Raw genomic sequence first — 109,250 nt, forward strand, 5'->3', positions numbered from 1 at the left:
CCCGGGATACTGGACGACATGACACGCCTGATCCTCGCCACCCGCAACGCCGGAAAGATCACCGAGCTGAGGCAGATCCTCGCCGACGCGGCCCTCCCCATGGACCTGGTCGGCGCGGAGGCCTACCCCGACATCCCCGACGTCAAGGAAACAGGCGTCACCTTCGCGGAGAACGCCCTCCTCAAGGCCCACGCCCTCGCCCAGGCAACAGGCCTCCCGGCGGTGGCCGACGACTCGGGCCTGTGCGTCGACGTCCTGAACGGCGCCCCCGGCATCTTCTCGGCCCGCTGGTCGGGACGCCACGGCGACGACCAGGCCAACCTGAACCTGCTCCTGGCCCAGTTGTCGGACATCGCGGACGAACACCGCGGCGCCCACTTCGCCTGCGCGGCGGCCCTGGCCCTGCCGGACGGCACGGAGCGAGTGGTCGAGGGCCGGATGAGGGGCGTACTGCGGCACGCTCCGGAGGGTTCGGGCGGCTTCGGCTACGACCCGATCCTCCAGCCGGAGGGTGACACGCGGACGTGCGCGCAATTGAGCGCTGCGGAGAAGAACGCGATCAGCCATCGGGGGCAGGCGTTCCGGGGGTTGGTGCCGGTGGTTCGGGAGTTGTTGGGCTGAGGTGCGAGAGAGGGGCCGCCCGGTTGGGCAGCCCCTCTTGTGCGCGTGCGGCCGATGGGATTCGAACCCACACGGGCTTTCGCCCACGGCGTTCTAAGCGCCGCTCGGCTGCCAGTTACGACACGGCCGCGTATGCCGCCATGGTACCGGTCGAGCGGCGATTGCTACGCGGAGTGTCGACGGCCTCCTCTGCGCCAGGTGCTGGTGATCGCGTGGCAGTTGGGGCAGAGCAACCGCAGGTTCTCGCGCCGGTCGTCGCTCCAGTCGCCGTTGATGTGGTCGACTTCCAGCGTCATGGGCTTACCGAGCCACTCGGGCCCGACCCCGCTGAGCGGCGGAAGCGGGGCCTCAGACGCCCAGGTCCTTGATGATCTTCGCCACGTGGCCCGTCGCCCGGACGTTGTACAGGGCCCGTTCGACCTTGCCCTCCTCGTCCACGATGATCGTGGAGCGGATGACGCCGACGTACGTCTTGCCGTAGTTCATCTTCTCGCCGAAGGCGCCGTAGGCCTCCAGGACCGTCTTGTCCGTGTCGCCGAGGAGGGTGACCTTCAGGTTCTCCTTCTCGCGGAACTTCGCGAGCTTCTCCGGCTTGTCGGGGGAGATGCCGATCACGTCGTATCCCGCGCCGGCGAGGACGTCGAGGTTGTCCGTGAAGTCGCAGGCCTGCTTGGTGCAGCCGGGGGTGAGGGCGGCCGGGTAGAAGTAGACGATGACCTTGCGGCCCTTGTGGTCGGCCAGCGACACCTCGTTGCCGTCGGCGTCGGGCAGGGTGAAGGCCGGGGCCACATCACCGGGCTGGAGTCGCTCGCTCATCCGTCTGATCTCCTCGTACGTCCTCGTGCGGCCTGGAAAGGTGCCGGGTCCGAGCCTAACCGGGGGTGCTGACAGTGCGGGCCGAGGTGGAACTGACAGACTGTCCGGAGCAATGCATCCAGCGGACTTCGGAGGGCGTACGGTGGCGGACACCTCGGACAGCAGCAGAACCCCGGCGCAGATCGAGGCGGACATCAGGCGTCGTCGCGAGACGCTGGCCGAGACGCTCGACGAGATCGGGGTGCGGGTGCACCCGAAGACGATCGTCGGCGACGCCAAGGCCAAGGTCGTCTCCAGCGTCGATCACACCCTCGGGCGCGCCTATGTCGGCGTCAACCGCGTCGTCGGAGACGTCAAGGGACAGTTCGTCGACGAGAACGGGGCGCCCCGGATCGAGCGGATCGTGCCCGTCGCCCTGGTGGTCGTGGGGCTGGTCGGGCTGCTCGCTCTCGGCACCCGGCGGCGCAAGGGCTGAAGAGGCGGGTAGGTTCGGAGTGTGAGCGCCAAAAACAATGAGCAGAGCACCCATCACGACAAGCTGCCGATCCGGATGCTGCACGACCGTGTGCTCGTGCGGCAGGATGCCGGCGAGGGCGAGCGGCGTTCCGGCGGCGGCATCCTGATTCCCGCCACGGCGGCCGTCGGGCGGCGGCTGGCCTGGGCGGAGGTCGTCGCGGTCGGGCAGAACGTACGGACGGTGGGACCGGGCGACCGTGTTCTGTACGACCCGGAGGACCTTGCCGAGGTCGAGGTGCGCGGGGTCGCCTACGTGCTGATGCGTGAGCGCGATCTGCATGCCGTCGCGGCGGACCGGTTCGAGGGCTCCGAGGACTCGACCGGCCTGTATCTCTGAGACACACCCTGCGTCTCGTACCTCTGAAACGCAGGTAAAAGGGGCTGGTGACCATGGTCACCAGCCCCTTTTACCTGCGTTTCAGTGACGGCGCCGTGTCAGTCCCGTCTCGACGTGCTCAGCGCGCCGATCGTCGTCCCCGGCGGCGTCCCTCCCGTGGTGCCGCCCGAGTCCGTCGTGCCGCCGTTGTCGGTGGTCCCGCCGTCGGTCGTGGTGCCCCCGGTGTCGGTGGTGCCGCCGTCCGTCGTCGTGCCGCCGGTGTCCGTCGTACCGCCTGTGGTGGTGGTCCCGCCGGTGTCCGTCGTGCCGCCGGTCGTCGTCGTGCCGCCCGTGGCGGTGGTCCCGTCCGTCGTCGTGCCGCCGGTCGTCGGTGTGCCCCCGGTGGTCGGACCGGTCGTCGCGCCCGGGGTTTCCTGGCCGCCGCCGTCCGTGGTGCCGCCGTTGTCCTGGCCGGCGTCCGTGCCGGGGTCGGGCTGCGGGTCTGCGGGCGGGAGCTGCTGTTCGTCGGCGCCCTCCTGGAGCTGGAGGTCGAACTCCTTCGCCTGCTTGCCCTTCAGGGCGTCCTTCGTGAACTGGGCCCAGATTTCGGCGGGGGCGCCGCCGCCGTTGATGCGGTCGAGGCCCATCGCGCCGTACAGCGACTTGTGCTTGCCGGTGACCGGGTCCTGGCCCATGACCGAGACGACCGTCGCGAGGTCGGGGGTGTAGCCCGCGAACCAGGCCGCGGTGTCCTCCTCGGCCGTGCCGGTCTTGCCGGCCACCGGGCGGTCGGCCTCCTGGGCCGCCGTCGCCGTGCCCTCCTCCACCACGCTCTGCAGGACCGCCGTTGTCGTGTCGGCGGCCTCCCGCGACACGACCTGCTTGGTCTTCTGCCTGGGGAGGGTCACCGCGCCCTCCTCGCCGTCCTTCGTGATCTTCTCGATGATCGTGTACGTGCCGTGCCTGCCGTGGTTGGCGAGCGTGGCGTACGCCTCCGTCATGTCGAGGACGCTGGCCGTCGACGTGCCGAGCGCGATGGACGGGTACGGGTTGAGGTCGGGGGTGTCGGACGGCAGGCCGAGGTCGATCGCCGTCTGCTTGACCTTCGCGGGGCCCACGTCCACGGCCATCTGCGCGTACACCGCGTTCACGGACTTGTTCGTCGCCGTGCGGACGGTGACGTCGCCGTACGAGTACTGGTCCTCGTTCTCGGGGGCGTACTCCCCGCCGTTCCAGCCCTCGACCGGGCGCTTGTTGGTGCCGTCGTAGTACGTGTTCGGGGTGATCTTCTGGCCGTCCTGGGTCACCGAGCCGTTCTGGACGGCGGCGGTGAACACGAACGGCTTGAAGGTGGAGCCGTCCTGGTAGTCGCGGCGCGTGGCGTTGTTGACGTACTGCTTGGTGTAGTCGATGCCGCCGTACATCGCGAGGACCTTGCCGGAGGCGGGGTCGATGGCGACGCCGCCCGCGCGGACGTAGGTGTCGACCTTGTTGTTCTTCTTGTCGAGCTTCTTCATCACCTTGTCGTTGACCGCCTTCACGAAGGCGTCCTGCTTGGGCTTCTGCAGGGTGGTGGTGATGCGGTAGCCGCCGGCCTGGAGTTCGTCCTCGGTGAGGATCTTGTTGTCGAAGAGGTAGTCGTCGACCGCCTTGACCAGGTAGCCGCGCTGCCCGGACATGCCCGTCGAGACGATCGACTGCTTCGGCTCGGGGAAGGTGATGGCGTTCCGCTCGGACTGCGTCAGCCAGTCCTTCTTGACCATGCCGTCGAGGACGTAGTTCCAGCGGGCGAGCGCGGCGGGCCTGTTCTCGGGGTGGGCGATCACGTCGTACTCGCTCGGCGCGTTCAGCAGTGCGGCGAGGTAGGCGCCCTGGCCGGCGGTCAGGTCGACGGCGTCGACGCCGTAGTAGGCCTGGGCGGCGGCCTGGAGGCCGTACGAGTTGCGGCCGGCGTAGCTGGTGTTGAGGTAGCCCTCAAGGATCTGGTCCTTGGTCTTCATCCGGTCCAGCTTGATGGAGATGAAGAACTCCTTCACCTTTCGGGTGACGGTCTGTTCCTGCGCGAGGTAGTAGTTCTTCACGTACTGCTGGGTGATGGTCGAGCCGGACTGCTTGCCCTTGCCGGTCACGGTGTTCCAGGCGGCGCGGATCATCGCCTTGGGGTCGACGGCGGACTCGGTGTAGAAGTCGCGGTCCTCGGCGGCCAGTACGGCGTGCTGGGCGTCCTTGGAGATCTGCGCCAGCGTCACGTTCTCCCGGTTGACCTCGCCGTCGCGGGCGAGCTGGCTGCCGTCGGCGTAGAGGTAGATGTTGCTCTGCTTGGTGGCCGCCGCGTTCGCCGCCGGGATGTTCACCATGTAGTAGCCGAGCGCGAACATGCCGATGACCAGCAGGACCCCGAGCACGAACGTGCCGAGCACGAGCCGCCAGGTCGGGACCAGCCGCCGCCATCCGGCACGCCGGGGACGCTTGGCCTTCTTAGCCTTCTTGGCCTCCTCGGGTTCCTCGTGATTCCCGCTCTCCGCCGCGTCGGGCCGCACGTCGGCTCGTACGACGGGTTGCACGACGGTTTGTTCGGCCTGCGCGACGGTCTGTTCGGGTTTCGCGTCGGGCCGCACGTCGGACTGCGCGTCGGGCCGTACATCGGGTTCTCTGGGTGCCGAGCCCTGCGTCGGCTGCTGCGGCTCTGGCTGGTCGCTCATGTCGTGCACGGACTCCTGTTTCGCGTCGTACGTTCCCGTACGACCTCATTCACCACTTCAAACGTTTTCTGCGCCCCCTCTTGAAGACTGTCGCACCCGGCGATCAGTTCCCCGACCCCGGCACGCTTCCTGCCCGAAAACGCGTGGCGGGCGGACAGGAGTGAGGGCTAGGCTCCTGCGCTTCGGTCCGGACGCGTTGGGGAAGGCTGGTGTCGTGGGTTCTGGGCGGTTGTACGCGGCCGTCGCGGCGGGGGGTTTCCGACGGTATGCCACCTATCGGGCGGCCACGCTGGCGGGGGTGTTCACCAACACGGTCTTCGGCGTGATCCTCGCCTACACGTACATCGCCCTGTGGGACGAGAGACCGCACCTCGGAGGGTACGACCAGTCCCAGGCACTCACGTATGTGTGGCTCGGCCAGGCGCTGTTGACGACCATGTGCGTGATGGGCACGGGCTTCGAGGAAGAGCTGATCGAGCGTATCCGTACGGGTGACATCGCGATCGACCTGTACCGGCCGGCCGACCTCCAGCTGTGGTGGCTGGCCCAGGACCTGGGCCGGGCCCTGTTCCAGCTGCTGGGCCGCGGGCTGATCCCCTTCGTGCTCGGCGCCTGGCTCTTCGACCTGTCGCTGCCGGCCTCCCCGCTGACCTGGCTGGCGTTCCTCGTCGCGGTCGCGCTGGGGGTGCTGGTCAGCTACTCCTTCCGGTTCCTGGTGGCGCTGGCCGCGTTCTGGCTGATGGACGGCGCGGGCATCACCCAGATGGCGTGGCTCGCGGGTGTCTTCTGCTCGGGCATGGTGCTTCCGCTGAACGTCTTCCCGGGGGTGCTCGGCGAGGTCGTACGGGCCCTGCCGTGGGCGGCGCTGATCCAGGCGCCGGCGGACGTCCTGATGGGGGAGGCGGATTTGCTGGGCACGTTCGCCTTCCAGGCCGGGTGGGCGGTGGCGCTGCTGGGGGCGGGGCGCTTGTTGCAGGTGGTCGCTACTCGGCGGGTGGTGGTTCAGGGTGGGTGACGTGGGCGTGGGTGTCGCCGGTGCGGTGAAGACCGGTGCCCGGGGCGGGCGGTGGACCCGCGACGACTGGGACGACGGGCCGCTCGGTCGCTGGGAGCGGGTGTTCGACGGCGTACGGACCTATCGGATGATCGCCGCGATGTGGATCCGGTCGACGATGGCCTACCGGGCCTCCTTCGTGATGACCACGCTGGGGAACTTCGCGGCGACCGGGCTCGACTTCCTGGCGATCGTGCTGATGTTCTCCCAGATCGACCGGCTCGGCGGCTACTCGCTGCCCGAGATCGCGTTTCTGTACGGGCTGTCGGCGATCGCGTTCGGGACCGCCGACCTCGTCGTCGGGTCGATGGACCGGCTCGGGCGCCGGGTCCGTGACGGCACCCTGGACACGCTGCTCGTCCGGCCGGCGCCGGTGCTCGCGCAGGTCGCCGCGGACCGGTTCGCGCTGCGCCGCCTCGGCCGGATCACCCAGGGTCTGATGGTGCTCGGCTACGCCCTGCTCGCCCTCGACGACGTCCACTGGACGGTGCTCAAGGTGCTGCTGGTGCCGGTGATGGTGCTCAGCGGCGGGGCGATCTTCTGCGCGGTGTTCGTCGGGGGTGCGGCCTTCCAGTTCGTGGCGCGGGACGCCTCCGAGGTGCAGAACGCGTTCACGTACGGCGGCGCCACGCTGCTGCAGTATCCGCCGGGTCTGTTCGCGCAGGACCTGGTGCGCGGGGTGACGTTCGTCTTCCCGCTGGCCTTCGTCAACTGGCTGCCCGCGCTGTACGTGCTGGGCCGTCCTTACCCGCTCGACCTGCCGGAGTGGGTGGCGTTCCTGCCGCCGCTGGTGGCGGCGGGCTGCTGCGCGCTGGCCGGGCTGGCCTGGCGGGCGGGACTTCGTTCGTACCGGAGCACGGGGAGTTAGACACGTGGACAGCCACAGCCACAGCCACAGCCAAGTGGACGGTTCCTTCGACGAGTCGCACGACTCCTTCAGCAACAACTCCTTCAACGAGTCCTTCATCGAGCTGGACGGCGTCGAGAAGGTCTTCGACGTGCGCAAGAAGACCGGGTTCATGCGCAGTGAGCGGCGTGAGGTGCGGGCGGTCGACTCGATCTCTTTCCGGGTGGCGCGCGGGGAGATGGTCGGTTACATCGGCCCGAACGGCGCCGGGAAGTCGACGACCATCAAGATGCTGACGGGCATCCTCACCCCCAGCGGCGGCCGGTTGCGCGTCGCCGGTATCGACCCGTCGCGTGAGCGCACCCGTCTCGCGCGGCGCATCGGGGTGGTGTTCGGGCAGCGTACGACGCTGTGGTGGGACCTTCCGCTGATCGACTCGTACAAGCTGATGCACCGCATGTACCGCATCCCCGACGCCCGTTACCGGGAGAACCTGGACCGCTGCGTCGAACTTCTCGAACTGGCCGACCTGTTGGACGTACCGGTCCGTCAACTGTCCCTCGGTCAGCGGATGCGGGGCGATATCGCGGCGGCCCTGCTGCACGACCCGGAGGTGCTGTACCTCGACGAGCCGACGATCGGCCTGGACGTGATCTCGAAGGCCCGGGTGCGCGAGTTCCTGCGCGACCTGAACGCCGAGCGCGGCACGACGGTCCTGCTCACCACGCACGACCTCCAGGACATCGAGCAGTTGTGTTCGCGGGTCATGGTCATCGACCACGGCCGGCTGATGTACGACGGCCCGCTGACCGGCCTGCACGAGGTGGGCGACAGCGAACGGACCCTCGTCGTGGACCTGGAGCGCGAACTGCCGCCGGTCGAGGTGCCGTCGGCGCGGGTCGTACGGGTGGAGGGTCCGCGGCAGTGGCTGGCGTTCCCGGCGTCGGAGTCGGCGGCTCCGCTGGTCGCGCGGATCGCGGCGGAGTATCCGCTGGTGGACCTGTCGGTGCGGGAGCCGGACATCGAGGCGGTGATCGCGAAAATGCTGCATTCAATGAGGGACACCCCCAAACCCCCGCCCGAGCAGGCCGAGAGGTCGGGTCGCGCGGCCTCGTAGCCTCCCGGGCGGGTACCTCGTAGGCTTCGACGCATGACGGACGACCTTCCGGAGCTGCGCGCTTCCGACGCCGATCGTGAACGAGTCGCCGAGGTACTGCGGGACGCTCTCGCGGAGGGTCGGCTCGACATGGTCGAGTTCGAGGAGCGGCTGGACGCGACCTACCAGGCGCGTACGTACGGCGAGTTGACGCCGATCACCCGTGACCTGCCCGGGGCCGGGGTGAGTGTGCCCGCGGTGAGCATGGTCAAGCAGCCTGTGGGGAGCGGGAGTTGGCCGGACCGGATCGTCGGGGGTGAGGGTTCCTCGCGGTGGGGTGTCGCCATCCTGGGCGGGTTCCAGCGCCGGGGGCGCTGGACGGTGCCGCGGCAGTTCAACGCGTTGGCGCTCCTGGGCGGCGGGGAACTCGACCTGCGTGACGCGAACTTCGCCGACCGTGAGGTGGTGATCAACTGTGTCGCGATCATGGGAGGCGTGGACGTCGTCGTGCCGCCCGGTGTCGAGGTCGTCGTGCGCGGCATCGGCGTCATGGGCGGCTTCGACCACGGCCAGGAGGGGGTGCTGGGCGACCCCGGCGCCCCCCGGGTGATCATCCAGGGGTTCGCCTTCTGGGGCGGCGTGGGCGTGACCCGGAAAATCCCGAAGGCGGAGCGCCAGCGCCTGAGGGAGGAACGCCGCCAGGAGAATCTGGAGCGGCGGGAGGGCCGGGGGGAGCTCGGTGGCTCCGGTTCCGGTTTCGGCTCGGACTCCGGGTTCCGGCACGGCATGCACAAACGTGGGCTGCACAGGGACGATGACTGAGCGCTGTCAGAGGCGCGGGGCTGCGGCATGGTGCGGCTCCGCTGCCTGGGCGCGACGGGACCCCACCGGCCCGCACCCCCAAACGCACCCCGCAGCCCCCTAAAGCTGAGCCGGTGCCGCCCCCTTCAGGTCCTCCAGGTCGAACACCTCACCCATCCGCGCATACCCCTTGTCACTCGGGTGCAGGTGATCCCCGGAGTCGTAGTCCGCCCGGAACCGCCGAGGGTCGTACGGATCCCGCAGCGCCTTGTCGAAGTCCGCGTACGCGTCGAACACCCGCCCACTCCGGATCTCCGTGTTCACGGCCTGCCGCAGCGCCTCCGTGGTCGCCGAGTACCCGTGGAACCCCCCGAACGGCATCAGCGTCGCCCCCACCACCCTCAGGCCCCGCCCGTGCGCCTCGGCGACCAGCTCACGCAGTCCGGCGACGATCGAGGAGGCCCGCAGGGTCCGGGGGTCGCGGGCGCGCAGGATGTCGTTGACGCCCAGGTCGATGACGACGACCTTGACGTTCGTACGGCCGAGGGCGTCGCGGCCGAACCGGGTCAGAGCGCTCGCGTTCGGCGCGGGCGTGCCCTTGCCGCCGGCCCGCAGGACGCGGTTGCCGCCTATGCCCTGGTTGACGACGCTGTAGCGGGGCACGTCCGCGCCTGACTCGGCCGCCGCGTGCAGCCGGTCGGCGAGGACGTCGGGCCAGCGGCTGTTGGCGCCCACCGTCGAGGTGCTGCCCGCGGTGAGCGAGTCGCCGAGGGTGACGACCGTGCCGTTGGCCTCGGTGCTGAGGACGTCGAGCGCGGTGACGTACCGCCAGGCCTCGGTCTGCTCGGTGTACGCCGTGGCGTGCGGGTCCTCGGTACGGTCGCCCAGGGCGGCGTACGAGATCTGCCGGGCGCGGGGATGGTAGGTGACCGGGCCTGAGGGCACCGCGGAGTACGTCGTCACCAGGACGTCGCTGTCGCGCGGGACGGCGACCCGTACCGCGTCGCTCACGATCTGCCGTCCGGGCGCGATGGTCACCGAGGGGCTGCCGCCGAAGGTGAGCCGGCGCATGGTGCGGGCGTCGGCGGCGGCGCTGTTCTCGGTGGCGGCGACGGCGATCGAGGCGTGGGCGATGGTCAGCGGCTGCTTGCCGTAGAGGTTGGAGAGCGTGACGCGGGCACTCGTACCCCCGGCCGCCGTGTGTACGACGTTGCGCAGGGAGCGGCCGGCCAGGCCCTGTACCTCGGTGCCGGGCTCGCCCTCGACCGGGGAGGCGGACCAGGTGCCGACCCAGGCGCCGGTGGACGCGGGGGCGATGTCGTTGCCCGAGTCGCCTCGGGCCTGGCCGACGGCCCTGGTGTGCCGGCTGCCGTCGTCGAGGGTCGCTCCGACGTATATGGCGGCCGACATGGCCACGACGAGCGTGACCATCGCGGCGAGCAGGCCATAACCGTGGCGCCTGGTCATGGGATGCGTGACTCCTCGTACGGCGGGGAGCGTGGGGCTCCGGTGGGCTGGGCCCATGATGCGGGATGGGCCTGTGCGAGCCGGCCCAATCCTTCGGATCGGCTCCTTCCGGGTATACGCAGGGAACTCTTGTTCCGTTCCGGGAGTCGGTCAGGAAGGGACAATGTGTGAGGGATCACTGAACGGTGGAGCGAATGGAACGGACGAAAACGGCATCAGAGGGCGGTTCCGAAGGGCCCGAGGAGGCAGCGGGGGCCGAGGGGACCTACGGGCGGCAGCGGACCCGTGCGGCGCCCCGCGCCGCCGCCGGTGCGGTCCCGGGCCGCGCCATGACCTCCTTCAGCCCAGCCGACGAGGAGCGCCGGCGCGGGGTGCGCCGGATGAAACTGACGGCGACCGGGCTGCTGCTCTTCGTCGCCGTCGTGTACGTCCTCGCCAAGTGGGCCGGTGAGCAGGGCGCCGGTGCCTGGACGGGGTATGTCGCCGCGGCGGCCGAGGCGGGCATGGTCGGCGCGCTGGCCGACTGGTTCGCGGTCACCGCCCTCTTCCGCCATCCCCTCGGCCTGCCCATCCCGCACACCGCGATCATCCCCACCAAGAAGGACCAACTGGGCGTCTCTCTGGGTGAGTTCGTCGGCGAGAACTTCCTCTCCCAGGATGTCGTACGGCAGCGGCTGCGGGCCGTGGGCATCGGCAGCCGCCTCGGTACGTGGCTCGCCGAGCCGGAGCACGCGGACCGGGTCACGGCGGAGCTGTCTGCGGCCCTGCGCGGGGCGCTCACCGTCCTGCGCGACTCCGACGTCCAGGCGGTCGTCGGCGAGGCCATCACCCGGCGGGCGGACGCCCAGGAGATCGCGCCCGGCATCGGCAAGATGCTGGAGAAGGTGGTCGTGGACGGCGGCCACAAGCGGGTCGTCGACCTGGTCTGCGTACGAGCCCACGACTGGCTCGTCGCGCACGAGGAGGAGGTCATGGGCGCCGTGCAGGGCGGCGCGCCCGGCTGGACGCCCAAGTTCGTCGACAAGAAGGTCGGCGAGCGCGTCTACAAGGAGCTGCTGCGCTTCGTCACCGAGATGCGCGACGCCCCCTCCCACCCGGCGCGCGGGGCTCTGGACCGCTTCCTCACCGACTTCGCCTCCGACCTCCAGTCCGACACGGACACACGCGCGCGTGTCGAGCGGCTGAAGACCGAGGTCCTGGGGCGCGGCGAGGTCCAGGACCTGATCGCGTCCGCCTGGACGGCCGTACGCTCGATGATCGTCTCGGCGGCGGAGGACGAGCGCAGCGAACTGCGGCTGCGCGTACGGGCGTCGCTGCTGTCACTGGGGTCCCGGATGGCCGTCGACTCCAAACTCCAGAACAAGGTGGACGGCTGGGTGGAGGGCGCGGCGGTGTACGTCGTGACGACCTACCAGGGCGAGATCACCTCCCTGATCACGGACACGGTCGCGGGCTGGGACGCCGAGCACACGACGAAGAAGATCGAGGCGCACATCGGCCGCGACCTCCAGTTCATCCGTATCAACGGCACGGTGGTCGGCTCACTGGCGGGGCTGCTGATCTACGTGGTGTCGCGGGCGGTGGGGGTGTAGCCCACGGTCGAGTCCATGGTCGAGCCCATGGTCGGGTGCGCGCTCGAGTAGGCGGTCGAACGCGCGCTTGAGTACCCGCAGCTGAGTACCGGCATCTGAGTACGCGTACTCTGTCGGACCGCCTCCGGACAGGTGACCCTCGTACGTATGACCGAGATGACTGGGAACAGCACCACCGGGAAGCTGCTCGGGCCGCTGCGGGACCGTCCCTGGGCCGAGCGCTGGCTGACGCGCGCACTCGGCGCGGCCGTCGCTTCGGCGTCGTACGTCGTCTGCGTCCCCTGGGATCTGCGCAACCGCGTCGAGAGCGCGGGCTCTATCGACGAGACGACCCCGGTGACGGGCGTCGGGGTCGTCGCCCTGGGCGTCGTCCTGCTGCTCCTGGCCGCCTACTTCGGCCACCGCGACAGCCGGGGCTGGCCGCTGCTCCTGATCGCGGTCCCTCCGGCGGTGCTCATGTACGTCTCCCTGCGCACCCATCCAGGACCGCCCGACGGCTTCGCCAACGCCTGGCCCCTGACCTGGGCCTTCTTCACGCTGGTGATCGCGGCGGGGGTGCTGGTCGCGGCAGGGGTGGGGCGGACGTTCCGGGTGGAGGAGGAGTCGACCGAGGGCCTGGTGTCGGCCTGCCGGTCCGTCGGCGGTGAGGCCGGAGGAGGCCTGGGGACGCCCCGGGAGCGGTGGTGACAAGGCGGCGAGGCGGCGCGGTGGGTCAGGCTCCTGTGGTGGAGCCGGGGCGGACGATCATCAGGACCGTCACGGTGGCCCACAGGAGGTTGAAGACGCCGGTGAACATGGCGAGTTGAACGGTCGTCGCCCGGTCGGCGCCGTTCGCGGCGCCTTCGATGACCGTCTCCTGGCGGGGCAGCACCAGCACCACCAGGACGATCGCCGCCGCCACGGTCAGCGCCATGGAGACGATCAGCCAGGCGTCGCCCATCACCCCCATGCTGGTCGCCGTGGCGATCCCGAAGAGGGGTACGGCGATCCCGATCCCGGCGTACACCCGGCAGATCCGGTGCAGGAGCCGTACGGTCTCCAGCGCCCGGGGATCGTCGGGCGCCGCGAGTGCCCTGCGGGCGCCGGGCGGGAACATGCTGGCCGCGACGGTGACGGGGCCGACGGCGATGATCGCGGCCAGGACGTGGACGGCGAGGAGGAACTTGGTCACGGGGTGACGGTAGGGGTGGGGGAGGGGAGCGCAGAAGTGGCGCTTTTGCCAGGGTCCAACGGATTCTCGCCAGGCGCCTTCACCTGGCAGTCCCCGTGTGATCCCCTCCTCCGACCCCTGGCTCCAGGCCTTGGCTGTAACCGACCGTATGCCTAGGATCTCGCCATGCACACCGTGGCCGTACTGGCCCTTGAGGGGGTCATCCCGTTCGATCTCTCCGCGCCGATCGACGCCTTCGGGTGGGCGCGCCTCCCGGACGGGCGGGAGGCCTACCGGGTACGGGTCTGCTCGGTCGCCGACGAGGTGAGCGCCGGGCCGTTCAGTGTGCGCGCGCCGTACGGCCTCGACGCGCTGGCGGACGCCGACACGATCGTCCTGCCGGGCACCGCCGATCCGACCCTGCCGTTGCCGCCGGGTGTGGCCCAGGCACTGTGCGAGGCGGCGGCGAACGGGACGCGGATCGCCTCGATCTGCGTCGGGGCGTTCCTCTTCGCGGCGACGGGCCTGCTGGACGGTCTGCGTGCGACCACGCACTGGATCGCCGCCCAGGACCTCGCGGCCATGTACCCGAAGGTGACCGTCGATCCGAACGTCCTGTACGTCGACAACGGCCAGTTCCTCACCTCGGCGGGCGCGGCGGCGGCCCTGGACATGTGTCTGCACATGATCCGAGACGACCACGGCTCGGCGGTCGCCGCGCACGCGGCCCGGATGTGCGTCATGCCCCTCGAACGGGAGGGCGGGCAGGCCCAGTTCATCGTCCAGGCCCAGCCACCGGCCCCGGCGGGCGCGACGATGGAACCGGTACTGCGCTGGCTGGAGGAGCACGCGGACCGCGAGGACCTGACGCTGGCCGACATCGCGACGCGGGCCGGCATGAGCACCCGTACCCTGAACCGCCGTTTCCGCGAACAGACGGGCACGACCCCCCTGCAGTGGCTGCACCGGGCGCGGGTGCGGCGGGCGCAGTACCTGCTGGAGACGACGACCTACCCGGTCGAACGGATCGCCGCCCAAACGGGGTTCGGGTCGCCGACGGCATTCCGGGACCGTTTCAAGAGGGTGGTCGGGACGAGCCCGCACGCGTACCGCAGGGCGTTCCAAACCACCGGCTGAGCGCCCCTTTGGGAGGGCCGCAGGCCCCTCCCAAAGGGGCGCGGGGAACTGCGCGACAAGCCACGACGGCGCCGCAGCAAACCGACGACCCCTCCACGGCACCCCCGCGGAGCGCCTAGTGTCGGTCGGCGACGGCCCAGGACGCGAGGGCCACGGCCCCAGCAACCCCGAACACCGCCGGCCAGGCGCCCACCTTCTTGGCGAGCGGGTGCGACCCGGCGAAGGCGCCGACGTACGCGACGGTCAGCGCCCCGGCGGCCGTCACGCCCGCCTGCTCGTGCCACCGCTGGGCGGCGACGGTCCCCGCGACGGCCAGTACGGTCCCGCCGAGCTGCCGGTTCCGGCTCCAGCGGGCGACGGCGTACCCGCCGACGAGGCCGGTGGCGGCCACGAGCGCCGTAGGAACCTTGGTCGTCTTCGCCATGGTGGCCTGCCTCCGCTGGATCGGTCGTACATCAGTCGTGTACTACGGGCGAGGCTAACCCGTGATCCTGGGTGCCCGGCCGGGCGGGGTGGCCGGGCCCTGTCCGATGAGTACGCCGATCAACTCCGCCGACTTCGAGGATGGTTGACGGTGGCGGAGGCGGTGCGGGGGTTTCTCGGGGCGTAGGACGGCGGAGGGAAGGGCGACGGACTCCGACATGTTCGTAGTGTCCCCTCGGCATAGTCGCTACGCTCCCAACGGGGGAACACAGGTGCGGATGGGGGGAGTTGGCGGTGTTCCGGAGACCGTTGGGGCGGTGCTGCGGCGCCTTCCTGGGCGTCGGACTGTTAGTGGCCGGCTGTTCTGGCTCGGGGTCGGGGTCGGGAGGGGACGGAGCGGCCGGGTCCGCGGACTCGACGACGAGCGGTGACACCCGCTCCAGCCCGACGTCGAACCCCGACCCGAATCCGAGCCCGAGCACGAGCCCGACCGCCGGCACTCCGAGTGTGGCCTTCACCCACGACCCCGCCCGCGTACCGAAGACCCGCGCAGTGGCCCTACGCCTGGCCCGCGCCGTCGCGGCGGCGCCCGTCGACTGGGGCCCCGGCTTCGTGAAACGCGACCCGTACGAGAGCGACCCCGGTTTCCTGCCCGCGCTCGACGCGAACTGCGTCTGGCAGCGCGAGCCCTTGCCCGCGACGGTCCTCGCGACCCTCACCCGCTACAGCGAACTGCCCGCCGAGGACGGGAAGGGGCCGATCCGCGTCGCCGCCGTCGTCACCGTGCACCGGACCGTCACGGACGCCGCCTGGGAGATGGCCGGGACCCTCGAAGAGGCGCTGCGCTGTCCCGACCAGCAGCTGCGCCAGGGCGAGCGGATCACCGGACTGATCTCCCAGGGCTCGGCGTTCGGCCAGATGGGCAACCTCACCTCCGAGGACTCGCTCGCGGAAGGCGGCGAGTACTACAGCGACGACCTCGGCGGCCCCCACTACTACTACTGGTTGCAGAGCCGGCTGGGCCAGGTCACCGTGGCCGCCGTCGGCAGGGGCGCCGACGGCCGGACCCCGGAAGAGGTCAGTGCCGCCCTGGTTCCGGGTATGAGCCAGATGCTGAGCGGCCTGGAGACCGAACTCGGGGTGACGAAATGAGCGGGCGTCTACTTCCCACCGACCCCTCCTCGATCGGCGGTCACCGGCTGCTGGCCCGCCTCGGCGCGGGCGGCATGGGCGTGGTCTACCTCGGGCGTACGGAGGCCGGGGCACTGGCCGCCGTCAAGGTGATCCAGGCCGAGTACGCGGACGAGCCGGACTTCCGCGCCCGCTTCCGCCGTGAGGTCGAGGCGGCCCGCCGGGTGACCAGCCCCTGGGCGGTCCCGGTCACCGGCGCGGACCCGGACGCGGCGGCACCCTGGCTGGCCACCGCCTTCGTGCCCGGACCCTCGCTCGGGGAGGCAGTCGTACGTCATGGTCCGCTGCCTGCCCGGAGCGTGCGCATCCTCGGCCGGATGCTCGCCATGGCGCTCCGCGAGGTGCACGCGGCCGGGCTGGTCCACCGTGACGTCAAGCCCGCCAACGTCCTGCTCGCCGTGGACGGTCCGCGCCTGATCGACTTCGGCATCGCCCGCGCGGCCGACGAGACCGCGATCACCTCCACCGACCTGGTCGTCGGCACACCCGGCTTCCTCTCCCCCGAGCAGGCCGAGGCGCGTGGCGCGGCGGTGGGCCCGCCGAGCGACGTCTTCTCGCTGGGCTGTCTGCTGGCGTACGCGGTGACCGGCCGTCCGCCGTTCGGCACCGGTGCGGTGGACGCCCTGCTCTACCGGACGGTCCACGACGAGCCCGACCTGGCCGGCATCGATTCCGGTGCCGAGTCCGGTGCCGAGTCCGGCGACGACGCGGCGAGCGGCGAACTGCTGACGCTGCTGCACATGTGCCTGGCGAAGGACCCCGAGGACCGTCCCACGGCCGAGCAGATCTGCACGGTGCTGCTGGTCGAGGACGCCGTCCCCGACGGCGGCCGGACCGACTGGCTGCCCGACGACGTCGTACGCGGAATCGCGGACCGCTCGGCCGAGATGCTGGCGCTTCCCGACATCGAGCCGACCGTCGCCGAAGCGGCAACCGAAGCCGCGGAGGGCGCGGAGCCGGCGTCGCCCGGCCGACGCCGGCTGCTCCTGGCCTCCGGTGCGGCGGTGCTCCTGGCGGCGGGCGGGACCGCGGCCTGGGCCGCACTGCGCGACGAGGACACCCCGAGCACACCGGCGGCCCGCCGCTGGGCCATCGGGGTGCAGGCGGATCTCAGCGGTGCGCAGCGGACGGTGGGCCGGGCGCAGGAGCGGGGCGCGCGGCTGGCGGTCGAGCAGTTCAACTCCCGTAGCAGCACGCCGTTCGAGCTCACCCTGAAGGCAGTCGACGACGGGGGCAGCGCCGGTCGGGCACCCGCCGCGGCCAAGACACTGATCCAGGACCCCGACGTACTCGCCGTGCTCGGCCCGACCAACGACGAGACCGCCCACGCGGTCCTCGGCGCGTACGACGAGGCACTGCTGCCGCTGCTGTGCGTCTCGGCCGGAGGGCTGATCCTGACGACGGCGCAGTACCGCTCCTTCCTCCACTGCCGCCCCAGTGACGCGGCGGTCGCTCTCCCGATCAGCGTCTACCTCATGGGGCAGAAGGAGAGAGCGCGCCCCGGCGTCCTCCAGGACCGGACCGCACAGACGTACGCCCAGGAAACCGCCTCGGCCAGCGTCCTCGTGCTGCGCCAACTGGGCAGGCCGGCCTACCCCCGGGTGATCCCGGCGGGCACGGAAGACCTGGCACCCGTGGTCGACGACATGCTGCGGGCCGGGATCGGCTCCTTCGTCTACGCCGGCTACGCGCAGGGCGCGGCCCAGGTCGCCCGGGAGCTGGCGGGCGCCGGCTTCGACAAACCGCGGCTCAGCTCGCAGGCCGTGATCGACCCGGCGTTCCTGGAGCTGGCCGGGGACGCCGCCGAGGGATGGCTGATGACCTCCTCCTTCGTCGACCCCACCGCCGTACCGGCCGCGGCGGCCTTCACCGCCGCCTTCCGCAAGCGCTACGGCGAGGCGCCCGGCTACTACGCCGCCGAGGCGTACGACGCCGTCAACCTCGTCATCCAGGAGTTGGTGAAGGCTACGGAAGCGACGGAAGCGACGGAAGCGACGAAGACTACGAAGGCCACGAAGGCCACGAAGGCCACGAAGGGCGAACAGCCGCCGAAGCGCCAGGAGTTGGTGGGCCTGCTCCGCAAGAGCCGTTACAAGGGCATCACCAAGGAGTTCATTTTCAAGCCGGAGGACGGCACGTTCGCCGGCCGGGGCGTCTTCCTCCACCAGGTCGAGGGCGGCCGGTTCCGCTTCCTCGGCGAAGCTCCCTCCGAGGCGTAGCGGTGGGCGGGGCGCACTCGGACGGCCACGCGGAAGGCCGGGTGGGAGTGCCCCCGCTCAAGCCGGGCGATCCGTCCTTCGTCGGCGGTCACCGGCTGCTGGGCCGGCTCGGCGCGGGCGGCATGGGCGTGGTCTACCTGGCCCGTTCGACGGGCGGGGCGCTGGTCGCGCTGAAGGTGATCCGCGCCGAGTACGCGGCCGACGACGGCTTCCGGGCCCGGTTCCGGCGCGAGGCCGAGGCGGCGACCGGCCTCACCGGACGGTGGGTGGTACCGGTCACCGCGGCGGAACCGGAGGCCCACGAGCCCTGGCTGGCGACCGCCTTCGTACCGGGCCCGTCGCTGGCCGACGCCGTCGCGCTGTACGGCCCGCTGCCGGACCGGACGGTACGAGTCCTGGGCGCCCGGCTGGCCGAGGCGCTCACCGAGGTGCACGCGGCGGGCCTGGTGCACCGGGACGTCAAGCCGCACAACGTCCTGCTCGCCCTGGACGGCCCCCGGCTGATCGACTTCGGTATCGCGCGTTCCACCACGGCCACCGCGCTGACCGCGACCGACGTGGTGATCGGCTCGCCCGGCTACCTCTCGCCCGAGCAGGCGCAGGCGCGGACCGGTGACATGGGCCCGCCGAGCGACGTCTTCTCGCTGGGCTGTGTCCTGGCGTACGCGGCGACCGGCCGCCGCCCGTTCGGCACCGGCACCCCGGCCGCCGTCCTCTTCCGTACGGTCCACGAGGAACCGGACCTGGACGCGGCGCCCCGGGCCCTGGTCCCGCTGCTGACGGCCTGCCTCGCCAAGGACCCGCAGGCCAGGCCCACCGCACAGGAGATACGGGACGCCCTGACCGACGAGGGCGAACTGGAGGGCGACCGGGAGAGAGACCAGGAGGCCGATCGGGCGGACGACTGGTTGCCGCCCGCCCTGCCCCGGCTGATCGCGGAACGCTCGGCAGCCGTCCTGGCCATCCCCGACCCCGCTCCGGCGACTCTCGTACAGCCGCCGGAGCAGCCCTCTCCCTCCCGGCGCCGCGTGCTGACACTGGGCTCGGCAGCCGCGGTGACCCTGACCGGCGGCGGACTGGCCGCCTGGGCCGCCTCCAGGCCGACGACAGCCGACAACGAGGGCGGGACAACGGGTTCAGGATCGCTGCCGGTGTACGTCGTCGGAGTGCACGCGGATCTGACGGGCACGGACAGGACGATCGGCCGGGCGCAGGAGCGGGGCGCGCGGCTGGCTGTGGAGGACTTCAACTCCCGCTCACGTTCCGGCAGTTCAGATTCAGGTTCCTCTGGCAGTTCCGGTGTCGCCGGTGGCCGTCCCTTCGAGCTGGCCCTGAGGGTCCTCGACGACGCGGGGGAGGCGAAACGGGCCGAGGAGGTGGCCGGGAGGTTCGTCGCGGACCCCGACGTGTACGCCGTCATCGGCCCGACCGGCAACACCGCGACCGAGGCCTCCCTCGCCCGCTACGAGAAGGCCCTCCTGCCCGTCGTGACCGTCTCCGCCGGCCTGGAGCCGGACTCCGACCCGCGCGCGTTCTTCCACCTCAGGCCCGACGAGAACGCGCTGACGACGCCCTTCATCCACTACCTCACCCACGTCGAGAAGAGCACCAGGACCGCCCTCATCGACGACCGGGCGGCAAGCCGCACCAGCTGGCACATCGTCAGAAGCCTGTCCACGTACCCGCCCGCCGAAGGCACGACCACCACCCATGTCGTCCCCGCGGACAGCGAGGACTTCGCCCCGGTCGCCGCCGCCGTGCTCGCCGCCGACGCGGAGGCCGTGGTCTACGGCGGCACCTCCCCGCACCGGGCCGCCCTGTGCGCCCGCTCGCTGGTCCGCGCCGGATTCCGGGGCCCGTGCATGGCCCCGGAACCGGTCCTGCAACCCGCGTTCCTCACGGAGGCGGGTGCCGCGGCCGAGGGCTGGCTGATCAGCGCGACCTACGTCGACCCGGCCCAACTACCCGCCGCGGCACGCTTTGTGACGGCGTACCAGAAACGCTTCGGGGTGCGCGAGGTCGAGCGCTTCGCGGTGGAGGCGTACGACGCGCTGCTCTTCGTCGCCCAGACGCTGGGCGGCCTGGGCGCCGTCGAGGTCGAACGGGGCGCCATGGTGCGCAGACTCCGTGCCTCCACCTACAAGGGACTCGCCAAGACCATCCGATTCGATGCGGGAACCGGCGCGTTCCACTTGGTCGACGGCCTCTTCCTCCACCGCGTGGAGAACGGCTCCCCGCGCTTCCTGGGCCGCTACGACAAGGTCAGGAAGACCTGACCTCCCGGACCTCTCACGACTCCACAACTCCAGAGTGGCAGCGCGGCAGTACTGTGCGCGGATGACTGAGCAACTGCCGCATACGTCGGGCACGTTGGTGTTGCGCACCGACTTCGCCGGTGACGCCGTGTGGGAGGCCCTGACCCGGGCCCTCGCCACACCGAGCGAGGACGGCTTCCTGCCGTCCGTCGAACTCGTCGCCGACCCCCGGTTCACCGGAGTGACCGCGGAGGAGGCCATAGGCAGGCTCCCGGCCGGCTACGAGCACCCGATCCTCGTCCTGGCGGACACGACGGCCCTGGCCTCGGCGGAGTTCCCGCTCCTCGTCGTGGATCTGCGGGAGGAGCCCGGACGTTGTCTCCGGGTCGTGGCGAGCGAGCTGTGGGGCATCGAGAACAACCTGTCGATCGCGAACATGGACTTCAGGGAGTTCGCGGCGGCCGTGGACGCGGACGGGGTGCACCGAGGCTTCTGACCGTCGGGTTTTCGCGTGGCGGTGGCGGTGGCGGCGCTCGGAGAAGCGGGAGACGGGGGCCGCTGATCGTCGTGCGCTGGGCGGCCTGTCCGGCGGATCCCGCCGGACAGGCCCCTGACCCCGAGGAGGGCTCAGCGCTTGAGCGTGAAGGTGAAGTCGCCGGAGAGTCTGCCGCTCAGCCGGACCGCCGAAACGAGCTTCCCCTCCGTGACCAGCCTCTCGACCTCGGCCCGCGAGAGACCGAACCCTTCAGCGAGCAGCCGCACCGGCCGGACGGGTATCCGCGCCTCGAAGCGGACGGAGACATCGATCACCTCAAACACCTCACGGTCCCGGTGATCCGGTACGCCGGTGTCGAGGCGCCAGGCGTCCTCCCAGTCGAGGGCGACACGATTACGGCGCCGTACGACCGGATCCTGGAGCAACTCGGCTGCCAGTACGGGGTCGTTGTCATGCATCCGGTCCAGCAGCTCAGGTCGTACGGAGCGCACGTTCATCCGCTCCAGGATCGTGAGCTTCGTGGTTTCCCCGCAGGCGGTACAGAGCGCGAGGAGCCAGGCGTCGATGAGCTTGTGGTTGGCGTTGACGCGAAATTTGCCGTTCGCCCGGAAGCGCTCGGACGCGCACGCGTGACAACGACGGAGAACGAGCGGCAGGCAAGTGGGCGCGACCACCCAGTTTTCGAGCACAGAAATACACCGGTTTCAGTGTGAGAAGTCCGCAGCAAAAAGCAGCGCGGCGCACATGCACGCGACGCGCGACAGATCAGCACTCGGGAGGTCTCACACGGTGTACAACGGCACGTCCTTACCCAGACGACTTGGTCCGGCAGCACGGTAATGGCGCACAGCGGCGCAGCTCCACTGGTTTTCGACCGCGTCACGGGGCGGTGGATCACGAATCTGCTTCTGACGGCGGCCGACGGCTGCTGCAACTGTCATTGCCGCCGCCCTTCGTACGGCTGCTCAGGCCATGAGTTCAGTCAGTGCTGTCAGTGCTGTCAGTGCGGAGACAGGGTTGTGCCGGATGTACCACTCGGTGGAGAGCAGCAGTTCCCGTTCGGCGCCGGAGAGCCCGGCAATCAGCCCGGGGGCGGCTCCCCGTTCCACCTCGGAACGGTGGGCCAGCACCGCGGCGACCTTCTGCTCCAGCCAGGGCCCGACGTCGACGGTCGCGGTGACCTGCTCGTCCGGCACGGTGAGCATGGCCTTGCCCGTGGCGGGCAGGTACCCGCCCCACGCGGTCGTGACGGAGCGCGGATGCGTGGCCAGGTACAGCGCACTCGGCTGCCAGGGCTCACCGGCGCCCGGGTAGAGCCGTTCAAGTCCGACCGCGTGAAAGGCGAGCATGGTCACCCGGTGCGTGTGCACATGATCCTCGTGACCGGTCAATCCGCCGTACGCGTCATGGGTGATCACGATCTCTGGCCGGAACTCCCTTATGTGAGCGACCAGTTGACCTACCGCTTCGTCGAGCGGCACATCGAGGAACCGTGCGCTGTCCGGGGCGGACTCCGGCACGCGGGAGTCGGCGTAGCCGAGGAGTCGGGGGGTGCCGGCGCCGAGGATGCGGAGGGCTTCGGCGAGTTCGGCGGCGCGGTGGGTGGTTGCGGCCCAGGTCGCGGTGACTACTGCGGTGCGGGCACCGGCGGTTGCGTGGCGGGCGAGGGTGCCGCCGGCGAACAGTGACTCGTCGTCGGGGTGGGCGAAGACGGCCAGGAGGCTGGGTGCGCCTCGTTGGCGAGGCACTACTCGTTGCTCCAGAAGGCCAAGGCCTTTTCGATCAGTTCCTTGGCGTCGGCCCCGTAGCAGGTGGCGCTGCTGAGGAGCCCGAACGCCTTGTTGTGCAGGGCGAGTTCGTCCGGGTCGGTGATGTCCACGCCGGTGGAGACAAGCTCGTAGTGGGCTCGACTGTCGTCGTACATGTTGAAGCCGTGCGCGGGCACCATGCCGACATCGGCGGTGGCGGGGAGGATGCCGAGGGTGAGGGAGGGAAGGTCGATCTCACGGAGGAGGCGTTCCAACTGCTCACGCATCACCTCGGGCCCACCGACGTACGTGTACAGGGCCTGTTCGCCGAGGATGACGTCGTAGCGGTGCTCGCCGTCATACAGCACCTGCTGGCGCTCCATACGCTTGGCCACGCCCGCCGGCACATCGTCGGGGATGCCGAGGAAGTCGACGACCTTACGGAGGATGGCGGTCGCGTAGGCCTCGGTCTGGAGGGTGCCCCAGATCATGGCGGGGACATAGGCCTTGCTGTGCCGGGTCTGCTGGTAGAGGCTGACGACCTCGTTCTGGACGCCTTCAGTGCCGGTGGACAGGCGTTGCTGCCAGGGGACTGAACTGGTCACGGTATGCCTCCCTGAGTGATGCGCCGTGAGGTCTTGCCATGGTCGTGGTCCAGTGGCGGGTACTAGCGAGTACTACTTGGTTGACTCCCACTCGTGGTCGAGGACAACGTGGACGATGCTGTCCCGCCAGCGGCCTCCGCGCTGGATGTGCTCGCGAATCCGGCCTTCCGCAATCATCCCCGCCCGCTCCATGGTGCGGGCCGAGGCTTCGTTGGCGGGCGACCATCGAGACGCTGTGATAGATACGCGTTATGCGCTCGCCACGAAGAGGATCCACGCCTCCTCTGTGATCGTGAGGTGGGGGCTTTCAGCCCGTTTCGAGTCCCGTATGAGTACTCCAGAGGCAACGAACGAGGCTTCCACGCACTCGGTGGCGTTCCCACCGCTGTACGACGATTTGAACCAGGTCGGCGCGGCGGCGTGTGGGGACTCGTCGGGCATCTACAGCTCCTTGCGGGCACGATGGATCAGCGCGGAGGAAGCCTCCATGTCCAACGCTTGTGCCCGGAGGTACTCGAACGCAAGTCTGTATCGGTCGAGTTCCTCGTCCTTCTCCAGGAAAAGGGAGCCCGTGTGGAAGTCGACGTACACGACGTCGAGTGCCGGTTCCGTGCCGCCGATGATCACAAAGCTGCCCAGGGCCGCGGAATGGGCCCCCTTGGAGAACGGCAGGACCTGAAGCGTGATGTGAGGAGACTCATTCGCTTCGAGAAGGCGATCGAGCTGCTCCTTCATGATCTCTGGCGACCCAACGACTCGACGGATCACGGACTCGTCCAGGATTGCCCACAGGCGCGGAGGCTTCAGGCGAGTGAGGATGTCCTGCCTCTTCATGCGGATATCCACGAGCCGTTCGATCTCCGTCGGCTCCAGGGGTACCTCGTTGGCCTTCTGGAGAGCGGTGCTGTAGGCGCGGGTCTGGAGGAGCCCTGGCACGTAGACGCACGCGAAGTGGTCTTCCCGTACGGCTTCATCCTCAAGTGTGAGCAGCAGGTTCATACTCTCGGGGATGGAGTCGGCAAATGAACTCCACCAACCCTGCTGCTTAGCGTCTTTAGCAAGCTCAACAACTGCCTTTCGCTCGGCCTCAGTTGTCCCGTACTCGCGGCACAGGGCATCGATCACGATCCACTTGACCGGCCCGGCCTGAGTTTCGTACCGGCTCACCGTCGCCTTGGACACACCCACGAGCTGTCCGGCTTCCTCAAGGGTAAGTCCCTTGCGTGCGCGCAACTTGCGCATCATCGCGCCGAGTTGGCGGCGTCGTGTCGTGGTGCGTACGGACATGAAGCTCCTTCGAACTGGCTCGGGCGCAGGCCCGGAGACCTGCTCAGGCTAGGCAGCGTGGAAGCCGGTCCACTGCCAGATTCACTCGATAGGTTTCGTGAGAAGTTACATGGCGAGAGTTCTCTGTGTCATGCTCGCCTACAGACCGCTACGCAGTGCAGCCGTACGGATACGGCAGGTGCAGCATGTGCGTGGCCTGGGAGGGAGGAGTCGCCATGCTCGGCTGCGAAGTCATCGAACCCCGACCCCGTTGTGTCCTGCCTTTCGAGGCGGCGCCGGCGGAAGTCCGCTTGCTCCGGAGAGCCGCCGTTGCTCAGCTCGGACAGTGGGGGATGCCTGTCGCCACTGACGAAGTGGCACTGCTTGTCACGGAGTTGGCCACGAACGTCATCAAGCACGTCGGTGAGGGCGTGGCGGCGACGCTGATCCTTGAGTGGCGGAGCGAGCGGCTGCGTGTAGAAGTGCATGACAAGAGCCGAGCTATCCCCTCGCTCAGTGCTGAGGGCTGCCACGACGAGTGCGGTCGCGGCCTGCACCTACTCGGAGGCCTAGCGGCCGACTGGGGGACAGTGCTGATGGCGGCGGGCAAGGCCGTTTGGTGCGAGATCTTGCTCGACCAAGACGGCGCATGTCAGCGCATCGAACGGGCCGTTGCGGTACTGGAGGGCTACCAGGGTGTCAGCAGCGGAACAGTTCTGCGGGGCGCATGGAGAGCGGCAGGGCTGGAGGTGTCGGCTGTTGAGCTGATCGCCGACTTGCTTCACTGGACTGCTGCTCGTGGCCAGGACCCGGACGACATGCTCGATCGGGCGCAGATGCGCTACGAGGCCGAAGCGGATGCAGCCTAGTGAGGTCCGGACTCGCCGGACTTCCGTATCTCGTCCCGCAGGTCGTCCGGTGTGCGCCAGGATTCTCCGGGACGGTTCCTGTGGCACATGCGGTGGCAGTTCGCGCAAAGGCACGCGAGATCGTCGAGCTTGGTCTCCCGGGTTCCGGAGATGTAGAGGGGAGTGACGTGGTGCACTTCGATGTAGCCGTCACCGAGGCTGCCATAGACATGGCTGAAGTCGAAGTCGCAGACCTCACACTGCAGAGGCCGCTCACCACGGCGAAACTGCTGGATCTTCAGCTTGCGGAGCCTGGGATCCCGCTCGCGCGCGAGAGCTCTCCGGACGAGAAGCCGTCCCTCGATGGCCGTGGTTCCGTCCTCGTCGATCTCGTCGGGCTGTTGGGGGATGAGCTGCAGCTCGCCTGTGCCGATGCCGTCCTCGATCGACTGAGCGGCCTGAAGCATCTCCGCCTCCCGCTCAGAAAAGGCCTTGATCATCAGGCGCGTGGGCTCCCCGCAACGGGTGCGTTTCCCTTGGTAGGGAACGTAGTTCGTTGCGAAGTCAGAGGTTTTACGGCTCACGCTGTCCGGCGACCGGAAGCCAGCCAACGCGTGGGCCTCCGGGCCGTGAAGAGGCAGCGCGCGGAGCAACTCAGACAGCTCCTGTACCTCTCGATCCCCGGTCCGCAACTCGCGCCAGCTGTTCTTGACGACGAGGGCTCCGGCCAGCACCAGTTCATCTTCAGTCCACGCAGGGCTCCGCATGAGCAATATCGTATGAGTGTTCGGCGCATCGGAGGGTGCGTTCAGCGAACCGTAGGGCGTGTTGCACACTGGGTCTGGTCTCGTTGTCAGTGGGGTCTGTCACCCTCAGTGATGGTGGATTGCAAGATGTGTCTGCCGCTGCACGACTGTAAGGAGGGGGCATGACCCGCACGAACGAACCTGAGCACTCCATGGAGGAGACAGAGGAGCCTCAAGAGCCTGAGTTCACCTCGATCGAGATCTGCGCCGGCGCTGGCGGCCAGGCCATCGGGTTGCACCAGGCTGGCTTCGGTCATCTCGCCCTAGTAGAGATTGATTCGTATGCGGCCGAGACGTTGGAGAAGAACGTCAAGTCTCATCCGAAGTGGGGCTGGGAGAGGCGGAACTGTGATGTTCTTCCTCCGACGGATGTCAATGACTTCAAACGAGACAAGCACCTCCAGAAGAGCGTTGGAGTCTTTCAGCGGCGCGGGCTTGATCTCTTGGCGGGCGGCGTTCCCTGCCCTCCGTTTTCCCATGCCGGGAAGCAGCTTGGCAGGGATGACGAACGCGACCTGTTCCCGCGCATGTTGACCCTTGTCAAGGAGCTCAATCCTCGGGCTGTCATGATCGAGAACGTCCGCGGGATCATGGACCCGAAGTTTGACGACTACCGCGACTGGATCAAAGCGAGCCTCCAGGGCGGTTGGTACCGTGCCGAAGACGGCCAGATGGTCAAAGAAAAGGGAATTGGCTACAAGGTATGTGCGTGGGACATTCTGGAGGCTAGCGACTTCGGAGTCCCGCAGCTTCGTCCCCGTGCCATCCTCGTCGCCTTCCGTAGTGACATCCTGAAAGATGTCAAGTACGAGTGGCCTGCTGCGACCCACGAGGATCATGTCAGCGTCGCGAAAGCGCTGGAAGCGTCGATGCGTTCCCGGTATGAGCCCTATCTCAAAGGCGCGCACGCAAAGCTGGCCCGAAAGAAGCTTGATCTCTGGCTCGATACTGCGCGAAAGCGCCACGATGAGCTGGTGGAGAAGGGCGGAGGTATTGCCCCCACACTGGTTGGTGGCTCAAAGAAGCACGGCGGAGCGGACCTGGGCCCCAGCCGCGCTAAGGCGGCGTGGAAGCAATTGGGTGTCAATGGCTTGGGAGTTGCCAATGATCCGAAGACATGCCGGGAGAAGGGTACTGAGGATCGTGACCTCTTCGGTGAGAACGGTCCGATGCTGACAGTCCAGCAGGCTGCGATCATCCAGGGCTTCCCAGCCGAGTGGCGGTTCGCGGGGGGCAAGACTGCCCAGTACAGGCAAGTAGGTAATGCTTTCCCTCCCCCTGTTGCCAGGGCGGTTGGCGAGTCGATCGCCGATGTCCTACGGGCTGCCCGTGAACGGGAAAGCGAGAAGGCGTAATCACCTCGTCTGTTTGCCTGCGTGGCTTGCTTGGGTCCGGCGCTTTGTGACCTCTGTTGCGATCTGTGCTGCGCACTCTGTGGACGATTCATGCTCCCAGAACCGGAGCACCGTCCATCCGGCCTGTGTCAGCCGCTGGTCGGTGTCCCGGTCGCGGGCCATGTTTCGGGCGACCTTGTCTGACCAGTAGCCGGAGTTGGTCTTCGGCGGCACGTAGTGTTCGGGGCAGCCGTGCCAGTAGCAGCCGTCGATGAACACAGCCACCTTCACTGGGCGGAAGACCATGTCGGCGGTCCGCCGGAGGTCGGGTAGAGGTCGAGCTGCTACCCGATAGCGGAGTCCTCGGGCATGGACGAGGCGTCGGATCAGGCGTTCAGGAGTGGTGTCACGGCTCCTGATTGCTTGCATGTTCCTTCGCCTGCCGGCCGAGGATGCCCAAGACCCCTCGGGTGGAGTCCAGCCGTTGTTCTGTGGATTGGCTGTAGCGTCTTCCGAGGACCCTGACTGCGTGCTCATGATGAGTCTTTCTTCACCTGACGCTCGCGCCTCTTGATTTCAGTTCGGATTGCACCTTCTGGCCAGGGTTCCCAATGGCTCAGTCGGTAGAATGAGAGAGATCGTCCGGTTTCGGGATCCTTCAATCTCTTGGTCTCGTATTCCCAACCCAGAGTGCGCAGTTCACGCAAACGCCTTTGCCAGTCGTCCTGGTATTGCTTCATTGAGGCCACGACGCTTATGAGGTCTGCTGGCACCCAATCTCCCTGGAATGCTTTCAGCAATTCACCGATGCGACCATGCGGCTCCTCGTGGTCTGCTGCAACTCTGATCTGGTCGGCGTATCTGTTGTATTCGCCATAGAATGCCTTCTTGCCAGAGTTGCATTCATCGCAGAGGGGCTGCAAGTTCTCCAATTCGTCGGACCCTCCCCAGTCGTGAGGAATTTTGTGGTCCACCACCAGGACAACTTGATGGTCCAGGGGAGTGCGCCCGCATTGTGCACAACGCTGTGGGGCAAGTACCTGAGCTCTGGTCCGCCTGCTGAGTGCCCGCCGAAGCCCGTTCTGTCGATCTCGATTCCAGCCGGTCAGATGATATCTATGGCTACGCCCCTCGGGAATGGCGGGGATTTGGAAGTAGGCGCGCAGATCCCGTACTCTGCGATCGGTTTGGGCGGGGGCTTCGCCGTTTTCCTCCGCAATGTGAGAGCGAATTTCCAGCATTGTTGGAGGATTCTCGCGCATTCTGTACAGGAATTCATAAAGCTGGAGATGTGACGCTGAGAGGCCGAGGCCTTCTAGTTCAGTGCTGCCGGGTTCGGGAAGCCCCTGAGGGTGGCCTGAATCGGAATTATTTTCCTCGTTCACTACTTAACTCCATGTTGAAAATTGGGGGAAATGGGTAAACTCGGCAGGGCTCCCGCTGAGAGAGCCCAAGGACGTGTTTCGAAAGTGGCGTCGTCCGCCCGTAGGGCGGGTCCGGCGGCGTCTGGATGTGTGCGATCGCAAGGTGGAGGGTCGCCCTGATAGTGGATGTATCGGGGCGATCCCGATAACGCGGCTGGGGGTTCCCTCTGGGGGAGCGCGTGCCAGATGCCGCCGGGTAGCCGGGGACTCTCGAACTTGCCCTAGTCTGCGACCCTGCCGTGACACTCCCCATAACCCCGCCCCGACCCGCACCAGCAACCCGCCCCCCGCTGCGGAGGCCAGGCCACCGCCAACCCCCGCGCCGCCAGCGTCGTCGCGTACTGCGGCAACAGCGCCCCCTCCCCGGGCGAGGCCTGCTCCGACGCCGCGAACGCCTCGTAGGAAGGCACCGTCCCCGTGACGATCCCCAGGTTCGCCGTGCCGGAGGCCGCCAGCTCCCGCAGGGACGCCTCTATCGTCGCGAGGTGCTCCTCGTGCGAGGGGTATTCGTCCGCCAGGTCGGGATACGCGGAGACCAGCTCCGTCAGTTCCTCCGCCGGCCAGTGCAGTACCGCCACCGGGAACGGGCGGGACAACGCCTCCCGGAACGCGCCGAGTTCCGCCCGTAGCCGGGAGATCTCCGCCTGCAGCTCCGCCGGGTTGTCCGAGCCCAGGGACCAGACCCGCTTGGGGTCGTGAAGCTCGTCCAGCGACACCGACGACGAGTGGAGGGTGTCGGCCAGGGTGTCCCATTCGTCGTGGGCGACGCCCAGCATCCGGCGTACGCGGTGGCGGCCGTAGAGGAGTGGATGGGTCGAGTACGGGGGTTCTTGCGCGTCCGGGACCAGCAGACGGGCCGCCTCCGTGAACGTGTCCTGGGCCGCCTCCAACTCGTCGTGCGACTCAAGGGACTCCGCGACGATCACCCAGGGCGCCGGATCGCGCGGGCGGGCCGCGCGGACACCGTCGATGATCGCCCGGGCCTCCGCCTCGTGGCCGTACTCCCACAGGTTCGACGCCTTCAGGGCCCGCACGAGGTGCGGGTTCTCCAGGGAGTCGAGGGATTGCAGCAGTCGGTCGTACAGGGCTGACGCGGCGGGGCGGTCGCCGGCCAGTTCCAGATGGGCCGAGGCCTGCACGAGCAGGTGTTCGGCGTCCTCGGGGTAGAGGCCGGCGGTCCGCTCCAGGCGGGCCGCTTCGGCGATGTGGTCGACGTTTTCCGGAGGCGTGTCGGGGCGCATGGGATCACCGTACTGCCGACGCCCGACAAAGAAGAGTGGCAGCCATGAGAGGGATCTCCGAGGGGAGGGAGGAGGGGGAGAGGCACCTCGGCCCGGTGCCTCTCCCCCCTCAGGAAGTCCGCAGTGACTGCGCAGTGACTGCGCAGTGGCTTCGCAGGGGCCCTCGGCCACTCCTCCCTCGACGACTCCTCGACAACTCAGATGGTCACGCCGTCCACCTGCAACGTCTGCACCGCGCCCGCCGCGAACGGCACCGCCACCGTCTTGCCGCTCAGGAACCTGTCCGAGCGGGCCGTGTAGAGGTCGCCGCCGCCACCCGTCACCGTGTTCCAGCGCGGGACCAGGCCGCCCGAGCCGCCCGTCACCGTGGTGAAGTTGCCGAGGTTGAAGGTCAGGGTCTGGGCCGACGTGGACGTGTTCAGGGCCACGATCACCAGGCGCTTCGCGCTCGCGTCGTACGCCGCCACCGCGTAGCTGACGCCCGTGTCGAGGATCGTCATGCCGGGTCGGATGTGGCGGCTGAACTGGGCCATCACGTAGTGCTTCGTCTGGACGGTCGTCGGCTGGAGGGTGCTCGGGTCGTAGGCGACCATCGCCCAGCCCACCGTCGGGTCCATGACCTGCCAGTACACCCAGGCCGTGGGGTGCAGCCAGCGGAAGTCGTAGAGGAGGTTCGACGCCATGGTCAGGCCTGTCGCGTCCTTGTCGCCCGTCTCCGAGTTCCACAGCTTCTTGCCGGACGTCGTCACCACGTCCGTGTAGAGGAGGTCCCGGCGGCCCCCCGAACCCTGGTAGCCGTGCACGTTCACCTGGCTCACCAGGGCCTTCGTCGAAGAGCCGAAGGCCGCCCAGGTGGTGCGGGCCGTGTCGATGTTCGTCTCGTCCGAGGCCGCGATCCTGATCCCCGTCAGGCCGCGCTTGTCCAACTCGCTTCTCATGTACGGGAGTACGGCGGCCTGGACCGAGGCGTCCATGTGGCAGCCCTCCTGCGTGCCGGTGGCTGTCCACCAGTTCGCCGAGGGCTCGTTGAACGGGTCCACCGTCGCGAAGTTCACGCCCCAGTTGTTCCTGGCGTACAGGGCCACGGCGGCCAGATGCGAGGCGTGCTGGCGGTAGTTCCAGGTCTGGAGGTTGTTGCCGCCGCCCGAGGCGCCCGACGGGTTGTGGTTCGAACACATCCACCACATGGGCGAGTTGGCGAACAGTTCGGTCGTGGCTCCGCGCGCCACCGCCTTCGTCAGCGCCGCCCGCTGCTTCGCGTCCGCCGACCAGTTCCAGGCCGAGGACGTGGGGTCCTCGTTGTTCCAGTCCTGCCAGTAACCCTCGATCTGCTTGTACGCCGGGATGTTCGCCGACGCCACCATCCTCTCGCCGCCCACGCTGTTCCAGCTGGACGCGCCGAGGTTGTAGCGGGCGATGTTCAGGCCAAGACCGGGCAGCGACGTCCCGTTGTACGTCACCGGCTTGGTGGTGAAGAAGAGGTCCGCGAAGTCGTCCCGGGCGCCGAACACATTCGCCCACCAGGCGAGCGACGTGCCCCAGCCTTCCCAAGTCCCGTACTTCGTGGCGGGGTTGACGGTGATGGTCGCGTCGGCCCGTGCGGTGCCCGTCGCCAGGGCGCTGCCGAGGACAGTGCCTCCTGCCGCGGCCAGCAGCGATCTGCGTCGGATCATGGCTTCTCCGTCCGGATGTGACCTGCCCGTTCTTGCCAGAAGGAAGCATCAGACGTGGTGGGTGGCGTTGTCGAGAGTTGCGACACCCCTTTCTCAAACCACTGGACAAAGGGGGCTCACAGGGAGGGGACGGACAGGGCAAAGGGCGGACAGGGCACGGGTGGGCCTGGTGACTGCGCGAGGTCTGGCCTATGGTGCGGCCGACCCATGTGAGGGCGCGAAGGAGGCGTACGCATGCGGGCTCGGGCTCCTGTCGTACGGCACCGCACACTCCGCCGGCGCGCCCTCCGCCGCCGCGTGCTGTGGAGCTGCGGCGAACTCCTGGTCACCCTTGGCACCGTCCTCGCGCTCCTCGTCGTCCACCAGCTGTGGTGGACCAACCGCCAGGCCGAACAGGGCGCCCAGCGGGAGGTGCGGGCCCTGGAGCAGGAGTGGGGGAACCCCGCGAGTCCCGGCGGGAGCCCGGAGAGTGCGTCGACCCCAAACAGCGGCTCCGACTCGGCAGACTCCTCCGACTCCTCCGGCTCCGGCGAGTCCTCCGGTGCCACCGGCTGGGACGGCGCCGGAGGACTCGCCAACTCCAGCTCCGCCACGCCTGGTTGGTCCCAGGCGTACGCCATCCTCAGCATCCCCCGGATCGGCCTGCGCGTCCCCGTCGCCGAGGGCGTCAGCAAGCCGGCCGTACTCAACAAGGGGTACGTCGGCCACTATCCCGGCACGCAACAGCCGGGCCAGGCCGGGAACTTCGCCCTCGCCGGGCACCGCAACACCCACGGCGAACCCTTCCGGTACATCAACCGGCTGCGGCGCGGGGACGCCGTCCAGGTCGAGACGGCCGACGCGGTGTACTCGTACACCGTCGACCGGACGCTTCCGCAGACCTCCGCCCGGGACGACGGGGTGATCAGGTCCGTCCCCCGCTCCATCGTCAGGCCGGCCCACGGATACCGCGCCCCCGGCTACTACCTCACGCTCACCACCTGTACCCCGGAGTACACGTCCCGCTACCGTCTGGTCGTGTGGGGCATGCTCACCTCGATGCGGCCCCGCTGAGCCGAGCCGTACATCCTGTATAACGAACAGCAGAGCGGACAGCCGTACGAGAAGTAGGCGAAGCGAGAAGTGCGCGACGTACGAGAGGGGGCGTGGGCATGATCCGGAGCTGGAGTCCGGTCCGGGTGAACCCGCGTGCCGCCGCCGCGCTGTTCCTGCTCCTCATCGAGGTCGTGCTGCTCGACTCCGGCAGCCTCTCCGCCGCCGTCGCCCTCGCGGCGACCGCCGCGGCCGGGTCCGCGTTCGCCGCCTGCTCGCTCATCGCCTCGCGCTGCGCGCCCGCCGTACCGCCCACCCGGGTCCGTACGGCCATCCGCGACCGTGCCCGCCGTACGGCCTTCCTGCCGCAACGGGACCCTGACGCCCGCGGCCGTACCCGCCCCCGCGCCCCCGGACGGCCCCTCCGGACGGCCACCGCGTAGGGCACGCAGCACCGAACCCCTCTGCACACGAGCGCACGCGAAACGCGTTCGAACGCGTATGAACGCGTACGAGCCCTTACGTGCGTGCCCCGCGCGGGTCGTCCTGCCGATCTCTCCTCACTCCCGGCTCATCCCCGGCACGACGAGACCCTCGGAGGGCTCACCCATGTCCACCTTCCTGTCCGCTTTCGCGGGCCTGGTCGCCCATCTCGCCGACCTGCTCCAGCCCCTCTTCCACGACTCCTCGGCCGCCGCCGCGATCATCCTGTTCACCGCGCTCGTACGACTCCTTGTGCACCCCCTGTCCCGTGCGGCGGCGCGCGGCCAGCGGGCGCGGGCCGCACTGCAGCCGAAGGTCGCGGAGCTGCGGAAACGGCACGCGAAGGACCCCAAGAAGCTCCAGCAGGCGGTCATGGCACTGCACGCCGAGGAGAAGGTCTCGCCGCTGTCCGGGTGTTTCCCGAGCCTGTTCCAGCTGCCGGCGTTCTTCCTGCTCTACCACCTCTTCTCCAACCCGGAGATCGGCGGCCGGGCCAACGGTCTCCTCACCCACCAGCTGTTCGCCGCGCCGCTCGGTGAGCGCTGGGCCGACGCGCTCGGCGGGGACGGCATCCTCGGGGCCGCCGGGCTCGTCTACCTCGGGCTGTTCGTCCTCGTCGCCGGGGTCGCCACCTTCAACTACCGGCGTATGAAGCTGGTGATGGCGACCAACCCGATGGCGGTGAACGCCGAAGGCGGTGAGGCGGTGCCCGGACTCGCCTCCGCTGCCAAGTTCATGCCCTTCATGTCCTTCTTCACGCTCTTCTCCGTGGCCGTGATGCCGCTGGCCGCCGCGCTCTACATGGTGACCAGCACCACCTGGAGCGCTGTCGAGCGCGCGGTGCTGTACCGCTGGCAGCTCGCGCCGGGGGCCGCGGGTTCCGCTGCGGGGTCCACTACGTGAACCGGGTATTGCGGACAGGCCGTCTACCTTGGACGATCGACCAGTCCTCCGATGAATAATGACCGAGGGCGTGACCGAGGACATAACCGAGGGAGAGAACGATCATGAAGCTGCTGCGAGTCGGTACGGCGGGGTCGGAGCGGCCCGCACTGCTCGACGCCGAGGGAACCCTGCGCGACCTGTCGGGCGTCGTCCTGGACATCGACGGACCGCTGCTCGCGGACGACGCGGCGCTCGACCGGATCCGGGCCGCCGCCGACGCCGGTGAGCTGCCCGCCCTGGACGAGACCGGACTGCGGATCGGGCCGCCGCTGGCCCGCATCGGCAAGATCGTGTGCATCGGGCTCAACTACCACGACCACGCCCGCGAGACCGGCGCCGAGCCGCCCGCCGAGCCGGTGATCTTCTTCAAGGCGGCGGACACGGTCGTCGGGCCGTACGACACGGTGCTCGTGCCCCGCGAGTCGACGCAGACCGACTGGGAGGTGGAACTCGCGGTAGTCATCGGACGTACGGCCCGCTACCTCGGCTCGCACGAGGAGGCTCTCGCGCATGTCGCCGGGTACGCGGTCGCCCACGACGTGTCCGAGCGCGAGTTCCAGCTGGAGCGGGGCGGCACCTGGGACAAGGGGAAGAACTGCGAGACGTTCAACCCGCTCGGGCCCTGGCTGGTGACCGCGGACGAGGTGCCGGACCCGCAGGCGCTCGGGCTGCGGCTGTGGGTGAACGGTGAACTGAAGCAGAACGGGACGACCGCCGAGCAGATCTTCGGGGTCGCCGAAGTCGTGCGGTACGTCAGCCAGTTCATGACCCTGTACCCGGGTGACGTCATCAACACGGGTACGCCGGCGGGGGTCGCGCTGGGTGCGCCCGAGCCCAAGCCGTTCCTTCGGGCCGGGGATGTGGTCGAGGTGGAGATCGAGGGGCTCGGGCGGCAGCGTCAGGAGTTCAAGGACGCGTAAGCGCTCCGCTGGGTGCGCGATCTTCGGCCGCGGGTCCGTGGGGGCTGGTCGCGCAGTTCCCCGCGCCCCTGGAGGCGGCCCTATCGGGCGCCTCCAGGGCCACCGAGGTGATCATGTCCCGTAGCCCGGCCACGTACAGGCGCATGTTCTTCCGCGCGACGTCCGTGTCCGGGTAGCGGGCGGCGAACTGGAGGCCCTCGTGGAGGCGGGTGGTCCAGGCGCACACCTGGTCGCCGTAGGAGACCCGGATCAGCCCGTACGCCTTCAGGTCGTCCCACCGCTCCGAGCCCGCGATGCCCCGGGTGTCGACGAACGACACGATCGAGTACAGGTCCGGCGAGGTGGGCCTGAAGTCGGAGCCCAGGAGCTTCAGCACCCGGGCGATGGGCATCCTCGACAGGGGTCGCTTGGCCCGCAGCGCGGAGCGGACCAGGTCCAGCGCGCCGTCGAAGTCCGACACCTCGCCCACCGGGATCTCCAGCGGCGCGCCGCCCACGTACCAGCCCACCGAGTCCGACCACTCCGACCTGGCCCGTGTGTGGAAGGGCACGACGGTGCGGTACACCTGCTGCCCGCTGATGTCGCGCACGATGAGGGCGGTGGCCGCGAGGATGCCGGTCATGCTGCCGCCGTACGGACGGCAGTACGCCTCGAACGCCGCAGCGTCCGCGTCGTCCGTGAGCCACTCCCGCATCAACTTCTGGGTGGGCAGCGGCCCTTCGGGGTCGAGACCGAGGTCGACGGGGAAGTTCGGCAGCTTGCCGTCGCACCGGGCGATGAACTTCCGCCAGTCGGCGACGATCGCGTGGGTCTCGTCGATCCCGTCGGCGTGCGTACGCTCGCTCGCGCAGAAGTCGACGTAACTGGCGACCGGGGCCGCGTCCACCGTCCTGCCGTCGAGGCCGGCCGTGTAGAGCTGGTGGATCTCGTCGGCGATGCGGAAGATCGAGTACGAGTCGACGTTGGTGTGGTCGAACGCCATGTAGACGCTGGTGCCGTCGTCCCTGACGACCGCGCTGTAGATGAAGTTCGGCCAGGTCAGCGCGTCCGCCGCGATGTCGAACCGATCCTGCAGATAGCGGGACAGCACTGCCCCGTCCCGGAAGTCACCGACGTCCTCGCGGTGCAGGACGACGGCCTCGGGGGCGAGCGTGAAACGCCGCAGCTCGTCGTTGAGGGGACCCGGGGAGCCGAGCGGGCCGTCGACCCAGCGGAAACCGCTGCGCAGCGTCTCGTGCCGCAGTGTCCAGGCCCGCAACGCGCCCTGGAGGACGTCGAGATCGACCCGCCCGGGGATGTCGAAGGCGGTACCGAGCCAGGTCGGCACGAACAGGCCGTCCTCGCGCACCGTTCGCGCGGTGCGGACGTGGGCCTCCTGTACGTACGCGGGTGGGCGGGCGTCCTCCGGCAGTTCGGCGACGGTTTCGACGGTCGTCGGATGCAGGGTCCAGGTCACGAGGTGTCCGGGCCGGATCTCGCAACGGTGGATATCGGTCAATCGCACGGGACTTCTCCGTTCGCATGCGTGTCACCGGGCTCCTGGATCCCGCCCGATGACACGTGCAGACAAACGACCGAACACATCCGGAGGAAACGCTACCGCTTCAGGGCTTCAGGAGTTCGGCCAGCCGGCGCCAGCCGTCGCGGGGGAGTGCGCCGTCCCTGGGCTGGTCCTCGATGACCTGGAGGGCGACATGGTCGGCGCCCGCCGTGTGGAAGGCGTCGACCCGCTCACGGATCCGGTCCTCGCTGCCCCAGGCGAACACCGCGTCGACCAGACGGTCGCTGCCGCCGTCCCTGATGTCGTCCTCGGTGAAGCCGATGCGCAGGAAGTTGTTGGTGTAGTTCGGCAGGGCCAGGTACATGGCGAGGCTGCCGCGCGCGGTCGTGCGGGCCCGGTCCGGGTCCGTGTCCAGGACGACCTTCAACTCCGGTGCCAGCAACGGGGTTTCGCCGAGCGCCGCGCGGGCCTGCGCGGTGTGCTCGGGGGTCACGAGGTACGGGTGCGAGCCGGCGGCCCGGTCCCGCGAGAGCCTGAGCATCTTCGGGCCGAGGGCGGCCAGCACCCGGCGTTCGGCGGGGTGTCCGGCCGCGTCCAGGGCGTCGAGGTACTCGACCATCGAGGCGTACGGGCGACGGTACCGGTCCGCCATCCCGGCGTGGCTCACCCCGAGGCCGAGCAGGAAGCGGCCGGGGTGGGACTCCTCCAACTCCGCGACAGCGGACGCCGTTTCGGTGGCCTCGTACTGCCAGATGCTCTGGATGCCGGTCGCCACGCCGAGCCGCGAGGTCGCCTCGACGAGCGCAGCGGCGTGCCGTACGCCCGGGCTGGCGCCCAACCAGAGGGCGTGGAAGCCCAGTTCCTCCAGTTCGGCGGCGGCCTCGGCGCGCTCGGTGAGCCCCTCGGGATCCTCCGAGCGCAGCCCGAAACTCCAGATGCCGTACCGCCCGACGGTGTCCTTCAGCGAGCTGACCTGTGAAGCGCTGACCTGGGTCATCGGTTCTGTTTCCCTCCGAGTCCGGATGCCGTGCCGTGGCTCCCTGAAACGGAGGGTCCCTCGGGATAATTCCCGTTACACCTTGAGGTACGTCTCCAACGCCTCCACGACCAGCCGGTGGTCCTGGAGTTGGGGCAGCCCCGACACCGTCACCGACCCGATCACGCCGACGCCCTCGACCGTGATCGGGAACGAGCCGCCGTGGGCCGCGTATGTGTCGGGGTCGAGGCGCGAGTCGTCGTCGAACGTCGTCCCCTTGGCGCGGAAACGGGCGCCCACCAGGTAGGAGGGGGCGCCGTAACGCTCCACCACCCGGCGCTTGCGGTCGATCCAGGCGTCGTTGTCGGGGGTCGAGCCGGGCAGGGCCGCGTGGAAGAGCTGCTGGCCGGCCCGGTGGATGTCGACGGCCACCGGTGCCTGCCGCTCCCGCGCCAGCTCCACCAGCAGCGAGCCCAGCGCCCACGCGTCCTCGTACGAGAACTGCCGGAACACCAGGTGCCGTTGCTGTGCTTCGAGTTCCTCCACGCTCGGGGTGAGTTCGGGCGCGATGCGCGGCCCGAGCGACGGCTGTCCGCTCGCCTTGTGGCCGCCGGACTTCTGACTGGTCATCGCAGGGTCACCGTCACCTTCTCGTTCGCGGAACGCCGGGCCGCTTCCAGTACGTCGAGCGCGGCTGCCGCCTCCAGGGCGGTCACCGGGTTGGGGCCGCCGTCGCGCAGGGCCGCGGCGATCGCAGAGTAGTACTTCTCGTACGCCCCCGGCAGTGTCGGCTCCGGCCGCCCGCCACCCGTGAGCGGGGACTCCCCGGCCCCGACCCGCCCCCACATGCTCTCGGGTTCGAGTCCCCAGCCGGCGCTCCCCGGCCGCCCGCCCGCCTTCAGGGCGTCCTCCTGCGGATCGAGGCCGTACTTCACGTATCCGGCACGCGAGCCCAACACCCGGAAGCGGGGGCCGAGTTGCGAGGTGGTCACGGAGACGTACAGGTGGCTGCGGACGCCGCTCGTGTGGGTGAGCGCGATGAACGTGTCGTCGTCGGTCTCGGCGCCCTGGCGGCGGATGTCCGTCTCGGCGTACACGGAGGCGACGTGGCCGAAGAGGACCAGCGCCTGGTCGACGACGTGACTGCCGAGGTCGTACAGCAGTCCGCCGAACTCCGCCGGGTCGCCGGACTCGCGCCAGCCGCCCTTGGGCTGGGGCCGCCACCGCTCGAACCGTGACTCGAACCGCCATACGTCGCCCAGCTCGCCTTCCGCGATCAGCTTGCGGAGCGTCCGGAAGTCATGATCCCAGCGGCGGTTCTGGAAGACGGAGAGGAGCAGCCCCCGCTGGTCGGCGAGGGCGGCGAGGTCACGCGCCTCGGCCGCCGTGCCCGCGACCGGCTTGTCGACCACGACCGGCAGACCCGCCTTGAGGGCGGCGGTGGCCAGCGGGACGTGCGTCTTGTTCGGGGACGCGATGACGACCAGGTCCAGCTCGTCGGCGCGGGCGAACAACTCGTCCGGGGTGGCGGTGATCCGTACGTCCGGGAACCCGGCGCGGGCCTGTGCCTGCCGCTCGGGGTTCGCCGTGACGACGGTGTCGAGGACGAGGCCCTCGGTGGTGGCGATCAGGGGGGCATGGAAGACGGAGCCCGCGAGGCCGTAACCGACGAGGCCGAGACGGAGGGGGGCACCGGACGTGCGGGTCATTCCAGTCGTACCAGTCATGCCGCCCACTTTGGCAACGCTGTTGCCAAAGTGCAAGCGGCCGGGACAATGGTTCGCGTGAACAGCACGAACGCCGCCATCACCAGCACTGTCACCAGCACGACCGCTACCGCGACTGCCACGACCCCGGTCTCAGGGGTGAACCTGCCGGCCCTGCGCAGCCACAACGCCGCGCTCGTCCTCGACCTCCTGCGCACGGCCGGCGCCGAGGGCATCAGCCGCCTCGAACTGGCCGAGCGGACCGGTCTGACCCCCCAGGCGGTCAGCAAGATCACCGCCCGCCTGCGCGCAGAGGGCCTCGCCACCCAGGCGGGCCACCGCGCCTCGACGGGCGGCAAGCCCCGCACGGTACTGCGCCTGGTCCCGGAGGCGGGCCACGCGGTGGGCGTCCACCTGGACCGGGACGAGGTGAGGGTGGTCCTGGTCGACCTCATGGGAACGGTGGTGGGCGAGCGCCGAGCGCCACTGAACCTGGGCGCGGGCGCGGATGTGGTGGTCGAGGGGGTGGCGGGCGAGGTCGAGGCACTGCTCGGCGGGGAGTCACCGGAGGTCGAGGCGCTGCCCGGCAGGCACTCTGGTGAGGCCGAGACGCTGCGCGGTGCGCGGCCCGGGAGGAGCGGGGCACCCCGCGAAGACGGTTCGCGGAAGGCCGAAGCGATGCCCGGCGGCAGGCCTGGCGAGGCCGGTAGGCCCGGTGAGCCCGGGGTGAGGGTCGGTGCTCTTCTCGGGGTCGGTGTTGCTCTGCCCGGGCCGCTCGATCATGCGCGGGGTGTGCTGCACCGGGTCACCGGGTTTCCCGAGTGGGACGGGTTCCCGTTGCGGGACGCGTTGGCGCGGCGGCTCGGCGTGCCGGTCGCCGTCGACAAGGACACCAACGCCGCCGCGCTCGGGCTGGCGGTCGGGGGTGAGGGCGGGTCCTTCGCCTATCTCCATCTCGGTACGGGGCTCGGGGCCGGCCTGGTGATCGGCGGGGCGCTGCGCCGGGGTGCCCGGACCGGTGCGGGTGAGTTCGGGCACCAGGTCGTCCAACTGGACGGACCACCGTGCGGCTGCGGCGACCGTGGCTGTATCGAGGCGCTGTGTCTCGGCGCGGTGGCCCGGGGCGACCTGGACGAGGCGGCCCGGGTGCTCGGCGCCGGCGCCGCGAACCTCGTGGGGCTGCTGGACATCGACCGGGTGCTGCTGGGCGGCCGTACCGTCGCCGCGGCACCGGATCGGTTCGTACGAGGGGTAGCCGCCGTTCTCGCCGGACGCGCCCGGCGTGAGGGCGCCGAGCGGGCGGTGCCCGTACGGGTCGCCCCCGGCGGGGCGCGCGGAGTCGCCGAGGGCGCGGCCCAACTGCTCCTCGCGCCCCTGTTCGGACGGGCCGAGGGGTAAGGGGCAGCGGGGGTGACGCCCGATCGACTTCTCCCTTCGGGTCCCTTCCCCATCTCTTCCGGCTTCCTTTCGGAAAAACCTGTGGGACCGGCCGCCCAGCCCCTGCGACCCTTCAGCCCATGACCCGACGCAACCGGCGCAAGCGACTCGCCCGCAGTCTTCCCCGGCACCGGGCCTGGCCGCTGACCAACACCGACGTCAACGAGTCCCTCGGTGAACTCGCCTCCCACGTAAGGAAGTTCGACTTCCTCAACGGGCCGGGCAGCGGGACGATCGTGCTCGGAGTCAGGTGGCTCGCCCCTGAATCCCGCAACTACGGCCGGGGCATCCACCCGGACAGCGTCGGCTTCTACGTGGAGCTCCACCCGGTCGACGCGGCCGACCGGGCCGTCATCCGCGCCACCCTGAAGGAAACCGCCCTCCCGCAACTCCACGCCTGGATCACCCAGGGCCTCGCCGCCCCCGAGACCTGGCGCCAGGCCCACCACCTCCACTACTGGCACCTCACCGACGGCCACCTCACGGACGCCGACGCCGACGAAGAAGCGTGAATCAGCGCGGCAACCGCCGCATCCGCATCCGCATCCGCCGATCGGGCGCATTCGCGAGCCCGTTCGGGGCGTAGCTCCCCGCCCCTCGGAGCGGTGCCGTCCGCTGACCCCACCACCCCGGCATGGTCATGTGTTCATGCGACTGTGTACCTGCGTGACCGCAACCGTCACCGCGGCCGTGACCGCGACCGCCGCCCTCCTCGCCGCGCCGGGCGCCCTGGCCGCCCCCGCCCGGGCGGCCACCTGTGCCACCACCCCCACCGACCGGGATTTCCCCCTCACCACTCGCATCCACGGCGGGCCCGCCGCCTACGAAGCCGGGGGTGAGCACCGGACCTGGCGTCTCGACCTCACCAACAACACCGCCCGCACCTGCACGGGCATCCACCCCGTCCTCGTACTCGTCGACGAGCGCCGCGCCCTGACGACGACTCAGCCGCGGCTGGAGTTCTACGACGAGCACCGCCCCCGCCCCTACCCCGTGCGGTTCGAGGCCACCGACGCCGACGAGACCATCGGGGTGTTCGACGGCGACGGGTTTCCCGGGTTCACCGTCGGGCCCGGGCGGACCGTCTCCGTACGGGTGCGGCTCGCGATCGGCGCCGGAGCGGTGGCCAACGACGTCGTCGCCAACGCCGCCGTGGTCGAACGGCACGCGGACGACGGCGACTGGGTCGGCCAGTCCAACGACTACCGCTTCCGCGTCGTGACCGCCCCCGCCGAACCGGCGTCGTCGGCCGGTCCCGTACCCGGTGTACGGGACGAACCGCCGCTCACCGGTGAGCTCGCCGGCACGGGTCGACACGACACCGCTCTCCGCCTCGCGGGCATCGCCCTCGCCCTGGTGCTGACCGGCGGCGGAATGATGCTGCTCGCCCGGGTCCGACCCGTGGGACGGACATAAACCGGCCATTCCCCCAAGATCCGGCCTGTGACAGGCTGGGCGCACGCGGCATCTCGTACGCGTGTACGGCAACGCAACGCAACACAGTGCAGGAGCAGGAGACCGGACATGGCAGACCGCAAGCCCATCGACTCGTGGCTCACCGACATGGACGGTGTGCTGATCCACGAGGGCGTGCCGATCCCCGGCGCCGATGCCTTCATCAAGAAGCTGCGCGAGTCGGGCAAGCCCTTCCTGGTGCTCACCAACAACTCGATCTACACCCCTCGCGACCTGCACGCCCGTCTGCGCCGCATGGGCCTGGAGGTGCCCGTCGACAACATCTGGACCTCGGCGCTCGCCACCGCCAAGTTCCTCGACGACCAGCGCCCCGGCGGAACCGCCTATGTCATCGGCGAGGCCGGACTGACCACCGCCCTGCACGACATCGGCTACATCCTCACCGACCACGAGCCCGACTACGTGGTCCTCGGCGAGACCCGCACCTACTCCTTCGAGGCCATGACCAAGGCCGTACGCCTGATCGAGGGCGGCGCCCGTTTCATCGCCACCAACCCGGACGAGACCGGCCCCTCCGCGGAAGGCCCGCTGCCCGCGACCGGCGCGGTGGCCGCGCTGATCACCAAGGCGACCGGCCGGAAGCCGTACTTCGCGGGCAAGCCCAACCCCCTGATGATGCGGACCGGGCTGAACGCGATCGGCGCCCACTCCGAGACCAGCGCGATGATCGGCGACCGCATGGACACCGACGTCCTGGCGGGCATCGAGGCCGGGATGCAGACCTTCCTGGTGCTCACCGGCCTGACCGGCCCCGACCAGATCGAGAACTTCCCGTACCGCCCGTCCAAGATCGTCAACTCCATCGCGGACCTCGTCGACCGCGTCTGAGCCGGTCGTCCTTCACGTACGCGCCAAACCATCCGCAACCCGTACGGAGCAGTCGTACCCGCTCCGGAGGTGCGGACCGGGGCCCGGAGGAGGAGTCTCCAGGTGTCTGGAGGTTCACGATGGGTTTCATTCGTCTCACTTTCTGTGCCGGTGTCGCGGTCGCGGCCGTGCTCATCCCCGTACCTGTGGCGTCCGCCGCGGACGGGGGCATCTCGGTGACCCCGGCGTCCCCGGCGCCCGGCAGTGACGTACGGCTGGTGGTGCGCGGCTGCACGGGGAAGACGGGGACCGCGAAGTCGGAGGCCTTCGTCGCCGATGTGCTGCTCGCGGCGCAGGGGCAGGACGGGGCGCTCGTCGGCGGGTCCCGCGTCCGCTCCTCGCTCACGCCGGGCTCGTACGACGTCACGGTCGGCTGCGGCGGGCAGGAGGGCAAGGTCAAGGGCGTGATCGCCGTGGCCGCCGAGGAGTCGGGGAGGCCGTCCCCCGCCGCGCCCTCCCGTTCGGCCGCCTCGCCCGTCGCCCCCGTGCCCGCCGGTGGTGGTGGCGCGGCGGCGGAACTGGCCGCCGCCGAGGCCAGGGGCACCGGTCCGGGCACCGGACAGGCGGTGGTCGGCCTCGTCCTCGCGGGTGTCGCGGCGGTCGTCGTCGCGGTGCGCGGGGTCCGCCGGGGCCGTGGGACGGACTGAGCGCCATGTCCGACCACGACGGTGAACGATCACCGGGTACCGGACGCCTGACCATGGGCGTCGCCTGGGCGCTGCTGCTCCTCGGGCTGTGGCTTTGGGGTCGCGAGATGACCGACGTACGCCACGGCGTGTCCGCGCCGACCACCGGCGACATCGCCGCGGTCGGCCGCCCCCCGGACCCCGAACTCCCGCCCGCGCACGAGCCGTTGAGCGGCGCCCTGCCGCAGCGCGTGGACATACCCGAACTCGGTGTGCAGGCCCCGGTGGTGGCCCGCGGCCTCGACCGGCTCGGCGCGATCGACCCGCCGCCCTTCGACCAGGCGGGCGTTGTGGGCTGGTACGGGTCCGGCACCCGGCCCGGCGCCGCCGGCACCGCGCTCCTCGTCGGACACGTCGACACCGAGACCCGGCCCGCCGTCTTCTACAAGGTCAGCACTCTCCGGCCGGGTGCGACGATCAGGGTCACCCGCGCCGACGGCAAGGTCGCCGAGTTCACCGTCGACGACGTCCTAGTCCTGTCCCGCGACCGCTTCGACGCCCAACAGGCTTACGGGACACGGCAGTCGGGCCGCGCGGAACTCCGGCTCATCACCTGCGGCGGTACGTTCGACCGGGCCTCCCGCACCTACGCGGCGAACGTGATCGTGTCGGCGTACCTGACGGGCGCGGCCGTGTGACCCCGCCCTTGCGGCGCGTCCCCCACACCGCAGTGGCGCCGGGCCCAACCTGCCCCGGTCGACGACCCGCTCCCCCCAGAGCCGTCGACCGGGCAGGTCCTCGACCGCGGGCGCACGAGCTGCGGGAGTAACCCGGCGACCGGCGCGGGAGGTTCCGTACCCGCCCGTGATTGCGGACGGTGAACTGTTGGCCGAGGGCTGGGACCGTGTGAGACGACTGTAGAACGGATGAGCGCTTAGGCCTAGAGGGAGATTGACGCCAAGCCCCGATCCAGTGGCTGTGAGTTATTCGTGCAGGTAGTAGATAGTTCTACGACTTGTTTCGGTGCCGCGGCCCGGACCCCGGCGTTCAGGCGTCCCGGCCCTCGTCTACCCCGCCGAACACGGTGTAACAGGTAACCGACAAGGCACTGGCGACCTCGTGGGGGCCCGGCCACCTATGTCAGGATTGAGGCTTACGACACTGCATCCAGGGGGGACCAGGACAGTGCATCCGAGGGGGAGTTCGATGTTCGGCAGTAAGGGGGCGACCTGGGGGCGGGCGTCCGTGGCGGTGCTGGGGGCGGCACTGCTGTTCACCGGTTGTTCCGGGTCCTCCGACAAGGGGGGCGGCGACGAGCCGGACAAGGAGGCGGAAGCCCGGATCACCCAGCAGCCCAAGGGGACCAATCCGTTCTGGGTGAACCCCGACGGCACCGCGGCGGAACAGGTCGCCGCGTACGTCAAGGACGACAAGGCCACGGACGCCGAGCAGATCCGGAAGATCGCCGAGCAGCCGACCGGCGAGTGGATCAGCCCGGAGAACCCGGAGGCGGAGGCTCGCGGCTTCACGGAGGCCGCGCAGAAGGCGGACCGCTCCGCACTCCTCGTCCTCTACAACATCCCGCACCGCGACTGCGGCCAGTACTCCAGCGGAGGCGCCGCCGACGGCGACAGCTACCGCGCCTGGATCGACGGCGTCGCCAAGGGCATCGGCGACCGCGCGGCCACGGTGATCCTGGAACCGGACGCGATCCTCCACCTGGTGGACGGCTGCACCCAGGACGAGTTCCACGAGGAGCGGTACGACCTGCTGAGCGGCGCGATCGACACGCTGTCGGCGCTGAAGAACACGAAGGTGTACCTGGACGCGGGGAACGCGGGATGGACGAATCCCGACCAGATCTTCGAGCCGCTCAAGTGGGCGGGCGTCGAGAAGGCGGACGGGTTCTCCGTCAACGTGTCCAACTTCTACTCGACGGCTGATTCCATCAAGTACGGCAAGCAGTTGTCGGCGAAGGTCGGGGGCAAGCACTTCGTGGTGGACACGTCCCGTAACGGGAACGGGCCCTACACCGGGGGCGAGGCCGATGAGAACTGGTGCAATCCTCCCGGGAGGGCGCTGGGGGAGTCTCCGACGGTGAAGACGGCCGATCCGCTGGTTGACGCGTATCTGTGGGTCAAGCGGCCGGGGGAGTCGGACGGGGAGTGCAAGGGGGGGCCGAAGGCTGGTCAGTGGTGGGCTGACTATGCGTTGAAGTTGGCCAAAGCCAGTGACTAAAGGGGTGGGGGGAGTTGTGGGTTGTCGGCTGCGGGTGCGTCGTGGCTGGTCGCGCCCACGCGGCGGAGCCGCAAATATCAGAGCCCCGCGCCCCTAAAGGCGATCGGGGCGCCCTTCCGGCTGAAGAGGCGCCCCGAATGGTGTTCAGCCCTCAAGGCACCTTGACCCACTGGGCCTTGCTCGGGGTGCCCTGGTCGTCTGTGACGAAGAGCATGTACCAGCCCGACTCCACCAGGTTCCGGTTCTTCGGGACCGTCACCGTGATGCTGTCCTTCGTCTTCTTCAGGTCGAGGGCGATGGAGCGCTGGTCGACGTCCGTGACGTGGGTCGAGGCGCTCGGGCGGATCAGACGGGCCGATGTGATCGTGGACGTGTGCTGGGACGTGAAGGTGCCCGACGCACCGCGTGCGATCGTCTGCGGGCCGCCCGACAGCGAGGGCTGCGCGTCGCGGTACAGGTACGGCGGCGTGTAGATCTCGATGCGCTGCTCGAACTTGCCCGGCTTGGTGTTGGCCTTGTCCGCGTACAGGGAGTCCGAGCCGAAGAACATGACACGGCCGTCGGGCAGCAGGATCGAGCCGGAGTGGTAGTTCCGGCCCACCAGCGGGTCGGCGACCCGGTTCATCCTGCCGGTCTTCGCGTCGTACATACGCGCCTGGAGGATGTTGGAGTCGCCGCGCCCCCGGTAGTCCTCCGAACCGCCCGAGATCATCACCGTGTCGTCGGGCAGGATCGAGTACTGCGGGTAGCGCGTCCCCTTCTCCAGGGACGGGCCGTCGGTGAACTCCGGGTCGTCCGCCAGGAGGTCGATCACGCGGGTCTTCTTGCTGGAGAGCCTCGACTCACCGACCCCGCCGCCACCGATCACCATGTACTTCTCGTCCTGCGCCGGCGGCAACAGCACCGTGCCGGCGGTCTCCAGCATGTTGGGGTCGCTCAGACCCTTCAGCTTGGTGAACTTGTTCGTCGCCACGTCCCAGACACCCGGGTCACGGCCGACGTCGTCGGGGCCGTAGCCGGCGTTCGCGCCCGAGTAGAACATCTCGCCGTTCTGCATCAGGGAGATCGCCGGGTACGTCGGGAACTGCCGCGTATGGGTCGTGTACGTCCACTTCTTGGTCTTCGGGTCGTACACCTCGTTCTTGCCCGGCACCAGCTGGCCGATCTCGTCCAGACCGGAGAGGCTGAGGATCCTGCCGTCCGACATGGTGGTGAGCGTGGGGTACCAGCGGGCCTCGTTCATCGGGTCGACCTTGATGTACTTCTCGGCGACCGGGTCGAACTCGTAGGCGTCCCGGATGCCCTGGAAGTCCTTCTTGTCCAGGGCGATCTTCTCGGCGATGCCGTACGTGTTGCGGGAGTCGGCGCCCGCCAGGCCCTGCACGCGGTAGTTGTCCTGCGTACCGGTCTCGTACTTGGCGCCCTTCTTCTGCGCCTCCACATAGATCCGGCCGAGCCCCGGCTCGTTGCGCAGGAAAGCGCCGGTCGCCTTGTCGAAGACCTTCGTCGCGCGCTCGACGACGACCGGGTCCTTCGACACGAACGTCTTGCCGTTCTCCTTGCCGGTGAACTTGGTGCCCGCGGGCAGGGTGATCGGCTTGTCCGGGTTCTCGTTGTGGACGACCATCAGGCCGCCCGCCTTGGTGACGTCACCCTTGAGCTTCTCGTACCGCTTCGTGCCGCCCGCGATCAGCAGATTGCCGTTGGCGAGCTGCGTGTGGCCGGTGCAGAACAGGTCGGCGGGCGTGGGGATCTTCTTGATCGTGCCCTTGACCGGGTCCCAGACGCGGGTGTCGAACTTCTTCGCGTCGAAGTTGTCCGCGTTGTTGCCGGAGCCCGCGACGAGCAGCACCTTGCCGGTGTGCAGCAGCGCCGCGTGGATGGTGTTCTGCCGGTACTCCTCCGGGAAGTTCACCACCTCCCACTTGCCGTTCTCGGCCTTGTACTCCGGTCTGTTGATCTTGTAGTCGTGGTATTTCTCGGTACTGAAGCGGTACACCCACGGCCCGTTCATCCCCGCCAACGCGAGGACCACCGCCGTGCCTATCGCGAGTCGACGGGCGCGGCGGCGGCCTGCACGGTCTGTCATTCCTTACGTCCCCCAAGTCCACCAAGGGCGATCTGCATGGTCTGGTCGTTGCCCTCGCCCCCTACGCTGCCCCCGCCCGTCCCGCCCGATGCGGCCCACTGGGGCTTGTGCTGCGGCGCGTGGGTGGAGTGGGGGGCGTGTGGGGCGTGCGATGCGTGGGGCGCCTGTGGCGTCGGCTGGGCCGGTACGAACGGCTGCGGCGCGGGCACGGCGTCCTGCGGTTCGGCGGGGCCGGCGGCGAGCTTCTTCTTGTCCTGGCGCAGCATGAGCCGCCAGACGACCATCGGCGTCGCGGTGATCGCCGTGGCGAACGTCGCCCAGATGACCATCGCGGGGTGCACGTGCCCGAAGACGAAACCGGCCGCGATCGAGCCGCCGAAGATCAGGATGAAGTACCAGTGGTAGCGGAACGTGCCGAACCAGCGGTCCGGGCTCGCCGAGTCGCCCTTGGGCGTGACCACGAACTTGCTCTTGCGCCGCAGCGCCGAGTCGATCAGGGCCTTCGCGTAGAGCGGCGCGGACAGCGCCGACATGACCATGCCCGCCACACCGCCGGAGCCCTCCGGCTCGTGCGGCGAGACGTTGTGCCGGCGGTTCCAGATGTACAGGCCGATCTGCAGCGCCGAGGCGTTGCCGTAGAGCATCAGCCACACGGTCGGGTCGATGTTCACGCCCGAGGCGCCCAGGCCCAGGAACAGCGCGCAACTCAGCGCCGCCAGGATCCAGTTGAGGGCGGACATCGGGTAGAAGATGATCATCATCGTGTAGTTGAAGAGCTTGCTCGGCGGCAGCGAGTAGAAGCCCTTCCAGTACTGCTTGAGGATCGTCTCGTACGTCCCCCGTGACCAGCGCATCTGCTGGGTGAAGAAGTCCGTCCAGGCGCTCGGACCCTCACCGACCGCGAGTACGTCCGGCGTGTAGACCGAGCGCCACTTCTTCCCGGTCGCCGGGTTCTTGTGGCGGTGGATCTCGAAGCCGGTCGCCATGTCCTCGGTGATCGAGTCGTACAGCCCGCCGATCTGCTTCAGCGCACTGATGCGTACGGCGTTGCTGGTCCCCACGAACATCGGCGAGCCGTAGGCGTTGCCGGCGCGCTGGATCAGCGCGTGGAAGAGGAACTGCTGGGACTCGGCGGCCTTGGTGACGAAGTTGTCGTAGTTCCCGTACACCTGCGGGCCGATGACGAAGCCGATGTTCGGGTCCCGGAAGAAGCCGAGCATCCGCTCCAGGTAGTTGGGCAGCGGTACGTGGTCGGTGTCGACGGAGGCGAAGAAGTCGTAGTCGTCGCCGTGCGCGTCGAGCCAGGCGTTGTAGTTGCCGTGCTTCGTCTTGGCGCGGTGCGGGCCTGTGGGCTGGTTCCACTTCGCGACGCCCTTGCGGGAGAAGTGGTGCACCCCCAGGCGTGCGCAGACCGCCCTCACGTCGGGGTCGTCGCCCTCGTCCAGCAGCCAGACATGCATGAGGCCGCGGTGCCGGATCCGCACCGCGGCTTCGAGTGTCTTCGTCACCATCTCCAGCGGCTCCTTGCCGGGCACGAAGGAGGTGAGGAAGGCCACTCTGGTGCCGGTCTCGGGCACCACCGGGATCGGGTCGCGGGCGACCAGCGTGGCGTGCGCGTTCGACAGGACGTTCAGGCAACGGAACAGCTCGATCAGACCGATCGAGACGAGCATCACGATGTCGAGCGTCGGCAGGAAGTCGAAGGCCGGGTAGTCGCGCTCCGTCCAGTGCGCGGGCTGGAGCAGCCAGACCAGCAGGACGACGGAGAGCAGCGGCGCGGCGCCGAGCATCAGCGCGGCCCGCAGGCGGTGCGGCTCCTGCGAGAGCAGCGATCGGTACTTGACCGTGTACGGCTTGGTCGGGTCGGGCTGTGTGAGGGGTCCGGCCAGTCGGCTGTAGTGCTCGTAGTCGTACTTCGGCAGGCTCTTCTTGATCCGGCGGAATCCACCGGTCCGGTTTGACGGCACCCTGAGCTGGGTCGTCTGTGATGCGTCGAAGTTCTGCCGGGCGCCCGTCGGCGTCGACGTCATGAGTCATCCCCCCACACGCATGTCACCGCGTGTTTGTCGGTTCTTGTACGTCCGCTTGGCCCCCCTCGGCCGTCACAGACGCATCACTAATGGACCACTGCCCCCACGTCATCCATAATCCACACTCTATAGACATGGAAGAGTGCCCTTCCGGTTGCATGATGCCCCCCTCGGCATCCGTTCATGAACGGGGCCCCATCCCCGCGCCGGCGCAACCGGTCCGCCCCCAGTGGCTGCGTATCCGCAGCATCCTGCCGCCCAGGGTTCTACGCCGTTCGGCATGATCGCAAGATGCGAAACACGGTGTTTACCGGTCATACGCGCTCATTGTGACGGCTGTTGAGCCCGATTGGTGCAATTGGGACCGCTTGTGCACGGATGGTTCCGAAGTGTTTACGCGTAGTACGCGAACAGGCCCCCCGCCTGAGCGGAGGGCCTGCCGTCTGTCTGTGCGCCGCCAGGGACTCGAACCCCGGACCCGCTGATTAAGAGTCAGCTGCTCTAACCAACTGAGCTAGCGGCGCGCGGTGACGTCGACAACTCTACCCGACACCGGTGAGTGGTCCGGACCGCCCGAGGTCCGCGCCGGGCCGAACGCCGGCTGTACATCATTCGGACCGTCAACATGCGACAGCGGGTGACAGTTGAGAAACTGCGAGGGTGCAGAAGCGCGCAAGTCATCGCCTGGGACGTGAGGGGAATCGTATGGCGGCTCCGGTATTCGAGGAATTCGATCCCGCGAGCGACTGCGAATGCCCCGGATGTGTTCTCCGGCGACGGTCCGCCCCGTATTCCGGACCGGTGTCGGGAACGGGTCCGGGACCCGCCCGTGCGGCGGTCCGGCGGACCCTGGTCGTCGCTGCGGCGGCCTCCACGGTGCTCGGCGCCGGGCACGCCCTGCCGGCCGCCGCCACCCCGCAGACCCCTCAGCGTCCGGGCGTACCCGCAGGTGACGAGCCCGAGACCCCCCAGGGTGGCAAGGCTCCGCTGCACGGCCCGGCCGGGAAACCGGCGTTGGACAAGCTGCGGACGACCACCCGGGCGGAGATCATCAACCGGGCCAGGACCTGGGTCGCGGCCCGGGTGCCGTACAGCATGAGCACCTATTGGGGAGACGGTTACCGGCAGGACTGCTCGGGCTTCGTCTCCATGGCCTGGAACCTCGCCGGGAACGAATGGACGGGCAGCCTCGACAAGTACGGCGTACGCATTCCGAAGGAGGATCTGCAGCCCGGCGACATTCTCCTGTTCCACAATCCGTCGGACCCGGAGAAGGGTTCCCACGTCGTCATTTTCGGCGGCTGGACGGACTACACGCACACCTATTACATCGCCTACGAGGAGACCCGCCCGCACGCCCGCCGACAGGCGACCCCGCTCTCCTACTGGAGCCACTCGGACCGTTATCAGGCCTACCGCTACAAGGGCCTCGCCGCGAACACGGGCGGCACCTCGGACCCGGTCGACACCGGCGGGACGGACGGCACGGTGGGCTCGGCACCCGGCGCCTCCCCGGACTCGGCGGCCCGGTTCCCGGGTCGGGCGTACTTCGGCCCCGGCGCCAACAACAAGCACGTCACCCGGCTCGGCCGGATGCTCGTGGAGCGCGGCGGCGCCCGCTACTACACCTCGGGCCCCGGCCCGCGCTGGTCGGACGCGGACCGCAGGGCGACCCGGGCGTTCCAGCAGGCCCAGGGCTGGCAGGGCACGGCGGCGGACGGACTGCCGGGGCCGCGCACCTGGGCACTGCTGGTGACCGGGACGGGCAACGACATCGGGGACGGGGGCAGGCCGGGCGGGCCGACGACAGAGACCGCCCCCGGAACGGCACCGGGAACCGTCCCCGGACCGGTCCCCGGCGCTGCCGGTCCACCGTCCGCCGGCCAAGCGGTTCCGGCGTTCCCCGGACGGGGCCTGTTCCGGCCGGGCTCCAGCAGCCCGTATGTCACCCAGCTCGGAAAGCAGCTGGTGAAGAAGGGGTTCGGGCGGTACTACACGACCCGTCCCGACTCGCGCTGGAACGAGGCGGACCGCCGCGCGGTGCAGGCTTTCCAGCGTGCCCAGGGCTGGCGGGGCGGCGCAGCCGACGGCTACCCGGGCCCGGAGACCTGGCGCCGCCTCTTCTCCTCGTGACGCACATCCCGGCGCGTATCCGGCACCTGCCGGTTGGCCGGTATCCACTGTTGTGACGCATCTGGCGCGGAGGCTGGAGGCACAAATGAGTACGACGACCGAACACACACCGGAGCCCGAGGGACCCCCGGACAGCGGTCCCCGGCCCGCCCGGCTCATCCAGAACGAGGCGACCACCGAGATCCCCGTCCACCTGCTGTTCCGCGACGAACCCGACCCGGTGTCGGTGCCGCTGCGGCCCGCCGTCGTGGGGCGCAGGCAGGGTACGGGCGAGCAGCCGCGCGTCCGCAGACCCGCACCGGCCGCGCCGCGCCCGGCGGTTCCGACGGTCGATCCCGACCTGGTGGAGCGCCCGGCGCGGGTGCTGCCCGGCGCGGTGGGCGTGCTCGCCGGTGCCACCGGGGTGGCCGGGGGCGTGCTCACCTCCTGGTGGGCGGGCGCGCTGCCGCCCCTCGCGGTGGAGGCGCTGCGGCTGCCGGCGACGTACGCGGGCGCCGGTCTCGGTCCGGCCCAGTGGGCCGCGTACGCCGGGGCGGGGGCCCTCGGGTTGTTCGGGTTCGGCGGGCTGGCGCGGGGGCGGACCGGGCGGGCCTGGGTGCTCGGCCTGTTCGGCCGCTACCGGGGAACGGTCCGGCGCACCGGCCTGCTGTGGGTCAACCCGCTTCTCCTGCGGGCCCGGGTCGACGTACGGCTGCGGCACTGGCGCGGCGAGCCGATGCCGGCGGCCGACGCGAACGGGGTCGCGCTGCGGGTCGTTGTCCTCGTGGTGTGGCGGGTGCGGGACACCGCCCGGGCCACGCTCGGCGTCGAGGACCACGAGACCTACCTGCGCGAGTGCGTCGAGGCGGCGCTCGTCCGGGTGCCGGTGGAGATGCCGGGCGCGGGAAAGCGGGCGATGGAGGTGGCCGGGGAGGCGCTGACCCGGGCGGTCGCGGCGGACACGGCACCGGTCGGCCTGGAGGTGTTCTCGGTCCTGCCGGTCCGGGTCGAGTACGCCCCCGAGGTCGCCGCCGCGATGACCCGCCGCCGTATCGCCGCCCTGGACGCCCAGCACCGGGCCGCCACACTCACCTCGGTCGTCGACTCGGTGGAGGACACGGTGACCCGGCTGACCCTGCGCGGCCTGGTCGAACTGGACGACTACGAGCGCAAGGCGCTGGTGAAGGACCTGACGGTCGCGTTCTGCGCCGGGCGCGGCGAGCCGGGGGCGTGAGGGTGGGGGAGTCGGGCCCGTGATTGGTCTGGACATGCCCAGGGAGCGGTAATAATCTGGGACTTGGTCTAGACCTGCACGGCTCACTTGAACTTCCCCCACGTTCAGCAGGAGCGGCAGCATGCGCAAAAAGACCACGTTGTACGCATCCATGGTGGGTCTGGTCACCACCGGCGCCCTCGTCCTCACCACCGGGGGCGCCAGCGGCCACGGCTACACCGACCTTCCCGTCAGCAGGCAGAAGCTCTGCCAGAACGGCACCGTGACGGGCTGCGGCGACATCCAGTGGGAGCCGCAGAGCGTCGAGGGGCCCAAGGGCTTCCCCGCCGCCGGACCGGCCGACGGCCAGATCTGCTCGGCGAACCACGGCAACTTCGGCGCGCTCAACCAGCCGAAGACGCCGTCCGGCGGCACCTGGCCGGCGACCACGGTGACGGGCGGTCAGAGCTACACCTTCCGCTGGCAGTTCACCGCCATGCACGCCACGACCGACTTCAGGTACTACGTCACGAAGCCGGGCTGGAACCAGAACCACGCCCTCGCCCGTTCGGACCTCAACCTCACCCCGTTCCTCAACGTCCCCTACAACGGCCAGCGCCCTCCGTCCACCCTCTCCCACACGGGCACACTGCCGTCCGGGCTCAGCGGCCGGCATGTGATCGTCGCGGTGTGGACGATCGCGGACACGGCCAACGCGTTCTACGCCTGCTCGGACGTCAGGTTCTGAGCATTCCTTGAGTAAATCCGCGACCCCCCACGGGTACGTTCCCCGTACGCCCCCAGGACCAGGTGAGGCGTACGGGGAGCTGTACTTACAGAGAGACCGGGGGAACCGCCGTGGACTTCATGTTCTACGTGGTGCCGACGTTCATCATCGTGGTGGCCGTCCTGATGGCGGCGGTCGTGATCCGCCGGGTGCTGCGGATGCGCCGCGCCTGGAACAGCGGACTGACCGCCGAGGCGCGCTGCCTCCGGACGTACACGACCACCAGCGGAGGCTCCGGCGACTCCTCCGTGCGCACGTCGCTGCACCACGTGTACGAGTTCGTCGCCCGCGACGGCCGCACCGTCCGCTTCGACGAGCCGCACGGCCCGGGCACGGTCATCGAGGGCGACTACGTCACCGCCTTCTACAGCGAGGGCCCGCAGATCAACGCCACGGCACACCGCCCGAGCCCGGTCCGGCACGGGCTTGCCCTGGTCGCCGTCCTCGGGTTCCTCGGGGTGGTCGTGGTGTTCGGCGTCGGGTTCATGCTGTCGTACAGCCAGGTCTTCGAGCCGTTCGGCGACCTGTTCTTCGGCACCGAAAGCGGCCACAGCGGCACCGACTCAGGCACGGTCGACGGGTTCCCCGAGGACTGGGAAGCAAGCATCGACTCGCAGTGAGTCTCCACATCTGACGGATCGTCAATTATCCTGCGCGCCCATGGAGTTCATTGAGCCCGAGGGGCCGGGCAGGCGCACGGTCGCGGAACTCGTGGCGGCGCGGTGGGGCGACCACCGGCCGGGGCTGTGGTGCGAGGACCGGACGCTCACGCATCACGAGGTGGCCGCCGGCGCGGCGGCGAGGGCCGCGCTGCTGGCCGACCTGCTGCCGCCCGACGCCGAACCGCATGTCGGGGTACTGCTCGACAACACCCCTGAATACCCCCTGTGGTTGAGCGCGGCGGCCCTCGCGGGCGCCGCCGTCGCGGGGATCAACCCCACCCGTCGGGGCCCCGAACTGGCCCGCGACATCCTGCACACCGAGTGCCCGGTCCTGATCACCGCGCGCACCCACCTCCCACTCCTCGCCGGCCTCGAACTCCCCGGCGTACGGCTCCTGCTGACCGACACTCAGGAGTACGAGGATCTCCTGGCCCCGTACGCCGACGCAGAACCGGACGCCTCACGCGCCACCCCGGCCGACCGCCTTCTCCTCTACTTCACCTCGGGCTCGACCGGCGCCCCCAAGGCCGCGATCTGCACCCAGGGCAGGCTCGCCGCCGCCGGGCGGACGCTGGCCGGGACCTTCGGGGTGCGCCCGGACGACGTGCACTACGTCTGCATGCCGATGTTCCACGGCAACGCGGTCATCGCGGACTGGGCCCCGGCCCTGGCGGCGGGCGCCGGGGTCGCGCTGCGCCGCCGCTTCTCGGCTTCCGGCTTCCTGACGGACGTACGCCGTTATGGGGCGACCTACTTCACGTACGTGGGCCGGGCCGTCCAGTACCTGCTGGCGACGCCCGCCCGGCCCGACGACCGGGACAACCCCCTGCGACTGGGCTTCGGCACGGAGGCGGGGGCGGTGGACGCGGCGGCCTTCCAACGGCGGTTCGGGGTACGGCTGGTGGAGGGGTACGGGTCCTCGGAGGGCGGTGCGGCGGTGCGGTGGACGCCCGGGACCCCGGCCGGCGCGGTCGGGCGGGCGGCCCCGGACGACGACCTCGCGGTGGTCGACCCGGCGACGCGGACCGAGTGCCCGCCGGCCGCCCTGGACGCCTCGGGACGGCTGCTCAACGGGACTGCTGCGATAGGGGAGTTGGTCAACCGGGGCCCCAACCCCTTCGAGGGCTACTGGCGCAACCCGGAGGCCGAGGCGGCCCGCCGCCGCGCGGGCTGGTACTGGACGGGCGACCTCTTCTACCGGGACACCGACGGCTTCCTGTACTTCGCGGGCCGCGCCGACGACCGGCTGCGCGTCGACAGCGAGAACCTGGCCGCCGCGACGATCGAGAACATCCTCGCCCGGTACGAGGGCGCGGCGGCCGTCGCCGTGTACGCGGTACCGGACCCGGTGGCCGGCGACCAGGTCATGGCGACCCTGGCCGGCACCTTCGACCCCGCCGCCTTCTCCGCCTTCCTGGCCGCGCAACCCGACCTGGGGACGAAGATGGCGCCCCGCTTCGTACGGGTCGTACGGCGGATGCCGGTCACCGCGACCAACAAGATCCACCGTGCTGGCCTCAGACGCGAGGGCTTCCGCTGCCCGGACCCGGTGTGGTGGCGCCCGCCCGGTGAGGACACGTACCGCAGGCTGACCGGCGACGACGTGGCGGGCCTGGTGGAGCGGTACCGGGAGCGGGGGCGCGAGGAGCTCCTGAGCAGATGACGAAAGGGCCTCTCGCAGCTGCGAGAGGCCCTTTCTCATGTGCGCCGCCAGGGACTCGAACCCCGGACCCGCTGATTAAGAGTCAGCTGCTCTAACCAACTGAGCTAGCGGCGCATGACTCCCGCCGACCGCTCTCGCGGCTGGCGACTGAGAAAATACTACCTGGTCCGGAAGGGTGCTCCGGACCAGGTAGTCGTGCCTCGGCAACGGGCTAGATGGCCAGCGAAAGCAGCACCGGCCCCGCGCTCCGGTTCAGCCGTTCTGCCGCCTGGCGCAGGCGGTGGGCGTGGCGGAGCGGGAGGGAGAGGGCGAGGCAGCCGACCGTGGAGCCGGCCGTGATCGGGACCGCCGCGCAGACCGTGCCGACCGCGTACTCCTGGAGGTCCAGGACCGGCACCGTGGGCGGCTGGGTCTCCAGGTGGGAGAGCAGCAGTCGCTCGTTGGTGATCGTGCGGGAGGTGAGGCGGGCCAGCTTGTGGCGGGCGAGATGGTCGCGGCGGCTGTTGTGGTCGAGTTGGCCCAGCAGACTCTTGCCGATCGCGCTGGCGTGCGCGGCCGAGCGGAAGTCGACCCACTCGTTGACCGCGGGCGTCGCCGCGCTGTCCGCGCACTGGGTGATGTGGATCTCGCCGTCGACGTACCGGCTCATGTAGACGGCCGCGCCCACCGAGTCGCGCAGCCGGTCGAGGGTGTGCTGGAGCTGGGCGCGCAGGGCCTGGTCATGGCCGTGCGTGGCGCCGAGACGGCTGAGGGCGGTGCCGGTGACGTACGAACCGTCGGCGGCCTGTACGACGTAACCCTCGCGGCGCAGCATGCGCAGGAGGGGGGTGAGCAGGTCCGTGCCGAGGTGGGTCTGGCGGGCGATTTCGGCGTCGGTGACACCGGCGGAGTGCCGTGCCACTGCCTCCAGGACGCGCAGCGCGTCCTGGGTGGAGTGGTGCGGCGCGGTCGGCTCGTGCTTGAGAGCCACGGTGTTCCCCCTGGCTTGCTTTTAGCCGTGATCCGGACAGCCAATCCCCTCCACGATAGCCGCCAAGGGGTCTACGTGGAGGGGGCGTTGACGAGTTTGTCGCCCGGTTCGCGGCCTCTCAGCAGGGGAGTGTTCATCTGGCATATGCCAGAGGCATGAAGAAGGTCTCTCGGGGCCCTCTCCGGCGCGGTCAGAGCACCGCGCTGAGGAATTCGCGCGTTCTGTCCTGCTCCGGATCGCCGAAGATCTGCTCCGGCGGACCGGACTCGATCACATGGCCGGAATCGAACATCAGCACTTGGTCGGAGATGTCCCGGGCGAACCCCATCTCATGGGTCACACAGAGCATCGTGATGTCGGTGCTGCGGGCGATGTCCCGCAGCACGTCGAGGACGCCCGCGACCAGCTCGGGGTCGAGGGCCGAGGTCACCTCGTCGAGCAGCAGCACCCGCGGGCGCATGGCCAGCGCCCGCGCGATCGCCACCCGCTGCTGCTGACCGCCCGACAGCCGGGACGGACGTTCGTCGCACTTGTCCGCGAGGCCCACCAGCTCCAGCAGCTCACGCCCGCGCGCGTCCGCCTCGTCCTTGGACATGCCGAGGACGGTGACGGGCGCCTCGGTGTGTTGCGCAGCACGCTCATGTTCGGGAAGAGGTTGAAGTGCTGGAACACCATCCCGATCTTCTTGCGCACCTCGCGGACCTGCTTCTCGGGCGCGGGGAACAGCGCCTGCCCGTCGACGGTGATCGTGCCCTCGTCGGGCTTGGCCAGGGTCATCAGCAGCCGCAGGATCGTCGTCTTGCCGGACCCGGAGGGACCGATGAGCGTGACATGGCGCCCCGCCTCGACGGAGAGGCTCAGCCGGTCGAGAACGGTCTGCTCGCCGAACCGCTTGGTGACCCGGTCCAGCCGGACCAGTTCGGAGTGGGTTCCCACAGGAGTGGGAGTGTCGACGGGGGTGGGGATGTCAACTGGCAAGGCGTCGCTCCAGAGCTCGTACGAGGAGGGAGGCGGGAAAGGAGATGAGGACGAAGGCGACGCCGATCACGGTCAGCGGCTCGGTGAACTGGAAGTGCTCCTGGGAGAAGAGCCGCGCCTCACCGAGCATCTCCAGCACGGTGATCGTCATCAGCAGCGGTGTGTCCTTGAGCATCGCGATCACGTAGTTGCCGAGCGCCGGTACGACCCGGCGTACCGCCTGCGGAAGGATCACCGCCGTCCAGGTGCGCCGCACGGGCAGGCTGAGCGCGGTGGCCGCCTCCCACTGGCCCGGCGGCACGGCCTCGATGCCGGCGCGGTAGACCTGCATCGTGTACGTCGAGTAGTGCAGCCCGATCGCGACGACACCGGTGGTCAGCGCGGAGGCGGCGATGCCCCACTCGGGGAGCACGTAGAAGAGGAAGAACAGCTGTACGAGCAGCGGGGTGTCTCGCACGAACTCGGTGACCGCCTCCACCGGCCAGCGCACCCATCGCGTCGGCGTCCGCATCAGCAGCGCCCAGACCAGCCCCAGCGTGAACGAGATCAGCGACCCGAGGACCAGCACCTGGAGGGTGACGAGCAGCCCGTCCCACAGGTGCGGCAGGAAATCGCGTACGGCGTCCCAGTCCCACGTCATGCGACACCCGCCTTCAGCCGCTTCTCCAGCCCGCGCATGAGCCGGGTGAGGAGGAAGGCGATCACGAAGTAGATCACCAGGATGTACGAGTAGATCTCCGCGCTCTCCTGCAGCGCGAGCCGCACCAGGTTGCCGCTGAAGGCCAGATCACCCATGCCCATGACGGAGACCAGCGCGGTGCCCTTGAGCAGCTCGATCAGCAGGTTGCCGAAGGAGGGGATCATCTCCGGCACCGCCTGCGGCAGCAGGATCAGCCGCATCCGCTGCCAGGGCGTGAACCCGAGTGCGATCCCGCCCTCCCCCTGCGCGGGCTCGACCGCGTTCAGCGCGCCGCGCACGATCTCCGTGCCGTACGCCCCGTAGGTCAGCCCGAGCGCGAGGGTGCCCGCCCACATCGGCACCAGCTGCCAGCCGAAGGCGGGCGGCAGCACGAAGTACACCCAGAAGATCATCACGAGCGCGGAGGTCCCGCGGAACACCTCGGTGTAGCAGCCCGCGAGGAAGCGCACGGACCGCCGCCGGTGAATCCGCGCGATCCCGACGACGAAGGCGACGACACCGCCCAACAGGGCGCTGAAGACGAGGAGTTGGACCGTGACCCAGACTCCCCTGAGGACTGTTTCCCAGAGTCCGGAAGTCATCCGCCGCACAGCTCCTTCGCGGTCAGATCGGTCATCTCGGCCCGGGTGAAGCCGAACGGCCGCAGGATGCGGAACACCTCGCCGCTCTTCTTCATCTTGTGCAACTCGACGTTGAAGGCGTCCCGAAGCCTCGTCTCGGTCAGCCGGAACGCGAAGGCGCCTCCGTCGACATGCGGCTTGCCGTCGACGAGCGGGGCGAATGCCTTCGTGGCCTCCGCCTTGGCGGACTTCTTCACCACCAGACGGGCGGTGACCGCCGTACCGGCGAAAGCGTCGACGCGACCGGCCTCGACGGCGTTCAGCCCGGCCACCTGGTCGGGCACGATGAGGAGATCGCTCTCCTTGTATCCCGCCTCGACCGCGTACTGGATCTCGGCATATCCGGCTCCGGTCGCGAGTCTGGCCTTCTTCTCGACGATGTCCCGGTAATTGTGAAGATCCTTGGGATTTCCCTTGCGGACAATGAAGGAATCGAGCATCTGATAGTCGGGATCGGCGAAGATCACTTGTTCGCAGCGTTCCGGATTGACGTACATCCCGGCGGCCACGACATCGAACTGCTGTGAATTCAGCCCAGGAATGAGTGATCCGAACTCGGTGGGCACGGGCTGGACCCGGTCCACCCCCAGCCGTTTGAAGATGACCCTCGCCAGTTCGGGCGCCTCGCCCGTCAGCTCACCGTCCTTGTCGATGAATCCCTGCGGGATCTCACCGGCGATACCGAGGCGTACGACACCCTGCGCCCGAAGCCGGCCGAGCAGGTCACCGCCTTCGACGCCGGAGGCGGCGGACACGCGGCTGCACCCGGTGCCGAGTGAACCGACCGTACCGAGCGTGCCGAGCGCCGCCACCCCCGCGAACAGCGACCGGCGTTTGATATCAGGTGGTGCAAGTGGTGGTGCTATTGATGGAGCCATGGGCGCGCAGCTACCCGAGCGCGTACGAGTCATGCAGCAGAGAATGCGAGGAATTCATGGGGAACTCCTGACCGACCGCACCCCGATTACCTGCGCGGCTGCGCGGCTGAGCGGCCGTGCGGAACGCTTTCCGGGGGATTCTCGGAGCGCCGGGGGAAGGTGTCGGTATCCCGGCGAGGAGTGGGGATCGGTTCAGTGCCCCGGTACGTATCCGAGCTGTTTGTCGACCACGTTCTTCAGTGCCTGCCCCGCCTCCCAGCGCTCGTACAACTCCACGAACTGCGCGCCGAGTTCATCGCGCCAGCCCGCCGTGTCGCCGCTCATGTGCGGGGAGACGATCAGCCCGGGCACCTCCCACAGGGGACTGTCGGACGTGAGCGGCTCGTCCTCGAACACGTCGAGGGCGGCGCCCGCGATCCACCGCTTCGACAGTGCCTCGGCGAGCGCGGTCTCGTCGACGAGCTGTCCCCGGCCGACGTTCACGAAACGCGCCGAGGGCTGCATGACACCGAAGCGGCGGGTGTCGAACATGTGGTGCGTGTCGGGGGTGAGGGGAGCGGCGGCGATCACCCAGTCGGCCCGTGCCATCAGCCGGTTGAGGTCGCCGGGCCCGTGGACGCCGGTACGCGGAGTGCGCCCGACGATCGCCGTCGTCACGCCAAGTGCCTTGAGGTACTTGGCGATCGCCCGCCCGATGGGGCCCGACCCGACGACACAGGCCTTCGTCCCGGCGACCCGCTGCGACTCCCGGTGCCGCCACTCACGCCGCTCCTGGAGGTGCAGGGTCCTCGGCAGGTCCTTGGCCATCGCGAGGACCAGGGCGGCGACGTACTCGGCGACGGGCTGGTCGAAAACACCCCGCGCGTTGGTCACCACCGTGTCGGACGCGGCGAGTTCGGGACACATCAGATGGTCCACACCGGCGCTAGCGGTGTGCACCCAGCGCGGGCGCGCCCCCTCGCCCGGCCAGGCGGCCCGCACGGCGCGCGAGGTGAAGTCCCAGACGAGCAGGATGTCGGCGTACGGGAGCTGCCCGGCGAGCGTGGTCTCGTCGGCGTGCGCGATCCGGGCCCGCCCGGTGAGCCGGCCGAGGCGGGGCGGCGGGTCGGCGTCCAGGACGAGAAGGGTGGGGAGCGCGGGCATCGGGGAGCCGTTTCCGATCGGGGAGGCGGGATGGCTGGATGACTGGGTTGATGGGCGCCTGGGCGTCTGACATGCGCGGATTGACCACGCTCGCACCCGAGCCCACCTTCGTCAACACGGTCGCGGGTACGGTCCGTCGCCTCGTCGGAACTGTGGGTGTCCCGGTGATCTCGGCCAACCAGGTCCCGAGGTGGGCATCGCCGCGCCGACTGGGTACCCGAGCCGTGGGGCCGCACCAGGCGCTGTGTCCCGACTCGGCGCGCACTCGGCCCCGGACACTGCCGAGCGGCAGAAACAAGAGCAGAACCAAGAAACAAGAACGGGAAGGCTGGACATGACGGCACTCGGATTCCTCTACCCGGGCCACTCCGCCGAGGACGACTATCAGCGCATCGAGCAACTCCTCGGCAGCGACATCCGGCTGGATCTTGTCCACACGGACATCGGCGAGGGCGCGCACCGGGTGGACACGCTCCTGGAGATGGGCTCCCCGGACCGCCTCGCGGCGGGCGTGCAGGAGCTGCGGCTGTCCGGCGCGGAGGCGGTGGTGTGGGCGTCCACCAGCGGCAGCTTCGTGTACGGATGGGAGGGCGCCCATGAGCAGGTACGCGCCCTTGCCCGGGTCGCGGGCCTGCCGGCGTCGTCGACGTCGTTCGCCTTCGTGCACGCGGTGCGGGAGCTCGGGGTGCGGAAGGTGGCGATCGGGGCGACGTACCCGGCGGACGTGGCTGAACTGTTCGCGGAGTTTCTGAGGGCGGCGGGGATCGAGGTGACAGCGGTTCACGGTGCCGGGGTCGTCACGGCGGCGGAAGCGGGGGAGTGGAGCTCGGAGGAGCTGACATCCCTGGCCCGGGAGGCCGACGACACGGACGCGGAGGCGCTGCTCCTCCCGGACACGGCACTGCACACGGCGTCCCACATCGAGACCCTGGAGAAACACCTCACGAAGCCGGTCCTCACGGCGAACCAGGTCTCCGTATGGGAGGCCCTGAGGCTGACGACCCGCAAAGTGAACGCCCCCTCCCTGGGCACCCTGTTCACAAGGGAACCGCCGATACAGGCCTGACGCGTCGCACCTTCGCCCCCCACCCGCCCACCGCATCCGCATCCAGGCAGCACCTCTCACGCGCAGCGGTACCCCTCTGGAGCCGGCGGTCCCATCCAGCGCAGGCCGGCACCACCCAGCCCGTCCGGCGTTTGAGGACAAGCGCGTTCAGCGCGAAAGGGGGGTCCGGGGGCGCAGCCCCCGAGGATGGGACAGGTGGGGCGGCGGGGGCGAGGAAACCGCCCTGAGGAATAAACGGAGCCCCCCTCCTGTTCCACCCCGGAGGACAGCACACGGCACCGAAACAGCAGCAGGAGGCCCCCACCGTGACGGCAGACGCGAAGGCAGACGAGATCCGAGGCAGGACACAGGGCACCGCCCCCGTCCCCCTCTCCGTCCTCGACCTGGTCACCGTAGGCTCCGGCCACACCGCCACCGACGCCCTGCGCACCAGCGTCGCCCTCTCCCGCCTCACCGAATCCCGAGGCTTCCACCGCTACTGGGTCGCCGAACACCACTCCATGCCCGGAGTGGCCTCCTCCTCGCCCGCCGTGATCCTCGCCCACCTCGCCGCCCACACCCACCGCATCCGCCTGGGCTCCGGCGGAGTCATGCTCCCCAACCACGCCCCTCTGGTCATCGCGGAACAGTTCGGCACCCTCGAAGCCATGGCACCGGGCCGCGTCGACCTCGGCCTCGGCCGGGCCCCGGGCACGGACGGCGCCACCGCAGCCGCCCTCCGCCGCACGGAGCGACTCAACGAAGGCGCCGACGACTTCCCCCAGCAGCTGGCGGAGCTGACCCGCTTCCTGGACGACGACTTCCCCGACGGCCACCCCTACCGCCGCATCCACGCGATCCCCGGCCCGGTCCAGTCGACGTCACCGGGCGGAGTCCAGTCCACCCACCGCCCGCCCATCTGGCTGCTCGGCTCCTCCGGCTTCAGCGCCCGCTTGGCCGGTGTCCTGGGCCTGCCCTTCGCCTTCGCGCACCACTTCTCCGCGCAGAACACCGTCCCGGCCCTGGATCTCTACCGCGAGTCCTTCCAGCCCTCGGCCGTCCTCGACGCCCCCTACGCCCTCATCGGCGTCTCCGCCCTCGCCACCGACGACGAGAACGAGGCCCGCCGCCAGGTCTTGGCGATGGGCCTCAACATGGCCCGCCTGCGCTCCGGCCGCCCCGGCCTGTTCCCGTCCCCGGAGGAGGCGGAAGCCTACGAATTCAGCCCGATGGAGAGGGAGTTCGTCAGCTCCTGGATGACGAACATCGTCCACGGCACGGCCGACGAGGTCCGCACGGGCCTGGACGACCTGCAAAAGCGCACGGGAGCCGACGAGTTGATGCTCGTCTCCCACGCCCACCGGGGCGACCTGCGCCTGCGCTCGTACGAACTCATCGCGGACGCCTACGCATTGCCCGTATTGCCCGCTGAGTCGAGCTGACGGAACGACAGATCACCCCTGCCGACAGGCACGACTCCCCATCAGCAGAGAGATCCGATCCGCCCCCACCGGCCGCGAGTAGAGCCACCCCTGCCCCGTATCGCACCCGATACGGCGCAGGCGTTCGGCCTGGGCCGCAGTCTCCACGCACTCGGCGGTGACCGTCAGCCCCAGCCGGTGCGCGAGTTGGATCATCGCCTCGACGACGATCTCGTCGGCCGGGTTCGGCGCGACGCCCTCACCCTCGTACTGGAAGCCCCGCACGAAAGAACCGTCCAGTTTCAGTACTGACACCGGCAGCCGGCTGAGGTAGGCCAGGTTCGAGTAGCCCGTGCCGAAGTCGTCGATCGCGATGCCCACACCCATGTCGCTGAGTGCCTGGAGTGCCTGGAGGGGCCGGCCGGCGGAGCCCATGACCGCGGACTCCGTCAGCTCCAGCTGCAACAGCTGCGCCGGCAGGCCCGTTTCCGCGAGGATCTCCGCCACGTCCGCCACCAGATCCGAGTCCCAGACCTGACGTACGGCGACGTTCACGCTCACGAAGATCGGTGGCTCGTCCGGGCGTTCGAGCTGCCAGCGCCGGGCCTGGCGGCAGGCCGTGGCGAGGACCCAGCGCCCCAGCTGCACGATCGAGCCGTCCTCCTCGGCCAGTCCGATGAACCGGTTCGGCGTCAACGTGCCGAACTGGGGATGGTGCCAGCGCACCAACGCCTCCACGCCGTGCACGCGGCCGTCCGCCATACCCACCAACGGCTGGTATTCCAGGGCGAATTCGCCCCGCTCGATAGCCGGCCGGAGGGTGGAGGACAGGGCCTGGCGGGTCATGCGGTGGGCGTTGCGCTCGGGGTCGAAGAGCGTCCACCGGGACTTTCCGTCGGCCTTCGCCCAGTACAGCGTCGTGTCCGCGGCCTGCATCAGCCCCGTGGGGGTCGTGCCCGCCGCGTGCCGTTCGACGACGCCGATGGAGGCGGAGACGGACATCCGCTGACCGGCGAGATCGAAGGGGAGCTGGAGGGCTTTCAGCACCGACTCGGCCAGGTCGGCCAGTTGGTCGGTGCCCGTCGAGTCCTCGATCAGCAACGCGAACTCGTCGCCGCCCAGTCTGGCCACCAGCGGAGCGACGGCGCCCGGGTTCCGCCGGGCCAGGCCCGCCTCCTCCGCGCACCGGGTGAGACGTTCCGCCACCGCGGCGAGCAGCCGGTCGCCGACGCGGTGGCCGAGGGTGTCGTTGATGGCCTTGAAGCCGTCGAGGTCCAGGTAGCACAGGCCGATCCGGCCCGTCCCGCTCTGCTCATACGACTCCGCCTCCAGCGCCGCCGAGAGCCGCTCGAAGAACAGCGTGCGGTTGGGCAGCCGGGTCACCGGATCGTGCATCTGCAAGTGCCGCAGCCGCGCCTGCAGTTCACGGCGCGCGCTGATGTCGGCCACGGACAGCAGCACGCCCTGCCCTCCGTACCCCCGGACTCCCTCCGAACCCCGAGCTCCTTCCGAGCCCTCCGTCGCCGTTTCCGCCGGCAGCGGTGTGACCGTGACCTGGGCCCACAGGGAGTGCCCGTCCGGGTGCTTGAGTCGGCGTGTGCAGCGCAGCCGTGCCTGCCGGCCGCGCAGCACCTCGCGGTACGCGTGCCACGCACGTGTGTCGGACGCCAGGTCCACCAGGTCGGCGGCCACCTTCCCGGCCAGCACTTCCGGGTCGATGCCCAGCAGCGCGCCAAGGGACTCGTTCGCCGAGACGACCAGGCCCTCGCGGTCCACCAAGGCCATCGCCAGCGGCGCCGCCGCGAACGCGCCGCGCAGCATCCCCGTACCGGCAGCCACCTGGGAAGACGACATGGACGACATGGGTGACATGGACGGTGGAGAAGACGTGGAAGACGTAGAAGACGTGCCGGAGTTACTCTCTGTGACGGCCGGCCGGATGAGATCTACCGAGGGCGCCGGCCCTTGGGACGTTCCGCTCACCGCTCGCTCCCGCAGTGCACTCGGTCTTGATGTGGATCCCGTCGGGCGGCCGACCGGGCGGCAAGCCGCCGCCCTGGCCTAGTCCGTGCAGGAAGTGTCAGGGAAGTGCCAGGAAAGTGTGCCGATCATAGAGGCTGGTCCCAAGCCCTTCCAGCCACTGTCCAGTGTCCATGAACGACCGGCGGTTTTGACAGATCGTTTCTGCCCGCGCCTGGACGGGTTCCTTCGCCCTCGATCGGTTGTGACGTTCCGTGAGTGTTCCGGGGTGTCGCTCCACGAAGGGTGAGCCCTCGCGTGCTTGGCCGTTTGCCGGAGAGCTCCCGATCCTCCCTGGTCACCTGCCTGATCGCCCCTCAATCACCCTTCTGGTGCAGACAAACAGGGCATACAAACGCAAGATCACACAGGCTGGGCTGCGGTGTCCCCAACCGCATTCGGAGGTCTGCGTGCCGCGTCAGCTTCCCCTCAAGGGGCTCACCCGTGGTGCCCTGACGGGATTCAAAGGGCTCGCGAGCGCCGGAGCGCGCCCCCACCTGCGCAGCACGGCCGCCGTTCTCACCACCATGACGGCCCTCGCCGCCACCTCCCTCATCGCGGGCTCCTCGGTCGCCGAACCCTTCTCCGCGCAGTCCTGCGCGCTCCAGCGCACCGACGCCCACCACTCGGAGGGCCTGGACACCTGGAACGCCGCCTATCCGCGCCCGGCCCGCGCCCTCGACGCCGTGATGGTGTTCCTCTCCTTCCCCGACGCGCGCCCGCGGACCACCCCGGCCGAACTGGCCGCCGACCACTTCCCCGCCACCAGCGACTTCTTCGCCCGGGCCTCGTACGGCAGGTTCACGCTGCGCCCGCACCCGCTCCAGAACTGGATCCGGATGCCGCGCCCGTCCACCGCGTACGCCATACAACGGGACTGGGGCGCCGCCCACCGGGCCGCCTATCTGCGCGACGCGCTCGCCGCCGCCGACCGTGACGTCGACTTCTCGCGCTACGACATCGTGTACTTCGTGGCCGACCCGGACGCGCCCGGCGTCGACTCCGACGCGACGAAGGTCGTCAACCTGGACGTCCCCCTGCGGGCCGACGGCGCGGACATCCGCCGAGTCGTCACCGTCTTCGAGAAACACCCGCCCGACCGGCTCGTCCTCGCCCACGAGACGGGCCACGTCTTCGACCTGCCCGACCTCTATCACCGGCCTGTGGACGGAAAGGGTGACTGGGACACGTACGTCGGCGACTGGGACCTGATGGGCAGCCAGTTCGGCCTGGCGCCGGATCTGTTCGCCTGGCACAAGTGGAAACTCGGGTGGCTGGAACCGCGCCAGGTGGTGTGCGTCCGCAGGGGAGGTTCGGTCCGGCTGACCCTGGAATCGCTGGGGGCGCATCCGGCTACGACCGCGTACGCACGTGCGGATGCGGATGCGGATGCGGATGCGGATGCGGTGGGCGGCGGCGGGGGTGCGGGGGCGGGTGCGCCGGTGTTCGGGCAGGGGAACGGGGTGAAGCTGGCCGTCGTGCGGACCGGGGCCGACCGGGTGCTCGCCTTCGAGGCGCGGGGGACCACGGGCAACGACAGCGCGACCTGTACGCAGGGTGTGCTCGTCTACCGGGTGCACGGCGGGGCCGAGTCGGGCGGCGGCCCGGTCGAGGTGGTCGACGCCCATCCGCGTACCGAGGCATGCTGGGAGGAGTCCGTCTATCCGCCCCTCGCGGACGCGCCCGTCACCCTCGGCGAGAGCTTCACGGTCCCCGGTGAGAACGTCCGCGTCGAGGTGGAGGGCCGTACGCTCTCGGGGGCCTGGACGGTGCAGATCACGGGTGCCGGCTGAAGGGCTTGGCCGGGAGGTCCGGAAACGACGTTGGCGAGGCTGTTGGTGAACAGCCTCGCCAATCGACAACGTGCGCCGCCAGGGACTCGAACCCCGGACCCGCTGATTAAGAGTCAGCTGCTCTAACCAACTGAGCTAGCGGCGCTTGCTGACGTCGTAGACCTTAGCACCCTGATCGGCGGGAGGAAAAATCGATATCCGCACCCCGCCGGAGACCGCGGAACGGGCCGCTCGCACGGCCGCCCAGAGCAGGATTTCCGGGCCCGGGAGCCAGGGCCGGCTGGTATCGGGGGCGACGACCCAGCGGGATTCGGGCCGGGGGTCGGCCGTGCTCCCGCGGTCGGTCTCGTGCTCGGTCTCGTCGTTCACCAGGGCTGGAACCGTCACGGCGTCGCCGCGGCCGTGGCAGAGGAGCGGCGGAATCGAGTGACGCCGTCCGGAGTCACCGTCACCGCCGACGCCGCCCTCGCCGGTCGAGCCCCACTCCTCCCACCTCAGCAGTGACGGCAGTCGTTGGGCCGTCCCCAGCGCCGCGAAGAGGAGGATCCGGCCCCGGTAGGCCGCCACCGGGCCGGAGCCGGGTCCGTCGTCCCAGAGGTGGTCGAGCATCCTGCGGCCGAAGACGGCGGGCACGCTGACGACGTCGAACGCGGTCCCGCAGGGCAGGACGAGCGGGGCGTCGGGCCGCTCGGCCCAGAGTGAGAGCGTGCTGCGCGGATACGTTCCTGCGGAGGCGAGCCAGACGGCGCCCTCCGAGGTGACTCCCGCGACGTCAGAGTGTGTGCTGCTCATGGCAGCCAGATCTACAGGTAGTGACCGTGCGATCTCCGAGGGTTCCCGGAAACCGGGACGAGAAGGGGCGAGGTGGGGTACCTTGCCCTCCTGAATATGCCGCACGGACTTTCGAGACCGGTCCGGACCGATCCTGACCGGTCCGGACCATTCTCGGAGCCGAGGGGGCGAGACCGGATCGGTGGGGATCAGACGCGATCAGGTGGGCTCAGACAGGGTCGACGTGACCCTGACCGTGGCCGCCGTTACCGCTCCCGCCGCCTCCGCCGCTGGCGTTCTCCCCGCCGTCACGCAGCAGCTCACGGCCGTACTCGACCATCTTCCTCGCGTAGTCCTCGGTCCACTGCGCCTGCTCCGCGATGTCGGCCGTGGTCAGCCGGTCGAAGCGGCGCGGGTCGGCGAGCTGGGCCGCCGCCATCGCCTGGAACTCGACAGCGCGGTCGGTCGCGGCGCGGAACGCGAGGGTCAGTTCCGTCGCGCGGGTCAGCAGCGCGCGGGGGTCGTCGATCGACTCCAGGTCGAAGAAGTGCTCGGGATCGTCGGCCACTTGCGTGGGCTCGAAGAGCAGGGGCGCGGGGCGTAGCCGCGGTTCGTTGCGACGCGGCGTGGGCTCCGCCATGTCTTCTCCTCCTCGTACGGTCCGCACCGTTCGTACGTACCCTCCATGCGTCACGGCATGTACGGCACACGGTCGATAGGCCCCGCCGTCGAGCCGGGCCACCGTCCATTGTCCCCTGCCCGCGCAAGAGGGCCTCGGGTTCGCCCGACCAGGCCCCTGATCCGCCCTTACGTCCGCCAGGCGACGCGATGCTCCGCCAGATGCGACAGCACCGCGTGGTTCGCCTCCCAGCCGTCCGGGAACTTCACCGTCACCCCCAATTGCACCGGCTCCGTCGACGGATGGTCGTCCAGGAGGTCCGTCACACCCGCCCGGCACACCACCACGCACGCGTGCCGGTGTCGGGAGGCGAGGACGCAGAGGCGGCCCGTCTCCAGGTGGAAGGCGGTCGCGTCGGGGCGGCCGGAGAGGGGGTGCAGGACCACCGTCACGTCGAACTCGCGGCCCTGGAGCCGGTTCGCCGTGTCCACGGTGACGTCCGCGACCCCCAGCTCGGCGAGCGCCGCCCGGACCGCCGCCGCCTGGTCCCGGTGCGCGGTGCCGACCGCGATCCGGTCGGCCGTCAGGGGCGTCGGGTCGGGTCCGCGCTCCGACGTGGCCGCGCCGCCCCGGTCCAGCATGCGGCGTACGACCATGGCGACCGCGCGTACCGCCTCGGGGTCCGTACGAGGGGTGTGCCGGGCGGGGAGTTCCAGCAGCCCCCAGCCCGATTCGGCGGCCTCGTCGAGCACCCGGTCCGGGCCCGAGCCGTCCGACGGGACCGCGAAGGCGAGCCGCCGGTCGCCGTGGCCGGTGCCGCTGCGGAACGGGGTGTACGGGTAGAAGGCGGCAGAGACGAGCGGCGCGGCCGAGGCCGGGAGCCGCCAGGACACCGGCAGGCGGTGCTGGGGCAGCTCGGGGTTGTGGGCCAGCAGGGTCGTGACAGCCGAAGCCGACGGGTCGTACGACAGGCCCGCCCACTGCTCCGCGCCGACGATCGAGAAAGGGTCCAACTGGCCCGGGTCGCCCACGAACAGGGCACGCTCGAACAGTCCGGCGACGGCGAGCAGCGCGTCCGAGCGCATCTGGTACGCCTCGTCCACGATCGCGTGCCGCCACGGCTCGTCGACCTTGACGTGCGCCCACTTGGCGGCCGTGGAGATCACCACGTCCAGGCCCGCGAGCTCGGCCGCCTTCGCGGACTTCCGTACGTTCGTCAGGTCGTCCAGCGCCTTGTCGTACGGGTCCGAGTCACTGCTGTGAAGGCGGCCCACCGGCAGGTCGGGGTTCTTCTCGGCGAGGCGGACGACGAGATCGTCGACCTGGGCGTTCGTCTGCGCGATGACCATCAACGGGCGCCCGGCATCGGCCAGTTCGAGCGCGGCCCGGACCACGAGCGTGGACTTCCCGGCCCCGGGCGGCGAGTCGACGACGACTCCGCGATGGGTGCCGTGCAGCGTGTCACGGAGGATCGCGTCGGTGGCCCGGCCGGCGGCGGCCCCGGGGTCGAAGGCGGCCTGCGGGGTGTGAGCGGCGTTCACAGGGTGCCCTTCTCGGTTCCGGGGGCGGTCCCACGGATGTCCGGGGCGCGCATGTCCATCCGCGTACGGGAGTTCAAAGGACGTCCTCCTCGGTCACCCGGTCGGGCTCGGGGGTCGCGGTCGCGGCCCCCTCACCCGGAGGCCCGCCGTGGGTCCACGGGGTCTGGTCCGCGTCGGGGAGCTTCGCACCGCCTCGCTGCTCGTGCTCGAAGAGCGTGAAGCAGACCAGGTCCCCCTTCTCGGGCACCGACCCGGCCTCGGGCTCCTTGCCGCGGCCCATCTTGTCGACCACCCGCAGCACGATCACCGAACCCTCGGCTCCCGGATCGTCCTCATAGCCGACGAACTCCGCCGCCTGCGGCTTGCCGCCCAGCGAGCGGTACACCTTCACCCGCTCGCCGAGCTGCGGGCGGTCGTCCGTGCGGACGGTGACCAGTGGGCGCGGACTCGGGCGCTTGCCCTCGCTGTACGTCATGACGACGTCCGTGACCTCGCCCGCGAACGCCTCCCCGGACAGCCGTCTGCCCGCCATCACCAGCGGGTCGTCCAGCGCCTCCTGGGCCTCCAGCCGGGCCTGTTCGCGCTCGCGCGTGGCCAGTTTGTTCGCCGCGGTCACCGCGTCGTCGCGGCGTGGCTGCGGGGGCTCGCCCGCGGTGACCCGGTCGCGGTGGCCGGTGAACGACCAGCGGTCGCGCGTCCACCGGTCGCCCGCGTGGGTACCCTCCGGCAGCGTCCGCAGCAGGTCGAGGCCGCGCCACACCGCGTCCCAGGTGGGCCGGGTACGGCTCTCGACGAGGACGCGGATCTCCCGCTCGGCCGCGGTGAGTTCACGGAGCCGGTCGTCCGCCGACTCGCCGTCCTCGGCGGCGGCGAGCGCGGTCCGGGCGCGGTTGTAGTTCTCGATCGCGGGGGCGAGCAGCTTGTTGTCGAACGCGGGGTCGGTCGCCGGGCCGGCCGGCGGCCACAGCAGCTGCCCCTTCGCGTCCCGCGCCAACTCGGCCCGCAGCGCCGCCTCGGCGCCCGACACACCGTCCGGCGGGTCGATCCAGGCGAGCAGCGCGCCCAGATGCTGGTCCTCAAGGGTGGACTGGCCGGTGGCCCAGTGCCGGGACAGCACGTCCGTCAGCGCCAGGAGGAGGGCGGAGCCGGGGACCCGGGCGCGCTCCCCGTAGTGCGTGAACCAGCGGCCGAGCAACGGCACCCGGGGCGGCGCGGGATGCGGCGTCTCCGGGTCCTGTTCCGCCGTACGCCTGAAACGCATCGAGCGCCCCAGCAGCCGTACGAAGTCGATGCCGGCGCGACTCGGGACGATCAACTGGGGTGCGTCCGCGCACAGTTCGACCTCGACCTTGACGCGCTTGCCGGTCTCCGGGTCGATCTCGGCCCGCTCAGCCGCCTCCACCGTGGCGGCATAGGAGTCGATGAACGGCAGCACGACGTCGGCCAGTTCGGCCAGGAACGCGAACCTGAGGTCCCGGTCGCGCGGCTGCGGTACGACGAGCAGGCGCGGCGCGTCCCGGTCGTCGCCGACCAGCGCGCCCAGCGGGGCGCCTGCCTCACCGGCGGTGGTGAGCGGTACGAGGACCAGGGGCCGCTCGGACAGATGGCGGTGCCGGACGGTGGCGCCGGGCTGGGCGCGGCCGGTGCTGACGGCTTCGAGTCGGGCGAGCGTGCCGATCAACGACATACGGCGCCCCCCGGTTCCAGCTCCGCTTCCAGCCCTGGCTCCAACTCCGGCTTCGGAGAGGCGAGTTCGGTGCCGCGCAGTGCCTCCGCGCGCAGGGCGGCTGCCCTCCGTAGCGCTGCCACCGTCGGGTCCTGGGGATCACCTGACCGGCCGTGGGCCGCCGACAACACGTCGTCGACCGTCGTCAGGGCGCCCAGTTCGGCCCGTACGGAACGGCCCAGGGACGTCACCGCGCCCCGCGCGCGGGAACGGTCGCGGCAGTGGAAGGCCAGCTCGCACGCGGACAGGCACTCCGGCGCGTACTCCGCGGGGACCGACTCGACCGCCGCCGTCAGGTCGCCGGCGGGCAGGTCCGGGGCGAAGCAGGTGCCCTCGGGGAGGGTGTCGGCGATGTCCTCGATACGGGTCAGCCGGGACAGTTGGCGGCCGGTCACCGCGCGCTGTTTGCGGACGTCGACCGCGGAGGCCGCCGCGAGGTTGGAGAAGTCCTTCGGGCAGACCAGCAGTACGCGGTGGCGCACGACCGGTGCCGGATCGCCGCCCTGGACGAGCCGGGCGGCGACCTCCTCCAGCGCCAGTACATACACCGCGGCCTGGCGGGCCGCCGCGCCCACCTTCGCGGGGTCCGCCGAGCCGTCGAGCATCGGGAAGGACTTGATCTCCACGACCGTCCAGCTGCCGTCCGGGTGCACGACCACCGCGTCCGGTTCCAGGAAGGCCGGCGAGCCCGCGACGTCGAGGGCCAGCATGGGGTGGTCGAGGAGCGTCCAGCCGCCGGTACCGGCGCCGGCTCTCGCCGCCGCTGTGGCGTCCCGCAGGGCCAGTGCCGTCCGCGCGGTGCGGCCTTCCGGCCCGCCCGCCGTGAGGTCGGGGACCTCGGCCTTCACCGGCGGTACGGCACCCGGGTCCAGCTTCTCGTGCACCAGCCGGAGCAGCTCCGCGCCTCCGTCGGCCTTGACGCGGGCCTCGAAGGTGTTGCCGCGCGCCAGGGCGAACTGGGACTGTCCGAAGGCGGACGGTGAACCCAGCGCACTCGCCAGCGTCGCCTTGTTCACCCCCGCGCCGTCCAGGATCGCGCGCCGCCTGCACCCGGGGTTGGCGGCGAGGGCCGCGAGAGCACGCGCGTCCAGCGCCTTCGGCGGGACCGCGGGACCGCGCAGCTCAGCGAGCCGCTGCCGGAGCGCCGTCCCCCGCTTCCGCGGAAGCGGCACCCGGCTCGGCCCCTGGTCCGGGACCTGGCCCGAAGACGGACTCGCGCTGCCTTGGAATTCGCTCACGCGGGGAAGTCTGGCATCCACCACTGACAATTGGGGCCTCTGCGCCGCGAGAGCGCGTTGCGACGGGCGCGACGCGGGCCGAGATCCACACCTTCGCCCGGTCCGCGTTCCGTATGACGAGCGGTGCCAGCAGCAGTCCGAGGCCCATCACGGCGGCGCCCGCGGCGGCGTCGAGGAAGTAGTGGTTGGCGGTGCCCATCACCACGATCGTCGTGATCAGCGGGTAGGCGACGCCCAGCACCTTGGTGGTGCGCGTACCGCCGTACCGCCACAGCATCACCCCGCACCACAGGGACCAGCCGACGTGCAGGCTCGGCATCGCCGCGTACTGGTTCGTCATGCCGCCGAGGCCCCGCGGGGCGCTGGCCTGGCCGCCCCACCAGCCGTACGAGCTGTACTGGGCCATCGTGTCCACGAAGCCGTGGCCGGCGTCCAGCAGACGGGGCGGGCAGGTGGGCAGCAGGGTGAAGCCGATGAGGCCGATGAAGGTCGAGGTCATCAGCCAGGCGCGGGCCGCCCGGTAGCGGACGGCGCGGGACCGGAAGAGCCAGACCAGGATGGCGGGGGTGACGAGGTAGTGCAGCGACGCGTACCAGAAGTCGGCCGGTACGCCGATCCAGGGCTCGCGGGTGAACAGACGGTTGAGCGGGTGTTCGGCGTTGAGCCACAGGGACTTCTCGAACCTGAGGATCGCCAGGCCGTGCTCGACGGCGGTCGACTCGTTGCCCCGCACCAGCAGACGTCCGGCCGAATAGCACGCGTAGACCAGCAGGAGCAGTGGCAGCTCGGTCCACCAGCGGAGGCGGGTGGGCGGGGCAGCCCCGGTCCGTGCACTGTCGGTCCGCGGCATCCGATCGTCTCTCCCACTCTGTGTTCCCGTTGAGCTGCGCCTCCGGTCGTCGGTGGCCTGCGGTTCGTCCGATTTTACGGTGTACGTGGACGTCTCATGCGTCACCCCCGTCACGAAAGACGTAAAGATCGACCCCCCGGTTGCCCTCGGACAGCGTGCGCGATGATGGAGGGGTTCCGCCTTGCTTTTCCGCCATTCGGCACCTCTGATTCGCTTCGTCGTTCCCTTTCGTTCGTCTCTCACCTGTTTTGCCACGCTTACCGTCTCCCCCCGGAAGGGGTCCTCATGGCATCGCGCATCCTGCTGGCCCGGCACGGGCAGACGGAGTGGTCACTGGCCGGCAAGCACACCGGCAGGACCGACGTCCCCCTGCTGGAGGAGGGGCGGCGCGGCGCCAAGCTGCTCGGCGAGCGGCTGCACCGGGCGCCCTTCGACGGACTCGCCGGGGTCGAGGTCCGCACGAGTCCCCTGGCACGCGCGCGTGAGACGTGCGAGATCGCCGGGTTCGGTGAGCGCGCGGCCGTGTGGGACACGCTCATGGAGTGGGACTACGGGGCGTACGAGGGCATGACCCCGGCGCAGATCCAGGCCGTGCGGCCCGGGTGGCTGATCTGGCGGGACGGAGTCCCCGGGGGCGAGAGCCTGGAGGCGGTGACCGCGCGCGCGGACGAGGTGGTCGCGTGGGCGCGGTCGGAGGACCGTGACGTGCTGGTGTTCGCGCACGGGCACATACTGCGGTCGATCGGGGCGCGCTGGCTCGGGCTGCCGATCGAGTTCGCGGCGCGGATCAGACTGAACCCGACGTCACTGTCGGTCCTGGGCTGGGCCTACGGCGACCCGGCGATCGAGAGCTGGAACGACCTGGGGCACCTGGTCGGGTAGCGAGTCGCGGCCGACGCCGGTGCCTGCGGGTGGGTCGCGCGGCCCGGCGCTGTACGGGGTGCCGCCGCGCCCACCCGTGCCGCCCCAGCGGCACGACTGCCCGCAGCGGGGCGGGTTTTTCAGGGGCGCGGGGCTGTGACGTTGTGCGGCTTGGCCGCGTGGGCGCGACCAGCTCCCACCGGGCCGGGCCCGCAGCCGGGCAGGGAAGCGCCAGGACCCGCCGCTACGCCGTTCTCGGCAGATTCGCGTGCCGCTCCAGGAACGCCGACACCCCCGAAGCCCGCCGGTGAGGCAACAGCACCCGTGCCGTAGCCGCCAGCATCGTCTGGATGCGGGAGGACTGGACCTCGTCCAGCAGGTCCAGAACCCGCATGCCCGCCACCGCCGCCTCGTCCGGGTGGCCGCCGCGGGCCAGGTCGTCGGTGAGCTCGGCCGTGTAGAGGGCGATGTTCCGGGTGAAGTGCGGGTTCTGGAGGTGGGCCGCGCGGCGGGCGTGCCGGGCCGCGCGGGGCCAGTCGCCCAGCGTCGACCAGCACTGCGCCTCCAGGCCCTCCAGCTCGGCCTCGCCGTAGAAACTCATCCACTCGGGGTCGGCCTCGGAGGGGCCACGTCCGTACAGCGACTGGGCCCGTGCCAGCGCCTGTTCGCAGCCGGCGCGGTCGGCGAGGCCCGCCCAGCCGCCCGCCTCGCGCAGCGCGAGCAGCGACATCAGGCGGGGTGAGCCCAGGGGCTTGGCCACGCGCTGCGCGGCCTGCGCCGCTCTGACCGCCTCGCGCGGGCGTCCCGAGTCGCGCGCGAGGAACGCGGTGTTGCAGAAGGCATGCGCCTCCAGGGCCGCGTCCCCGGACACCCGGGCGGTCGCCAGCGCCTCCGCGTAGTGCGAGCGCGCGTCGTCGAAACGGCCCGAGTCGTGCGCCAGCCAGCCCACGGAGATGGCGAGTTCACCGGCGCCCGCGTGCAGCCGGTCCGCGATGGTCTGCCGTACGACGTCCGCGTCGAGCAGCTCGTAGGCGGCCCGCAGCGGTGCCGCCGCCCGCCGGTAGAGGCCGTCGGCGCCGTGCCGGTCGTCGAGCAGCCTGATACGGCGGACGGCCTCTTCCAGAGCCCCCGCCTCACCGGCTCCGACGCGGCGCAGGGGACGGTCCGCGGCCGAGGCCGAAGCCTCATACGTGAACCCGAAGGGGCTCAGGGAGGCGGCTGCCGCGGTGGCACCGCCCGTCATGAATGCGCGACGCAGCACGTCGCTCTCCTCGTAGTCGTCGTGCGTTTCGTACGGGTCCTGCGCGTTCCGCATCTCATACGGCTCGTACGCCCCCGGTGTCTCATCGGTACGGTGGGTCGGGATCGCGGGTTGTGCGGGGGGCGTGTCCTCCGTGTCGCGCGCCCCGCGTCCGCGTACCGACGAGCGGGGCGCGAACCCCAGGTCGGCCAGTGTCCGGCCGGGGAACATGTGCAGGAACACCCGCTCGTACGCGTAGTTGGGACAGCGGATCTCACCCGCCTCGACCCGACCGACGTAACGCGCGTCACAGCTGACCCGCTCCCCGATGTCGCGGGCGGCCCGCCGTACCGCCGCGGCGAACTCGCCCGGAGAGCGCTGTCCGCGCAACTGCCGAAAGGCGAGGTTCGGCCGTGGCGGCCGGGGGGACTGCGACGAGGTCACTGTTGACGACGTCATGGCCGGGCCCTCTCTGCGAACCGTCGAACCGTGCCGGATTCCTGACGAGTTGGAACAGTTATCCATCGGACGTCCTGTTTCCGGCGGGCAAGAACGTACCGGTTGTGCACGACCCGCCATGCGGGGTTTGGCTACAAACCGGATATCTCATCCACGATCCGCCATGAACTGCCATCCTTTGCAGCGGTCCTGCGCCGTAGCCGTTGACGTTCTGACGCGTTGAACCCGACGGACCGGGAGACACCCGAACTCCCGACCCGTTCGTTTCAGGAGGGGTTCCGTGGTGGAGGCCGGGATGGAGATCAGTCAGAGCACCGATCCTTGTGCGCAGTTCAGGGCGCGTACATCACCCGCGTTGCCCGCATCGGCAGTGTCAAACGCAGTGCACAGCTGCGATCTGGTGACGGTGCCGGCGCGGCAGGGGCTGGAGGCGGTCGACATCCTGCGCCGGGGTGCCGGCGACGCGGTCGGCCCCGTACTGCACGACGACGGCTGCGACACCCTGGGCTTCCTGGTACCGCCCGGCACCGCCGCAGCCTGGGACGTCCCCGGCAGCACCTGCACGGAGACCAACGGGCGCGGTCTGAGCCTCGCGGCCCCCGATCCCGCACCCCCCGTCGAGGGCTCGGACTGGCTGCTCCCGCCCGGCGACGCGGACCTGGCCACCGACCCGGCGGTGCTCCGCGCGGCCCTCGGCGAGGCGGCCCGGCTGATCGAGGCCGCCGACAACCATCGCTGACCTGATCCGGACGACAGGCCCTGGTCGTTCGCGCACCCCGATAATGGGGGAATGGGGAAGTCCAGGAACGCGCGGCGCGGACAGTCGGCCGCCGAGGCCGTCGTCGAGACGGTCGACGGCGGGCTCGCCGAGCTGATCCCCGACCGGGACCGGGCGCGCGCCTGGACACTGCTCATCGACGGCGCCCCGCAGTCCCATGTCGACCTCGACGACCCGGCGTACCTCTCCTTCGAGTACCAGCGCCGCCTCGGACATGTGATCGACCTTGTCGCCCCGCCCGGCAAGCCCGTACAGGTCGTGCACCTCGGCGGCGGCGCCCTCACCCTCGCCCGGTACGTCGCCGCGACCCGCCCCCGGTCCACCCAGCAGGCCGTCGAACGGGACGCGGCCCTCGTCCAACTGGTCCGCCGCGAGCTGCCGTTGGACACCAACGCCCGCATCCGGGTGCGCTCCACCGACGCCCGCGAAGGACTCGCGAAGATCCCCGACGGCTGGGCCGACCTCGTCATCGCGGACGTGTTCAGCGGGGCGCGCACCCCGGCCCATCTGACGTCGGTCGAGTTCCTGACGGACGTCCGCAGGGTCGTGAACGACGCCGGCTGTTACGCCGCCAACCTCGCCGACGGGCCGCCGCTCGCCCATCTGCGCGGCCAGATCGCCACCGCGGGGACCGTCTTCCCCGAGCTGGCCCTGATCGCCGACCCCACCGTGCTGCGGGGGAAACGGTTCGGCAACGCGGTGCTCGTCGGCTCCGCGCACCCACTGCCCATCGCCGAGCTGACCCGCCGCGCCGCCTCCGACCCGCATCCCGCCCGCCTCGAACACGGCCGCGCCCTCACGGACTTCACCGGCGGAGCCGTACCGGTCATGGACGCGGCGGCGGTCGCCTCACCGGCACCACCGCCGTCGGTGTTCCGCTGACCCCGGCGGTCGGTCACCGGTCTCAGTAGGTGATGACCTGCACGTGCGGCGGGCCGTCGTGCCAGGTGCAGAACACCGTCACCCGGTCCGCGCCCGCGCCGAACTCCACCCGGATCCACGTCTCCGTCTTCCACACCTGCATCGACCAGCCCGCTCCGGGCGTCGCCGACACGAGCGTCGCGTAGTCCGTGCCGAGGTCGAAGACCGCCCGCCCGCCGTCGGTGTCGTACGCCTTCACCGTGGACGCCGTCTTGGAGGGGGCCGCGCTCGCGGGGGCTGCCGACGTGGGGGACGGGGTCGGGGTGGGCGACGCGGTCGGTGCCCGGCGGGTGGGCGCCCGGCTCGCGGCCGAGGGCAGGGGGTTCGGCTCCTGGGCGGTCGGCGTCCGGCCGGTCGCGTCGGCAGCCGTGATGGGGAGCGCGCGAGGCGGGTCGTACGCCGTCCCCGCCATCACCGTGTGGACACCCCACCACGTCATCGTGGACGCCGCGCCCGTGGCCAGCATCCACGCCAGAAGGTGTACGAGTCCTCTGCGCATCGCCGGTCATACTGCCTCACCCGCCCCACGGGTGTCGCCTGTCGCCGCTGGGCGCGGTCGCCGTGGAGTTATCCACAGGCGCCGGACCCGGCTCGCCGGATTGGCGTACGGTGCGGCGCATGGCAAGTGTGCTCGTGGTCGAGGACGACCAGTTCGTGCGCTCCGCCCTCATCCGGCATCTGACCGATGCCGCGCACCTCGTGCGCAGTGTCGGCACCGCCCTTGAGGCGCTGCGCGAGGTCGCCCACTTCCCTTTCGACGTGGTGATCCTGGACCTCGGTCTGCCCGATCTCGACGGGTCCGAGGCCCTCAAGATGCTGCGCGGCATCACGGACGTGCCCGTGATCGTCGCCACCGCACGCGACGAGGAGACGGAAATCGTCCGGCTGCTGAACGCGGGCGCGGACGACTACCTCACCAAACCGTTCTCGGTCGAACACCTGTCGGCCCGCATGGCCGCCGTACTGCGCCGGGCCCGCACAGCGCCCGCGGACACCCCGCCCTCCACGGTCATCCGCGTCGGTGGCCTGGCCATCGACCCGCTGCGCAGGCAGGCCGAACTGGACGGCGTACGGCTGGACCTGACCCGCCGCGAGTTCGACCTGCTCGCCTACCTCGCCGGCCGGCCCGGTGTCGTCGTCGCGCGCAGGGAACTGCTCGCGGAGGTGTGGCAGCAGTCGTACGGCGACGACCAGACCATCGACGTCCATCTGTCGTGGCTGCGACGGAAGTTGGGCGAGACAGCGGCCAGTCCCCGTTATCTGCACACCCTGCGGGGCGTCGGCGTGAAGCTGACGCCGCCCGGAGCGGAGCCGCCGCTGTGAGGTGGACACCATGAGGTGGGCGCTGGTCAAGGTGTGCGTCGCGGTCACGACGATGGTCGTGGTGGCCTTCGCCGTACCGCTGGGCCTGGTCATCGGGGAGATGGCCCGCGACCGCGCCTTCTCCAACGCCGAGCGGGAGGCCGCGGCCCTCGCGCCCGCCCTCTCCATCACCACCGACCGCGACCAGCTGGAGCGGGTCGTCGCCTCCGCCGGGACGGACGCCGGCCTGGCCGTGCACATCCCCGCGAGCGGCGGCACGAGCGCGGTCGACCTCGGCCGGCAGCGCGCCGCCGACGCCGACATCGAGGCCGTCCGCAGACTCGGCCGCGCCTCCACCACCGAGGTGTCCGGCGGGTCCACCCTCCTCCAGCCCGTCGCGCTCAGCTCCGGCGAGATAGCCGTCGTCGAGGTGTACGTCCCCGAGGCCGAGGTCGGCAACGGCATCGGCCTGGCCTGGGCGGTGCTCGCCGGAGTCGGAGCGATCCTCGTCGTCGGTTCGGTCGCCGTCGCCGACCGGCTGGGAGTGCGCATGGTGCGGCCCGCCCGGCGCCTCGTCGAGGGCGCGCAGGAACTGGGAGAGGGAAAGCTGGGCGCCAGAGTGCCCGAGGAAGGACCGGCCGAACTGCGCCTCGCGGCGGTCGCGTTCAACTCGATGGCCGACCAGGTCGTACAACTACTCGCGAACGAAAGGGAGCTGGCCGCCGATCTGTCCCACCGGCTGCGGACGCCGCTGACCGTGCTGCGGCTGAACGCCGCCTCGCTCGGAGACGGGCCGGCCGCCGAGCAGACCCGGGCCGCGGTCGCCCAGCTGGAGCACGAGGTCGACACGATCATCCGTACCGCCCGTGAATCCAAGCCGCAGACGACGGCTCCCGGACCGGGCGCCGGCTGCGACGCCGCCGAGGTCGTGCGCGAGCGGATGGCCTTCTGGTCGGCGCTCGCGGAGGACGAGGGGAGGAAGGTGCGGGTGGCCGGTGTGGAGCGGCCGGCGCGCATACCCGTGGCCCGCGCCGACCTGGCCGCCGCCCTCGACGCCCTGCTCGGCAACGTGTTCCGGCACACCCCGGAAGGCACCGCCTTCGCGGTCGACGTGCACAACGGCGACGACGCGGTGATCGTGCTGGTGTCGGACGCGGGGCCCGGGATCACCGACCCCGAGGCCGCCATGGCCAGGGGGCGCGGCTCGGGCAGCGCGGGATCGACGGGCCTGGGCCTGGACATCGTGCGCAGGCTCGCGGAGTCGACGGGCGGGGACGTACGGATCGGCTCGTCGGTGCTCGGCGGGACGGAGATACGGATCTGGATCCAACTGGACGGCAGGGCACCGGTGCGGCGCGGGCACCGGGGGCGGGGAACCGGGGCGCTGCGCCGGCGTGGCGCCGGCATACGGGCCTGACCTCGGCCTTGGGCCGCGGCGCCGGTTGCCGACGTTCTGGGGTCTGGCAGGCGGGTCCGGTCGGAGACGCGGGGGCCGGTTGCTCTTCCGGTGCGCCTCAGCGGCGTTGCCGCCGGTTGCCGACGCGGTCCGTGCCGCCTGCGGTGGCCACGGCGTTTGTCCGGCGCCCCCTTCGCCGTGCGGCCGTAGGGCGACAGCCCGCTCACCGGCGTGGACGAGGCCGCACTGTTCTCCGCCGGCCTGATATCCACCGGACAGGCCACGGCCGGGACGCGGCACCCCCCTCAGGTGCCGCGTCCCGTCCCCGACCGGAGCCCTCGATCAGCCTCCCCGTCGGCTCATTCGGCGGTCGCCGGGGGCAGGGCGCCGCTGCGGGCCGCGCGGCCGTACCAGAGGGCGCTCGACTTCGGGGTGCGGGTCAGGGTCGCGTAGTCGACGTACACCGCGCCGAAGCGCTTGCCGTAGCCGTAGGCCCACTCGAAGTTGTCCATCAGGGACCACAGGTAGTAGCCGCGGACGTCCGCGCCCTCGGCGATCGCGCGCCGGACCGCCCGCAGATGGCCGTGCAGGTAGGCGATCCGGTCGGGGTCGTGGACGCTGCCGTCGGACTCGGGCTTGTCGTCGTAGGCGGCGCCGTTCTCGGTGATGTAGATCGGCAGACCCGGAGCCTCCTTCGTGTACCGCATGATCAGGTCGTGCAGGCCCGTCGGGTCGATCGACCAGCCCATCTCCGTGCGCTCGCCCGGCGACTGGTGGAAGAGGACCTCGTCCGCCCCCGGCCACGGCGAGAAGTCGCTCGCCCCGTGACCGTCGGCGCGCGGACCGCTCGGCTTCTCCTCGGCCGCCGACACCAGCGCCGGGGTGTAGTAGTTGAGGCCCAGCGCGTCCAGCGGCTGGTTGATCAGCTGGAGGTCACCGTCGAGGACGTACGACCAGTCCGTGACCGACGAGGTCGCGGCGAACAGGGTCTCCGGGTAGGCGCCGTGCAGCATCGGGCCGTGGAAGACACCGTTGGCCAGGTCGTCGATCTTCCGGACCGCCGCCAGGTCCTCGGGGGTCTGTGAAAGCGGCCTGACCACCGAGGAGTTGAGGCTCACCGCGACCGTGTTGCGGGCCGGCATCGCCGCGCGCAGGGCCGAAGTGCCCAGCCCGTGTGCCAGGTTGAGGTGATGCGCCGCCCGGAGGGAGGCCAGCGGCTCGGTCCGGCCGGGGGCGTGCACACCCGAGGCGTAGCCCAGGAACGCGCTGCACCAGGGCTCGTTGAGCGTGGTCCACTGCTCGACGCGGTCGCCCAGCGCCTCGCCCATGATCTGGGCGTACTCGGCGAAACGCAGCGCGGTCTCCCGCTCCGGCCAGCCGCCCGCGTCCTCCAGCTCCTGCGGGAGGTCCCAGTGGTAGAGGGTGAGCGAGGGCCGGATGTTGTGTTCGAGCAGCTCGTCGACGAGGCGCCGGTAGAAGTCCAGACCGCGCTGGACCGCCGGCCCCCGGCCCGTCGGCTGCACCCGCGACCAGGAGACGGAGAAGCGGTACGCGGTCAGGCCCAGGTCGGCCATCATCTGCACGTCGTCGCGGTAGCGGTGGTAGTGGTCGACAGCGATGTCACCGTGGTCGCCGCCGGACGTCTTGCCCGGTGTATGGCTGAACGTGTCCCAGATCGAGGGGGTGCGGCCGTCCTCCCGCACCGCCCCTTCGATCTGGTACGCGGAGGTCGCTGCGCCCCAGAGGAAGGCGGGAGGAAAGGTCACCGGGGTAACGGGTTCAGGCATGGAAGCGCTCCCATAGGAAGTCGTGGAGGCCGACGGGTGAGGAGGAAGGGAAGTGGGGGGAGGTACGAGGGGGCCGAGGCGGCGGTGACCCGGCCCCCAGAGAAGTTCCCGTGGAGAAGTCCTTGTGCGCGTCAGCAAGTTGGCGCGTGAGCGGGGCGGTGGCTCAGCCCTTGACGGCGCCCTGCATGATCCCGCCCACGATCTGCTTGCCGAAGATCGCGAAGACGATCAGCAGCGGAAGCGTGCCGAGCAGCGCACCCGCCATGATCAGGGACTGGTCGGGGGTGAAACCACGCCCCAGACCCGCGACCGCGACCTGTACGGTCGGGCTGCCGGTCTGCGTCAGGACCAGGAACGGCCACAGGAAGTCGTTCCAGGTCTGCACGAACATCAGCATGCCGAGCACGGCCATCGCGGGCCGCGCGGCCGGGAACACCACGTGCCAGACCACGCGCCAACTGCTCGCGCCGTCCACCCGGGCCGCCTCGATGACCTCGTCCGGCAGCGCCTGGACCAGGTACTGCCGCATGAAGAACACCCCGAAGGCGTTCACCAGCGACGGCAGGATCACGGCCTGGAGCTGGTCGGTCCAGCCGAGCTCGGCGACCACCATGTAGAGCGGGATGATCATGAGTTGGGGCGGCACCATCATGGTGCCGATCACGATCAGCAGCAGCGCGCCCCGCCCTCTGAAGCGCAGCTTGGCGAAGGCGAACCCGGCGATCGTGGACAGGAGCACGATGGTGATCGCCGACGTTCCGGCCACCAGCGTGGTGTTGACCATCGCCTCGCCCATGTTGGCGTTGTCCCAGGCGAGTTCGAGCTTGTCGAAGAGCCCTCCGCCGAACCAGAACGGCGGCGGGGTCTGTGCGAGCCGGTTGTTGTCGCGCGAGGCGGCGATCGCCGTCCACACCAGTGGGAACAGCGAGCCGATGGTGAACAGGGCGAGGATGATGTACGCGATCGGTCCGGCGTGCATGTGCCCGCCGGCCCGCCCGGCCTTGGCGCCCTGCCGCTTGGTGGGCGCGTCCTCGGGGGTGGGCGGCTTCGTCAGTGTCGTCGTCACGGCCGGTTCTCCTTAACTACTGGCGCGCAGCCGGCGCGAGATGACGTAGTTGATGACTCCGATCACGATGAGGATCAGGAACATCGACCAGGCGATGGCGGAAGCCCGGCCCAGATGCAGGTTGACCCAGCCCTGCTCGTACAGATAGAGCCCGAGCGTCTGGAACTCGTGCTCGGGGCCGCCGGACGCCCCCTTGTTCGGGTCGAACAGCAGGGGCTCACCGAAGAGTTGGGTCGCACCGATGGTCGACACGACCACGGTGAAAAGAATCGTCGGGCGCAGCGAGGGCAGCGTCACATGGATGAACTGCCGCCAGCGCGAGGCACCGTCGAGGGCCGCGGACTCGTACAGGTCCTGCGGGATGGCCTGCATCGCGGCCAGGTAGATCAGTGTGTTGTAGCCGGTCCAGCGCCAGATGACGATCGTCGAGACGGCGAACTGCGAGGGCCACTTGTCGTTCTGCCAGTCGATGTTGTCGATGCCGACGGCGTTCAGCGCCCAGTTGATCATGCCGTAGTCGCGGCCGAAGAGCAGGACGAAGACGAGGGAGGCGGCGGCGATCGACGTCGCGTACGGCGCGAGCATCGCGACCCGGTAGAAGGTCGAGGCGCGCAGCTTGTAGTTGAGGATGTGGGCCAGGCCCATCGCCATCAGCAACTGCGGGACCGTCGAGATGATGCCGATCGTCAGGGTGTTCTGCGCCGCGTTCCAGAAGAACTCGTCGTCGAGGAGGCGGGTGTAGTTGCGCAGCCCCACCCACTCCATGTCGTTGGGCGCCGTCAGCTCCACCGAGTGCAGCGAGGCCCAGGCCGTGTAGATCAGGGGGAACAGCCCGAAGGCGAGGAAGAGCAGGAAGAACGGCGAGACGAACGCGTACGGGCTCCAGCGCAGGTCCCGCTGCCAGCGGCGCGAGAGCCGGTCCCGGCGGCGCTTGTCCGCGTCGGGAGCCTTGGTGGCGGGCGGACGGGCCGGGGCCGCGCCCCCCTCCTTGGCGGGGGGCGCGGCGATGTCGTGCCGGGCGGACATACCGGTCACTTCTCCAGGTTGTTGTCGATGGTCTTGGTGGCCGTCTCCCAGGCTTCCTTGGCCGACTTGCCCTTGGTCACCAGGATCACGCCGTTGTCGCTCAGACCCTGCATGATGATCTGGTCCTTCGGGCCGATGACCTGGACCGGAATCGCCTTGGCCGCCTCGCCGAAGATCGTGCCGATCGGGGCGTCACCCGTCATCTCGTTCTTCGCGCCGGTGACTTCGGGCAGGGTGTACGCGGCCGGCGTGCTCGGGAAGTTGCCCTGCACGCTGAAGAGCTTGGCCTGCTGCTCGGGGGCGGTCAGCCAGGTGATCAGCTTCGTCGCCTCCGCCACGTTCTTGCCCGCCTTGGGCACGGTGAGGAAGGTGCCGCCCCAGTTGCCGGCCTTGGGCGGCACGGCCACGTCCCACTTGCCCGAGGACTCCGGCTTCGACTTGCCCTTGATGGTGCCGAGCATCCACGGCGGGCAGGAGATCGTGGCGAACTTGCTGTTGGCGATCGTCGTGTCCCAGGCGGGCTGGAACTGGGTCTGGTTCCCGACCAGTCCTTCCGTGGCGGCCTTGGCGGTCAGGTCGAAGCCTGCCTTGACGGCCGGGTTCGTCTTGTAGATGACCTCACCGGAGGCGTCGTAGAACTTCTCGCTCTCACTGCCGAGGATGGCGTTCAGCAGACCGCCGGGCGAGTCCATGAAGGTGGTGCCCGCCGGCGCCTTCTTCTTGAACGTCTGACCGACCTCGACGAACTTGTCCCAGCTGCCCGCCCACAGTTTGCCCACTTCGTCGCGGTCGGTCGGCAGACCGGCCTGCTCGAAGAGGTCCTTGCGGTAGCAGATGGCCATCGGGCCGACATCGGTGCCGAGCCCGATCGTCTGGCCGTCAGCGGTGGTGGCCTGCTTCCACTTCCAGTCCAGCCAGGTGCCCGCCTCGACGCCCGGGGCCTTGGACAGGTCCGTCAGCTTCGAGGCCTGGGTGCTCACGATCTCGGCGATGTTGGCCACTTCGACGGCCTGGACGTCCTGCAGGCCGCTGTTGGTGGCGAGGTGGTTGAGGAGCGGAGGGTAGTAGTTCTCGTTCCGCTCGATGACGTTCTCGGCGATCTTGATCTTCGGGTTCAGCTTCTCGTACTCGGTGTAGAGACCGGCCTCTTTGAATCCCATGGTGCCGAAGAGACCGAGGGTGATGGTGGTCTTGCCACCACCACCGCCCGAAGACGAACTGCCGCCGCTGTCGCCGTTGCCATCGTCGGCACAGCCGGCAAGCAGCCCGGCGCCCAGCGATGCTACGGCCGCGAGGACCACCGCCTGACGGGCGGTTCGGGTACGTGCTCGCATTACGTCCTCCTGTTGCCCTGACGTGCCGACCCCCCGGCCAACTGCATTGTTGGGCCCGTTAGTTCGTCTTGATTCAGCGCTGCGGCTCGGGCGGGGAACGTGCGGGATGTGTATGTGTCAGGTACCGTGGGAGCGCTCCCATCGGTGATGTGTTGAAGGTTCGTCGGTCCGGGCGGGGGTGTCAAGGGCGATGACGGGAGGAGGTGCGTTCAGTTATCTGCCTGTTAACTAATTCGGCGGGATGGTACGAACGAGACACGGACCGATGAAGATCGGCCAGTGCGGAGTCGGGCGGGAGCCGGGTCCGGACTGGTGCCGAGGACTGCCCGGCGGACCCCGGGAGCGGCAGGCTTCCGTGGCGGCCGTACGTCCCCGGTGGTGACGGGTGCCCCCAGGCGGGACTGTTAGATTCCAGGCCAGGGTGATGACAGCGGAAGGGCGGAGCCAGATGGCAAGCCACGGAGCGCGGGGCCGCAGCGGTGGCCGGCCGACCTTGGAAGAGGTCGCCGCGCGCGCCGGAGTGGGCCGCGGCACGGTCTCCCGGGTGATCAACGGCTCCCCGAGGGTCAGTGACGCGACCCGCGCGGCGGTCGAGACGGCGGTCGCGGAACTCGGCTACGTCCCGAACACGGCGGCCCGCGCTCTTGCCGCGAACCGCACGGACGCGATCGCGCTGGTCGTCCCCGAGCCGGAGACCCGCTTCTTCGCGGAACCGTACTTCTCGGACATGCTGCGCGGTGTGGGGAGCGCGATCTCGGACACGGAGATGCAGCTCCTGCTGATCTTCGCGGGCAGCGACAGGGAACGCGAACGCCTCGCCCAGTACCTGGCCGCCCACCGGGTGGACGGCGTCCTGCTCGTCTCGACCCACGCGGACGACCCGCTCCCCGACCTGCTGGCCCAGCTGGAGATACCGGCGGTGATCAGCGGCCCGAGGTCCGAGGCGGAAACCCTCACCTCGGTGGACTCGGACAACTACGGCGGCGGTAGGCAAGCTGCCGAACACCTCCTCTCCCGAGGCCGCCGCAGGATAGCCCACATCACGGGCCGCCTCGACGTGTACGGCGCCCAGCGCCGCGTCGACGGCTACCGCGAAGCCCTGGAGGCGGCGGGCCACGAGGTGGACGAGGACCTGATCGAACCGGGCGACTTCACCGAGGAGGGCGGTCGCCGGGCGATGACCCGCCTCATGTCCCGCTGCCCCGACCTGGACGCGGTATTCGCCGGCTCGGACGTGACAGCGGCGGGCGCCCGCCAGGTCCTGCGCGAAATGGGCCGCCGCATACCCGAGGACGTGGCCCTCGTCGGCTACGACGACTCGGCCATAGCCCGCCATATGGACCCGCCCCTGACGAGCGTCCGCCAGCCGATAGTGGAAATGGGCCGGGCGATGATCGACCTCCTCCTCGAAGAGGTCGCCGACCGCCGCCCGACGGCATCCCGGGTCCTGGAGCGACGCCGGGTGGTGCTTCCCACGGAACTGATGGCCCGCACGTCCTCCTGAAGGCGGAGGACGGGGCCCCCGGTCCCGGAGCGGCTGGTGACAAGCCAGATGCCGCCGAGGATCACGGCGCCGACGATCCACAGGAAGGCGACGAATCCAGCGCCGAGGGCCGTGCCGAGATCGTTCGCGCCCTCGCGCACCCCCTCTCCCCGACAGTCCTCACCGGCGTCGTCGGCAGCGTCGACGCTGCCGACGGGCCACCGCGGCACGAGCGAACCCGCGACCACGCGAGGCACCCGGCCGGTACGGCGGCGGGGGAGCGTCCCCTGCCCACCCCTGGATGTCCGTACGACCGCGTACGTCCTCGGCCGCGCCGCCCGGCTCCTGCTCGACGCCGGTGACGGCGAGCGCCAATGGCGGGGTAGGACCGGGCAGTTGGCGGTCGTGGGCCGGGCGGCCCGGGAGGGGCCGGGGGAACGGTGCGCGGGGGTGCGGGAGTTGGTGGGGCCTGGCGGGCGGTCAGCGGGGCGTAGGCGGGGGTTCGGGCAGGGACAGCCACCAGCTTCACCTCCCCCTCCTGCTCCTCCTCCGTCGGGGACAGGCCGGCCGCCGCGGCAACCGCCGCCGACGCCCGGTGCTCCGGGTGGATGTGCGCGACGACCGTACGGACGCCCGATCGCCGCCCCAGCCAGTCGACCAGCTCCCGTATCGCCTCAGCGGCGAGCCGGCGGCCCTGCCAGGGCGTGCCCACCACCCGGGCGATCTCCGCGAGACCCCGGTCGTCGGCGACCGTGGCCTGGACGGTGCCCGCCAGGCGGCCGTCCGCGCGCAGCCGCAGTGCCCGGTTGAGCCAGGTCACGGACGGGTCCGGGCAGCTTGGCGACGAGCCGTTCGTAGCGGGCGCGCAGGGCGTCGGGGGTGTTGGGTCCGCCGCCGATGTACGTGTGCAGGGCGGGGTCCCGGAGCACCGCCGCCATCTCCTCGGAGTGCTCCGCGGCCAGGGATGTGTTCCCGTACTGTTCCCGTGATTTCGGGCAAGAAGAAGGCCCGACCTGTTTTCGCAGGTCGGGCCTTGATCATTCAGGGTGAGTGACGGGACTTGAACCCGCGGCATCCTGGACCACAACCAGGTGCTCTACCAGCTGAGCTACACCCACCATGACCGGCTTGGGAAGTCCGAGTGGTCTTCCTGACCGGCCGAGAAAAAGTGTACAGGGTCCGAAGGGGTGCTCGCGCCCGGCTTTTCCCGAGGCCGCTGCAAGGGCTTTCCCCGGCTGCCGTACGGCTGTCGTACGGGCTACTGCGCCGCAGGCAGGACGTGCTTCGCCGCGATCGTGCGGGCCGTGTCCGAGTCCGGGCCGGGCTGCGGTACGAAGATCGCCTCGCGGTAGTAGCGCAGCTCGGCGATCGACTCGCGGATGTCGGCGAGGGCGCGGTGGTTGCCGTTCTTGTCCGGGCTGTTGAAGTACGCCCTCGGGAACCAGCGCCGGGCCAGCTCCTTCACCGAACTGACGTCCACGATCCGGTAGTGGAGGTACGCCTCCAGGGTGCTCATGTCGCGGAGCAGGAAGCCACGGTCCGTACCGACCGTGTTGCCGCACAGCGGGGCCTTGCCCGGTTCCTTGACGTGCTCGCGCACATACGCCAGGACCTGCGCCTCGGCGTCGGCCAGCGTCGTACCGCCGGCCAGTTCGTCGAGGAGGCCGGACGAGGTGTGCATCTGCCGCACCACCTCCGGCATGGTCTCCAGCGCCGAGTCGGGCGGACGGATGACGATGTCCACCCCCTCGCCGAGTACGTTCAGCTCGGAGTCGGTGACCAGTGCGGCCACTTCGATGAGCGCGTCGTCGGACAACGAGAGACCGGTCATCTCGCAGTCGATCCACACCATGCGATCGTTCATGCGTCTCACCTTACGGGCAGGTGGCGCGGGGCGAACCAGTGGTGCGATGTGGTTGTGGTGGAGGGCAGGCACCCGGCGCTGGTGTGGGCCCCGCTGAGGGCTCCACCCCCAGACCCCGGTCGCGCTGAACGCGCTCGTCCTCAATCGCCGGACGGGCTGGGTGTGAGCGTTGGACGGGCCGGGTGGCGTACCCCCCGGCCCGTCCAACGCTCAAAACCTACGCACCGCTCCGCTGCCCGGGCAGACTCGCGCGGCTTCCGACGTACGGATCCCGCGCGTGCTCCGCCGACAGGCCGACCGAGTTCGCCGTCCGCCGGGACTGGATCGGGACCGGGCTCTCCGGGTGCGGGGCGCGGTCGTGGCCGCCCTGGCCGTGGTGCCCGTGACCCTGGCCCGCCGTGGTCGGCGTACCCATGCCGCCGGGGCCACCCTGCGCCCCGGTCATGCCGCCGTCCGGCTCCGGCATCCGCTCACTCTGCGGCCTGCGCGCCCGGTACGCCGCGCGGTACGCGGCCGGGGACGAGCCCAACTGGCGGCGGAAGTGGCCGCGCAGAGCCACCGGGGAGCGGAAGCCGCAGCGGCCCGCGACCTCGTCCACCGAGTAGTCCGACGTCTCCAGGAGACGCTGGGCCTGCAGGACGCGCTGCGTGATCAGCCACTGGAGCGGCGCGCTTCCCGTGAGCGAGCGGAAGCGGCGGTCGAACGTACGACGGGACATGTACGCGCGCGCCGCCAGCGTCTCCACGTCGAACTGCTCGTGGAGGTGCTCCAGCGCCCAGGCGACGACCTCGGCGAGCGGGTCGGCGCCGATCTCCTCTGGTAAAGACCGATCGAGGTAGCGCTCCTGGCCGCCCGATCGGCGCGGCGGGACCACCAGTCGGCGGGCCAGCGCACCGGCCGCCTCGTTGCCGTGGTCCGTCCGCACGATGTGCAGGCACAGGTCGATGCCCGCCGCCGTGCCCGCGGATGTCAGTACGTCGCCGTCGTCCACGAAGAGTTCCCGTGGGTCGACGTGCACCGACGGATATCGCTTCGCCAGTGTCGGTGCGTACATCCAGTGTGTTGTGGCCGGACGGCCGTCCAGCAGGCCCGCCGCCGCGAGGACGAACGCGCCTGTGCACAGGCCAACGATCCGCGCACCCTCTTCATGGGCCCGACGCAGTGCGTCGAGCGCCTCTTCCGGTGGCGGCGCGGTGATCGAACGCCAGGCCGGCACGACGACAGTGCCTGCCCGTGCGATCGCTTCCAGGCCGTTCGGCGCGGTCAGTTCCAGCCCGCCGGTGGTCCGCAGCGGGCCCTCTTCGCCGCCGCACACCAACAGTCGGTAGCGCGGCACTCCGGCGTCCTGGCGGTCGATCCCGAACACCGAAAGTGGTATGGAACTCTCGAAGATGGGGCCGCCGCTGAACAGCAGCACCGCGACGATCTCCTTGCGGCGTCGCCCGGAAAGTTTCCGGGCCGCGGCTTCCGGCGCGGCAGTGGAGTCGTGGCTCATACTGCTAAGCCCCCCTCGGTGGTCGCGGCTCCTCGGTTGTGTCGCTCCTGCACGTTTCCCCTCGGTCCTGCACGAGTCCCCCGCCGTAGACAGTCAAGATCGAATCTACTGTGTCCCATGATGCCGAGGTGACCAGTTGGTCACTCGACAGATTGTCGACTTGGCAACTTGGCGTAAAGCATTCGATCACGAAGCGTTGCACTCGTGGGGCGTGCAGGGAAGTGCGCCTCGTCGCGGTGGCCAATCCGCGTAGGGTGCGCGGGCCCGGCGGGACCCTTTCGGTGCAGGTGGAACAGGGGTTTGGGGGTTGTTCGGTCAAGGGGTGCACGGTAGCCGGAAGTTGGCTGAAAAGCATCGGGCGCGTGCGCTAAAACAGGTCAGTCGACCGGTGTAGTTCCGCCGGAGTGCCGACCGCCCCTGTGGGTGCCGGAATGGGTGCCGGAAGCGGTGCCGGAATGGGTCCTGCCGTGCCGTCCCCGCGGTGGAACGCCCTCCTCGGCCGACAGACGGGCCGCGCCGCGCTCGGACTGCCGCAGCAGCACCCGGCACACCCCGGTCACGGCCGCCAGCCCCAGTGCCGTACCGGCCGCGCCGCCGAGCGAGGTGCCGTAGAGGACCAGCACCACGGGGACCAGAACGCAGCTGAAGGCCGCCCAGCGGACGAGGTCGCTCGCGGAGTCCTGGGTGGGTGAGGTCATGGCCGCTCCCTGTGACGACGGGTCGCGGGGTTCAACGCGTGTTCGAGCGGTCGGTCACTGGCCAGGATGTCCGGAAGATGTGCGCGTACGTGATCGACGTGGGCGAGATGCGGGCGAACCCTGGGGAAACAGCCTGTACGTGGCAGCAACCATTGCGTTACGGGCACCCCCTCGTGCATGCTCCCTGGAACCCGTCCGGAGCACGTGCGGGCTATGGGCGACGGAGGAGTGCCGCCGTACCCTTGGGGGTATGGGGTTGGGAAGATGATTCCCGGACACAGCTCCGCCGCACATTGTCGTCCCCATCACGTTGTCCCACCACGAGGATCAAAACGCCGAGAATCCCATGGCCGGTCACGAATTCCTGGAACCCGCAGACCGCAAGCGCCCCGTCGCCGATCACGCGGCGGCCGAGCCCTTGGCGGCGGAAGAACCACGTCAGTCCTGCGACCCCGCGTTCAAGCACGGTGTCGTCGTCGGTTTCGACGGCTCGACGTCGAGTGAGCGCGCCCTCGCGTACGCCATCGGCATGGCCCACCGCTCCGGTTCGGGCCTGATCATCGTGCATGTCGCCAACCGGCTGCCCACCACGGTGTGGGCCGGCTGTGAGCCCCCCGTCTTCGTCGACGTGCCGGACCACAGAACCGAGGTTCTCGGGCTCGAACTCGCGTGCGCGGAATATCTGGCCGAGGTGCCCTGGATCCTCGTCGAGCGCGGCGGCGACATCTGCCACGAACTCGAAGAGGTGGGGCGGGAGTACGAGGCCGACGCGATCGTCGTCGGCTCGACCCACGGCCTCGTCGGGCGCATCTTCGGGTCGGTGGCCGGGCGGCTCGCGAAGCGCGCCCAGCGTCCGGTCGTCGTCATTCCGTAGCTCCTCCGGCAACTCCCCCTTCTCCTGTGCGAGATGAGTGGTGGGTGTCGCCGAACTCCCTTGTGGCACGCCTTTTTGCTTTGGGTGAACCTACTTGCGCGTAGAGGTGTTTGTGCGCTTGTGAAGGGCATATATCGGTCACCGCACAAGCTGTACGGGCACACGCACGAAGGGAGCCCGCCGTGGACAATGACGTCTCCGCGGGAAGCACCACCACGATCCTCGGCCATCTCGCGCTCGGACTCACCCTGTTGGCCTTCGGCCTCGGGCACACCGAGGTGATCGACGGCGTGACGGCCGCGAGCGCGGTCCCACTCGCCACCTACGTCGGCGGCCTCGCCCTCTTCATCGCCGGGCTGCTCGCCTTCCGCGACCGGGACACGTTCACCGGTACGGCCTTCGCCGCACTCGGCGCGTTCTGGTTCACCTGGGGCGTCGGAGCCGACACCCAGGTCTCCGCCAACGCGGCGGGCCTGTTCCTGCTGCTGTTCGCCCTCGTCGCGCTCAGTCTGACGCTGGGGGCGTCCGCGGCGGATCCGCTCACGCGGGGTGCGTACGGGCTGTTGTTCGTGGCGATGCTGCTGCTCGCCATCGCGCAGTTCGGGGACTCCGGGGGGCTTGCCAAGGTCGGTGGCTGGTTCGCCGCGGTGGGCGGCCTGGCCGCCTGGTATGCCGCGACGGCGGCCCTGGCGCACTGGCCTACGGCCATGCCACGACGTGCTGCCGGCCGGGGCGTGACGGCCACCGGTTAGCTGCGCAGGCTGGGGGTTGGGCGACCCCCGGCGATATGACGATCCCCCCGTGGCTGGTGGCAACACGGGGGGATCGTTCTGTTCGTTGGCCTCCGCGGGTACGTGGGGGGTGCTCGCGCCCACGCGGCGGAGCCGCAAATTGATGCAGCCCCGCGCCCCTGAAAGCCACCAGCGGGCGTCCTACTCCACCGTGACCGACTTGGCGAGGTTCCGGGGCTTGTCGATGTCCCGTCCGAGTGCCAATGCCGTGTGGTAGGCGAGGAGTTGGAGGGGGATGCCCATCAGGATCGGGTCCAGTTCGTCCTCGTTCTTCGGGACGACGATCGTCTCGTCGGCCTTCTCCTGTTCCTGGTGGGCCACCGCGAGGATGCGACCGCTGCGGGCCTTGATCTCCTCCAGGGCGGCGCGGTTCTTCTCCAGGAGGTCGTCGTTCGGGACGATCGCGACCGTGGGCAGCGCGGGCTCGATGAGGGCCAGCGGGCCGTGCTTCAACTCCGAGGCGGGGTAGGCCTCGGCGTGGATGTACGAGACCTCCTTGAGCTTCAGGGAGGCCTCGCGGGCCACCGGGTAGCCCCGGACGCGGCCGATGAAGAGCATCGAGCGGGCTTCGGCGTACTGCTCGGCCAGCTTCCTGATCTCCTCCTCCTGCTCCAGGATCTCGGAGATCTGCCCGGGCAGCCTGCGCAGCCCCGCGATGATCCGCTTGCCGTCACGGACCGACAGGTCCCGGGTGCGGCCCAGGTGCAGGGCGAGGAGCGCGAAGGCGACGGTGGTGTTGGTGAAGCACTTGGTGGAGACGACGCAGACCTCGGGGCCCGCGTGCACGTACATGCCGCCGTCCGCCTCGCGGGCGATCGCCGAACCGACCACGTTGACGATGCCCAGCACCCGCGCGCCCTTGCGCTTCAGCTCCTGTACGGCGGCCAGCACGTCGTACGTCTCGCCGGACTGCGAGACGGCCACGTACAGCGTGTCGGGGTCGACGACCGCGTTGCGGTAGCGGAACTCGGAGGCCGGCTCGGCGTCGGCCGGGATGCGGGCCAGCTCCTCGATCATCTGGGCGCCGATCATGCCCGCGTGGTACGAGGTGCCGCAGCCGAGGATCTTCACGCGCCGCACGGCACGCGCCTCGCGGGCGTCCAGGTTGAGGCCGCCGAGGTGGACCGTGGAGAAGCGGTCGTCGATCCGGCCGCGCAGGACACGGTCCACGGCCTCGGGCTGCTCGTGGATCTCCTTGTGCATGTACGTGTCGTGGCCGCCCATGTCGTACGAGGCCGCCTCCCACTCCACGGTGGTGGGCTCCGCGGTCGTGCGGGTGCCCTCCGTGGTGTACGTGCGGAAGTCGTCGGCCTTGAGCGTGGCCATCTCGCCGTCGTCCAGCGTCACTATCTGCCGCGTGTGGGTGACCAGCGCGGCGATGTCCGAGGCGACGAACATCTCCTTCTCACCGATGCCCAGGACGACCGGGGAGCCGTTGCGGGCCGCCACGATCCGGTCGGGGAAGTCGGCGTGCATGACCGCGATGCCGTACGTGCCCTCGATCAGGCGCAGCGACTGGCGGACCTTCTCCTCCAGGGTCTCCGCCTGGGAGCGGGCGATGAGGTGGGTGAGGACCTCGGTGTCCGTCTCGGAGAGGAACTCGACGCCGTCGGCTTCGAGCTTCTTGCGCAGCTCGGAGGCGTTGTCGATGATCCCGTTGTGGACGACGGCGACCTTGTTGTCGGCCGACATGTGCGGGTGCGCGTTGTGGTCGGAGGGGGCGCCGTGCGTGGCCCAGCGGGTGTGGGCGATGCCGGTGGTACCGGCGAAGCGCTTGGGGACCTTGGCCTCCAGGTCCCGGACCCGGCCCTTGGCCTTGACCATCTTCAGGCCCGCCGCCTTCGGCGAGGTCACGACGATGCCCGCCGAGTCGTAGCCGCGGTACTCCAGGCGCTGCAGGCCTTCGAGGAGCAGTGGCGCCACGTCACGCCTGCCGATGTATCCGACGATTCCGCACATATACAGGTACCTGGTCCCTAGCCGTAGACGATGCGGCGCAACTGCCGGAGGGTGAGCTCCGGTGGTGCGACCGCGCGGTATTTCAGATCCGCCTCGATCCGGTCGAAGATCGTCGCGTTCACCAGTCCCTGACCCTGGAGTTCGCGATGGCGGCGACGGACATAATCCTCGGTTGTCTCGTCGAAGTAGGCGAGAACGTCCTGAATCACCCGCAGCGCCTCGCCCCGGGCAAGGGGTGTGGTACGCGTCAGATGATCAACGAGTTCGTCGTGCACCCGACGATCCTGAGGTAAAGCGCTGGCAATCGCAAGAATCCTGCCCGATATCGGGCAACGGTCTGTTGAAACTCTTATGGGACCCTGTTCGGGGCCTGTTCACCCTGTGTCCTGCGTGACGATGGCTGCCCAGAGCACCTTTTTCAGCCATGGACACTCCTCGCATGGGCGTACCCGAGCAGCTCGCAGAGCGCATGAGCATGGCCGAGCAGCACGAGTACCTTCGCGCCAAGTTCTCGCGGCGCACGATGATCAGAAGCGGTGCCGTCACCGTCGGTGCCGTCGCGGGCGGTGCGTTCGTGCCGGGCGCAGCCCAGGCCGCGACGCGGACCTCCGTACCGACGCGGACGTACTCGCAGGCCGCGAACGTCGACGGCGCGCTCGTCGCGCCCTTCGGCCGTCACCTCGCCTGGGGCAACGACCCCCGCACGGAGATCACCGTCTCCTGGCAGGTCCCGGTCGCGGTGAAGAAGCCCTTCATCCGCGTCGGCGCCCACCCCTGGGACCTCTCCCGCAAGATCGAGGCCGAGGTCCGGACGCTGTACACCCCGGCGGGTGTCGGCGCCAGCGGCGACCACACCCAGTACTACCTGCACGCCAAGCTCACCCACCTGCGTCCCGGCAGGACGTACTACTACGGCGTCGGCCACGCCGGCTTCGACCCGGCCGAGGCACACCTGCTGGGCACGCTCGGCACCTTCACCACCGCCCCCGACCTCCCCCACTCTCGGCTTCGCTCGAGCGGGGGGACCCCCATGAAGCCGTTCACCTTCACGGCCTTCGGCGACGAGGGCGTCAGCTACCACGCGCTCGCCAACAACAGCCTCCTCCTCGGCCAGAACCCGGCCTTCCACCTGCACGCCGGTGACATCGCGTACGGCGACCCGACCGGACAGGGCAAGACCTCCGACACCGGCTTCGACTCCCGGGTGTGGGACCAGTTCCTCGCGCAGACCGAGTCGGTCGCCAAGTCCGTCCCGTGGATGCCGGCCTACGGCAACCACGACATGGAGGCCTGGTACTCGCCCAACGGCTACGGCGGCGAGGAGGCCCGCTGGAACCTGCCCGACAACGGCCCGGACCGGAAGAACCTTCCCGGCGTCTACTCCTTCGTCTACGGCAACACGGCGGTCATCTCGCTGGACGCCAACGACATCTCCTTCGAGATCCCGGCCAACCTCGGGATCTCCGGCGGCACCCAGACCAAGTGGCTGGAGGCGCAGCTGAAGAGGTTCCGCGCTTCCAAGGACGTCGACTTCGTCGTGGTCTTCTTCCACCACTGCGCCTACTGCACCTCCACCGCGCACGCCTCGGAGGGGGGCGTACGCCAGGAGTGGGTGCCGCTGTTCGAGAAGTACACGGTCGACCTGGTCATCAACGGCCACAACCACCAGTACGAGCGCACCGACGTCATCAAGGGCGGCGCGGTCACCAAGAAGCTCCCGATCGGCGGCACTTCGTACCCCGAGACCGAGGGCGTCGTCTATGTGACGGCGGGCGCGGCCGGCCGCAGCCTGTACGCGTTCACCGCCCCGCTGTCCTACGAGGGACACGAGAACGAGGTCGAATCGGTCGCCTCCTTCATCAACACCAAGGAGGGCAAGGTCGACGAGACGGTCACCTGGTCGCGCGTGCGCTACCTCGACTACTCCTTCCTGCGCGTCGACGTCACCCCCGCCGCCAGGGGCCGCCTCGCCACGCTGACGGTGCGCGGTATCGCGGAGACGGGCGAGGAGGTCGACCGCTTCACGGTCGCGCGCCGCGTACGCTGAGCGTGCCCGTATGCCCCGAAGGCAGGGCGTACGAGTGAGTGACGAGTGACACCAACAGGCGGTTCTCCGGCGGGAGTCGCGGGTTCTCACCCGCATCTCTACATGCGCTTGAGGACCGCCTGTTTGGCGAGTGCGAACTCGTCGTCCGTGAGGACGCCGGTCTGGTGCAACTCGCCGAGTTCGCGGAGCCGGCGGAGCTGGGCGTCGTGGTCGTGTTCGACGAAGGGCGGTGCGTTGTCGGCCGGAGGCCCGGTGATCTCCTTCTGTCGCTGCGGGGGTACGTCCGTCACGGGCGCCGCCGGATGCGGCAGGCGGGCCTGGACGGCCGCCGCCACCAACGCCATCAGCGGGTCCTTCTTGAATCCCCACAGCTCGACGGAGTTGGGGTCGTACTTCGGCGGGGTCTTGGTCGGCGCGTGCCGCACACCGAAGCGCAGGTAGCCGTTCTCCAGGCCCACCGCCGGATGCCACTCCACGGCCGCGATGTCGCCGACGGCCAGGGAACGGGGGCCGGCGGCGGACTTCGCGTCCTCCGTCTTCCAGTTCCACTCCAGCCGGATGTGCTCACCGTCGAAGGTCACGGTGCCGTCCCCGGCCGACACGGACAGCGGTACGGCGGGCCCGGGCAGCAGATACCGGTCCACCGCACCGGACGGCACCTCGTCCAGCAGCAGCGCGTTGCGGACCTCGTCCACGAGGTACTCGGCGACGCCGTACCGGTCCGACTCGACGTTCAGCTGATACGGGTCGTTGGGTTCCGCCAGCTTGCCGCCGGTCGCCTGGAGCAGCGGGTCGGCGCCGTCGCGCAGCCGGAGCCTGAGGCGCCCCGACTTTCTGCCCTGCTCGAAGGAGACACCGGCCAACGCGTGGAGGGGGACGGTGAGTTCGCCCAGTTCCTTGCGGAGCAGGCTGACGTTCTTGTCACGCCCCGGGGTGAGCCGGAGGGCGTCACCGTCGAAGACCCACGTGCCGTCCTTCTGGATGATTTCCGCCATGAGGAGATTCTGGCACCGGGCCGTCACAACCCCAGCGCGTTCGCGGCCTTGTCGTCGAAGGCGAACCGAACGGCCTTGTCGGCCAGGGTCGTTGTGCGCATCCAGAGCTTGCCGGAGCGCACCTCGAGGTGACCTCCGGGTTGTCCTGGCAGACGAGGACGACGAGGACGAAGGAGCCGCCGGCCTCGGCCCTCTGCAGGAACACCTGGTCCTCCGGGTAGGGCGCGGAGCACCCTGCTCGTGGGCGCACGCCGTTGAGGGCGACTGCCCCCTTTTGCCAGCCGGAGGACCCGCCACTCCTGCGCGTGTCCGCCGTGACAGGCCGCCAGGACCGGATCGGCGGCGGGCTCCCCGAGGACCGTACTCGGGGAGCCCGTCTGCCTTGATCAGAACCCTGTGACGGGATTTTTCAGGGTGCCGATCAGCTGGAGGGCGCCTGCCGGATCCGCCAGATCCACCATCTGTTTGTTGTTGCGCAGCTGAAGCCGGTTGAGGCAGGACAGGGCGAACTCGGGGGCGAACATGTCGTACTGGCGGAATTTGTCGGCCAGTTGGGGGTTCGCCTTTTGGTAGGCGCGGGTGACCTCGGCGACCGTCCGCCAGAAGTCGTCCTCTTCCAGGACGCCTTCGGTGGCGAGGTTCGCGGCCAGGAAACGGAAGAAGCAGTCGAAGACGTCCGTGAAGACGGACAGGAGCTTCTTGTCCTCCGGTACGTCCACGCGCAGTCGCTCGACCGTCGGCGGCAGTACCGCGTCCGGGTCCAGGACGGCGATCTCCTCGGCGATGTCCTTGTAGATCGCGCGCTGGACCATGCCGTCCCTGAGGACGAGGATGACGTTCTCGCCGTGCGGCATGTAGACCAGGTCGTAGGCGTAGAAGCTGTGCAGGAGCGGGGTGAAGTAGGCGTTCAGATAGCCGCGCAGCCACTCCTTCGGGGGCAGGCCCGACTGCTCGACGAGCGCCGCCGCGAAGGAGCGGCCCTCGTGGTCGACGTGCACCAGGGAGGCCATGGTCGCGAGGGACTCCCCTTCGCCCAGGGACGACACCGGGCTCTCGCGCCAGAGAGCGGCCAGCATCTTGCGGTACGGGGAGTAGCGGTCGGTGGCGGCCTCGTACTCCAGGTGGCGGTAGCCGACCGCCGCGCGCTCGCGGATGATCGACAGGCCGGTCGACTTCAACACCGGGTCGTTGTCGATGAGTTGGGCGAGCCAGTCGTTGATGGCCGGCGTCGCCTCCATGTAGGCGGCCGAAAGCCCGCGCATGAAGCCCATGTTGAGGACCGACAGTGCCGTCTTGACGTAGTGCTTCTCGGGGTCGGTCCGGTTGAAGAAGGTCCGGATGGACTGCTGGGCGAGGTACTCGTCGTCACCCTCCCCCAGGCAGACCAGGTGCTGCTGCGCGATCTCGGCGGCGAAGGTGACGGTGAGCTTGTTCCACCACTGCCAGGGGTGAACCGGGATGAAGAGGTACTCGGTGGGGTCGAGGCCCTGGTCGGACAGTTTCGTACGGAAGCGGACGACCGTCTCCTGCCCCAACTCCGCGCGCAGGAAGGCCTCGTACTCGATACCGACGCCTGCCGTGAACGCGGCGCGCGAGCGGTGCGCGGCCAGCCACACCAGCCGGACCGGGCTCGCGGTCTCGGGCGCGTACGAGAGGTACTCGTGCACGCCGAACCCGAGCCGCCCGTTGTTGGCGACGAAGCAGGGGTGGCCCTCGGTCATCCCCGTCTCGATCGCCTGGAACCCGCTGTGGATGAGCTCGGTGACGGGGATCTGCGGCTTGGTGAGCTTGTAGCAGGTCCCGGCGAGGGTGGAGGAGATCTCCTCCAGGTATATGGGCAGGACCTCGTCGCTCAGGCCGAGCGATTTTTTCAGCTCGATGAAGAAGTCGAGGGCGGAGAGCGGGAGTTCGGCCCCGTCCCGGTGCCGGGTGATCGAGTCGGCGTCGACCTGCCAGTGGTCGAGGGCGTGGCGGGTGGCGGTGAAGCGGTAGCGGGTCAGGCCGTCGTCGCCGAGTACGACGTAGCCGGCTGCTTCGGATCCGGGCTCGGGTTCGGGGGTGATCAGCCGTTCGTGCGCGAACTCGGCGAGGGCTTTGCGGATCAGGAGGCGGTTGGCCTGTTCCCAGCGTTCGGGGGAGAGGTGGGCAGTGGCGTCGGCGAGGCTCATACGGACATCGCCCTCTCGAACTGCTCGCGGGTGCAGAAACTCAGCAACGCCTTCTTCTCCGGCTTCTGTATCTCTCGCTCGGGCACGAACCCGACGGCTTCGTTCAGTGCGTGTACGGCCGTGTTGCCGACGTCCGGCTCGACGACGACGCGGGCGGTGCGCGGGTCCTCGAAGAGGTGGGTCATCACGGCCGTGATGACGGACCTGGTGAACCCGGACACGGGTGTGTCGGTGGCCGGCACCAGGAAGTGCATGCCGACGTCGCCGGGCCGCGGCTCGTACAGGCCGACCAACTCGCGGTGCACCGGGTCGTACCGCTCCATCAGGAAGACGGGCTCGCCGTCGTGGAGGCCGAGCAGGGCCTCCTGGTGCTCGTCGGCGGCGACCTCCATGTAGGCACGCTCGACGTCTTCGAGGCGGGCGTCCTGCATCATCCAGTAGGCCGCCTTGGGGTGCGTGAGCCATTCGTGCAGCAGCTCGGCGTCCTGCAGGGGGTCGAGCGGCCGGAAGGTGAAGGTCGTGGCGGTCATGGCGGTTGGGGAGGTCATACGGCGAACTCCTGGAAGGCGATGGTCTTCTCGACCGGGTAGTACTCGCTGCCGAGCAGCTCGCCGATGATGAAACTGTTGCGGTACGCGCCCATGCCCAGGTCGGGCGAGGTGATCGAGTGGGTGTGGACACCGGAGTTCTGCAGGAAGACCCCGCGTCCGGTCGTGTCGATCGCGTAGTTGCGGGCGATGTCGAAGTTGCCCTGGGTGTCGTAGCGCAGCCGGTCGCGGACGGGCCTCAGGAACTCCGGCTCGGCGTACTTGTAGCCGGTGGCGAGGATCAGGCCCTGGGTGTCCAGGGTGTACTCCTTCTCCTGCTCCTCCTGGCGCAGCCCGAGCGTGTACGTCGCGCTCCCGCTCTCGTAAGTCACCTTGTGCAGCGCGGAGTTGGTGAGCAGCCGGGTGGGGACCGGACCGCCGAGGTTCTTCCGGTAGAGCAGGTCGAAGATCTCGTTGATCAGTTCGCCGTCGATGCCCTTGAACAGGCCCTTCTGCTCCTGCGTGAGGCGGTAGCGGGTCCGCTCGGGCAGCGCGCGGAAGTAGTCGATGTACTCCGGGGAGGTCATCTCCAGCGTCAGCTTGGTGTACTCGAGCGGGAAGAAACGCGGCGAGCGCGTCACCCAGTTGAGCCGGTAGCCGTGGACGTCGATCTCGCTGAGGAGGTCGTAGTAGATCTCGGCGGCGGACTGACCGCTGCCGACGAGCGTGATCGACTCCTTGCCCTGCAACTCCCGCTTGTGCCGCATGTACTGGGAGTTGTGGATGAAGTCGCCGTCCAGGTCCGCGCACGCGTCCGGGATGTACGGGGGAGTACCGGTGCCGAGGACGAGCTTGCGCGCCCGGTAGAGGTCACCGGCGACCGTGCGGACGATGTACAGGTCATCCTCGTCCTCGTAGGTCACCTCTGCGACCGTGGTGTTGAAGCGGACGCTGCGCAGTTTGTTGGCGGCCCAGCGGCAGTAGTCGTCGTACTCGACGCGCAGCGGGTAGAAGTTCTCGCGGATGTAGAACGAGTACAGACGGCCCGATTCCTTCAGGTAGTTGAGGAAGGAGTACGGGGAGGTCGGGTCGGCGAGGGTGACGAGGTCCGACATGAAGGGCGTCTGGAGATGGGCGCCGTCGAGGAACATCCCCGAGTGCCACTCGAAGTCGGGCTTCGACTCCAGGAAGACGCCGTCGAGTTCGTCGATCGGCTCGGTGAGGCAGGCGAGGCCGAGGTTGAAGGGGCCGAGACCGATCCCGATGAAGTCGTAGGTCTTGTTCACTGCTTCGGTCCTGTCCACTGCTCCGGTGCTGTTCACTGCTTCGGTTCTGTTCATGGCTTCGGCTTCAGGAAGCGACGGAAGTGGCGGAAGCGACGCGGTCGGCGGACTCTCCCAGGTACTGCTCGGCATGGCCGGCGATCAGGTCGAGTACGGCGGTGATGTCGTCCGTCGTGGTCTCGGGGTTGAGCAGGGTGAACTTGAGGTAGTGGCGTCCGCCGACCTTCGTCCCCGCGACCACGGCCGCCCCGGAGGCGAACAGGGCTTTGCGCGCGTACAGGTTGGCTCGGTCGATCTCCGCCGGGTCGGTGACGGCGGCGGGGATGTAGCGGAAGACGAGGGTGGAGAGGGAAGGCTCGACGACGACGTCGTAGCGCGGGTCGGCGGCGAGCAGCTCCCAGCCCTCCTGGGCCAGGTCGCAGACCTCGTCGAAGAGCCCGCCGATGCCGTCGGCGCCCATCACGCGCAGGGTCATCCACAGCTTGAGCGCGTCGAAACGGCGGGTCGTCTGAAGGGACTTGTCGACCTGGTTGGGGATGCGCTCCAGCACCATGCGGCGCGGGTTGAGGTACTCCGCGTGATAGGTCGCGTGGCGGAGCGTGGCCGCGTCCCGGACCAGCAGGGCACTCGAACTCACCGGCTGGAAGAAGGACTTGTGGTAGTCGACGGTGACCGAGTCGGCGCGTTCGATGCCGGTGAGGAGGTCGCGGCGCTTGACCGAGACGAGCAGTCCGCAGCCGTAGGCGGCGTCGACGTGCAGCCAAGTGCCGTACTGGGCACAGAGTTCGGCGATCTCGGGCAGTGGGTCGATGGAGCCGAAGTCGGTGGTGCCGGCGGTGGCGACGACGGCCATGGGAACCAGGCCGTCGCGCTCGCAGCGCTCCAACTCGTGGGCGAGGGCCACGGTCTGCATCCGCTTGTCGTGGTCGACGGGGATGGAGACGACCGAGTCGGGGCTCAGCCCGAGGAGCTTCGCGGACTTCCTCACGCTGAAGTGGCTGACCTCGGACGCGAAGATACGCAGTTCGGCGGCGGACTCGCTCTTGGCCTCCTCGCGGGCCAGCAGCAGCGCCTGGAGGTTGGACTGGCTGCCGCCGCTGGTGAAGATGCCGTCGGCGGCGGGGCCGAGGCCGATGCGCTCGTTGGTCCAGTCGATCAGTTTCCGCTCGATGAGGGTGCCGCCGGCCGACTGGTCCCAGGTGTCGAGGGAGGAGTTGACGGCGGAGAGGATCGCCTCGCCGAGCACCGCGGGTATGACGACCGGGCAGTTGAGGTGGGCGAGGTAGCGCGGGTGGTGGAAGTAGATCGCGTCGCGCAAATAGACCTCTTCGAGCTCGTCGAGGGCGGCGGCCTCGTCGAGGAGGGGCCGGTCCAGGTCGATCCGGTCGATGCGGGGGGCGAGGGCGTCGACCGTGACGCCGGTGAACGGACGGTCCGTGGTGGCGAGTTTCGCGGCCACCCGCTCGACTCCTTCGGTCACGGAGCGGCGGTACCGCTCCGCCGTCGTGTCATTGAGCAGGTGCGAGCGCATCGGGGGAGCCTCCGAGGGGACAGAGAGGGCAGGTGCTTGTTCGCCATGTCGAACGGGCTGAACTTAGGTTAGCCTAACCTAAGTTTCTGTGGGTCACTCCTGCCCCCACCCGTCACAGGCTGTGATCCATGCCTCTGTGCCGTTATTCGGACTGTTCGCGGAGCTGCTCCTCGCTGAGTCCGCGCCGCCAGTAACCGACGAAGGTGACGGCCCGACGGTCGATCCCGCGCTCCCGTACGAGATGCCGGCGCAACTCCTTCACCGCGGACGACTCGCCCGCGATCCAGGCGTACGGCCGCTCGGCGCCGGGGAGTTGGGCGCCTCGGATGCTCTCCAGGGCCGTGGGCGCGCCGGCGGCCGTGTCTGTGGTCGTACCTGCGCCGCGCACGAGCCATGTGATCTCGGCGTCGGCCGAGGTCGCCAGATCCTGGATGTCCCCGGCGTGCCCGGCCTCCAGCCAGACCTGGGCCCGGGTGCCGGCGGGGAGCTGTCCGAGGATCGCGGAGGCGGCCGGTACGGCGGTCTCGTCGGCCCAGATGACGACGAGGTCGGTGCCGGTCGGCGGGCGGAAGCGGATCGCGCGGTTGTCCGCGATCGCCGGTCCGAGCAGGAGGACGCGGTCACCGGCGCCGGCGCGGGAGGCCCACAGGGAGGCCGGACCGGCGGGGGCGGCGGCACCCGGCTCGACGCCGTGCAGGACGAAGTCGATGTCGATCTCCGTCGTGCGGCCGTGGGCGTCGGCGCGCAGCGCGCGGAGTGTGTACGAGCGCATCACCGCCCGTACGTCGTCCGGGAGTTCACGCCATCCCTGCCACCATCCGTCACCCAGCTCGACGGGCACGGCGGGGGCGCCCTGCCCCGGGTGCGGCAGGAAGAGGGAGAGGCTCTGGTCGTACCCGTCGGAGAGGAAGGCCGACAGATCGTCCCCGGCGAAGGTGACACGCACGAGGGAGGGCCCGAGCCGGACGGTGCGAACGACATGGAGGGCGAAGAACCGGAAGGGGGCGGTGACGGCGGCGGTCGTCATGCGAACTCCTGATGCAAATTGTCAGGGGACGCGATGACGCGCCCCGAAAGGGGCGCGGGGAACTGCGCGACCAGCCAAGGCGGGCCCGCAGTTCCCCACGACCAAGCACACTCACGGCGCAGATTCTGGGCGCCCGGCGTTAGCCGACCTTCTTCGCGCTCTCGATCGCCTCCGCGAGGCTCGTGAGAAGCGGCGTGCACTTGTCGTACGACAGGATCGGCTCGGGATTACGTGCGATCACCTGACCCGCCTTCACCGCGGGCAGCTGCTTCCAGGTCGCCTCGGTGATGTCGGCGGGCTGGATCGCCGACGTACGGTTGTCCATCATGATGACGTCGGCCTTGTACTTGTCGACGTTCTCCCAGCTCAGGTTCTCGTACCAGCCGCCGCTCGCCTTCAGGGCATCGGCGGACGGCTCGACGAAGTTCACGCCGAGGGCCTTGAAGTACTCCAGGTCGACGGAGAGGTTGGAGCCGGAGACGTAGAAGATGTCCTGGCTCGCGGAACCGACCAGCACCTTGATGTTCGGCTTGGCCTTGGTGGCCGCGCGCAGTCGGGCGGCGGCGTCCTCGAAGGCCTTCTTCGCGGCGGTCACCTTGGCGGAGGCGGTGTCCGCGCCGAGGGACTTGGCCAGCTCCAGCATGCGCTGCAGCGGCTGGTCCAGCTGGATGTCGAACACGGAGATACCGACGGTCGGGGCGCCGACGGCGAGGATCTTCTCCTTGGACTCCTCCGGGACGTACCAGAGGGTGCCCGCGCTGTCGAACATCGTGGTGACGAGGAGGTCCGGGGCGAGGGCCGCGTACTTCTCGATGTTGAACTGGCCCCACTCGTTGCCGAGGACGGTCACCTTGGTGACGTCCAGGTCGCCGGCCTGGACGTCGGCCTTGCCGTCCTTGGTCGTGGTCGGGCCGAAGACGCCCTTGACCTCGACGCCGTAGTCGTAGAGCGCGGCGGCGACACCGGTGAAGGCGACGATGGCGGAGGGCACCTTGTCGGCCTTGGCGGTCTGGCCGCGGTCGTCCTTGAACGTCCAGGGCCCGGCGGGAGCGGCGGCGGCCTTCGACGCGTCCGCGTCCGAGCCACCGCTTTTCGCGTCGTCGTCCCCACAGGCGGCGAGGACGGCCCCGAGGCCGAGGGCGCCGCCTGCGGCGAGCATGCCGCGGCGGGAGAGGTGGATGGCACGGGCGTTGGACATGAGATGGCTGCTTTCGAACGGGGCGGTTCGGCCCGCCGGACAATTCGAAGGTTAGGTTAGCCTAACTTTTCTTGGTGTCCAGAGGGTGGGGCGGGGGAGTGAGGTGAAAGGGTTGATGCGTGCCGTTCTCTGTGAGTGCCCTGTGAATCAAAGGTGGACTGCTTGATCGGGTGACTATTCATGCGCGATGGCGACACCTTCGCCGCAAAGGCGAAGGGAGTCGCGAGCGGCTTGGCGGCGAGGTTGATGCCCGACCGCAAGGCACGACGGGGCTGGGGCGAGGCTTCTGGGGTCCGGCGGGCGCGTGCTGGGCTGTCGCCGAAGCGGCTGAGGTTCAACTCGGGGCCGAAGCAGCCTAGTTACGGATAAGTAGGTGTACTCATGCCAGGACAGCGGTGCGCGGGCCATGGTTGAGGCATCGCGCAGCACGACGCGGCGCACTCACCGGAGGACACGATGAACGGCAACCGCCGCCCCCGCACCCTGCTCACCCTGGCCACGGACAACTGGCTTTCCCGGGGCTACCTGGCCGTGGTCGTCGCCGCGACGGGCTTCTTCCTCATCGACACCTTCTTCGTCTCCCACGCCGACGCCTCCATGTCGGGCGTGGTGCCGTGGCTGCTGACCGCTCCCCTGAGCTTCCTCTACACGCTTCTCCCCGAGAGCACGTTGAACGGCACGGGCGGCGGAGTGTTCCTGGCCCTCTACCTCGTGGGCATCGCTGCGGCGGCTCTGGCCAACGCGACGTTCATGGGGTACGCGCTGCGGAAGATCCGGCCGGCTTCGGGGGGTGCGGCTGCTGGGGTGTGAGCTCGGAAACGGGACGCGGTGGTTGGGAAAGGGTCTCTCGGGGCCCTTTCTGTACGTCTTCGGCCAGCACAAGCTCCCCGGCGCGGCCACCAGCGACCTCACCAACTCTGTGTGGACGGTGCCGGTATACGGCAACGACTCCGGCGAGCCCGGCTACGACAAGGGCTCTGCCTTCGCCGACCGCTCGCTCACCCAGGCCTGGCGTTGGAACCTGGACTACGTCGTGGACGTCCACGACAACGCCATGACGTACTGGTACACGCCCGAGACCAACTACTACGCCAAGAACGGTGCATCCACAGCTACGGCCAAGTACGTCCGCGGCGGCTATCTCACCGAGATCCGTTACGGCCAGAACAAGGACACGCTGTCACCGACGACACACACGCCTACACGCTCCAGCAACTGAACTACGCCTACGACGCCGCAGGCAATGTCACGTCCATCTCGGACCCGATGACCCTCGGTGGCACCAGCGCGGCGGACAACCAGTGCTTCACCTACGACGGCCACCGCCGCCTGACCGAGGCCTGGACCCCGTCGACGGCGGACTGCGCCACCGCCGGCCGTACGACGGCCAACCTGGGCGGCGCCGCTCCGTACTGGACGTCGTACACGTACAAGGACTCGGGCCTGCGCGCGAACGAGACCGCCAAGACCAGCAGCGCGACGACGAACAGGACGTACTGCTACGACAGCACAAAGGTCCACCGCCTCCTCGCTACCACCGCTGCCAGTACCTGCACGGGTGTCACTGCGGCCTACGCCTACGACGCGACGGGCAACACCACGACCCGACCGGACGGCACAGCGAGCCAGACGCTGACCTGGTCGGCGGAGGGCAAGCTCGACACCCTCAAGGAGGGCACCAGCACCACCGGCTACGTCTACGACGCAGACGGCAACCTGCTGATCCGCCGCAACGCGGCCGGTGAGTCGGTCCTGTACCTGGGTGCCACGGAGGTGCGCCTGGACACCTCCACGTCGACGGCGAAGTTCTGGGCCCAGCGCTACTACACGGGCGCTGGTGCCACGATCGCCCTGCGCAGCAACAAGTCGGGCACGGACAAGCTGAGTTGGCTGGCTGCGGATCATCACGGTACGAGCGGTCTCGCGATCGACAACGCGACTCAGGTGGTCACGAAGCGCTCCAGCACGCCGTTCGGTGCCGACCGCGGCCAACCGGCGTACGGCCCCTGGCCCGACGACAAGGGGTTCCTCGGCGCTTCGGCGGACTCCGCTTCGGGGTTGACGCATGTGGGGGCGCGTGAGTACGACCCGTCAACAGGTCGTTTCATCAGCGTGGACCCGGTGCTCATCCCGGACCAGCACCAGTCGCTCAACGGCTACACCTACGCGGGCAATAACCCTGTCACTTTTAGCGATCCCACGGGTCTGTGGCTCGATGACGGCACGGGTCACAACGAGCCGGGCCGCGGCGGAGGCCAGAGTCCCACCCCCGGTGTCCCCAGCGGCACAGTCGGTGCCGACGGCTGCTACTACACCTGCGGTGGGGGCGGGGGCACGGCAAGTACCAACAGCAGTGGAACAGTGAGCTTCTTCAGCGTTGCCGCTCCAGGGTGAGGACGGCTTTGGCGATTGACGTCATGC

At 69.7% G+C, this 109,250-nt stretch carries 99 protein-coding genes, 5 tRNA genes and 3 pseudogenes; 47 read left to right on the forward strand and 60 right to left on the reverse strand.

Annotated features, from left to right (window positions below):
• The first annotated feature begins 18 nt into the window (after window positions 1-18).
• Window positions 19-621, forward strand: a complete 603-nt coding sequence (gene rdgB / locus IEY89_RS14935) for an RdgB/HAM1 family non-canonical purine NTP pyrophosphatase (protein WP_189147859.1) — start codon at window positions 19-21, stop codon at window positions 619-621.
• Between the two features lie 46 nt (window positions 622-667).
• Here the strand turns inward: rdgB and IEY89_RS14940 are convergent.
• The 3 genes and pseudogenes from IEY89_RS14940 to bcp all read right to left on the reverse strand — a co-directional run bounded on the left by IEY89_RS14940 (window position 668) and on the right by bcp (window position 1,437).
• A tRNA-Leu gene (locus tag IEY89_RS14940) sits at window positions 668-751 on the reverse strand.
• Between the two features lie 34 nt (window positions 752-785).
• Window positions 786-947 (reverse strand): annotated as a pseudogene (locus IEY89_RS14945) (HNH endonuclease); the annotation flags it as partial.
• A 22-nt stretch (window positions 948-969) separates the two neighbouring features.
• On the reverse strand, window positions 970-1,437 hold the full coding sequence (bcp, locus tag IEY89_RS14950) for a thioredoxin-dependent thiol peroxidase (protein WP_189147860.1): 468 nt from the start codon (window positions 1,435-1,437) through the stop codon (window positions 970-972).
• 142 nt (window positions 1,438-1,579) lie between these two features.
• On the opposite strand from bcp, the gene IEY89_RS14955 reads away from it, so the two are divergent.
• Entirely contained in the window at window positions 1,580-1,912 is a 333-nt protein-coding gene (locus IEY89_RS14955) for a DUF3618 domain-containing protein (RefSeq protein WP_189147861.1), read from the forward strand.
• Between the two features lie 21 nt (window positions 1,913-1,933).
• Window positions 1,934-2,290, forward strand: coding sequence for a GroES family chaperonin (locus tag IEY89_RS14960; RefSeq protein WP_189147862.1), 357 nt, complete (start codon window positions 1,934-1,936; stop codon window positions 2,288-2,290).
• Between the two features lie 98 nt (window positions 2,291-2,388).
• Here IEY89_RS14960 and IEY89_RS14965 read toward each other — a convergent pair whose 3' ends face one another.
• On the reverse strand, window positions 2,389-4,971 hold the full coding sequence (locus IEY89_RS14965) for a transglycosylase domain-containing protein (protein ID WP_229695233.1): 2,583 nt from the start codon (window positions 4,969-4,971) through the stop codon (window positions 2,389-2,391).
• A gap of 214 nt (window positions 4,972-5,185) precedes the next feature.
• On the opposite strand from IEY89_RS14965, the gene IEY89_RS14970 reads away from it, so the two are divergent.
• From IEY89_RS14970 to IEY89_RS14985, 4 genes are read left to right on the forward strand one after another with little or no spacing between them, the layout of a single operon-like run.
• Window positions 5,186-5,986 (forward strand): ABC transporter permease, encoded by an 801-nt coding sequence (locus tag IEY89_RS14970; RefSeq protein WP_189147863.1) that lies wholly within the window; start codon window positions 5,186-5,188, stop codon window positions 5,984-5,986.
• Between the two features lie 25 nt (window positions 5,987-6,011).
• Window positions 6,012-6,893 (forward strand): ABC transporter permease, encoded by an 882-nt coding sequence (locus IEY89_RS14975; RefSeq protein ID WP_229695242.1) that lies wholly within the window; start codon window positions 6,012-6,014, stop codon window positions 6,891-6,893.
• Between the two features lie 34 nt (window positions 6,894-6,927).
• Window positions 6,928-7,989, forward strand: coding sequence for an ABC transporter ATP-binding protein (locus IEY89_RS14980; protein WP_189147957.1), 1,062 nt, complete (start codon window positions 6,928-6,930; stop codon window positions 7,987-7,989).
• A 33-nt stretch (window positions 7,990-8,022) separates the two neighbouring features.
• Window positions 8,023-8,790 carry a DUF1707 SHOCT-like domain-containing protein gene (locus IEY89_RS14985; protein WP_189147864.1) on the forward strand — a complete coding sequence of 256 codons (768 nt, stop codon included), beginning with the start codon at window positions 8,023-8,025 and terminating at the stop codon, window positions 8,788-8,790.
• Window positions 8,791-8,889: 99 nt separating this feature from the next.
• Here the strand turns inward: IEY89_RS14985 and IEY89_RS14990 are convergent, their stop codons facing one another.
• Complete coding sequence (locus IEY89_RS14990) at window positions 8,890-10,236, reverse strand: SGNH/GDSL hydrolase family protein (RefSeq protein ID WP_189147865.1); 1,347 nt, start codon at window positions 10,234-10,236, stop codon at window positions 8,890-8,892.
• Between the two features lie 194 nt (window positions 10,237-10,430).
• Between IEY89_RS14990 and IEY89_RS14995 the strand changes: the two genes are divergently transcribed.
• Both IEY89_RS14995 and IEY89_RS15000 read left to right on the forward strand, forming a co-directional pair.
• The gene (locus IEY89_RS14995) at window positions 10,431-11,828 is read left to right on the forward strand and encodes a DUF445 domain-containing protein (protein WP_189147866.1); all 1,398 of its coding nucleotides are present in this window, start codon (window positions 10,431-10,433) and stop codon (window positions 11,826-11,828) included.
• 147 nt (window positions 11,829-11,975) lie between these two features.
• The gene (locus IEY89_RS15000) at window positions 11,976-12,515 is read left to right on the forward strand and encodes a hypothetical protein (RefSeq protein ID WP_189147867.1); all 540 of its coding nucleotides are present in this window, start codon (window positions 11,976-11,978) and stop codon (window positions 12,513-12,515) included.
• A 25-nt stretch (window positions 12,516-12,540) separates the two neighbouring features.
• Here IEY89_RS15000 and IEY89_RS15005 read toward each other — a convergent pair whose 3' ends face one another.
• A complete protein-coding gene (locus IEY89_RS15005) occupies window positions 12,541-12,999 on the reverse strand; it encodes a hypothetical protein (protein ID WP_189147868.1) in 459 nt (152 codons plus the stop codon).
• Window positions 13,000-13,164: 165 nt separating this feature from the next.
• Here IEY89_RS15005 and IEY89_RS15010 point away from each other — a divergent pair, with 165 nt between their 5' ends.
• Window positions 13,165-14,115 (forward strand): GlxA family transcriptional regulator, encoded by a 951-nt coding sequence (locus IEY89_RS15010; RefSeq protein WP_189147869.1) that lies wholly within the window; start codon window positions 13,165-13,167, stop codon window positions 14,113-14,115.
• A 115-nt stretch (window positions 14,116-14,230) separates the two neighbouring features.
• Here IEY89_RS15010 and IEY89_RS15015 read toward each other — a convergent pair whose 3' ends face one another.
• Together IEY89_RS15015 and IEY89_RS15020 are read right to left on the reverse strand one after the other, a co-directional pair.
• Window positions 14,231-14,539 (reverse strand): hypothetical protein, encoded by a 309-nt coding sequence (locus tag IEY89_RS15015; RefSeq protein WP_189147870.1) that lies wholly within the window; start codon window positions 14,537-14,539, stop codon window positions 14,231-14,233.
• Window positions 14,540-14,593: 54 nt separating this feature from the next.
• Window positions 14,594-14,758, reverse strand: a complete 165-nt coding sequence (locus IEY89_RS15020) for a hypothetical protein (protein WP_189147871.1) — start codon at window positions 14,756-14,758, stop codon at window positions 14,594-14,596.
• A 287-nt stretch (window positions 14,759-15,045) separates the two neighbouring features.
• Here IEY89_RS15020 and IEY89_RS15025 point away from each other — a divergent pair, with 287 nt between their 5' ends.
• From IEY89_RS15025 to IEY89_RS15040, 4 genes are all read left to right on the forward strand, one after another.
• Window positions 15,046-15,690 (forward strand): hypothetical protein, encoded by a 645-nt coding sequence (locus IEY89_RS15025; protein WP_229695234.1) that lies wholly within the window; start codon window positions 15,046-15,048, stop codon window positions 15,688-15,690.
• On the forward strand, window positions 15,687-17,948 hold the full coding sequence (locus tag IEY89_RS15030; protein ID WP_189147872.1) for a bifunctional serine/threonine-protein kinase/ABC transporter substrate-binding protein: 2,262 nt from the start codon (window positions 15,687-15,689) through the stop codon (window positions 17,946-17,948). The genes IEY89_RS15025 and IEY89_RS15030 overlap by 4 nt, the downstream gene beginning before the upstream one ends.
• A gap of 47 nt (window positions 17,949-17,995) precedes the next feature.
• The gene (locus IEY89_RS15035) at window positions 17,996-20,224 is read left to right on the forward strand and encodes a bifunctional serine/threonine-protein kinase/ABC transporter substrate-binding protein (protein WP_189147959.1); all 2,229 of its coding nucleotides are present in this window, start codon (window positions 17,996-17,998) and stop codon (window positions 20,222-20,224) included.
• 61 nt (window positions 20,225-20,285) lie between these two features.
• The gene (locus tag IEY89_RS15040; protein ID WP_189147873.1) at window positions 20,286-20,699 is read left to right on the forward strand and encodes a DUF6924 domain-containing protein; all 414 of its coding nucleotides are present in this window, start codon (window positions 20,286-20,288) and stop codon (window positions 20,697-20,699) included.
• Window positions 20,700-20,830: 131 nt separating this feature from the next.
• Here IEY89_RS15040 and IEY89_RS15045 read toward each other — a convergent pair whose 3' ends face one another.
• From IEY89_RS15045 to IEY89_RS15065, 5 genes are all read right to left on the reverse strand, one after another.
• The gene (locus IEY89_RS15045; protein WP_189147874.1) at window positions 20,831-21,388 is read right to left on the reverse strand and encodes a DUF1062 domain-containing protein; all 558 of its coding nucleotides are present in this window, start codon (window positions 21,386-21,388) and stop codon (window positions 20,831-20,833) included.
• A 276-nt stretch (window positions 21,389-21,664) separates the two neighbouring features.
• A complete protein-coding gene (locus IEY89_RS15050) occupies window positions 21,665-22,447 on the reverse strand; it encodes a PIG-L deacetylase family protein (RefSeq protein ID WP_189147875.1) in 783 nt (260 codons plus the stop codon).
• On the reverse strand, window positions 22,447-23,052 hold the full coding sequence (locus tag IEY89_RS15055; protein ID WP_189147876.1) for a DUF5753 domain-containing protein: 606 nt from the start codon (window positions 23,050-23,052) through the stop codon (window positions 22,447-22,449). The genes IEY89_RS15050 and IEY89_RS15055 overlap by 1 nt, the downstream gene beginning before the upstream one ends.
• 249 nt (window positions 23,053-23,301) lie before the next feature.
• Window positions 23,302-23,493 carry a DUF397 domain-containing protein gene (locus tag IEY89_RS15060; RefSeq protein WP_189147877.1) on the reverse strand — a complete coding sequence of 64 codons (192 nt, stop codon included), beginning with the start codon at window positions 23,491-23,493 and terminating at the stop codon, window positions 23,302-23,304.
• Window positions 23,494-24,339, reverse strand: a complete 846-nt coding sequence (locus IEY89_RS15065) for a helix-turn-helix domain-containing protein (RefSeq protein WP_189147878.1) — start codon at window positions 24,337-24,339, stop codon at window positions 23,494-23,496.
• A 215-nt stretch (window positions 24,340-24,554) separates the two neighbouring features.
• Between IEY89_RS15065 and IEY89_RS15070 the strand changes: the two genes are divergently transcribed.
• Window positions 24,555-25,187 carry an ATP-binding protein gene (locus tag IEY89_RS15070; protein WP_189147879.1) on the forward strand — a complete coding sequence of 211 codons (633 nt, stop codon included), beginning with the start codon at window positions 24,555-24,557 and terminating at the stop codon, window positions 25,185-25,187.
• Here IEY89_RS15070 and IEY89_RS15075 read toward each other — a convergent pair.
• Window positions 25,184-25,933: an HNH endonuclease gene (locus IEY89_RS15075; protein WP_189147880.1), complete on the reverse strand. Its 750-nt coding sequence runs from the start codon at window positions 25,931-25,933 to the stop codon at window positions 25,184-25,186. The two genes, IEY89_RS15070 and IEY89_RS15075, sit on opposite strands and share 4 nt — an antisense overlap.
• 161 nt (window positions 25,934-26,094) lie before the next feature.
• On the opposite strand from IEY89_RS15075, the gene IEY89_RS15080 reads away from it, so the two are divergent.
• On the forward strand, window positions 26,095-27,327 hold the full coding sequence (locus IEY89_RS15080) for a DNA cytosine methyltransferase (protein WP_229695235.1): 1,233 nt from the start codon (window positions 26,095-26,097) through the stop codon (window positions 27,325-27,327).
• On the opposite strand, the gene IEY89_RS15085 is transcribed toward IEY89_RS15080, so the two are convergent.
• The 4 genes from IEY89_RS15085 to IEY89_RS15100 form a co-directional block, all read right to left on the reverse strand.
• The gene (locus tag IEY89_RS15085; protein ID WP_189147881.1) at window positions 27,328-27,843 is read right to left on the reverse strand and encodes a very short patch repair endonuclease; all 516 of its coding nucleotides are present in this window, start codon (window positions 27,841-27,843) and stop codon (window positions 27,328-27,330) included. It lies immediately after the preceding gene.
• Window positions 27,840-28,691 carry an HNH endonuclease gene (locus tag IEY89_RS15090; RefSeq protein ID WP_189147882.1) on the reverse strand — a complete coding sequence of 284 codons (852 nt, stop codon included), beginning with the start codon at window positions 28,689-28,691 and terminating at the stop codon, window positions 27,840-27,842. Before IEY89_RS15090 ends, IEY89_RS15085 begins: the two co-directional genes overlap by 4 nt.
• Before the next feature lie 260 nt (window positions 28,692-28,951).
• On the reverse strand, window positions 28,952-29,971 hold the full coding sequence (locus IEY89_RS15095) for an SEC-C domain-containing protein (protein WP_189147883.1): 1,020 nt from the start codon (window positions 29,969-29,971) through the stop codon (window positions 28,952-28,954).
• Between the two features lie 197 nt (window positions 29,972-30,168).
• Window positions 30,169-31,644 carry a glycoside hydrolase gene (locus IEY89_RS15100; RefSeq protein WP_189147884.1) on the reverse strand — a complete coding sequence of 492 codons (1,476 nt, stop codon included), beginning with the start codon at window positions 31,642-31,644 and terminating at the stop codon, window positions 30,169-30,171.
• A 234-nt stretch (window positions 31,645-31,878) separates the two neighbouring features.
• Here IEY89_RS15100 and IEY89_RS15105 point away from each other — a divergent pair, with 234 nt between their 5' ends.
• From IEY89_RS15105 to IEY89_RS15120, 4 genes are all read left to right on the forward strand, one after another.
• The gene (locus IEY89_RS15105; protein ID WP_189147885.1) at window positions 31,879-32,697 is read left to right on the forward strand and encodes a class E sortase; all 819 of its coding nucleotides are present in this window, start codon (window positions 31,879-31,881) and stop codon (window positions 32,695-32,697) included.
• 98 nt (window positions 32,698-32,795) lie between these two features.
• Window positions 32,796-33,119: a DUF6412 domain-containing protein gene (locus tag IEY89_RS15110; RefSeq protein WP_189147886.1), complete on the forward strand. Its 324-nt coding sequence runs from the start codon at window positions 32,796-32,798 to the stop codon at window positions 33,117-33,119.
• A gap of 178 nt (window positions 33,120-33,297) precedes the next feature.
• Window positions 33,298-34,062 carry a YidC/Oxa1 family membrane protein insertase gene (locus IEY89_RS15115; protein WP_189147961.1) on the forward strand — a complete coding sequence of 255 codons (765 nt, stop codon included), beginning with the start codon at window positions 33,298-33,300 and terminating at the stop codon, window positions 34,060-34,062.
• Window positions 34,063-34,166: 104 nt separating this feature from the next.
• Window positions 34,167-35,024, forward strand: coding sequence for a fumarylacetoacetate hydrolase family protein (locus IEY89_RS15120; RefSeq protein WP_189147887.1), 858 nt, complete (start codon window positions 34,167-34,169; stop codon window positions 35,022-35,024).
• Here the strand turns inward: IEY89_RS15120 and IEY89_RS15125 are convergent.
• From IEY89_RS15125 to IEY89_RS15140, 4 genes are all read right to left on the reverse strand, one after another.
• Entirely contained in the window at window positions 35,011-36,528 is a 1,518-nt protein-coding gene (locus IEY89_RS15125; RefSeq protein WP_189147888.1) for a condensation domain-containing protein, read from the reverse strand. The two genes, IEY89_RS15120 and IEY89_RS15125, sit on opposite strands and share 14 nt — an antisense overlap.
• Before the next feature lie 100 nt (window positions 36,529-36,628).
• Window positions 36,629-37,522 carry an LLM class F420-dependent oxidoreductase gene (locus IEY89_RS15130; RefSeq protein WP_189147889.1) on the reverse strand — a complete coding sequence of 298 codons (894 nt, stop codon included), beginning with the start codon at window positions 37,520-37,522 and terminating at the stop codon, window positions 36,629-36,631.
• A 75-nt stretch (window positions 37,523-37,597) separates the two neighbouring features.
• Window positions 37,598-38,131: a heme-degrading domain-containing protein gene (locus tag IEY89_RS15135; protein WP_229695237.1), complete on the reverse strand. Its 534-nt coding sequence runs from the start codon at window positions 38,129-38,131 to the stop codon at window positions 37,598-37,600.
• Window positions 38,128-39,210, reverse strand: a complete 1,083-nt coding sequence (locus IEY89_RS15140) for a Gfo/Idh/MocA family oxidoreductase (protein WP_189147963.1) — start codon at window positions 39,208-39,210, stop codon at window positions 38,128-38,130. The genes IEY89_RS15135 and IEY89_RS15140 overlap by 4 nt, the downstream gene beginning before the upstream one ends.
• 66 nt (window positions 39,211-39,276) lie before the next feature.
• Here IEY89_RS15140 and IEY89_RS15145 point away from each other — a divergent pair, with 66 nt between their 5' ends.
• From IEY89_RS15145 to IEY89_RS15175, 7 genes are all read left to right on the forward strand, one after another.
• Window positions 39,277-40,605 carry an ROK family transcriptional regulator gene (locus tag IEY89_RS15145; RefSeq protein WP_189147890.1) on the forward strand — a complete coding sequence of 443 codons (1,329 nt, stop codon included), beginning with the start codon at window positions 39,277-39,279 and terminating at the stop codon, window positions 40,603-40,605.
• A gap of 119 nt (window positions 40,606-40,724) precedes the next feature.
• Window positions 40,725-41,156: a hypothetical protein gene (locus tag IEY89_RS15150; protein WP_189147891.1), complete on the forward strand. Its 432-nt coding sequence runs from the start codon at window positions 40,725-40,727 to the stop codon at window positions 41,154-41,156.
• Between the two features lie 154 nt (window positions 41,157-41,310).
• Window positions 41,311-42,060: a hypothetical protein gene (locus tag IEY89_RS15155; protein ID WP_229695239.1), complete on the forward strand. Its 750-nt coding sequence runs from the start codon at window positions 41,311-41,313 to the stop codon at window positions 42,058-42,060.
• A gap of 108 nt (window positions 42,061-42,168) precedes the next feature.
• A complete protein-coding gene (locus IEY89_RS15160) occupies window positions 42,169-42,948 on the forward strand; it encodes an HAD-IIA family hydrolase (RefSeq protein ID WP_189147893.1) in 780 nt (259 codons plus the stop codon).
• A gap of 119 nt (window positions 42,949-43,067) precedes the next feature.
• Window positions 43,068-43,634, forward strand: coding sequence for a hypothetical protein (locus IEY89_RS15165; RefSeq protein ID WP_189147894.1), 567 nt, complete (start codon window positions 43,068-43,070; stop codon window positions 43,632-43,634).
• Between the two features lie 5 nt (window positions 43,635-43,639).
• Window positions 43,640-44,311 (forward strand): class F sortase, encoded by a 672-nt coding sequence (locus IEY89_RS15170; RefSeq protein ID WP_189147895.1) that lies wholly within the window; start codon window positions 43,640-43,642, stop codon window positions 44,309-44,311.
• A gap of 508 nt (window positions 44,312-44,819) precedes the next feature.
• Complete coding sequence (locus tag IEY89_RS15175; protein WP_189147896.1) at window positions 44,820-45,851, forward strand: glycoside hydrolase family 6 protein; 1,032 nt, start codon at window positions 44,820-44,822, stop codon at window positions 45,849-45,851.
• Window positions 45,852-46,002: 151 nt separating this feature from the next.
• Here the strand turns inward: IEY89_RS15175 and glxA are convergent, their stop codons facing one another.
• The 3 genes from glxA to IEY89_RS15190 all read right to left on the reverse strand — a co-directional run bounded on the left by glxA (window position 46,003) and on the right by IEY89_RS15190 (window position 50,494).
• Window positions 46,003-47,940, reverse strand: coding sequence for a radical copper oxidase GlxA (gene glxA / locus IEY89_RS15180; protein ID WP_189147897.1), 1,938 nt, complete (start codon window positions 47,938-47,940; stop codon window positions 46,003-46,005).
• Complete coding sequence (locus IEY89_RS15185) at window positions 47,937-49,970, reverse strand: glycosyltransferase family 2 protein (protein ID WP_189147898.1); 2,034 nt, start codon at window positions 49,968-49,970, stop codon at window positions 47,937-47,939. The genes glxA and IEY89_RS15185 overlap by 4 nt, the downstream gene beginning before the upstream one ends.
• A 450-nt stretch (window positions 49,971-50,420) precedes the next feature.
• Window positions 50,421-50,494, reverse strand: a tRNA-Lys gene (locus IEY89_RS15190).
• Window positions 50,495-50,675: 181 nt separating this feature from the next.
• Between IEY89_RS15190 and IEY89_RS15195 the strand changes: the two genes are divergently transcribed.
• The 5 genes from IEY89_RS15195 (at window position 50,676) to IEY89_RS15215 (ending at window position 56,407) form a co-directional block, all read left to right on the forward strand.
• Window positions 50,676-52,103: a peptidoglycan-binding protein gene (locus IEY89_RS15195; protein ID WP_189147899.1), complete on the forward strand. Its 1,428-nt coding sequence runs from the start codon at window positions 50,676-50,678 to the stop codon at window positions 52,101-52,103.
• 85 nt (window positions 52,104-52,188) lie between these two features.
• Window positions 52,189-53,316 (forward strand): SPFH domain-containing protein, encoded by a 1,128-nt coding sequence (locus tag IEY89_RS15200; protein WP_189147900.1) that lies wholly within the window; start codon window positions 52,189-52,191, stop codon window positions 53,314-53,316.
• A 121-nt stretch (window positions 53,317-53,437) separates the two neighbouring features.
• Window positions 53,438-54,043 (forward strand): lytic polysaccharide monooxygenase auxiliary activity family 9 protein, encoded by a 606-nt coding sequence (locus tag IEY89_RS15205; RefSeq protein WP_189147901.1) that lies wholly within the window; start codon window positions 53,438-53,440, stop codon window positions 54,041-54,043.
• A gap of 119 nt (window positions 54,044-54,162) precedes the next feature.
• Window positions 54,163-54,702, forward strand: coding sequence for a hypothetical protein (locus tag IEY89_RS15210; protein WP_308437438.1), 540 nt, complete (start codon window positions 54,163-54,165; stop codon window positions 54,700-54,702).
• Window positions 54,703-54,742: 40 nt separating this feature from the next.
• Window positions 54,743-56,407, forward strand: coding sequence for an AMP-binding protein (locus tag IEY89_RS15215; protein WP_189147903.1), 1,665 nt, complete (start codon window positions 54,743-54,745; stop codon window positions 56,405-56,407).
• A gap of 40 nt (window positions 56,408-56,447) precedes the next feature.
• Here IEY89_RS15215 and IEY89_RS15220 read toward each other — a convergent pair.
• From IEY89_RS15220 to IEY89_RS15250, 7 genes and pseudogenes are all read right to left on the reverse strand, one after another.
• Window positions 56,448-56,521, reverse strand: a tRNA-Lys gene (locus IEY89_RS15220).
• Window positions 56,522-56,618: 97 nt separating this feature from the next.
• On the reverse strand, window positions 56,619-57,377 hold the full coding sequence (locus IEY89_RS15225; protein ID WP_189147904.1) for an IclR family transcriptional regulator: 759 nt from the start codon (window positions 57,375-57,377) through the stop codon (window positions 56,619-56,621).
• Window positions 57,378-57,567: 190 nt separating this feature from the next.
• A pseudogene (gene ehuA, locus IEY89_RS15230) lies at window positions 57,568-58,355 on the reverse strand (ectoine/hydroxyectoine ABC transporter ATP-binding protein EhuA).
• A complete protein-coding gene (gene ehuD / locus IEY89_RS15235; protein ID WP_189147905.1) occupies window positions 58,345-58,995 on the reverse strand; it encodes an ectoine/hydroxyectoine ABC transporter permease subunit EhuD in 651 nt (216 codons plus the stop codon). Before ehuD ends, ehuA begins: the two are co-directional and overlap by 11 nt.
• The gene (ehuC, locus tag IEY89_RS15240; RefSeq protein ID WP_189147906.1) at window positions 58,992-59,636 is read right to left on the reverse strand and encodes an ectoine/hydroxyectoine ABC transporter permease subunit EhuC; all 645 of its coding nucleotides are present in this window, start codon (window positions 59,634-59,636) and stop codon (window positions 58,992-58,994) included. The genes ehuD and ehuC overlap by 4 nt, the downstream gene beginning before the upstream one ends.
• Entirely contained in the window at window positions 59,633-60,541 is a 909-nt protein-coding gene (ehuB, locus tag IEY89_RS15245) for an ectoine/hydroxyectoine ABC transporter substrate-binding protein EhuB (RefSeq protein ID WP_373287244.1), read from the reverse strand. The genes ehuC and ehuB overlap by 4 nt, the downstream gene beginning before the upstream one ends.
• A gap of 204 nt (window positions 60,542-60,745) precedes the next feature.
• Window positions 60,746-61,696, reverse strand: a complete 951-nt coding sequence (locus tag IEY89_RS15250; RefSeq protein ID WP_189147908.1) for a D-2-hydroxyacid dehydrogenase — start codon at window positions 61,694-61,696, stop codon at window positions 60,746-60,748.
• 334 nt (window positions 61,697-62,030) lie between these two features.
• On the opposite strand from IEY89_RS15250, the gene IEY89_RS15255 reads away from it, so the two are divergent.
• Window positions 62,031-62,762 carry a maleate cis-trans isomerase family protein gene (locus tag IEY89_RS15255; RefSeq protein WP_189147909.1) on the forward strand — a complete coding sequence of 244 codons (732 nt, stop codon included), beginning with the start codon at window positions 62,031-62,033 and terminating at the stop codon, window positions 62,760-62,762.
• Between the two features lie 305 nt (window positions 62,763-63,067).
• The gene (locus tag IEY89_RS15260) at window positions 63,068-64,183 is read left to right on the forward strand and encodes an LLM class flavin-dependent oxidoreductase (RefSeq protein WP_189147910.1); all 1,116 of its coding nucleotides are present in this window, start codon (window positions 63,068-63,070) and stop codon (window positions 64,181-64,183) included.
• 12 nt (window positions 64,184-64,195) lie between these two features.
• Here IEY89_RS15260 and IEY89_RS15265 read toward each other — a convergent pair whose 3' ends face one another.
• Entirely contained in the window at window positions 64,196-66,145 is a 1,950-nt protein-coding gene (locus IEY89_RS15265; RefSeq protein WP_189147911.1) for a putative bifunctional diguanylate cyclase/phosphodiesterase, read from the reverse strand.
• 446 nt (window positions 66,146-66,591) lie between these two features.
• Between IEY89_RS15265 and IEY89_RS15270 the strand changes: the two genes are divergently transcribed.
• Entirely contained in the window at window positions 66,592-67,974 is a 1,383-nt protein-coding gene (locus tag IEY89_RS15270; RefSeq protein WP_189147912.1) for a M6 family metalloprotease domain-containing protein, read from the forward strand.
• 71 nt (window positions 67,975-68,045) lie between these two features.
• Here the strand turns inward: IEY89_RS15270 and IEY89_RS15275 are convergent.
• From IEY89_RS15275 to IEY89_RS15305, 7 genes are all read right to left on the reverse strand, one after another.
• Window positions 68,046-68,119, reverse strand: a tRNA-Lys gene (locus IEY89_RS15275).
• Window positions 68,110-68,766, reverse strand: coding sequence for a hypothetical protein (locus IEY89_RS15280; protein ID WP_189147913.1), 657 nt, complete (start codon window positions 68,764-68,766; stop codon window positions 68,110-68,112). The genes IEY89_RS15275 and IEY89_RS15280 overlap by 10 nt, the downstream gene beginning before the upstream one ends.
• A gap of 208 nt (window positions 68,767-68,974) precedes the next feature.
• Window positions 68,975-69,385, reverse strand: a complete 411-nt coding sequence (locus IEY89_RS15285; RefSeq protein WP_189147914.1) for a DUF8844 domain-containing protein — start codon at window positions 69,383-69,385, stop codon at window positions 68,975-68,977.
• Window positions 69,386-69,552: 167 nt separating this feature from the next.
• The gene (locus tag IEY89_RS15290) at window positions 69,553-70,905 is read right to left on the reverse strand and encodes an AAA domain-containing protein (protein ID WP_189147915.1); all 1,353 of its coding nucleotides are present in this window, start codon (window positions 70,903-70,905) and stop codon (window positions 69,553-69,555) included.
• 73 nt (window positions 70,906-70,978) lie between these two features.
• Window positions 70,979-72,592, reverse strand: coding sequence for a hypothetical protein (locus IEY89_RS15295; RefSeq protein ID WP_189147916.1), 1,614 nt, complete (start codon window positions 72,590-72,592; stop codon window positions 70,979-70,981).
• Window positions 72,583-73,803 carry a hypothetical protein gene (locus IEY89_RS15300; RefSeq protein ID WP_189147964.1) on the reverse strand — a complete coding sequence of 407 codons (1,221 nt, stop codon included), beginning with the start codon at window positions 73,801-73,803 and terminating at the stop codon, window positions 72,583-72,585. The genes IEY89_RS15295 and IEY89_RS15300 overlap by 10 nt, the downstream gene beginning before the upstream one ends.
• Window positions 73,754-74,719: a phosphatase PAP2 family protein gene (locus IEY89_RS15305; RefSeq protein ID WP_189147917.1), complete on the reverse strand. Its 966-nt coding sequence runs from the start codon at window positions 74,717-74,719 to the stop codon at window positions 73,754-73,756. Before IEY89_RS15305 ends, IEY89_RS15300 begins: the two co-directional genes overlap by 50 nt.
• Window positions 74,720-75,004: 285 nt before the next feature.
• Here IEY89_RS15305 and IEY89_RS15310 point away from each other — a divergent pair, with 285 nt between their 5' ends.
• Window positions 75,005-75,601, forward strand: coding sequence for a histidine phosphatase family protein (locus IEY89_RS15310; protein ID WP_189147918.1), 597 nt, complete (start codon window positions 75,005-75,007; stop codon window positions 75,599-75,601).
• Between the two features lie 223 nt (window positions 75,602-75,824).
• Here the strand turns inward: IEY89_RS15310 and IEY89_RS15315 are convergent, their stop codons facing one another.
• Window positions 75,825-77,279, reverse strand: coding sequence for an NsdA family TPR-like regulatory protein (locus tag IEY89_RS15315; protein ID WP_189147919.1), 1,455 nt, complete (start codon window positions 77,277-77,279; stop codon window positions 75,825-75,827).
• A 295-nt stretch (window positions 77,280-77,574) separates the two neighbouring features.
• On the opposite strand from IEY89_RS15315, the gene IEY89_RS15320 reads away from it, so the two are divergent.
• Window positions 77,575-78,018 (forward strand): hypothetical protein, encoded by a 444-nt coding sequence (locus IEY89_RS15320; protein ID WP_373287245.1) that lies wholly within the window; start codon window positions 77,575-77,577, stop codon window positions 78,016-78,018.
• Window positions 78,019-78,069: 51 nt separating this feature from the next.
• A complete protein-coding gene (locus tag IEY89_RS15325) occupies window positions 78,070-78,939 on the forward strand; it encodes a spermidine synthase (RefSeq protein WP_189147920.1) in 870 nt (289 codons plus the stop codon).
• Between the two features lie 22 nt (window positions 78,940-78,961).
• Here IEY89_RS15325 and IEY89_RS15330 read toward each other — a convergent pair whose 3' ends face one another.
• Window positions 78,962-79,477: a hypothetical protein gene (locus tag IEY89_RS15330; RefSeq protein ID WP_189147921.1), complete on the reverse strand. Its 516-nt coding sequence runs from the start codon at window positions 79,475-79,477 to the stop codon at window positions 78,962-78,964.
• A gap of 119 nt (window positions 79,478-79,596) precedes the next feature.
• Here IEY89_RS15330 and IEY89_RS15335 point away from each other — a divergent pair, with 119 nt between their 5' ends.
• Window positions 79,597-80,301, forward strand: a complete 705-nt coding sequence (locus tag IEY89_RS15335; RefSeq protein WP_189147922.1) for a response regulator transcription factor — start codon at window positions 79,597-79,599, stop codon at window positions 80,299-80,301.
• Window positions 80,302-80,311: 10 nt separating this feature from the next.
• A complete protein-coding gene (locus IEY89_RS15340; protein WP_189147923.1) occupies window positions 80,312-81,697 on the forward strand; it encodes a HAMP domain-containing sensor histidine kinase in 1,386 nt (461 codons plus the stop codon).
• Window positions 81,698-82,035: 338 nt separating this feature from the next.
• Here IEY89_RS15340 and IEY89_RS15345 read toward each other — a convergent pair whose 3' ends face one another.
• The 4 genes from IEY89_RS15345 to IEY89_RS15360 form a co-directional block, all read right to left on the reverse strand.
• The gene (locus tag IEY89_RS15345; protein WP_189147924.1) at window positions 82,036-83,463 is read right to left on the reverse strand and encodes a GH1 family beta-glucosidase; all 1,428 of its coding nucleotides are present in this window, start codon (window positions 83,461-83,463) and stop codon (window positions 82,036-82,038) included.
• Between the two features lie 163 nt (window positions 83,464-83,626).
• Window positions 83,627-84,529: a carbohydrate ABC transporter permease gene (locus IEY89_RS15350; protein WP_189147925.1), complete on the reverse strand. Its 903-nt coding sequence runs from the start codon at window positions 84,527-84,529 to the stop codon at window positions 83,627-83,629.
• Between the two features lie 12 nt (window positions 84,530-84,541).
• Complete coding sequence (locus IEY89_RS15355; protein ID WP_189147966.1) at window positions 84,542-85,555, reverse strand: carbohydrate ABC transporter permease; 1,014 nt, start codon at window positions 85,553-85,555, stop codon at window positions 84,542-84,544.
• Between the two features lie 5 nt (window positions 85,556-85,560).
• Complete coding sequence (locus IEY89_RS15360) at window positions 85,561-86,889, reverse strand: ABC transporter substrate-binding protein (RefSeq protein ID WP_189147926.1); 1,329 nt, start codon at window positions 86,887-86,889, stop codon at window positions 85,561-85,563.
• A gap of 448 nt (window positions 86,890-87,337) precedes the next feature.
• Here IEY89_RS15360 and IEY89_RS15365 point away from each other — a divergent pair, with 448 nt between their 5' ends.
• A complete protein-coding gene (locus IEY89_RS15365; protein ID WP_189147927.1) occupies window positions 87,338-88,393 on the forward strand; it encodes a LacI family DNA-binding transcriptional regulator in 1,056 nt (351 codons plus the stop codon).
• Between the two features lie 502 nt (window positions 88,394-88,895).
• Here IEY89_RS15365 and IEY89_RS15370 read toward each other — a convergent pair.
• The 5 genes and pseudogenes from IEY89_RS15370 to IEY89_RS15390 form a co-directional block, all read right to left on the reverse strand.
• Window positions 88,896-89,334, reverse strand: a pseudogene (locus IEY89_RS15370) (GNAT family N-acetyltransferase); the annotation flags it as partial.
• An 83-nt stretch (window positions 89,335-89,417) separates the two neighbouring features.
• Window positions 89,418-89,490, reverse strand: a tRNA-His gene (locus tag IEY89_RS15375).
• Between the two features lie 140 nt (window positions 89,491-89,630).
• Window positions 89,631-90,236 carry an oligoribonuclease gene (gene orn / locus IEY89_RS15380; protein WP_189147928.1) on the reverse strand — a complete coding sequence of 202 codons (606 nt, stop codon included), beginning with the start codon at window positions 90,234-90,236 and terminating at the stop codon, window positions 89,631-89,633.
• 217 nt (window positions 90,237-90,453) lie between these two features.
• Complete coding sequence (locus tag IEY89_RS15385) at window positions 90,454-91,731, reverse strand: helix-turn-helix domain-containing protein (protein ID WP_189147929.1); 1,278 nt, start codon at window positions 91,729-91,731, stop codon at window positions 90,454-90,456.
• A gap of 377 nt (window positions 91,732-92,108) precedes the next feature.
• A complete protein-coding gene (locus tag IEY89_RS15390; protein ID WP_189147930.1) occupies window positions 92,109-92,429 on the reverse strand; it encodes a hypothetical protein in 321 nt (106 codons plus the stop codon).
• Window positions 92,430-92,775: 346 nt separating this feature from the next.
• Here IEY89_RS15390 and IEY89_RS15395 point away from each other — a divergent pair, with 346 nt between their 5' ends.
• Together IEY89_RS15395 and IEY89_RS15400 are read left to right on the forward strand one after the other, a co-directional pair.
• The gene (locus IEY89_RS15395) at window positions 92,776-93,303 is read left to right on the forward strand and encodes a universal stress protein (protein WP_189147931.1); all 528 of its coding nucleotides are present in this window, start codon (window positions 92,776-92,778) and stop codon (window positions 93,301-93,303) included.
• A 182-nt stretch (window positions 93,304-93,485) separates the two neighbouring features.
• Window positions 93,486-94,055 (forward strand): acetate uptake transporter, encoded by a 570-nt coding sequence (locus IEY89_RS15400; RefSeq protein ID WP_189147932.1) that lies wholly within the window; start codon window positions 93,486-93,488, stop codon window positions 94,053-94,055.
• 180 nt (window positions 94,056-94,235) lie between these two features.
• Here the strand turns inward: IEY89_RS15400 and glmS are convergent, their stop codons facing one another.
• The gene (gene glmS, locus IEY89_RS15405) at window positions 94,236-96,053 is read right to left on the reverse strand and encodes a glutamine--fructose-6-phosphate transaminase (isomerizing) (protein WP_189147933.1); all 1,818 of its coding nucleotides are present in this window, start codon (window positions 96,051-96,053) and stop codon (window positions 94,236-94,238) included.
• Between the two features lie 17 nt (window positions 96,054-96,070).
• Window positions 96,071-96,328: a hypothetical protein gene (locus tag IEY89_RS15410; RefSeq protein ID WP_055523052.1), complete on the reverse strand. Its 258-nt coding sequence runs from the start codon at window positions 96,326-96,328 to the stop codon at window positions 96,071-96,073.
• Between the two features lie 164 nt (window positions 96,329-96,492).
• Between IEY89_RS15410 and IEY89_RS15415 the strand changes: the two genes are divergently transcribed.
• Window positions 96,493-98,100: a purple acid phosphatase family protein gene (locus IEY89_RS15415; RefSeq protein ID WP_189147934.1), complete on the forward strand. Its 1,608-nt coding sequence runs from the start codon at window positions 96,493-96,495 to the stop codon at window positions 98,098-98,100.
• 98 nt (window positions 98,101-98,198) lie between these two features.
• Here the strand turns inward: IEY89_RS15415 and IEY89_RS15420 are convergent, their stop codons facing one another.
• The 7 genes from IEY89_RS15420 to IEY89_RS15450 form a co-directional block, all read right to left on the reverse strand.
• A complete protein-coding gene (locus IEY89_RS15420; RefSeq protein WP_189147935.1) occupies window positions 98,199-99,095 on the reverse strand; it encodes a DUF4429 domain-containing protein in 897 nt (298 codons plus the stop codon).
• A 386-nt stretch (window positions 99,096-99,481) separates the two neighbouring features.
• On the reverse strand, window positions 99,482-101,263 hold the full coding sequence (locus tag IEY89_RS15425; protein WP_189147936.1) for an IucA/IucC family protein: 1,782 nt from the start codon (window positions 101,261-101,263) through the stop codon (window positions 99,482-99,484).
• Window positions 101,260-101,811: a GNAT family N-acetyltransferase gene (locus IEY89_RS15430; protein ID WP_189147937.1), complete on the reverse strand. Its 552-nt coding sequence runs from the start codon at window positions 101,809-101,811 to the stop codon at window positions 101,260-101,262. Before IEY89_RS15430 ends, IEY89_RS15425 begins: the two co-directional genes overlap by 4 nt.
• Window positions 101,808-103,130: a lysine N(6)-hydroxylase/L-ornithine N(5)-oxygenase family protein gene (locus tag IEY89_RS15435; protein ID WP_189147938.1), complete on the reverse strand. Its 1,323-nt coding sequence runs from the start codon at window positions 103,128-103,130 to the stop codon at window positions 101,808-101,810. Before IEY89_RS15435 ends, IEY89_RS15430 begins: the two co-directional genes overlap by 4 nt.
• Before the next feature lie 10 nt (window positions 103,131-103,140).
• Window positions 103,141-104,604: a lysine decarboxylase DesA gene (desA, locus tag IEY89_RS15440; protein WP_189147939.1), complete on the reverse strand. Its 1,464-nt coding sequence runs from the start codon at window positions 104,602-104,604 to the stop codon at window positions 103,141-103,143.
• 142 nt (window positions 104,605-104,746) lie between these two features.
• Entirely contained in the window at window positions 104,747-105,631 is an 885-nt protein-coding gene (locus IEY89_RS15445) for a siderophore-interacting protein (protein ID WP_189147940.1), read from the reverse strand.
• Between the two features lie 139 nt (window positions 105,632-105,770).
• Window positions 105,771-106,829, reverse strand: coding sequence for an ABC transporter substrate-binding protein (locus tag IEY89_RS15450; protein ID WP_189147941.1), 1,059 nt, complete (start codon window positions 106,827-106,829; stop codon window positions 105,771-105,773).
• 456 nt (window positions 106,830-107,285) lie between these two features.
• Between IEY89_RS15450 and IEY89_RS15455 the strand changes: the two genes are divergently transcribed.
• From IEY89_RS15455 to IEY89_RS15465, 3 genes are read left to right on the forward strand one after another with little or no spacing between them, the layout of a single operon-like run.
• Complete coding sequence (locus tag IEY89_RS15455; protein WP_189147942.1) at window positions 107,286-107,639, forward strand: SCO4225 family membrane protein; 354 nt, start codon at window positions 107,286-107,288, stop codon at window positions 107,637-107,639.
• Window positions 107,640-107,661: 22 nt separating this feature from the next.
• Window positions 107,662-108,048 carry a SpvB/TcaC N-terminal domain-containing protein gene (locus IEY89_RS15460; protein ID WP_189147943.1) on the forward strand — a complete coding sequence of 129 codons (387 nt, stop codon included), beginning with the start codon at window positions 107,662-107,664 and terminating at the stop codon, window positions 108,046-108,048.
• 47 nt (window positions 108,049-108,095) lie between these two features.
• Window positions 108,096-109,223, forward strand: a complete 1,128-nt coding sequence (locus IEY89_RS15465; protein ID WP_189147944.1) for an RHS repeat-associated core domain-containing protein — start codon at window positions 108,096-108,098, stop codon at window positions 109,221-109,223.
• The last annotated feature ends 27 nt before the right edge of the window (window positions 109,224-109,250 follow it).

Source organism: Streptomyces lacrimifluminis (genome assembly GCF_014646095.1).
Lineage (GTDB): Bacteria > Actinomycetota > Actinomycetes > Streptomycetales > Streptomycetaceae > Streptomyces > Streptomyces lacrimifluminis.

Coding starts and splice junctions, on each gene's coding strand:
- rdgB (WP_189147859.1), top strand. CDS start 19: ATGACACGCCTGATCCTCGCCACCCGCAACGCCGGAAAGATCACCGAG.
- bcp (WP_189147860.1), bottom strand. CDS start 1,437: ATGAGCGAGCGACTCCAGCCCGGTGATGTGGCCCCGGCCTTCACCCTG.
- IEY89_RS14965 (WP_229695233.1), bottom strand. CDS start 4,971: ATGAGCGACCAGCCAGAGCCGCAGCAGCCGACGCAGGGCTCGGCACCC.
- IEY89_RS14985 (WP_189147864.1), top strand. CDS start 8,023: ATGACGGACGACCTTCCGGAGCTGCGCGCTTCCGACGCCGATCGTGAA.
- IEY89_RS14990 (WP_189147865.1), bottom strand. CDS start 10,236: ATGACCAGGCGCCACGGTTATGGCCTGCTCGCCGCGATGGTCACGCTC.
- IEY89_RS14995 (WP_189147866.1), top strand. CDS start 10,431: ATGGAACGGACGAAAACGGCATCAGAGGGCGGTTCCGAAGGGCCCGAG.
- IEY89_RS15000 (WP_189147867.1), top strand. CDS start 11,976: ATGACCGAGATGACTGGGAACAGCACCACCGGGAAGCTGCTCGGGCCG.
- IEY89_RS15010 (WP_189147869.1), top strand. CDS start 13,165: ATGCACACCGTGGCCGTACTGGCCCTTGAGGGGGTCATCCCGTTCGAT.
- IEY89_RS15015 (WP_189147870.1), bottom strand. CDS start 14,539: ATGGCGAAGACGACCAAGGTTCCTACGGCGCTCGTGGCCGCCACCGGC.
- IEY89_RS15020 (WP_189147871.1), bottom strand. CDS start 14,758: ATGTCGGAGTCCGTCGCCCTTCCCTCCGCCGTCCTACGCCCCGAGAAA.
- IEY89_RS15030 (WP_189147872.1), top strand. CDS start 15,687: ATGAGCGGGCGTCTACTTCCCACCGACCCCTCCTCGATCGGCGGTCAC.
- IEY89_RS15040 (WP_189147873.1), top strand. CDS start 20,286: ATGACTGAGCAACTGCCGCATACGTCGGGCACGTTGGTGTTGCGCACC.
- IEY89_RS15060 (WP_189147877.1), bottom strand. CDS start 23,493: ATGCCCGACGAGTCCCCACACGCCGCCGCGCCGACCTGGTTCAAATCG.
- IEY89_RS15065 (WP_189147878.1), bottom strand. CDS start 24,339: ATGTCCGTACGCACCACGACACGACGCCGCCAACTCGGCGCGATGATG.
- IEY89_RS15070 (WP_189147879.1), top strand. CDS start 24,555: ATGCTCGGCTGCGAAGTCATCGAACCCCGACCCCGTTGTGTCCTGCCT.
- IEY89_RS15075 (WP_189147880.1), bottom strand. CDS start 25,933: ATGCGGAGCCCTGCGTGGACTGAAGATGAACTGGTGCTGGCCGGAGCC.
- IEY89_RS15080 (WP_229695235.1), top strand. CDS start 26,095: ATGACCCGCACGAACGAACCTGAGCACTCCATGGAGGAGACAGAGGAG.
- IEY89_RS15085 (WP_189147881.1), bottom strand. CDS start 27,843: ATGAGCACGCAGTCAGGGTCCTCGGAAGACGCTACAGCCAATCCACAG.
- IEY89_RS15095 (WP_189147883.1), bottom strand. CDS start 29,971: ATGCGCCCCGACACGCCTCCGGAAAACGTCGACCACATCGCCGAAGCG.
- IEY89_RS15100 (WP_189147884.1), bottom strand. CDS start 31,644: ATGATCCGACGCAGATCGCTGCTGGCCGCGGCAGGAGGCACTGTCCTC.
- IEY89_RS15105 (WP_189147885.1), top strand. CDS start 31,879: ATGCGGGCTCGGGCTCCTGTCGTACGGCACCGCACACTCCGCCGGCGC.
- IEY89_RS15110 (WP_189147886.1), top strand. CDS start 32,796: ATGATCCGGAGCTGGAGTCCGGTCCGGGTGAACCCGCGTGCCGCCGCC.
- IEY89_RS15120 (WP_189147887.1), top strand. CDS start 34,167: ATGAAGCTGCTGCGAGTCGGTACGGCGGGGTCGGAGCGGCCCGCACTG.
- IEY89_RS15130 (WP_189147889.1), bottom strand. CDS start 37,522: ATGACCCAGGTCAGCGCTTCACAGGTCAGCTCGCTGAAGGACACCGTC.
- IEY89_RS15135 (WP_229695237.1), bottom strand. CDS start 38,131: ATGACCAGTCAGAAGTCCGGCGGCCACAAGGCGAGCGGACAGCCGTCG.
- IEY89_RS15140 (WP_189147963.1), bottom strand. CDS start 39,210: ATGACCCGCACGTCCGGTGCCCCCCTCCGTCTCGGCCTCGTCGGTTAC.
- IEY89_RS15145 (WP_189147890.1), top strand. CDS start 39,277: ATGGTTCGCGTGAACAGCACGAACGCCGCCATCACCAGCACTGTCACC.
- IEY89_RS15150 (WP_189147891.1), top strand. CDS start 40,725: ATGACCCGACGCAACCGGCGCAAGCGACTCGCCCGCAGTCTTCCCCGG.
- IEY89_RS15160 (WP_189147893.1), top strand. CDS start 42,169: ATGGCAGACCGCAAGCCCATCGACTCGTGGCTCACCGACATGGACGGT.
- IEY89_RS15165 (WP_189147894.1), top strand. CDS start 43,068: ATGGGTTTCATTCGTCTCACTTTCTGTGCCGGTGTCGCGGTCGCGGCC.
- IEY89_RS15170 (WP_189147895.1), top strand. CDS start 43,640: ATGTCCGACCACGACGGTGAACGATCACCGGGTACCGGACGCCTGACC.
- IEY89_RS15175 (WP_189147896.1), top strand. CDS start 44,820: ATGTTCGGCAGTAAGGGGGCGACCTGGGGGCGGGCGTCCGTGGCGGTG.
- glxA (WP_189147897.1), bottom strand. CDS start 47,940: ATGACAGACCGTGCAGGCCGCCGCCGCGCCCGTCGACTCGCGATAGGC.
- IEY89_RS15185 (WP_189147898.1), bottom strand. CDS start 49,970: ATGACGTCGACGCCGACGGGCGCCCGGCAGAACTTCGACGCATCACAG.
- IEY89_RS15195 (WP_189147899.1), top strand. CDS start 50,676: ATGGCGGCTCCGGTATTCGAGGAATTCGATCCCGCGAGCGACTGCGAA.
- IEY89_RS15200 (WP_189147900.1), top strand. CDS start 52,189: ATGAGTACGACGACCGAACACACACCGGAGCCCGAGGGACCCCCGGAC.
- IEY89_RS15205 (WP_189147901.1), top strand. CDS start 53,438: ATGCGCAAAAAGACCACGTTGTACGCATCCATGGTGGGTCTGGTCACC.
- IEY89_RS15210 (WP_308437438.1), top strand. CDS start 54,163: ATGTTCTACGTGGTGCCGACGTTCATCATCGTGGTGGCCGTCCTGATG.
- IEY89_RS15215 (WP_189147903.1), top strand. CDS start 54,743: ATGGAGTTCATTGAGCCCGAGGGGCCGGGCAGGCGCACGGTCGCGGAA.
- ehuD (WP_189147905.1), bottom strand. CDS start 58,995: ATGACGTGGGACTGGGACGCCGTACGCGATTTCCTGCCGCACCTGTGG.
- ehuC (WP_189147906.1), bottom strand. CDS start 59,636: ATGACTTCCGGACTCTGGGAAACAGTCCTCAGGGGAGTCTGGGTCACG.
- IEY89_RS15250 (WP_189147908.1), bottom strand. CDS start 61,696: ATGCCCGCGCTCCCCACCCTTCTCGTCCTGGACGCCGACCCGCCGCCC.
- IEY89_RS15255 (WP_189147909.1), top strand. CDS start 62,031: ATGACGGCACTCGGATTCCTCTACCCGGGCCACTCCGCCGAGGACGAC.
- IEY89_RS15280 (WP_189147913.1), bottom strand. CDS start 68,766: ATGAGCAGCACACACTCTGACGTCGCGGGAGTCACCTCGGAGGGCGCC.
- IEY89_RS15285 (WP_189147914.1), bottom strand. CDS start 69,385: ATGGCGGAGCCCACGCCGCGTCGCAACGAACCGCGGCTACGCCCCGCG.
- IEY89_RS15295 (WP_189147916.1), bottom strand. CDS start 72,592: ATGTCGTTGATCGGCACGCTCGCCCGACTCGAAGCCGTCAGCACCGGC.
- IEY89_RS15305 (WP_189147917.1), bottom strand. CDS start 74,719: ATGCCGCGGACCGACAGTGCACGGACCGGGGCTGCCCCGCCCACCCGC.
- IEY89_RS15310 (WP_189147918.1), top strand. CDS start 75,005: ATGGCATCGCGCATCCTGCTGGCCCGGCACGGGCAGACGGAGTGGTCA.
- IEY89_RS15315 (WP_189147919.1), bottom strand. CDS start 77,279: ATGACGTCGTCAACAGTGACCTCGTCGCAGTCCCCCCGGCCGCCACGG.
- IEY89_RS15320 (WP_373287245.1), top strand. CDS start 77,575: ATGGAGATCAGTCAGAGCACCGATCCTTGTGCGCAGTTCAGGGCGCGT.
- IEY89_RS15325 (WP_189147920.1), top strand. CDS start 78,070: ATGGGGAAGTCCAGGAACGCGCGGCGCGGACAGTCGGCCGCCGAGGCC.
- IEY89_RS15330 (WP_189147921.1), bottom strand. CDS start 79,477: ATGCGCAGAGGACTCGTACACCTTCTGGCGTGGATGCTGGCCACGGGC.
- IEY89_RS15335 (WP_189147922.1), top strand. CDS start 79,597: ATGGCAAGTGTGCTCGTGGTCGAGGACGACCAGTTCGTGCGCTCCGCC.
- IEY89_RS15340 (WP_189147923.1), top strand. CDS start 80,312: ATGAGGTGGGCGCTGGTCAAGGTGTGCGTCGCGGTCACGACGATGGTC.
- IEY89_RS15345 (WP_189147924.1), bottom strand. CDS start 83,463: ATGCCTGAACCCGTTACCCCGGTGACCTTTCCTCCCGCCTTCCTCTGG.
- IEY89_RS15355 (WP_189147966.1), bottom strand. CDS start 85,555: ATGTCCGCCCGGCACGACATCGCCGCGCCCCCCGCCAAGGAGGGGGGC.
- IEY89_RS15360 (WP_189147926.1), bottom strand. CDS start 86,889: ATGCGAGCACGTACCCGAACCGCCCGTCAGGCGGTGGTCCTCGCGGCC.
- IEY89_RS15365 (WP_189147927.1), top strand. CDS start 87,338: ATGGCAAGCCACGGAGCGCGGGGCCGCAGCGGTGGCCGGCCGACCTTG.
- orn (WP_189147928.1), bottom strand. CDS start 90,236: ATGAACGATCGCATGGTGTGGATCGACTGCGAGATGACCGGTCTCTCG.
- IEY89_RS15385 (WP_189147929.1), bottom strand. CDS start 91,731: ATGAGCCACGACTCCACTGCCGCGCCGGAAGCCGCGGCCCGGAAACTT.
- IEY89_RS15390 (WP_189147930.1), bottom strand. CDS start 92,429: ATGACCTCACCCACCCAGGACTCCGCGAGCGACCTCGTCCGCTGGGCG.
- IEY89_RS15395 (WP_189147931.1), top strand. CDS start 92,776: ATGGCCGGTCACGAATTCCTGGAACCCGCAGACCGCAAGCGCCCCGTC.
- glmS (WP_189147933.1), bottom strand. CDS start 96,053: ATGTGCGGAATCGTCGGATACATCGGCAGGCGTGACGTGGCGCCACTG.
- IEY89_RS15415 (WP_189147934.1), top strand. CDS start 96,493: ATGGGCGTACCCGAGCAGCTCGCAGAGCGCATGAGCATGGCCGAGCAG.
- IEY89_RS15420 (WP_189147935.1), bottom strand. CDS start 99,095: ATGGCGGAAATCATCCAGAAGGACGGCACGTGGGTCTTCGACGGTGAC.
- IEY89_RS15425 (WP_189147936.1), bottom strand. CDS start 101,263: ATGAGCCTCGCCGACGCCACTGCCCACCTCTCCCCCGAACGCTGGGAA.
- IEY89_RS15430 (WP_189147937.1), bottom strand. CDS start 101,811: ATGACCTCCCCAACCGCCATGACCGCCACGACCTTCACCTTCCGGCCG.
- IEY89_RS15435 (WP_189147938.1), bottom strand. CDS start 103,130: ATGAACAGAACCGAAGCAGTGAACAGCACCGGAGCAGTGGACAGGACC.
- desA (WP_189147939.1), bottom strand. CDS start 104,604: ATGCGCTCGCACCTGCTCAATGACACGACGGCGGAGCGGTACCGCCGC.
- IEY89_RS15445 (WP_189147940.1), bottom strand. CDS start 105,631: ATGACGACCGCCGCCGTCACCGCCCCCTTCCGGTTCTTCGCCCTCCAT.
- IEY89_RS15450 (WP_189147941.1), bottom strand. CDS start 106,829: ATGTCCAACGCCCGTGCCATCCACCTCTCCCGCCGCGGCATGCTCGCC.
- IEY89_RS15455 (WP_189147942.1), top strand. CDS start 107,286: ATGAACGGCAACCGCCGCCCCCGCACCCTGCTCACCCTGGCCACGGAC.
- IEY89_RS15465 (WP_189147944.1), top strand. CDS start 108,096: ATGACCCTCGGTGGCACCAGCGCGGCGGACAACCAGTGCTTCACCTAC.